At 65.5% G+C, this 111147-nt stretch carries 107 protein-coding genes, 4 tRNA genes and 4 pseudogenes; 56 read left to right on the forward strand and 59 right to left on the reverse strand.

What is annotated here, in order from left to right:
- Positions 1–562 precede the first annotated feature (562 nt).
- A pseudogene (gene istB, locus IE113_RS13120) lies at positions 563–1123 on the reverse strand (IS21-like element helper ATPase IstB); the annotation flags it as partial.
- Here istB and istA point away from each other — a divergent pair.
- The 4 genes and pseudogenes from istA to IE113_RS13140 form a co-directional block, all read left to right on the forward strand.
- A pseudogene (istA, locus tag IE113_RS13125) lies at positions 1112–1849 on the forward strand (IS21 family transposase); the annotation flags it as partial. The pseudogenes istB and istA sit on opposite strands and share 12 nt — an antisense overlap.
- Positions 1848–2072, forward strand: a pseudogene (locus tag IE113_RS13130) (ATP-binding protein); the annotation flags it as partial. The pseudogenes istA and IE113_RS13130, both read left to right, overlap by 2 nt.
- Positions 2073–2166: 94 nt before the next feature.
- Positions 2167–2733: pseudogene (locus IE113_RS13135) on the forward strand (OmpW/AlkL family protein); the annotation flags it as partial.
- Positions 2734–2749: 16 nt separating this feature from the next.
- Positions 2750–3424, forward strand: coding sequence for a DUF2490 domain-containing protein (locus tag IE113_RS13140; protein ID WP_189542259.1), 675 nt, complete (start codon positions 2750–2752; stop codon positions 3422–3424).
- 22 nt (positions 3425–3446) lie between these two features.
- Here the strand turns inward: IE113_RS13140 and lepA are convergent, their stop codons facing one another.
- From lepA to IE113_RS13155, 3 genes are all read right to left on the reverse strand, one after another.
- The gene (gene lepA, locus IE113_RS13145; RefSeq protein ID WP_189542261.1) at positions 3447–5264 is read right to left on the reverse strand and encodes a translation elongation factor 4; all 1818 of its coding nucleotides are present in this window, start codon (positions 5262–5264) and stop codon (positions 3447–3449) included.
- 94 nt (positions 5265–5358) lie between these two features.
- Positions 5359–7590, reverse strand: a complete 2232-nt coding sequence (locus IE113_RS13150) for an EAL domain-containing protein (protein ID WP_189542264.1) — start codon at positions 7588–7590, stop codon at positions 5359–5361.
- Positions 7591–7706: 116 nt separating this feature from the next.
- A complete protein-coding gene (locus tag IE113_RS13155; protein WP_189542266.1) occupies positions 7707–10433 on the reverse strand; it encodes an EAL domain-containing protein in 2727 nt (908 codons plus the stop codon).
- A gap of 192 nt (positions 10434–10625) precedes the next feature.
- Between IE113_RS13155 and IE113_RS13160 the strand changes: the two genes are divergently transcribed.
- From IE113_RS13160 to IE113_RS13180, 6 genes are all read left to right on the forward strand, one after another.
- Positions 10626–11765: a PHA/PHB synthase family protein gene (locus tag IE113_RS13160; protein ID WP_229822432.1), complete on the forward strand. Its 1140-nt coding sequence runs from the start codon at positions 10626–10628 to the stop codon at positions 11763–11765.
- Positions 11725–12297 (forward strand): polyhydroxyalkanoate synthase family protein, encoded by a 573-nt coding sequence (locus IE113_RS16325; protein ID WP_229822502.1) that lies wholly within the window; start codon positions 11725–11727, stop codon positions 12295–12297. The genes IE113_RS13160 and IE113_RS16325 overlap by 41 nt, the downstream gene beginning before the upstream one ends.
- Before the next feature lie 11 nt (positions 12298–12308).
- Positions 12309–13142 (forward strand): alpha/beta fold hydrolase, encoded by an 834-nt coding sequence (locus IE113_RS13165; protein ID WP_229822437.1) that lies wholly within the window; start codon positions 12309–12311, stop codon positions 13140–13142.
- Positions 13143–14447: an FAD-dependent oxidoreductase gene (locus tag IE113_RS13170; RefSeq protein WP_189542268.1), complete on the forward strand. Its 1305-nt coding sequence runs from the start codon at positions 13143–13145 to the stop codon at positions 14445–14447.
- Between the two features lie 119 nt (positions 14448–14566).
- Entirely contained in the window at positions 14567–16315 is a 1749-nt protein-coding gene (locus IE113_RS13175; protein WP_189542270.1) for an N-acyl-D-amino-acid deacylase family protein, read from the forward strand.
- Position 16316: 1 nt separating this feature from the next.
- On the forward strand, positions 16317–17330 hold the full coding sequence (locus IE113_RS13180; RefSeq protein ID WP_373297876.1) for a zinc-dependent alcohol dehydrogenase family protein: 1014 nt from the start codon (positions 16317–16319) through the stop codon (positions 17328–17330).
- A gap of 76 nt (positions 17331–17406) precedes the next feature.
- Here IE113_RS13180 and IE113_RS13185 read toward each other — a convergent pair whose 3' ends face one another.
- The 6 genes from IE113_RS13185 to IE113_RS13210 form a co-directional block, all read right to left on the reverse strand.
- Positions 17407–18483 carry a DUF2855 family protein gene (locus IE113_RS13185; protein WP_189542272.1) on the reverse strand — a complete coding sequence of 359 codons (1077 nt, stop codon included), beginning with the start codon at positions 18481–18483 and terminating at the stop codon, positions 17407–17409.
- Between the two features lie 70 nt (positions 18484–18553).
- The gene (dnaN, locus tag IE113_RS13190; RefSeq protein WP_189542274.1) at positions 18554–19672 is read right to left on the reverse strand and encodes a DNA polymerase III subunit beta; all 1119 of its coding nucleotides are present in this window, start codon (positions 19670–19672) and stop codon (positions 18554–18556) included.
- Positions 19673–19828: 156 nt separating this feature from the next.
- On the reverse strand, positions 19829–20392 hold the full coding sequence (locus IE113_RS13195; RefSeq protein ID WP_189542276.1) for a hypothetical protein: 564 nt from the start codon (positions 20390–20392) through the stop codon (positions 19829–19831).
- Between the two features lie 83 nt (positions 20393–20475).
- A complete protein-coding gene (gene fabG / locus IE113_RS13200) occupies positions 20476–21225 on the reverse strand; it encodes a 3-oxoacyl-[acyl-carrier-protein] reductase (protein WP_189542277.1) in 750 nt (249 codons plus the stop codon).
- Between the two features lie 15 nt (positions 21226–21240).
- Complete coding sequence (fabD, locus tag IE113_RS13205) at positions 21241–22176, reverse strand: ACP S-malonyltransferase (RefSeq protein ID WP_189542280.1); 936 nt, start codon at positions 22174–22176, stop codon at positions 21241–21243.
- Positions 22177–22211: 35 nt separating this feature from the next.
- Positions 22212–23036: an LD-carboxypeptidase gene (locus tag IE113_RS13210; protein WP_189542281.1), complete on the reverse strand. Its 825-nt coding sequence runs from the start codon at positions 23034–23036 to the stop codon at positions 22212–22214.
- Positions 23037–23162: 126 nt separating this feature from the next.
- Here IE113_RS13210 and IE113_RS13215 point away from each other — a divergent pair, with 126 nt between their 5' ends.
- Entirely contained in the window at positions 23163–24572 is a 1410-nt protein-coding gene (locus IE113_RS13215) for a glutamate ligase domain-containing protein (RefSeq protein WP_189542283.1), read from the forward strand.
- Positions 24573–24587: 15 nt separating this feature from the next.
- Here the strand turns inward: IE113_RS13215 and IE113_RS13220 are convergent, their stop codons facing one another.
- Both IE113_RS13220 and IE113_RS13225 read right to left on the reverse strand, forming a co-directional pair.
- Complete coding sequence (locus IE113_RS13220; protein ID WP_189542285.1) at positions 24588–25532, reverse strand: DUF808 domain-containing protein; 945 nt, start codon at positions 25530–25532, stop codon at positions 24588–24590.
- Positions 25533–25628: 96 nt separating this feature from the next.
- Positions 25629–26162 carry a GNAT family N-acetyltransferase gene (locus IE113_RS13225; protein WP_189542287.1) on the reverse strand — a complete coding sequence of 178 codons (534 nt, stop codon included), beginning with the start codon at positions 26160–26162 and terminating at the stop codon, positions 25629–25631.
- A gap of 241 nt (positions 26163–26403) precedes the next feature.
- Here IE113_RS13225 and rpsF point away from each other — a divergent pair, with 241 nt between their 5' ends.
- The 4 genes from rpsF to IE113_RS13245 all read left to right on the forward strand — a co-directional run bounded on the left by rpsF (position 26404) and on the right by IE113_RS13245 (position 29180).
- The gene (rpsF, locus tag IE113_RS13230; RefSeq protein ID WP_189542289.1) at positions 26404–26766 is read left to right on the forward strand and encodes a 30S ribosomal protein S6; all 363 of its coding nucleotides are present in this window, start codon (positions 26404–26406) and stop codon (positions 26764–26766) included.
- 2 nt (positions 26767–26768) lie between these two features.
- Positions 26769–26993, forward strand: a complete 225-nt coding sequence (gene rpsR / locus IE113_RS13235) for a 30S ribosomal protein S18 (RefSeq protein ID WP_088309634.1) — start codon at positions 26769–26771, stop codon at positions 26991–26993.
- A gap of 14 nt (positions 26994–27007) precedes the next feature.
- On the forward strand, positions 27008–27601 hold the full coding sequence (gene rplI / locus IE113_RS13240; RefSeq protein WP_189542291.1) for a 50S ribosomal protein L9: 594 nt from the start codon (positions 27008–27010) through the stop codon (positions 27599–27601).
- Between the two features lie 145 nt (positions 27602–27746).
- Positions 27747–29180: an AMP nucleosidase gene (locus IE113_RS13245; protein WP_189542293.1), complete on the forward strand. Its 1434-nt coding sequence runs from the start codon at positions 27747–27749 to the stop codon at positions 29178–29180.
- A gap of 6 nt (positions 29181–29186) precedes the next feature.
- Here IE113_RS13245 and IE113_RS13250 read toward each other — a convergent pair whose 3' ends face one another.
- The 5 genes from IE113_RS13250 to trmD form a co-directional block, all read right to left on the reverse strand.
- A complete protein-coding gene (locus tag IE113_RS13250) occupies positions 29187–29879 on the reverse strand; it encodes an alpha/beta fold hydrolase (protein ID WP_189542439.1) in 693 nt (230 codons plus the stop codon).
- Positions 29880–29932: 53 nt separating this feature from the next.
- On the reverse strand, positions 29933–30958 hold the full coding sequence (locus tag IE113_RS13255; protein WP_189542295.1) for an aspartate-semialdehyde dehydrogenase: 1026 nt from the start codon (positions 30956–30958) through the stop codon (positions 29933–29935).
- A 40-nt stretch (positions 30959–30998) separates the two neighbouring features.
- On the reverse strand, positions 30999–33248 hold the full coding sequence (locus IE113_RS13260; protein ID WP_229822441.1) for a S9 family peptidase: 2250 nt from the start codon (positions 33246–33248) through the stop codon (positions 30999–31001).
- Positions 33249–33344: 96 nt separating this feature from the next.
- The gene (gene rplS, locus IE113_RS13265; protein ID WP_189542299.1) at positions 33345–33713 is read right to left on the reverse strand and encodes a 50S ribosomal protein L19; all 369 of its coding nucleotides are present in this window, start codon (positions 33711–33713) and stop codon (positions 33345–33347) included.
- The gene (gene trmD / locus IE113_RS13270; RefSeq protein WP_189542301.1) at positions 33710–34456 is read right to left on the reverse strand and encodes a tRNA (guanosine(37)-N1)-methyltransferase TrmD; all 747 of its coding nucleotides are present in this window, start codon (positions 34454–34456) and stop codon (positions 33710–33712) included. Before trmD ends, rplS begins: the two co-directional genes overlap by 4 nt.
- An 80-nt stretch (positions 34457–34536) precedes the next feature.
- Here trmD and IE113_RS13275 point away from each other — a divergent pair, with 80 nt between their 5' ends.
- Positions 34537–35418: a hypothetical protein gene (locus IE113_RS13275; RefSeq protein ID WP_189542303.1), complete on the forward strand. Its 882-nt coding sequence runs from the start codon at positions 34537–34539 to the stop codon at positions 35416–35418.
- Here the strand turns inward: IE113_RS13275 and rimM are convergent.
- From rimM to IE113_RS13300, 5 genes are all read right to left on the reverse strand, one after another.
- Positions 35390–35884, reverse strand: coding sequence for a ribosome maturation factor RimM (gene rimM, locus IE113_RS13280; protein WP_189542305.1), 495 nt, complete (start codon positions 35882–35884; stop codon positions 35390–35392). The two genes, IE113_RS13275 and rimM, sit on opposite strands and share 29 nt — an antisense overlap.
- A 3-nt stretch (positions 35885–35887) precedes the next feature.
- Complete coding sequence (gene rpsP / locus IE113_RS13285; RefSeq protein WP_189542307.1) at positions 35888–36334, reverse strand: 30S ribosomal protein S16; 447 nt, start codon at positions 36332–36334, stop codon at positions 35888–35890.
- Between the two features lie 31 nt (positions 36335–36365).
- Positions 36366–37808, reverse strand: a complete 1443-nt coding sequence (gene ffh / locus IE113_RS13290) for a signal recognition particle protein (RefSeq protein ID WP_189542309.1) — start codon at positions 37806–37808, stop codon at positions 36366–36368.
- Between the two features lie 86 nt (positions 37809–37894).
- Positions 37895–37970 (reverse strand) — tRNA-Ala (locus IE113_RS13295).
- A 111-nt stretch (positions 37971–38081) separates the two neighbouring features.
- Positions 38082–38402, reverse strand: coding sequence for an FYDLN acid domain-containing protein (locus tag IE113_RS13300; protein ID WP_189542311.1), 321 nt, complete (start codon positions 38400–38402; stop codon positions 38082–38084).
- Between the two features lie 191 nt (positions 38403–38593).
- Between IE113_RS13300 and aroA the strand changes: the two genes are divergently transcribed.
- From aroA to IE113_RS13335, 7 genes are all read left to right on the forward strand, one after another.
- Positions 38594–39910, forward strand: coding sequence for a 3-phosphoshikimate 1-carboxyvinyltransferase (gene aroA / locus IE113_RS13305; RefSeq protein WP_189542313.1), 1317 nt, complete (start codon positions 38594–38596; stop codon positions 39908–39910).
- Positions 39907–40161 (forward strand): CBU_0592 family membrane protein, encoded by a 255-nt coding sequence (locus tag IE113_RS13310; protein ID WP_189542314.1) that lies wholly within the window; start codon positions 39907–39909, stop codon positions 40159–40161. Before aroA ends, IE113_RS13310 begins: the two co-directional genes overlap by 4 nt.
- A complete protein-coding gene (locus tag IE113_RS13315) occupies positions 40158–40784 on the forward strand; it encodes a (d)CMP kinase (RefSeq protein ID WP_189542316.1) in 627 nt (208 codons plus the stop codon). Before IE113_RS13310 ends, IE113_RS13315 begins: the two co-directional genes overlap by 4 nt.
- Positions 40778–41137, forward strand: a complete 360-nt coding sequence (locus IE113_RS13320) for a c-type cytochrome (protein WP_189542318.1) — start codon at positions 40778–40780, stop codon at positions 41135–41137. The genes IE113_RS13315 and IE113_RS13320 overlap by 7 nt, the downstream gene beginning before the upstream one ends.
- Before the next feature lie 223 nt (positions 41138–41360).
- Entirely contained in the window at positions 41361–43061 is a 1701-nt protein-coding gene (gene rpsA / locus IE113_RS13325; protein ID WP_189542320.1) for a 30S ribosomal protein S1, read from the forward strand.
- Positions 43062–43202: 141 nt separating this feature from the next.
- Complete coding sequence (gene gloB / locus IE113_RS13330; RefSeq protein WP_189542322.1) at positions 43203–43973, forward strand: hydroxyacylglutathione hydrolase; 771 nt, start codon at positions 43203–43205, stop codon at positions 43971–43973.
- Positions 43974–43999: 26 nt separating this feature from the next.
- On the forward strand, positions 44000–44974 hold the full coding sequence (locus tag IE113_RS13335) for an NADPH:quinone oxidoreductase family protein (RefSeq protein WP_189542323.1): 975 nt from the start codon (positions 44000–44002) through the stop codon (positions 44972–44974).
- 73 nt (positions 44975–45047) lie between these two features.
- Here the strand turns inward: IE113_RS13335 and IE113_RS13340 are convergent, their stop codons facing one another.
- The 8 genes from IE113_RS13340 to IE113_RS13375 all read right to left on the reverse strand — a co-directional run bounded on the left by IE113_RS13340 (position 45048) and on the right by IE113_RS13375 (position 51620).
- Positions 45048–45590, reverse strand: coding sequence for a F0F1 ATP synthase subunit B family protein (locus IE113_RS13340; protein ID WP_189542325.1), 543 nt, complete (start codon positions 45588–45590; stop codon positions 45048–45050).
- Entirely contained in the window at positions 45583–46074 is a 492-nt protein-coding gene (locus IE113_RS13345; protein ID WP_189542329.1) for a F0F1 ATP synthase subunit B family protein, read from the reverse strand. The genes IE113_RS13340 and IE113_RS13345 overlap by 8 nt, the downstream gene beginning before the upstream one ends.
- Before the next feature lie 67 nt (positions 46075–46141).
- Positions 46142–46369 carry a F0F1 ATP synthase subunit C gene (locus IE113_RS13350; protein ID WP_189542331.1) on the reverse strand — a complete coding sequence of 76 codons (228 nt, stop codon included), beginning with the start codon at positions 46367–46369 and terminating at the stop codon, positions 46142–46144.
- Positions 46370–46417: 48 nt separating this feature from the next.
- Positions 46418–47206 carry a F0F1 ATP synthase subunit A gene (locus IE113_RS13355; protein WP_268248115.1) on the reverse strand — a complete coding sequence of 263 codons (789 nt, stop codon included), beginning with the start codon at positions 47204–47206 and terminating at the stop codon, positions 46418–46420.
- A gap of 42 nt (positions 47207–47248) precedes the next feature.
- Positions 47249–47569: an AtpZ/AtpI family protein gene (locus IE113_RS13360; RefSeq protein WP_189542333.1), complete on the reverse strand. Its 321-nt coding sequence runs from the start codon at positions 47567–47569 to the stop codon at positions 47249–47251.
- A gap of 170 nt (positions 47570–47739) precedes the next feature.
- On the reverse strand, positions 47740–48150 hold the full coding sequence (locus IE113_RS13365; protein ID WP_189542334.1) for a YdbL family probable chaperone protein: 411 nt from the start codon (positions 48148–48150) through the stop codon (positions 47740–47742).
- 18 nt (positions 48151–48168) lie between these two features.
- Positions 48169–48441, reverse strand: a complete 273-nt coding sequence (locus IE113_RS13370; protein ID WP_229822444.1) for a YnbE family lipoprotein — start codon at positions 48439–48441, stop codon at positions 48169–48171.
- Positions 48438–51620, reverse strand: a complete 3183-nt coding sequence (locus IE113_RS13375; protein ID WP_189542335.1) for an intermembrane phospholipid transport YdbH family protein — start codon at positions 51618–51620, stop codon at positions 48438–48440. The genes IE113_RS13370 and IE113_RS13375 overlap by 4 nt, the downstream gene beginning before the upstream one ends.
- A gap of 70 nt (positions 51621–51690) precedes the next feature.
- Between IE113_RS13375 and radC the strand changes: the two genes are divergently transcribed.
- The 7 genes from radC (at position 51691) to IE113_RS13410 (ending at position 57075) form a co-directional block, all read left to right on the forward strand.
- On the forward strand, positions 51691–52383 hold the full coding sequence (gene radC, locus IE113_RS13380) for a RadC family protein (RefSeq protein ID WP_229822446.1): 693 nt from the start codon (positions 51691–51693) through the stop codon (positions 52381–52383).
- A 3-nt stretch (positions 52384–52386) separates the two neighbouring features.
- The gene (locus IE113_RS13385; protein ID WP_189542337.1) at positions 52387–53103 is read left to right on the forward strand and encodes an NRDE family protein; all 717 of its coding nucleotides are present in this window, start codon (positions 52387–52389) and stop codon (positions 53101–53103) included.
- Between the two features lie 92 nt (positions 53104–53195).
- Complete coding sequence (gene purB, locus IE113_RS13390; protein WP_189542338.1) at positions 53196–54509, forward strand: adenylosuccinate lyase; 1314 nt, start codon at positions 53196–53198, stop codon at positions 54507–54509.
- A gap of 79 nt (positions 54510–54588) precedes the next feature.
- Positions 54589–54912 (forward strand): LapA family protein, encoded by a 324-nt coding sequence (locus tag IE113_RS13395; RefSeq protein WP_189542339.1) that lies wholly within the window; start codon positions 54589–54591, stop codon positions 54910–54912.
- Complete coding sequence (gene pyrF, locus IE113_RS13400; RefSeq protein WP_189542340.1) at positions 54909–55586, forward strand: orotidine-5'-phosphate decarboxylase; 678 nt, start codon at positions 54909–54911, stop codon at positions 55584–55586. Before IE113_RS13395 ends, pyrF begins: the two co-directional genes overlap by 4 nt.
- A gap of 60 nt (positions 55587–55646) precedes the next feature.
- Complete coding sequence (locus IE113_RS13405; protein ID WP_189542341.1) at positions 55647–56408, forward strand: SIMPL domain-containing protein; 762 nt, start codon at positions 55647–55649, stop codon at positions 56406–56408.
- A 25-nt stretch (positions 56409–56433) separates the two neighbouring features.
- Positions 56434–57075: a phosphoribosylanthranilate isomerase gene (locus IE113_RS13410; protein ID WP_189542342.1), complete on the forward strand. Its 642-nt coding sequence runs from the start codon at positions 56434–56436 to the stop codon at positions 57073–57075.
- Between the two features lie 159 nt (positions 57076–57234).
- Here IE113_RS13410 and IE113_RS13415 read toward each other — a convergent pair whose 3' ends face one another.
- Positions 57235–57699 (reverse strand): outer membrane beta-barrel protein, encoded by a 465-nt coding sequence (locus tag IE113_RS13415; protein ID WP_189542343.1) that lies wholly within the window; start codon positions 57697–57699, stop codon positions 57235–57237.
- A 231-nt stretch (positions 57700–57930) separates the two neighbouring features.
- Here IE113_RS13415 and trpB point away from each other — a divergent pair, with 231 nt between their 5' ends.
- From trpB to IE113_RS13435, 4 genes are read left to right on the forward strand one after another with little or no spacing between them, the layout of a single operon-like run.
- Positions 57931–59151 (forward strand): tryptophan synthase subunit beta, encoded by a 1221-nt coding sequence (gene trpB, locus IE113_RS13420; RefSeq protein WP_189542344.1) that lies wholly within the window; start codon positions 57931–57933, stop codon positions 59149–59151.
- The gene (trpA, locus tag IE113_RS13425; RefSeq protein WP_189542345.1) at positions 59148–59933 is read left to right on the forward strand and encodes a tryptophan synthase subunit alpha; all 786 of its coding nucleotides are present in this window, start codon (positions 59148–59150) and stop codon (positions 59931–59933) included. Before trpB ends, trpA begins: the two co-directional genes overlap by 4 nt.
- A gap of 8 nt (positions 59934–59941) precedes the next feature.
- Positions 59942–60790 carry an acetyl-CoA carboxylase, carboxyltransferase subunit beta gene (gene accD / locus IE113_RS13430; RefSeq protein ID WP_189542346.1) on the forward strand — a complete coding sequence of 283 codons (849 nt, stop codon included), beginning with the start codon at positions 59942–59944 and terminating at the stop codon, positions 60788–60790.
- 12 nt (positions 60791–60802) lie between these two features.
- Positions 60803–62110 carry a bifunctional folylpolyglutamate synthase/dihydrofolate synthase gene (locus IE113_RS13435; protein ID WP_189542347.1) on the forward strand — a complete coding sequence of 436 codons (1308 nt, stop codon included), beginning with the start codon at positions 60803–60805 and terminating at the stop codon, positions 62108–62110.
- Here IE113_RS13435 and IE113_RS13440 read toward each other — a convergent pair.
- Positions 62088–63446 carry an AmpG family muropeptide MFS transporter gene (locus IE113_RS13440; RefSeq protein WP_189542348.1) on the reverse strand — a complete coding sequence of 453 codons (1359 nt, stop codon included), beginning with the start codon at positions 63444–63446 and terminating at the stop codon, positions 62088–62090. The genes IE113_RS13435 and IE113_RS13440 overlap by 23 nt on opposite strands.
- Positions 63447–63529: 83 nt before the next feature.
- Between IE113_RS13440 and IE113_RS13445 the strand changes: the two genes are divergently transcribed.
- From IE113_RS13445 to rsmD, 3 genes are read left to right on the forward strand one after another with little or no spacing between them, the layout of a single operon-like run.
- Positions 63530–64702: an aromatic ring-hydroxylating oxygenase subunit alpha gene (locus tag IE113_RS13445; protein WP_189542349.1), complete on the forward strand. Its 1173-nt coding sequence runs from the start codon at positions 63530–63532 to the stop codon at positions 64700–64702.
- A 31-nt stretch (positions 64703–64733) separates the two neighbouring features.
- Positions 64734–65981, forward strand: a complete 1248-nt coding sequence (locus tag IE113_RS13450; protein WP_189542351.1) for a pseudouridine synthase — start codon at positions 64734–64736, stop codon at positions 65979–65981.
- Complete coding sequence (gene rsmD, locus IE113_RS13455) at positions 65978–66535, forward strand: 16S rRNA (guanine(966)-N(2))-methyltransferase RsmD (protein ID WP_189542353.1); 558 nt, start codon at positions 65978–65980, stop codon at positions 66533–66535. Before IE113_RS13450 ends, rsmD begins: the two co-directional genes overlap by 4 nt.
- Here the strand turns inward: rsmD and IE113_RS13460 are convergent.
- The gene (locus IE113_RS13460; RefSeq protein WP_189542355.1) at positions 66498–67763 is read right to left on the reverse strand and encodes an MFS transporter; all 1266 of its coding nucleotides are present in this window, start codon (positions 67761–67763) and stop codon (positions 66498–66500) included. The two genes, rsmD and IE113_RS13460, sit on opposite strands and share 38 nt — an antisense overlap.
- Before the next feature lie 83 nt (positions 67764–67846).
- On the opposite strand from IE113_RS13460, the gene IE113_RS13465 reads away from it, so the two are divergent.
- Entirely contained in the window at positions 67847–70135 is a 2289-nt protein-coding gene (locus IE113_RS13465; protein WP_229822451.1) for an ATP-dependent helicase, read from the forward strand.
- A gap of 28 nt (positions 70136–70163) precedes the next feature.
- Here IE113_RS13465 and IE113_RS13470 read toward each other — a convergent pair whose 3' ends face one another.
- Together IE113_RS13470 and IE113_RS13475 are read right to left on the reverse strand one after the other, a co-directional pair.
- Positions 70164–71591, reverse strand: a complete 1428-nt coding sequence (locus IE113_RS13470; protein ID WP_189542358.1) for a DEAD/DEAH box helicase — start codon at positions 71589–71591, stop codon at positions 70164–70166.
- 146 nt (positions 71592–71737) lie between these two features.
- Positions 71738–72316: a hypothetical protein gene (locus tag IE113_RS13475; protein ID WP_189542360.1), complete on the reverse strand. Its 579-nt coding sequence runs from the start codon at positions 72314–72316 to the stop codon at positions 71738–71740.
- A gap of 107 nt (positions 72317–72423) precedes the next feature.
- On the opposite strand from IE113_RS13475, the gene IE113_RS13480 reads away from it, so the two are divergent.
- Both IE113_RS13480 and IE113_RS13485 read left to right on the forward strand, forming a co-directional pair.
- Positions 72424–73887 carry an FAD-binding oxidoreductase gene (locus IE113_RS13480; protein ID WP_189542362.1) on the forward strand — a complete coding sequence of 488 codons (1464 nt, stop codon included), beginning with the start codon at positions 72424–72426 and terminating at the stop codon, positions 73885–73887.
- A gap of 76 nt (positions 73888–73963) precedes the next feature.
- The gene (locus IE113_RS13485) at positions 73964–74746 is read left to right on the forward strand and encodes a SapC family protein (RefSeq protein WP_189542364.1); all 783 of its coding nucleotides are present in this window, start codon (positions 73964–73966) and stop codon (positions 74744–74746) included.
- Positions 74747–74957: 211 nt separating this feature from the next.
- Here IE113_RS13485 and IE113_RS13490 read toward each other — a convergent pair whose 3' ends face one another.
- Entirely contained in the window at positions 74958–75932 is a 975-nt protein-coding gene (locus IE113_RS13490; RefSeq protein WP_189542366.1) for an N-formylglutamate amidohydrolase, read from the reverse strand.
- 147 nt (positions 75933–76079) lie between these two features.
- Between IE113_RS13490 and cpdR the strand changes: the two genes are divergently transcribed.
- Together cpdR and IE113_RS13500 are read left to right on the forward strand one after the other, a co-directional pair.
- Positions 76080–76454, forward strand: coding sequence for a cell cycle two-component system response regulator CpdR (gene cpdR, locus IE113_RS13495; RefSeq protein WP_189542368.1), 375 nt, complete (start codon positions 76080–76082; stop codon positions 76452–76454).
- A gap of 78 nt (positions 76455–76532) precedes the next feature.
- Positions 76533–76607, forward strand: a tRNA-Val gene (locus IE113_RS13500).
- 129 nt (positions 76608–76736) lie between these two features.
- Here IE113_RS13500 and IE113_RS13505 read toward each other — a convergent pair.
- On the reverse strand, positions 76737–77504 hold the full coding sequence (locus IE113_RS13505; protein ID WP_189542370.1) for a crotonase/enoyl-CoA hydratase family protein: 768 nt from the start codon (positions 77502–77504) through the stop codon (positions 76737–76739).
- 157 nt (positions 77505–77661) lie between these two features.
- Between IE113_RS13505 and IE113_RS13510 the strand changes: the two genes are divergently transcribed.
- Both IE113_RS13510 and IE113_RS13515 read left to right on the forward strand, forming a co-directional pair.
- A complete protein-coding gene (locus IE113_RS13510) occupies positions 77662–78876 on the forward strand; it encodes an NADP-dependent isocitrate dehydrogenase (protein ID WP_189542372.1) in 1215 nt (404 codons plus the stop codon).
- 105 nt (positions 78877–78981) lie between these two features.
- Entirely contained in the window at positions 78982–80763 is a 1782-nt protein-coding gene (locus IE113_RS13515; protein WP_189542374.1) for a cation:proton antiporter domain-containing protein, read from the forward strand.
- A gap of 3 nt (positions 80764–80766) precedes the next feature.
- Here the strand turns inward: IE113_RS13515 and alaS are convergent, their stop codons facing one another.
- Together alaS and IE113_RS13525 are read right to left on the reverse strand one after the other, a co-directional pair.
- Entirely contained in the window at positions 80767–83415 is a 2649-nt protein-coding gene (gene alaS / locus IE113_RS13520; RefSeq protein WP_189542376.1) for an alanine--tRNA ligase, read from the reverse strand.
- A 97-nt stretch (positions 83416–83512) separates the two neighbouring features.
- A complete protein-coding gene (locus IE113_RS13525; protein WP_189542378.1) occupies positions 83513–84331 on the reverse strand; it encodes a class I SAM-dependent methyltransferase in 819 nt (272 codons plus the stop codon).
- Positions 84332–84455: 124 nt separating this feature from the next.
- Here IE113_RS13525 and IE113_RS13530 point away from each other — a divergent pair, with 124 nt between their 5' ends.
- Together IE113_RS13530 and IE113_RS13535 are read left to right on the forward strand one after the other, a co-directional pair.
- Entirely contained in the window at positions 84456–85103 is a 648-nt protein-coding gene (locus tag IE113_RS13530) for an OB-fold-containig protein (protein WP_229822459.1), read from the forward strand.
- 15 nt (positions 85104–85118) lie between these two features.
- Positions 85119–86795: a flotillin family protein gene (locus tag IE113_RS13535; RefSeq protein ID WP_189542380.1), complete on the forward strand. Its 1677-nt coding sequence runs from the start codon at positions 85119–85121 to the stop codon at positions 86793–86795.
- Here the strand turns inward: IE113_RS13535 and speB are convergent.
- From speB to IE113_RS13560, 5 genes are all read right to left on the reverse strand, one after another.
- Positions 86792–87598 (reverse strand): agmatinase, encoded by an 807-nt coding sequence (gene speB, locus IE113_RS13540; RefSeq protein WP_189542382.1) that lies wholly within the window; start codon positions 87596–87598, stop codon positions 86792–86794. The two genes, IE113_RS13535 and speB, sit on opposite strands and share 4 nt — an antisense overlap.
- Before the next feature lie 4 nt (positions 87599–87602).
- Complete coding sequence (locus IE113_RS13545) at positions 87603–88223, reverse strand: glutathione S-transferase family protein (RefSeq protein WP_189542384.1); 621 nt, start codon at positions 88221–88223, stop codon at positions 87603–87605.
- Between the two features lie 233 nt (positions 88224–88456).
- Positions 88457–89524, reverse strand: a complete 1068-nt coding sequence (gene recA, locus IE113_RS13550) for a recombinase RecA (RefSeq protein ID WP_189542386.1) — start codon at positions 89522–89524, stop codon at positions 88457–88459.
- A 105-nt stretch (positions 89525–89629) separates the two neighbouring features.
- On the reverse strand, positions 89630–90745 hold the full coding sequence (locus IE113_RS13555) for an acyltransferase family protein (RefSeq protein WP_189542387.1): 1116 nt from the start codon (positions 90743–90745) through the stop codon (positions 89630–89632).
- A gap of 86 nt (positions 90746–90831) precedes the next feature.
- Positions 90832–91605: an enoyl-CoA hydratase-related protein gene (locus IE113_RS13560; protein WP_189542388.1), complete on the reverse strand. Its 774-nt coding sequence runs from the start codon at positions 91603–91605 to the stop codon at positions 90832–90834.
- A 143-nt stretch (positions 91606–91748) separates the two neighbouring features.
- Between IE113_RS13560 and IE113_RS13565 the strand changes: the two genes are divergently transcribed.
- From IE113_RS13565 to accC, 5 genes are all read left to right on the forward strand, one after another.
- Complete coding sequence (locus tag IE113_RS13565; RefSeq protein ID WP_189542389.1) at positions 91749–92162, forward strand: holin family protein; 414 nt, start codon at positions 91749–91751, stop codon at positions 92160–92162.
- A gap of 89 nt (positions 92163–92251) precedes the next feature.
- Positions 92252–92524: a hypothetical protein gene (locus IE113_RS13570; protein WP_189542390.1), complete on the forward strand. Its 273-nt coding sequence runs from the start codon at positions 92252–92254 to the stop codon at positions 92522–92524.
- Between the two features lie 83 nt (positions 92525–92607).
- On the forward strand, positions 92608–93045 hold the full coding sequence (gene aroQ / locus IE113_RS13575; RefSeq protein ID WP_189542391.1) for a type II 3-dehydroquinate dehydratase: 438 nt from the start codon (positions 92608–92610) through the stop codon (positions 93043–93045).
- A 95-nt stretch (positions 93046–93140) separates the two neighbouring features.
- The gene (gene accB, locus IE113_RS13580; protein WP_229822477.1) at positions 93141–93635 is read left to right on the forward strand and encodes an acetyl-CoA carboxylase biotin carboxyl carrier protein; all 495 of its coding nucleotides are present in this window, start codon (positions 93141–93143) and stop codon (positions 93633–93635) included.
- Positions 93636–93648: 13 nt separating this feature from the next.
- Positions 93649–94998 carry an acetyl-CoA carboxylase biotin carboxylase subunit gene (gene accC, locus IE113_RS13585; protein ID WP_189542392.1) on the forward strand — a complete coding sequence of 450 codons (1350 nt, stop codon included), beginning with the start codon at positions 93649–93651 and terminating at the stop codon, positions 94996–94998.
- A 217-nt stretch (positions 94999–95215) separates the two neighbouring features.
- Here the strand turns inward: accC and IE113_RS13590 are convergent, their stop codons facing one another.
- Positions 95216–95680: an Lrp/AsnC family transcriptional regulator gene (locus IE113_RS13590; RefSeq protein WP_189542393.1), complete on the reverse strand. Its 465-nt coding sequence runs from the start codon at positions 95678–95680 to the stop codon at positions 95216–95218.
- 223 nt (positions 95681–95903) lie between these two features.
- Between IE113_RS13590 and IE113_RS13595 the strand changes: the two genes are divergently transcribed.
- The 4 genes from IE113_RS13595 (at position 95904) to IE113_RS13610 (ending at position 98883) form a co-directional block, all read left to right on the forward strand.
- Positions 95904–97613 carry a sensor histidine kinase gene (locus IE113_RS13595; RefSeq protein WP_189542395.1) on the forward strand — a complete coding sequence of 570 codons (1710 nt, stop codon included), beginning with the start codon at positions 95904–95906 and terminating at the stop codon, positions 97611–97613.
- A gap of 74 nt (positions 97614–97687) precedes the next feature.
- Positions 97688–98665 (forward strand): polysaccharide deacetylase family protein, encoded by a 978-nt coding sequence (locus IE113_RS13600; RefSeq protein ID WP_229822480.1) that lies wholly within the window; start codon positions 97688–97690, stop codon positions 98663–98665.
- Positions 98666–98689: 24 nt separating this feature from the next.
- A tRNA-Ile gene (locus IE113_RS13605) sits at positions 98690–98765 on the forward strand.
- Between the two features lie 41 nt (positions 98766–98806).
- A tRNA-Pro gene (locus tag IE113_RS13610) sits at positions 98807–98883 on the forward strand.
- A gap of 450 nt (positions 98884–99333) precedes the next feature.
- On the opposite strand, the gene IE113_RS13615 is transcribed toward IE113_RS13610, so the two are convergent.
- The 11 genes from IE113_RS13615 to IE113_RS13665 form a co-directional block, all read right to left on the reverse strand.
- Complete coding sequence (locus IE113_RS13615; protein ID WP_189542396.1) at positions 99334–100620, reverse strand: phage major capsid protein; 1287 nt, start codon at positions 100618–100620, stop codon at positions 99334–99336.
- Between the two features lie 120 nt (positions 100621–100740).
- Complete coding sequence (locus IE113_RS13620) at positions 100741–100956, reverse strand: hypothetical protein (RefSeq protein WP_189542398.1); 216 nt, start codon at positions 100954–100956, stop codon at positions 100741–100743.
- The gene (locus IE113_RS13625) at positions 100946–101314 is read right to left on the reverse strand and encodes a hypothetical protein (RefSeq protein ID WP_189542400.1); all 369 of its coding nucleotides are present in this window, start codon (positions 101312–101314) and stop codon (positions 100946–100948) included. Before IE113_RS13625 ends, IE113_RS13620 begins: the two co-directional genes overlap by 11 nt.
- Positions 101315–101317: 3 nt before the next feature.
- Positions 101318–101602 (reverse strand): P27 family phage terminase small subunit, encoded by a 285-nt coding sequence (locus IE113_RS13630; RefSeq protein ID WP_229822482.1) that lies wholly within the window; start codon positions 101600–101602, stop codon positions 101318–101320.
- Between the two features lie 278 nt (positions 101603–101880).
- Positions 101881–102036: a hypothetical protein gene (locus tag IE113_RS13635; RefSeq protein ID WP_189542404.1), complete on the reverse strand. Its 156-nt coding sequence runs from the start codon at positions 102034–102036 to the stop codon at positions 101881–101883.
- Complete coding sequence (locus IE113_RS13640; RefSeq protein ID WP_189542406.1) at positions 102036–102614, reverse strand: hypothetical protein; 579 nt, start codon at positions 102612–102614, stop codon at positions 102036–102038. Before IE113_RS13640 ends, IE113_RS13635 begins: the two co-directional genes overlap by 1 nt.
- A 27-nt stretch (positions 102615–102641) precedes the next feature.
- Positions 102642–104081, reverse strand: coding sequence for an AAA family ATPase (locus IE113_RS13645; RefSeq protein WP_189542408.1), 1440 nt, complete (start codon positions 104079–104081; stop codon positions 102642–102644).
- Entirely contained in the window at positions 104078–104368 is a 291-nt protein-coding gene (locus tag IE113_RS13650; protein ID WP_189542410.1) for a hypothetical protein, read from the reverse strand. Before IE113_RS13650 ends, IE113_RS13645 begins: the two co-directional genes overlap by 4 nt.
- Positions 104368–104547, reverse strand: coding sequence for a helix-turn-helix transcriptional regulator (locus IE113_RS13655; RefSeq protein ID WP_189542411.1), 180 nt, complete (start codon positions 104545–104547; stop codon positions 104368–104370). The genes IE113_RS13650 and IE113_RS13655 overlap by 1 nt, the downstream gene beginning before the upstream one ends.
- A gap of 75 nt (positions 104548–104622) precedes the next feature.
- Entirely contained in the window at positions 104623–105066 is a 444-nt protein-coding gene (locus tag IE113_RS13660) for a hypothetical protein (protein ID WP_189542412.1), read from the reverse strand.
- Complete coding sequence (locus IE113_RS13665) at positions 105066–106376, reverse strand: tyrosine-type recombinase/integrase (RefSeq protein WP_189542413.1); 1311 nt, start codon at positions 106374–106376, stop codon at positions 105066–105068. The genes IE113_RS13660 and IE113_RS13665 overlap by 1 nt, the downstream gene beginning before the upstream one ends.
- A gap of 580 nt (positions 106377–106956) precedes the next feature.
- Between IE113_RS13665 and IE113_RS13670 the strand changes: the two genes are divergently transcribed.
- Positions 106957–107385, forward strand: coding sequence for a helix-turn-helix domain-containing protein (locus IE113_RS13670; RefSeq protein WP_123153350.1), 429 nt, complete (start codon positions 106957–106959; stop codon positions 107383–107385).
- 223 nt (positions 107386–107608) lie between these two features.
- Here the strand turns inward: IE113_RS13670 and IE113_RS13675 are convergent, their stop codons facing one another.
- From IE113_RS13675 to IE113_RS13685, 3 genes are read right to left on the reverse strand one after another with little or no spacing between them, the layout of a single operon-like run.
- Positions 107609–108568 carry a plasmid partitioning protein RepB C-terminal domain-containing protein gene (locus IE113_RS13675; RefSeq protein ID WP_189542414.1) on the reverse strand — a complete coding sequence of 320 codons (960 nt, stop codon included), beginning with the start codon at positions 108566–108568 and terminating at the stop codon, positions 107609–107611.
- Positions 108561–109460: a plasmid partitioning protein RepB C-terminal domain-containing protein gene (locus IE113_RS13680; protein ID WP_199678314.1), complete on the reverse strand. Its 900-nt coding sequence runs from the start codon at positions 109458–109460 to the stop codon at positions 108561–108563. Before IE113_RS13680 ends, IE113_RS13675 begins: the two co-directional genes overlap by 8 nt.
- Positions 109460–111034: a recombinase family protein gene (locus IE113_RS13685; RefSeq protein WP_268248116.1), complete on the reverse strand. Its 1575-nt coding sequence runs from the start codon at positions 111032–111034 to the stop codon at positions 109460–109462. Before IE113_RS13685 ends, IE113_RS13680 begins: the two co-directional genes overlap by 1 nt.
- Positions 111035–111147 lie beyond the last annotated feature (113 nt).

Raw genomic sequence — 111147 nt, forward strand, 5'->3', positions numbered from 1 at the left:
CAAAAAGTGCGCAACAAAAGGCCGGACAAAAGACCGCACTCGATCACGCGTTCATAAGTTCAGAAAATCCTTGCAAACCGAGCGGCATCCACAAAAGAAGGTTCGACGCCGGTCGACTTCCCACCGCCATTTAACCTATTGGAATCATTCTATTCCATGGGCCAGGCGCAAAAAATCCGCAGCGTTTCAAGGGTTATAGGTATTAGCCTCTCCACTGCACATCTGCTGTGCTGGGGCAGATATGCTCTCTTAGGCCCGATATTCTCCAAAGCTCTCGACCGCACCAGTTCCGGTGCAGAGCCGTAAAACCTCGATATCACTCATCCTTTCGGCATCGCGATCTTCGCTTCGGAAGCCGGTAGAGGCACATAAATTTACCCGCGTCCAACCTTCCGGTGTCAATCGGCGTCCAATCGGGACCCCCTATCGGCGCGCAAAAGGGACCCCCTTTGCGCTGCGAGGGTCGGTTGATACTGGGCGCAGGTTTCGCGCTGCTGGCGGCGTAGGGAGGGCGTAGCCCGACCGGAGACGGCAGCAGCGCGAAGGCGTTTCTTCGAGGTGGTCAGCTGCGGTGCTTGAAGCGCCAGCTGTCGTTGCCGGTCTCGACGATATCGCAATGGTGAGTGATGCGGTCGAGCAGCGCGGTGGTCATTTTGGGATCACCGAAGACGGTGGGCCACTCGCCGAACGCCAGGTTGGTGGTGATGATGACCGAGGTCTTCTCGTAGAGCTTGCTGATGAGGTGGAACAGCAGCTGCCCGCCTGATTTGGCGAACGGCAGGTAGCCCAATTCGTCGAGGACCACGACGTCGAGCCGGCTGAGCTGGGCGGCCATGGCGCCGGCCTTGCCGATGCGGGCTTCCTCCTCGAGCCGGGTGACGAGGTCCACCGTGTTGAAGTAGCGGCCGCGGGCACCGGAACAGACGACGCTGGCGGTGATCGCGGTGGCCAGGTGGGTCTTGCCGGTTCCCGTCCCGCCGATGAGCACGATATTGCGCCGTCCTGGCAGGAACGAACCCGCGTGTAGCGAACGCACCAACCCCTCGTTGATCGGGGTGCCCTCGAACACGAAGGCATCGAGGTCCTTGACAACCGGCAGCTTGGCTGCGGTCAGCGGCGCACGGCCAGGCGGATGTACGCGGATCTCGTGGTTCTGGGCTACGACGGTTCCTACAACCGCGTGGCGGCGTTCGTGCGATCCTGGAAGGCTGACCGTCAACGCGACGCCCAGACCAGCGGGCGCGGGACTTTCGTGCCGCTGGTATTCCAGCCAGGCGAGGCGTTCCAGTTCGACTGGAGCGAGGACTGGGCCATAATCGCCGGCAAGCAGACCAAGCTGCAGGCCGCGCACACCAAGCTGGCGCACAGCAAGGCCTTCATCGTGCGTGCCTATCCGCTCCAGACCCATGAGATGTTGTTCGACGCCATGACCCAGGCCTTCCGTGTTCTGGGCGGCGTGCCGCAGCGCGGGATATTCGACAACATGAAGACGGCAGTCGACAAGATCGGCACCGGCAAGGCCCGGCAGGTCAACGCCCGCTTTGCCGCCATGGCGAGCCACTATCTGTTCGAGCCCGAGTTCTGCAACCCGGCCTCGGGATGGGAGAAGGGCCAGGTCGAGAAGAACGTTCAGGATGCACGGCGGCGACTGTGGCAGGTGATGCCTGCCTTCCCGGATATCGATGAGCTCAATGCCTGGCTCGAGGCGCATTGCATCGCGCAGTGGGGCCAGATCCAGCATGGCGTTCTGCCGGGAACCATTGCCGATGCGCATGCCGCCGAGGTTGCCAGCCTGATGCCGCTGGGGCGACCCTTCGACGGCTTCGTCGAACATGCCAAGCGGGTATCTCTTCCACCTGCTCAGCAAGCTTTACGAGCGCACCAGCGTCGTCATCACAACCAACCTCAGCTTCAGCGAATGGGCCGGCGTGTTCGGCGATGCCAAGATGACAACCGCGCTGCTCGATCGCCTCACTCACCACTGCCACATCCTCGAGACCGGCAATGACAGCTTCCGGTTCAGGGCCAGCTCGGCGGCACCCAAAACCAGAAAGGAAAAATCACCCGCTTGACCTCAAACCCGCACCGCGGGACATAACCACCACCCGGGTCACTTCTCGATGAAAATCCCGGGTCAAATCTCAGTGGCAATCAACAGCTTTCGCCACCGGCGTCCTGCCGTCCGGCGAAATCACCGAAGTGCGCACCAACCTGATCGGCGCCCCCGCCACCAGCAACAGCCAGGCCAGCGATTCGGTCGTGCCGACGCTGGCGGTCGAATATTTCTTCTCGCCCAATTTCTCGGTCGAGACGATCTGCTGCGTCACGCCGCATGACGTTTCCGGCAAGGGCCCGCTGGCCGGCGCTTCGCTGGTCAACGACGCGATCATCCTGCCGGCCACGATCACCCTGAAGTACCACTTCGACCTCGGCGGCGTGAAACCCTACATCGGCGCCGGACCAACGCGCTTCTTCATCTTCAGCGAAGGTGTCGGCGCGGATGCGGCGGCGCTTGGCGCCACCCGCGTCAACCTGTCCGACAGCTTTGGCGTTGCCCTGCAGGCCGGGATGGATATCCCGCTCAACGACAAGGGGCTGGGCGTCAGCCTGGATGCCAAGCGTTACTTCGTGGACACGACCGCCAGCTTCTACGCCGGTAACACCCTGGCCCTGCAGACCCGGCACTCGCTGGATCCGTGGGTGGTGAGCGGCGGCCTGAGTTACCGCTTCTGATCGGGGAGAGAGCCGGATGTTTCGCACCGCAACCGCGCTGGCCAGCGCCCTTGCCCTGCTCTTGCCGCCTAACCCCGCGTTGGCGGCAGAGGAGGATGCGAACATCTGGCTCGCCCAGACGGCGACGGTGGACCTCGGCGGGAACACGGTGCTGTGGCTTGAGGCGCAGGAGCGCTTCACCGACGACGCGTCGCGGCTTGGCCAGTTGCTGGTCCGCCCGGCCATCGGCTACCGGATCGACCCGACGACCACCGCCTATCTCGGCTATGCCTATGTCATGACCGATCCGACCGGCCCCGTCAGAACCCACGAACACCGGATTTTCCAGCAATTGTCGTTCCGCCTGCTGGGCGATGGCAAGGGTGTGACCCTGACCGGCCGGACCCGGTTGGAGCAGCGGAGGCTGGAAGGACGGGACGGCACCGGCTGGCGGATGCGCCAACAATTGCGGCTGTCCGCGCCCTTGTCCGGCAAAGTCCGCGCCATCGCCTGGACCGAGCCCTTCGTCGGCCTGAACGAGACGACGTTTCAGCGCGGCGGGCTGGGCCTGTGGCGCAATTTCGCCGGCGTGGCGATCCCTGCCGGCAAGACCTTCACGATCGAGCCGGGCTACCTCAACCAGTATGTCGTGCGCACCGGCCACGACCGGATCGATCACACCGCCAGCCTGACACTCAACGCCAGCTTCTGACCCCGGCGGGGCAAGCCCGGGGCTATTCCTCGCCCATCCGCAGCGCAGCGATGAACGCTTCCTGAGGGATCTGGACGTTGCCGTATTCACGCATCCGGGCCTTGCCCTTCTTCTGCTTTTCCAGCAGCTTCTTCTTGCGGCTGATGTCGCCGCCATAGCACTTGGCGGTCACGTCCTTGCGCATCGCGGCGATGGTCTCGCGGGCGATGACCTTGCCGCCGATCGCCGCCTGGATCGGAATCTTGAACAGGTGGCGCGGGATCAGGTCCTTCAGGCGTTCGCACATGTGCCGCCCGCGTTCCTCGGCCACGCCGCGGTGAACAATCATCGACAGCGCATCGACCGGCTCGTTGTTGACGAGGATGCTCATCTTGACGAGATCGCCTTCGCGCAGGCCGATCTGTTCGTAATCGAAGCTGGCATAGCCCCGGCTGATCGACTTCAGCCGGTCATAGAAATCGAACACCACTTCGTTGAGCGGCAACTCGTACGACACCTGCGCGCGCCCGCCGACATAGGTCAGGTCGGTCTGGATGCCGCGCCGGTCCTGGCACAGCTTGAGGATCGAACCGAGATATTCGTCAGGCGTATAGATCGTCGCCTTGATCCACGGTTCGTCGATCTGCTCGATCCGGCTGGGATCGGGATAATCCGCCGGGTTGTGCAGCATGATCTCGCGCGCGTCGTCGGTCTTCGACTTGCGCAGCTGGATGCGATAGACCACCGACGGCGCGGTGGTGATCAGGTCCAGGTCGTATTCGCGGCTCAGGCGTTCCTGGATGATTTCCAGGTGCAGCAGCCCCAGGAACCCGCAGCGGAAGCCAAACCCCAGCGCCGCGCTGCTTTCCATTTCAAAGCTGAAGCTGGCATCGTTGAGCCGCAGCTTGCCGATGGATTCACGCAGCTTTTCAAAGTCCGCCGCATCGACCGGGAACAGCCCGCAGAACACCACCGGCTGGACTTCCTTGAAGCCCGGCAGGGCGGTCGTCGCGCCCTGCTTGACGGTGGTGATGGTGTCACCCACCTTGGCCTGCGCCACTTCCTTGATCTGCGCGGTGATGAACCCGATCTGGCCGGGGCCCAGCTCATCCAGATGCTCGATCTTGGGCGTAAAGCACCCGACGCGGTCGATCAGGTGTTCGGTTCCGCCGGCCATGAACTTGACCTGCAAGCCCTTCTTGATGACGCCGTCGATCACGCGGACCAGAATGACCACGCCCAGATAGGGGTCATACCAGCTGTCGACCAGCATGGCCTTCAGCGGCGCGGTGCGATCACCCGTGGGCGGAGGAATGCGGGCGACGACGGCATCCAGCACGTCCTCGATCCCGATGCCGGACTTGGCCGACGTCAGCACCGCGTCGCTGGCGTCCAGACCGATGATCTCCTCGATCTCGGCCTTGACCTTCTCCGCATCGGCGGCGGGCAGGTCGATCTTGTTGATGACGGGGACGATCTCGTGGTCGTGCTCGATCGACTGGTACACGTTGGCGAGCGTCTGCGCTTCCACCCCCTGCGCGGCGTCCACCACCAGCAGCGCGCCCTCGCACGCGGCCAGGCTGCGCGACACTTCATAGGCGAAGTCGACGTGGCCGGGCGTATCCATCAGGTTCAGCTCGTAATCCACACCGTCCTTGCCCTTGTACTTCAGGCGGACGGTCTGGGCCTTGATGGTGATCCCGCGCTCTTTCTCGATATCCATGTTATCGAGCACCTGCGCGCTCATCTCGCGCTCCGACAGGCCGCCCGTGAACTGAATCAGGCGGTCGGCCAGCGTGGACTTGCCGTGGTCGATATGGGCGATGATGCTGAAATTGCGGATCTGGGCCAGGTCGGTCATGGGAATCTTTATATAAGGGTGCGGTGCAGTGGCACCGCAGCGCCGTTAGCAGCGCGCGCGCGCCCTGTCAGCAGCCTTGCGCAGTCGGCCGGAATCAGGCTGCCCGCATCCCCTTGCCCTTTGGCTCGACCTGCCCGAACTTTGGCAGCGACAGCGCCATGCCCGGCTGCTGCATCAATTGCATCGGATACTGGCCTGCCGGCAATGCGGCCAGCGGCATCCCCGCCTGGGCGAGAACATAGGGCGAGACGCGGTTGCGCGTGCACAGCCCCCCCGCCCCGTCGTCAACCAGCGGGACTTCGAATTCCAGCCCCTGCATGGCTCCGGCCGAGCGCCGCACGCGGGCCACGGACAGCTGACCTTCGCCGAAGTCCACGACGAACATCGTTCCCACCGGAACGTCCAGCAGCCCTTCGACCATGCAGCCGGTGCGCGACAAGTTGCGCATGGTCGCTTCATAGCGGTGATCTTCGTGGATCAGGCCAACCTTGCGCAGTACGGTGCGGCGTTCCGGGCGATAATGGCTGGGGCCGCTGGGTTCGATCACCCAGTCCCCGCTCAGCATCGCCTCGCAGACTTCCTCGAAGCTGACGGCGGCCGAATAGATATAGCCCTGGATCTGCTTGACCCCCAGCCGGCGCATCGCTTCCAGCTCGTCGTGGGCCTCGATCCCCTCGGCGGTGGTGTCCATGTCGAGCGCGTTGGCAAGGCTGACGATGGCCGCGATGATCGCCGAATTGCGGCTTTCCTTCTGCGTGACCCCGCGGATGAAGCCCTTGTCGATCTTGATCTTGTCGAACGGCGCATGCTGCAGGTAGCCGAGCGAGGAATACCCTGTTCCGAAATCGTCGAGCGCCAGGCGCAGGCCGAGCATCTTCAGCTGGGCGAACATCTCCTGCGTTGCGGATTCGTCACCCAGGAAGATCGATTCGGTCAGCTCCAGTTCCAGCCGCTCCGGCGCCAGCTCCGAATGCGCCAGCGCCTGCGCCACGCTGGAGGCGAAACCGGGATTGGTGAACTGCGCGGCGGATACGTTGACCGCAACCTTGACGCTGCCGGGCCATTGCGCGGCATCGATGCAGGCCTGCTTCAGCACCCAGTCGCCCAGCGCGCCGATCAGGTTGCATTCCTCGGCAATGGGAATGAACACCGACGGCGGCACATCCCCCATGTCCGGGTGTTCCCAGCGGGTGAATGCTTCCAGCGTGACGACCTTGTTGGTCGCGGTGCTGACGATCGGCTGATAGACCACGCGCATCTGGCCCTTGGCCAGCGCATCGCGCAGGTCTTCCTCGATCTGGCGGCGACGTTCGGCTTCGCTGTGCAGGTCCGACGAGTAGAACCGGAACTGGCCGCGCCCGCCTCCCTTCGAGGCATAGAGCGCAAGGTCGGCCGAACGAACGACGTCCTCACTAGCAATCCCGTCGTAAGGCGCAATGGCGATCCCGACCGATGCGCCGATCACGCAGCGGCTGCCCTCGATCTGATAGGGCTGCGACACCATCGTGATGATCGTCTTGGCAATTTCGCCCAGCCGCCCGCGGTCGTCGATGTCGGGCAGCATGATCTGGAATTCGTCACCGCCCAGGCGGCCGATCTCGCAGCCCTTGTCGGTGACGACGCGCTGCAGGCGCTGCGCGACCTGCTTCAGCAGCTCGTCGCCCGCCGGATGGCCCAGTGTATCGTTGACCTGCTTGAACCGGTCGAGGTCGATCATCATCACCGCGCAGGCCCGCTTGCTGGCCTTGTAGGCGGTCAGCGTGGCGTTCAGCCGCTTGCCCATGCGGTGGCGGTTGGCCAGCCCGGTCAGCGAATCGTATTGCGCCAGACGCGAGGCGTCTTTCTGGTTCTGGCGGGTTGCCGTGATGTCGATGCCATTGCCGTGATACCCCGCAAACGCGCCATCCGCGCCGAATTGCGGGCGGCCGGAAATCGACCACCACAGTTCGTGCTCTTCCAGCGCGGCGCGCACCGGCAGTTCGACGAACGTCTTGCGCGCGCTGAAGATCAGCGGCAGCGTCCGCTCGATCGTGTCGTCCTCATCCCGGTCGAGTACGAACAGTGACTGCACCGGGCGGTCAAGCAGTTCCTCTGGCGCCACGCCCATCTTCTGGGCGATGCAATCGGACAGGTAGGTGATGCGGCCTTCGCTGTCGCTGGACCAGAACCAGCCGATGCCGGACCGTTCGTAATCACGCATCAGGTCCAGCGCGTGCTGGCTTTCCTGATCGCCGAGGGGACGAGCAGACGGACGAGCACGTTCATCGCCCTTGCTGCCAAGCAAGGAACGGAACCGTCCGAAAGTGCTGCCCTTTTCCTCAGTCATGATCGGTGCTGCTTGCTACCCCCGGATGAGCATGAAATTCCCTTCCGATTGGATAACCGGACATGGTTGCATTTTCCCTAATACGCCGGAGCAATCGTGCCGCCGGAACAAGCGCCCTACGCGCGGCGGCGCAGCGTGCCCTGGCGGGGGCGTTCGGACGGCGGCGCCAGCGCGGCAATGCGGCCGCTTTCGTCGACTTCCAGCGGGGCGGAGAACTCGATCCCCATGCGGTCCTCGTTGCACCAGCGGGCCGTCGCGGTGACGACCTGGGTATCGGTCAACATGATCCGGAAGATCGTCCCCGGCGGGACGTTCCATAGCCCTTCCACAAGCGCGCCCGTGGTGGAGATGTTGCGGATCGTGCCATGATACTGCTGTCCGCCGTGGTCGAGCACGATCTTGCGCAGCATGGTATGGCGCGCGGCCCGGGCGGCGCGCGGCCCGCGCGCGATCGCGGTCAGCCCGGTCATCAGCCGCTGGGTCGCCACTGCCACGCTGAGCGGCTGTTCATAGATATAGCCCTGCACGTGGCTGCATCCCAGCATTCGCACCAGGTCCAGCTCGTCCAGCGTTTCGACGCCCTCGGCGGTCGTTTCCATCCCCAGCGCTTCGGCCAGACTGACGATCGAGGCGATGATCGCCCCGTTGCGGCTGCCCGCGATCGTCGCCCCGCGCACGAAGCTCTGGTCGATCTTGATCTTGTCGAATGGCGCGTTCTTCAGATAGCCGAGCGAGGAATAGCCGGTGCCGAAATCGTCCAGCGCCAGCCGCACCCCAACCCGCTTCAGCGCCTTGAACATCGCGTCGGTCGTCGCGTCATCGTTCAGGAACACGCTTTCGGTGATTTCCAGTTCCAGCCGCGCCGGATCGACCTGCGCCGCGGCCAGCGCGTTGGTAATGATCGCCGGCAAGGCCGGATTGGCGAATTGCAGCGGAGAAACGTTGACCGCCACGCGCACGCTGTCCGGCCAGGACGCCAGGTCATGACAGGCCGTGCGCAGCGCCCATTCCCCGATCTGCGCAATCAGGCCGGTATCCTCGGCAACCGGAATGAACTTGGCCGGAGACATCCAGCCGCGCGTCGGATGCTGCCAGCGCAGCAGCGCCTCGAACCCGGTGATCCGTTCGGTCGCGGTGTGGACCACCGGCTGATAGTGCAGTTCCAGCCCGCCATGCGTCAGCGCATCGCGCAGGTCCTGTTCCAGCAGGCGGCGTTCCTCGGCATCGCTGTGGAGGTCGGCGGCATAGAAATGATGCCGTCCGCGCCCGCCGTCCTTGGCGGCATAGAGCGCAAGGTCGGCGTTGCGGATCAGCGCTTCGGACGTCACGCCATCATCCGGAGACAGGGCGATCCCCACCGATGCGCCAATGACAACGCGATGCCCCTCGATCGAGTAAGGCTCCGATAGGTCGTGAATGATCCGCTTGGCCAGCGCGGCCAGATCCTCGCGGCGGTGATGACCGGCCAGGATCACCTGGAATTCATCGCCGCCCAGCCGCCCGACCCGCCCGGTTTCACCCACCGCGCGCTCCAGCCGGCTCGCCACCTGTTTGAGCAGGGCATCGCCCGCCGGATGGCCCATCGTATCGTTGACCTGCTTGAACCGGTCGAGATCGAGCAGGAACACCGCGCAGGCGCGGTGCTCGCGATTGGGCGCGGTGAGGATCTTCTCGAGCGTCTGGGCCATCTGCAGCCGGTTCGCCAGACCGGTCAGCGAGTCATAATGCGCGAGCCGCGAGGCGTGTTCCTGCGAGCGACGCTTTTCGGTCAGGTCATGACCGGACCCGCGAAAGCCCACGAAATTGCCGTAGCTGTCGTAGACCGGTCGCCCGTTCAGCGACCACCAGCGCTCCTCATCGTGGGTTGCGGCGCGCAGCCCCAGTTCGCTGAAGGCCGAACGCGCGGTGAGGTGAAACGCCAATGTGCGTTCGCTTTCCTGCCCCTGCGGATCGGCCGTGAACAAGGTCGAGAACGGGCGCCCCAGCAATGACCCCGGCTGCTTGCCCAGCACCTGGGCCACAATCGGCGAAACATATGTCAGCGCCCCGCGCCGATCCGTTTCCCAGAACCAGCCCTGGCCAGTCTCCTCGAAGTCCGAGAGAATCTGCTCGGCGCGCTGCTGCACCCGTTCGCGTTCACGCTCGATCCGGGCCACGGCGGCATCGGCGCGGGCCTGGCGATAGGCGGTGTAGATGCCGACCAGCGCGCCAACCGCGAGCGAAAAATACGTCCCCGAAGCGCCAAAGACTATCGCGGTGCCAGTCCAGAGCGAGACCTGCGCGGTGATGATGCTTGTCACCCGGCGGTTGAGTATCAGCGCCGCCAGCGTGCCGATAATCACCAGAATGCCCAGCGTGCCATCCCATTGCCCCGCAATCCGGGTGGTCCACGAACCCATCGCAAAGCCGAACAGCGCCATCGGCGCACCCACCACGGCCAGCATCAGCAGCCAGCGCTGGCGCGCCGTGTCGAGGCGCGACCGTTCAAGCCTGAGCGCAACCCGCGTGGCGGCGGTAATCGCGATAGCCAGCAGGGCCAGGACCGCCGAGAGCAACGGCGGGATGCTCAACGTCGCGATGCCGGTCAGCACCAGCGCCCCGGCCATGGCTGGGGCCAGCAGGACCCAGTTCGGCTCGATCAGATCGCGCAGCCCGTCGTTGCGGCCGGACCGCTTGCGCGGATCGGAACGCGCCGTCCGGGCTGGCCGCGGGGGTGATTTGGCTGGCTGCCCAGCCACGCTGTCCCGCGGCCTTTCAGCCAGTTCGCCCGGCGCGGCTGCACGGTCGCGCACAACGGGTGTGCGCGGCGCTGCGGCTGGCTGGCGGGCGGGTGTGGCGACCATAGGGAAGCGACCATGAGCTGCAGCGTTTGAAAAAACGTTAAATTTACCAAGTTTGTCCGCCGTAAGGCACCATTCGGAGGCGCGGGAGCGTGGCTTGTCAAGCACTGTCAGCCGGTGCATGATCGCGGCAATGACAAGGCAGAGGAGCCGCGTTAGCAAACGCGGTTACCCAGCCACTAGGGGGAATACCGGATGGCCAAGGGCAGTTCGCCGCTTGAACACGAAGCCGCGCAATCCACCACCGCGCTGGGGCCGCTGGTCGGCCTCGCCAGAGAGGACTTTGTCGGCGCGGTCGCGCTGCTGCTGCGCGAAACCGCCAGCGATCCGGCCCGGACCGTCCGCCACATGCAGTCCTTCGGCGATGACGTGGTCAAGATCCTGACCGGCAAGTCCGACCTTGCGCCAGACCCCAAGGACAAGCGTTTCATGGACCCGGCGTGGCGCTACAACCCCTTCTTCCGCGCCGGGGCGCAATACTATCTGGCAGTGCAGCGCGGGATGAAGCACTGGCTGGAGGAACTCCAGCTGGACGAACTGGAGCGCGACCGCGCCAATTTCATTGCCAACATCATCATCGACGGGCTGGCTCCCACCAACACGCTGGTCGGCAATCCCACCGCGCAGAAGCGGCTGATCGACAGTGGCGGCCTGTCGGTCATCAAGGGGCTGAAGAACGTCTACAACGACATCGTCAACAACAAGGGGATGGTCAGCCAGGTCGACAAGAAGCCGTTCAAGCTGGGCGAAAACATCGCCACGTCCAAGGGTAGCGTCGTCTATCGCGACGCGATCATGGAACTGATCCAGTATGCCCCGACGACGGAGCAGGTCCACGCCATCCCGCAGCTGACAATTCCGCCGCAAATCAAAAAGATGTACATCAACGACCTGTCGCCGGAAAAGTCGGTGGTGAAATGGCAGGTCGACAACGGCATCCAGTGCTTCGTCATCAGCTGGAAGAACCCCACCAAGGCCGAAGGGCACTGGGGCATGGACGATTACATCGCCGCCTGCCGCAAGGCGATCGACGTGGTGTGCGAGATTACCGGCGCGAAAAAGGTCAACGTGTCCTCGGCCTGTTCCGGCGGGCAGACCGGCGCGATCCTGGCCAGCAGGATGGCGGCGGATGGCGACACGCGGCTGGGCGCGCTGACCTTCATGGTCACCGTGCTGCACCCCAAGCAGAACGACATCGAGGCCGGATCGCTGATTTCCGAAAACGGGCTGGCGCTGGCCAAGCGCCGGGCATTCGCTGGCGCGCGGGTTCGCCTGGCTGCGCCCGAACGACCTGATCTGGAACTATGTCATCAACAACTACCTGATGGGCGATGATCCGCCCGCGTTCGACGTCTTGTTCTGGAACGCGGACGCGACCAACCTCTCGGCCACGCTGATGGGCGATTTCCTGCACCTGTTCGAAACGCTGGCCTTCACCAAGCAGGGTGAAGTGGAAATGGCGGGCCACCCGATCGACCTGTCCAAGGTCAAAAGCGACCTGTTCATCCTGGGCGGAACGACCGATCACATCACCCCCTGGCGCGCGTGCTATCGCTCAACCCAGCTGTTCGGGTCAAAGGATGTCACGTTCGTGCTCAGCCAGGCCGGGCACATGCAGGCGATCCTCAACCCGCCGGGCAACCCCAAGGCGCGCTATTATGTGTCTAAAAAGCCCGGCCATCCCCCCGCCGATGTTGACGAGTGGCTTCAGGGGGCAGAGGAAGTGTCGGGAAGCTGGTGGCCGTTCTGGATGGAGTGGGTGAGAAATCGAGCAGGCAAGCTGATTGCGGCCCCCGCTTCGCTGGGCAGCAAGCAACACCCGCCGATGGACCCCGCCCCCGGCCGCTATGTGCTGGACGAGGCATAAGGGTTGCTGACTTGACCGAACAACTGACCTGCGAATTCTCGATGGAAGTGGTGGGGGGACGCACCTTGCGCGTCGCCCGCTGGCGCTGGGACATGGAGAGCGAGCATCTGCCGATCCTGTTCTTCAACGGCATCGGCGCCAATATCGAGGCTGTTGCCCCGCTGGCCGAAGCGCTGACCGACCGGCCCTTCATGATGTACGACATGCCCGGCGTCGGCGGTTCGCCCGATCCGGTGATCCCCTACAACGCCTTCACCGTGGCCTGGCAGACGAAGGAACTGCTCAAGCGCTTCAACGCCGAGCAGGTGGACCTGATGGGCGTCTCGTGGGGCGGCGGCATGGCTCAGCACTTCGCCCTGCAACATGGCGATTTCGTGCGGCGGCTGGTGCTGATCGCGACCAGCGCGGGCATGCTGATGGTCCCCGGCAACCCCGCCGCGCTGACCAAGATGGCCAACCCGCGCCGCTATATCGACAACGATTACATGGCGAAGAACTTCAAGACGCTCTACGGCGGGATGGTCGGTGAAAAGAGCGAACACATCGCCCGCCTCACCCCCCCTTCCCCGCGCGGTTACATGTATCAGCTGCTGGCCATGCTGGGCTGGACCAGCGCGCCGGGCCTGCCGTTCCTGAAAAAGGATACGCTGATCATGATGGGCGACGCGGACCAGATCGTGCCGCTGGCCAACGGCCATATCCTGAAGACCCTGATCCCCAACAGCCGCCTCGAAGTGTTCGAGGGCGGCGGGCACCTGTTCATGCTCAGCCATCAGGATCAGACCATCGCCACCATCCGGGAGTTCCTGGGCGCTCCCGATCCAGGGGAAAGAAAGGCAGCCTGAATGCGCCACATCGCGATCATCGGTTCGGGCCCCGCGGGGTATTACACGGCCGAGGCCGCGCAGAAACAGTGGGGCGATGACGTTCGCGTCGACATCTTCGACATGCTGCCGGTGCCCTATGGGCTGATCCGCACGGGCGTGGCGCCCGATCACCAGTCGATCAAGGGCGTATCGCGCCGTTACGAGGCCACGGCTTTGTCCGACAACGTCCGCTTCGTCGGCAACGTCAAGGTCGGGCAGGATGTGACGATCCCCGAATTGCAGGACCTCTACGACGCCGTCGTGCTGGCCACCGGCGCACCGCACGACCGCAAGATGGACCTGCCCGGTGAAGACCTGCCCGGTGTCTATGGAAGCGCCGCATTCGTCGGCTGGTACAATGGCCACCCCCAGTTCGCCACGCTCGACCCGGATCTGTCGGGCGATACGGCGGTGGTGATCGGCATGGGCAACGTCGCGCTCGACGTGACCCGCATCCTGTCCAAGACCCGCGCCGAATTCGATGGCAGCGACATTGTCGCCCATGCGCTCGACGTGCTGGACACCTCGAAACTGCGCCGGATCGTGGTGCTGGGGCGGCGCGGGCCGCACCAGATCATGATGACGCCCAAGGAACTGGGTGAACTCTCGCACCTGTCGCGCGCCGCGCCGCGGGTCGATCCGCAGGACCTGCCGGAGGTGGGCGAGGACGCGCTGCTGGAACCCGGCATGCGCAAGTCCGTCAACCACTTGCGCAGCTTCGCCGCAATCCCCGCCAGTCACTATGCCGACACGCAGATCGAGATCGAATTCGACTTTTTCGCCAGCCCCAGGGCGATCCTTGGCACCGGAAAGGTCGAAGGGATCGAGGTGGAACGCACCACGGTCGAGGCCGGCCGCGCCATCGGCACCGGTGAGACCTATGTGATCCCCGCCAGCCTGGTGGTGTGCTGCATCGGCTATCAGACCTCGCGCATCCCCGATGTCCCGTTCGATGAACGCGCGGGCCGCTTTGCCAACGACGAAGGGCGCATCCTGCCCGGCCTGTACTGCGTCGGCTGGGCCCGGCGCGGGCCGTCCGGGACGATCGGCACCAACCGCCCCGACGGGTTCGGCATTGTCGAGAAGATCGCCGAGGACATCGGCGCGGGCGCGGGCAAGGCGGGGCGTCCCGGCTTCGATGCGCTGGCCGCCGCGCGCGGGCTGGAAGTCGTCACTTTCCGCGACTGGAAAAAGATCGAAGCCGCGGAAGAACAGCGCGCCCGCGACGGCGCCCCGCGCGAGAAATTCGTCCACGTGGATGACATGATCGCCGCGCGGCGATAGCCCCGGCCCAACTGTTCGCCTCACTGACAAACCCGTGCTTGCCACGGGCGGCGAGCCATGGCTTAATCGCCCAGTTAAATGGCCGCCCGGCAGAGTCGGCCATGACGGGAGAGTTCGATATGGCCACTTATGACCTGATCATCCGCAATGGCACGATCGTTGACGGCACCGGCGCCCCGCGCTTTGCCGGCGACGTTGCCGTCAAGGACGGGCTGATCGCCGCCGTCGGCACCGTGCGCGGCGATGCCACGCGCGAAATCGATGCGGACGGCAAGATCGTTGCCCCCGGCTGGGTCGATATCCACACCCATTACGATGGCCAGGCCACGTGGGATGCGGAAATGGCCCCGTCCAGCTGGCATGGGGTGACCACGGTGGTGATGGGCAATTGCGGCGTCGGCTTCGCTCCCGCCGCGCCGGACCGCCACGAATGGCTGATCGGGCTGATGGAAGGGGTTGAGGACATCCCCGGCACCGCGTTGGCCGAAGGGATGAAGTGGGACTGGGAAACTTTCCCCGAATACCTCGACGCGCTGGAGCGCCTGCCGCGCACGGTCGATGTCGGCACCCATGTGCCGCACGGCGCGGTGCGTGCCTATGTGCTGGGTGACCGCGAAAAGCCGGGCGCGATCCCGACCCAGGACGACATCGCGAAAATGGCCGAGATCGTGGAGGAAGGCGTGCGCGCCGGGGCGCTGGGCTTTTCCACCAGCCGCACCGTGATTCACAAGTCGATCGACGGCGAAGTCGTCCCCGGCACCACTGCCACCGCCGAGGAACTGATCGCCATCGGCCGCGCGATGGGCAAGGTCGGTCACGGCGTGTTCGAACTGGCCAGCGACCTCAAGCGCGAATGGAACGAGTTTGAGTGGATGGGCGCGATCAGCCGCGAAACCGGGCTGCCCGTCACCTTCGCCGCGCTGCAATCCATCGCCAAGGAACTGCCGCTGTCCGAACAGATCGCGGAGATGGACCGCCAGAACGCAACCGGCGCGAACATCGTCGCCGCCATCGCGCTGCGCGGCAACGGCATCATCATGGCCTGGCGCGGCACGGTCCACCCGTTCCGCTTCCGCCCCAGCATTGCCGAGCTCGACACGCTGCCCTGGGATCAGGCCGTCGCCCGGCTCAAGGACCCCGCGTTCAAGGCTCGCGTCCTGTCCGAAGCCAACGTCTACCCCGAAAGCGACATCGTCCACCTCTACCGCGTGATCGCCGAAGGGTGGGCCGCGCAGTTCGAAATGGACGCCGATTTCGATTACGAACCCGGCCCCGACGCCAGCATCGCCGCCCGCGCCGCAGCGGCGGGCAAGTCGGCCGACGAATACGCCTATGACCTGCTGACGGCGGATGATGGCACCGGCTTCATCTATCTGCCGATCCTAAACTATGCCGACGGAAACCTTGATTTCCTTGAAGAATTGCAGAACCGCGACGACTGCGTGAACTCGCTGTCCGATGGCGGGGCGCATTGCGGCACGATCTGCGACGCAGCCAGCCCGACCTTCATGCTTCAGCACTGGGTGCGTGATCGCAAGCGCGGCGGGCGGCTCTCGCTGGAACACGCGGTCAAGCGCCAGTGCCTCGATACCGCACGGCTCTATGGCCTCGACGATCGCGGCGTGATCGCGCCGGGCTATGTCGCCGACCTCAACGTGATCGATTTCGACAACCTGCAGCTGGGCAAGCCGTGGATGGCATTTGACCTGCCCGCTGGCGGCAAGCGCCTGCTGCAACGGGCCAAAGGCTATGTCGCCACCATCAAATCGGGCGTTATCACGTTCGAGGATGGGAACTGGACGGGCGCGACCCCCGGCGGATTGATCCGCGGGCCGCAGCGCGCCGCCATGCTGGAGGCAGCCGAATAAGATGAGCATTACCGTAGTCCGCGTCGGATCCCCGGCGAGCCTGGAAACCCTGTTGCCGGGCACTGCCGACGATCCCGGCCAGCCCGGTCCCGGCGAAATCCGGGTCAAGCTGGCCGCGTCCTCGCTCAACTTTCACGACTTCGCGGTCGTGGCGGGCATGATCCCGACCGAGCCGGGCCGCATCCCGATGTCCGACGGCGCCGGCACGGTCGAGGCCGTGGGCGATGGCGTGACCGAATTCAAGGTGGGCGATCTGGTCGTCTCCACCTTCTTCCCGGACTGGCTGGACGGGGCGGTGCCGTCCGCCTCGTTCGCCCGCGTGCCGGGTGACGGGATCGATGGCTATGCCCGGGAGGTCGTGGTCACCCCGCAGCACTGGTTCACCCGCGTCCCTGTGGGCTACTCCGCCGCCGAAGCCGCCACGCTGACGTGTGCGGGCCTGACGGCATGGCGCGCACTGTTTGTCGATGGCGCGGTAAAGCCGGGTGATACGGTGCTGGTCCAAGGCACCGGCGGGGTATCCATCTTCGCCCTGCAATTCGCCAAGGCGGCGGGCGCGAGGGTCATCGCGACCAGCTCGTCCGACGCCAAGCTGGAGCGGCTGAAGGCGCTCGGCGCGGATGACCTCATCAACTACAAGGAAAACCCCGCCTGGGGGATGAAGGCGCTGGAACTGACCGGCGGCGTGGGCGTCGATACCGTGGTTGAAATCGGCGGTTCGGGCACGCTTGACCAATCGATGATGGCGACCCGCGTCGGGGGCCACGTTGCACTGATCGGGGTGCTGGCCGGTTTTGCGGGGCCAGTCCAGACCGCCATGCTGATGGCCAAGAACCTGCGCGTCCAGGGCCTGACCGTGGGCAGCCGCGCCCAGCAACTCGCCATGATCGCCGGAATCGAGGCCAACGGCATCAAGCCGGTGATTTCCGATCACTTCCCGCTGGTCGAACTGGCTGCCGCATTTGGGCATCAGGCCGCGAACAAGCACTTCGGCAAGATCGTCGTCGATATCTGACCTGAGTGGGAGAGGGTTCCCCCCTCTCCCCGTCCTCCCGGACCCGATCCGGGGTGACCGGCCTGCTTACATGCGGCTAAGGCCGGATCACGACCCCGACCGCTGGATCGGCGCTGCCATCCGCTGCCGCGGCAAACGCGGTCACGGCCGCATCCAGTCCGCCGCGCGCCTCGATCCGCACGGCCCCGGCGACATGGCCGAGAAACTGCTGCCAGCTGGCCGCCACTTCCGCACCGAATGCCTTGGGACCAATGTCCTGAATCATCGCCACGGCATGATCCGGCGCGAAGAACAGCGTCGGCGTCGGACCCGGCAGCGGCGCGCCCGCCTGCCCGAACCCCGCACCAACATGGGTTGCGCCCACCGTACAGGAATACTTCAGCAAATCGCCCAGCGTTTCATGCACGGCGCGCAACACGGCCGCATTGCCCGCAAAGTCGACCGAAACGCTGGGCACCTGCGGCAGATCGCCAATCGCGTCATAGGCCAGGACCGTGTCATAGCAGCCGCTCGCCACCACAAACGCGACATTGCCAGCCGAGGTCAGGGCGATCCGCCGCACCTGTGGTGAGCGTTCGCGCGCCACGCTGGCCAGTGCCATCGCGGTCTTGGACGAGGCGCTGGTCACCACCATCGCCTGCGCCCCGAACCAGTCAGCCCGGCGGAACATCCCCTCGATCAGGAAGCCGGTCTTGAACAGCGGGCCAAAGATCATCCGCTCCCCTTCCCGCGCCGGATCATGCTCCGGATCGGCGGCGAGGCGCGCATACTGGTTGTAGATCGGGCTCATCGGCTGGCGATGCGCCGCGCCGTCCGTGAAGCCGCCGGGCGTCACGCCCACCGGCAGCACATCCAGATGCGTGCCCATCGGCAGGTAGCCATAGACCCGTTCCCCGACGGCAATGTCGGGATGGTTCGATGCCTCGACCACGGCATGGCCCCACATCGGCACCACGCCCCACTCGCCCTCGCCCGGAAAGAAGTTCCAGTACCCGAATGCGTCGCCCACCACGGCATAAGTCACGTTGTTGGCGGTGACCGAAAAGCTCTCGATCCGCAGCCGCACTGCGCCTTCGCCCAGCGGCGGCAAGGCCTGCTCAACGATGCGCGCGATGCCGATCTGATCCCGCTTGACCTGGACGGTGTGGCTCATTGCTCTCTCCCCAAACGCAAATGGGCGCCCCGTGCTGGAGCGCCCATTGAAAACCGGCGATTGCCGTAATTCAGACCCGCATCGGCATCAGGACGTAGAGCGCGGGGCTCTTGTCGTCCTGCCGGATCAGGGTCGGCGCGCCGGCGTCCGCGAGGTGCAGTTCCACCGTGTCGCCCTCGATCTGGCCGAGAATGTCCTTGAGGTAGTTGGCGTTGAAGCCGATCTCGAAGCCCGACGAGCGATAGTCCGCCGGCAGTTCTTCCGCTGCCGTGCCGTTGTCCGGCGAAGTGACCGACAGCGTCACGCGGTCGGTTTCCAGCGCCATCTTCACCGCGCGGGTCTTTTCCGTGGCGATCGTCGCGACGCGGTCCACGCCCTGATAGAAGCTCTTGGGATCGAGCCGCAGCAGCTTGTCGTTCCCGGTCGGGATCACGCGGGTGTAATCGGGGAACGTGCCATCGATCAGCTTGCTGGTCAGCACCACGCCGTTTTCACCGCCCAGGGTGAAGCGGATCTTGCTGGCCGACAGATCGACCAGCACGTTGGTGTCGAGCGCCTCTTCCAGCAGCTTGCGCAGTTCGGCGACGCATTTGCGCGGCACGATCACGTCGGGCATGCCTTCGGCCCCGTCCGGACGGGCAATGGTGTAGCGCGCCAGGCGGTGGCCGTCGGTGGCGGCGGCCTTCAGTTCCTCGTCCGAGACGTGGATGAAGATGCCGTTGAGGTAATAGCGGGTTTCCTCGGTGCTGATGGCAAACCGGGTGCGGTCGATCAGCTGGGCCAGCGTGGCGGCCGGCAGTTCAAAGCTGGTCGGCAGATCGCCTTCGACGATCATCGGGAAATCGTCGCGCGGCAGCGTGGGCAGCGAGAAGCGGCTGCGCCCCGCCTTCACCGTCATGCGGTTGTCGGCGGTTTCGAGGCTGACCTGGCTGCCGTCGGGCAGCTTGCGGGCGATGTCGAACAGCAGGTGCGCGGAAACGGTGATTGCGCCCGGCGCCTCGACCGATACCGCGCCCATCGTTTCAACCACCTGGAGGTCAAGGTCAGTCGCCATCACGCGCACGGTGCCGCCGGCGGCCGCTTCGATCAGCACGTTGGAGAGGATCGGAATGGTATTGCGGCGCTCAACCACGGACTGCACGTGCGACAGGCACTTGAGCAGCGTTGCGCGTTCGATGGTGGCCTTCATGGTCTGCTCGTGTCCCCCTGGGGCGTGAATGGCGGATTCGCGAGCGGAATCGCCGCTCACGCGGACAAAATTCGGACTATCTTCCTTACCGCAAGCCGCCCGGGCGGCAAGGCTGGAGCGCGCAGAACCCTGCGAATCTGGGGATAAATGCGGGGGTTACTGCCGCCGGACCGCAGCCACGGGAGCGCCCAGTTGCTTTTCCAGCTGGAACACCCGCGACGTCAGCGGCAGGTACCCGCCCACGACCGGCCAGATTGCTTCATCCATCTTGAGGATATCGACCCCGCTGTCGGTCAGCGCCTTGATCAGCTTTTCGACCTGCTCGTCCTTCAGGTCGGTGATAACCGGATTGGTCCGCCCCGGCCCGACATCCATCGTCGCGTCAATCAGCGCGGGCTTCAGCCCGGCCGCCGTGATCCGCTGCAGGAACCCCGAGCGCGTGGCCGACAGCTTGGCATATTCGTAATAGGCGTCTTGCTGCGCGGCGGGGACCTTGGTCTGCTTCATGCAGGCTGCGGCCACGCCGTCGAGTTTGTCCCATTGCTGATCCAGTTCGGGATCATTTTCGTTGTCCGCCAGCACGAGTTCGGAAATCCGGCTGGCGACTTCGGGCTTCACGGCCTTGGCCGGGCAATCGAGCTGCTTGCGGGTCAGCGCCTGGGCGGGCGTGGTCAGGCCCAGCGCAAGAGCGACGAAGGCAGCGGCGGGAATCAGACGCATGAAGGGCAATCTCCTGAAAGGTTACCCCGTCCTATCACCGCTGCCGTGCCCCGCGTTGCACAATTACGACAGCCCGATCTTCGTCAGAGCATCGCCATCCCGCCGTTCACATGCAGGGTCTGCCCGGTCATGTAGCCGGCCTCCTTCGAGGCGAGATAGGCGACCGCCGCGCCAATATCCTCGCCCTCGCCCATCCGGCCCATCGGGATGCGGGCATTCAGCGCATCCTTCTGCGCATCGGGCAGAACGTCGGTCATCGCGGTGCGGATGAAACCGGGCGCAACGCAATTGACCGTGATGTTGCGGCTCGCCAGTTCCTGCCCCAGCGACTTCGACATGCCCACCAGGCCGGCCTTGGCCGCGGCATAGTTCACCTGCCCCGGATTGCCGGTCGCCCCGACGACGCTGGTGATGGTGATGATGCGGCCGAAACGAGCCTTCATCATCGGCTTGGTCGCCGCGCGCATCAGGCGGAAAGCGGCTTCAAGATTGATCTTGATGACCTGCTCCCACTCCTCGTCCTTCATCCGCATCGTCAGGTTGTCGCGGGTGATCCCGGCGTTGTTCACCAGGATGTCGATCTTGCCGAGCGTATCGACAGTGGCCGGAACCAGATGCTCGACCTGTTCGGTGTTCGACAGGTCGCAGGTGATCTCGACGTGGTCGTGGCCGTACGTATCGTTCAGCTCCTCGCGAAACGCCCGCAGCTTGGCCGGGTTGGTCCCCGACAGCGCCAACCGCGCACCCTGCCGCGCCAGCGCGTGGCTGATCGCCGAGCCGATCCCGCCCGCAGCGCCGGTCACGAGGGCAGTCATTCCGGTAAGGTCAAACATGCGGTTTTCCATGACTCAGAGTTCCTTGATGAGCACTTCGATGTCGGCCATGCCGATCAAGCTGGTTACCGATACATCGCTGACGCTGCGGCCGATCATCGGGCCAAGCACCTTGCCGCCGAGTTCGACGAACTGGTCCACGCCCGCCGCCTGCATCGCGATCACGCTTTCGCGCCAGCGAACGCGGCCGCAGACTTGTTCGACCAGCAAACGCTGGACTTCGGCCGGGTCGGTCACCACGGATGCGGTGACGTTGGCGAACAGGGGCACGCGTAGCGCCGACGGGGGCGTCTTGGCCAGGGCTTCGGCCATGGCATCGGCAGCGGGCTGCATCAGCGGGCAATGGAACGGGGCCGAGACCGGCAGCGCCACGCCGCGCTTGATCCCGTGCTCCTTGACGAGGGCGATCGCGCGCTCGATCGCGCCCTTGTGGCCAGACAGCACGACCTGCGTCGGATCGTTGTCGTTGGCGACGGTGCAGACTTCACCCTCTGCCGCGGCATCGGCCAGCGCCTGCGCCTTGTCGATATCCGCCCCCAGCAGCGCGCACATCGCCCCGACGCCCACCGGCACGGCGGCCTGCATCGCCTGCCCGCGCAGCTTCAGCAGGCGGGCGGTATCGGCCAGCGAAAACGCACCTGCCGCACAGAGCGCGGTATATTCGCCCAGGCTGTGGCCGGCGACGAAATCGCACTTGTCAGCCAGGGCAATGCCGCCTTCCTGTTCGAGCACGCGCAGCACTGCGATGGCATTGGCCATGATCGCCGGCTGGGCATTTTCGGTAAGGGTCAGCGCATCGTCCGGCCCGTCGCGCATGATCGCGGAGAGGTTCTGCCCCAGCGCGTCATCCACTTCCTCGAACACCGCGCGGGCGGCGGCGCTGGCGGCGGCCAGTTCCACGCCCATGCCAACCTTCTGGCTGCCCTGCCCCGGAAAAACGAATGCGCGCATCTGCTTCACTCCAAAACCCAAGATTGGCCGCGCGGTTATTGCCCCGCGCCGCGCCCCGCAAGCCCGAACGGCACGATCCTGTTGGCAACATCATGCCCGATGTCCGCCGCGCCGAGGAACGGGATGGCATGGCGCGCGCACCAGTGGCGCGCGATGTCCTCTGCCGAAGCGCCAAATGGTCGGTCGTTTTCCGGCACATCGCTGACCCGCCCCAGCCGCAATCCGGCGATCCCGCCAAGGTGTGCGGTCAAGTGAAAGAACAGGCGATCGACCGCGTAGAGGTATTCGCTGACTTCCTCCACCATCACCACATGCCCCGCCAGCCCCGGCATCAACGGCGTGCCGCATAGCATCGCCAGCGTCATGAGGTTGAAGGCCACGGCAGGATGTTCATCCAGCGATGGCTCAAGCCCGCCGCGCTCCCCCGCCAGATAGCCCAGCGTGCGGCGCACCGCGTCTTCCCCGCCCGCGCGGCGAATGTCGCCGGGCATCGGTGCGTGAACCGGATGACCGATCCGGGCGCGGTACAGCCCGCCCAGCAGGGTGCCGGCATCGGAATAGCCCAGGAACAGCTTGTCCTGCGCCGCGCGATCGAACCGCGCCAGCGCCGCCTCTGTCACCCGCACCGCGCCATAGCCGCCACGCGCGAACCACACCGCGTCGAAGGCGGGATCGTTGGCGCATTCCACCAGTGCCTCGATCCGCAGCGCGTCCGGTCCGGCAAAGTGGCCGTGGGCGGCAAAGCATTGCGGGTGGAAATGCAGTTCCAGCCCCGGAAACTCTGCCGCCAGCGCCAGCACGCGGGCGGCGTCCTCCTCGGCAAAGGGAGTAGACGGGGCGCAGATGGCAATGCGGGTCATGGGCCATAGCCTACCCCGCCAGCCGCCCCCGTGAAAGCGCCGAACCTGCTTTTCCACCGCACAAAGGCGGCAAGCGGCGGTGAACATGGTTGAGTTGTGGGGATTTGGTGCCTAGCGACAAGCGGCATGACTGACCTCACCTCTCACCCCTGGTTCTTCTGCGGCATCGGCGGATCGGGCATGCTGCCGCTGGCGCTGATCCTGAAAGGCCAGGGCGCGCAGGTGGCCGGATCGGACCGCAGCCGCGACCAGGGCCGCACGCCCGAAAAATTCGCCTGGCTGGAAAGCCTCGGCTTCACGCTGTTCCCGCAGGACGGCAGCGGGATCACTTCGGCCGATCAGGTGCTGGTCGCCTCGGCCGCCGTGGAGGACACCGTCCCTGAAATGGTCCGCGCCCGCGAACTCGGCTGCGCGCGGATGAGCCGGGCCGAACTGCTCTCGCGCCTGTTCAACGCCGCGCCCGCGCGGATCGCCATCGGCGGAACCAGCGGCAAGAGCACGGTCACCGGCATGGCGGGCTGGATCATGGTTCAGGCCGGGCGCGATCCCACGATCATGAACGGCGCGGTGATGAAGAATTTTGTCGCCGACGATGCGCCGTTTGCCTCCGCGCGGGTCGGAGAAGGCGGCGTGTTCGTGTCCGAAGTCGATGAAAGCGACGGATCGATCGCGCTCTATAACCCCACCGTCGCGGTGCTGGGCAATGTCAGTCTCGACCACAAGAGCCTGGAGGAACTGCGCGAGTTGTTTGGCAATTTCCTGTCCCGCGCAGACGTGGCCGCGATCAATCTGGACGATGCGGAAACCGCCGCCCTGGCAGCGCGGGCGCAGGCGCTCGTGACATTCGCCATTGCCAGCCCCGCTGCGATGATCGGCGTCGCGCCGGGCTCCGTCACCGAAGGGCCAACCAGCCTGACCGCCACCGTGCTGGACCGCCGCGACGGCACCGCGCACGATCTGGTCCTGAAGGTTCCGGGGCGGCACAACCTGTTCAACGCGCTGGCCGCGATTGCCGCTTGCAATGCGGCCGGGGTGCCGGTGGCAACCGCCGTCGCCGCGCTCGGCTCGTTCAGTGGACTGGCGCGCCGGTTCGACATTGTCGGCACCAGCGCGCGGGGCGTGACCGTGATCGACGATTTCGGGCATAATCCGGACAAGGTCGCCGCCACGCTCGCCACGTTGAAAGCCCATCCGGGGCGGGTCATCGCGTTCTTCCAGCCGCATGGCTATGGCCCGCTGCGGCAGATGGGGCATGAGCTTGCCCAGACTTTCGCCCGGCTGCTGGGGCCGGACGACCTGACGATCCTGTGCGATCCGGTCTATTTCGGCGGCACGGTCGACCGCAGCGAAGGCAGCGAACGGATCGTGCGGCTGATCCGCGAAGGTGGCGGACAGGCCGAACACATCCCTGCGCGCGAGGATTGCGCCGCACGGATGGCCGAGCTGGCCCGGCCCGGCGACCGCATCGTGGTGATGGGCGCGCGCGACGACACGCTGACCGTGTTCGCGAAGGACCTGCTGGCCCGCCTGGACTGAGGCCGGCGGGGGCGCCTAGTGCGCCTTGCCCAGCAGCTTCTGGCCGGAATGCAGCCCCAGCGCGACCGCCGCGCCCAGCACCAGCCCGACCACGGCCGAAGCCACGGCATACGTCAGCCAGCCCAGCACGGCCCCGGCCCCGCCACTCACCTGCTCGACCGCGTGCTGGATCGCGTGGGCCACATCGGACGGCCCGTGCACGCCCATTTCGTGCAGGCCGTGCAGGATGATCCCGCCGCCGACCCACAGCATCGCGCCGGTCCCGACCACGGACAGGAAAGTCAGCACCTTGGGCATGGCCAGCAACAGCCCGCGCCCGATCTTCTGCGCCGCCGCGCCCGGCTTTTCCGCCAGATGCAGCCCGATGTCGTCCATCTTCACGATCAGCGCCACCGCGCCATAAACCACAGCCGTGATCACCACGCCGACCAGCGCCAGCACCAGCCCGCGCTCCACGACCGGGGTATTGGCGATTTCGGCCAGCGCGATGGCCATGATTTCCGCCGACAGGATCAGGTCGGTCCGCACCGCGCCCGAAACGCGCTCTTCCTCGAACGCGGCGGGATCGGTGATCGGGTCTTCCAGCGTGGCGCCGTGCTTGTCGCCGCCCAGCTTTTCCATGATCTTTTCCGCGCCTTCATAGCACAGGAACAACCCCCCCAGCATCAGCAGCGGGGTGATGACAAAGGGCAGGAATTCGCTCAGCAGCAGCGCGCCGGGCAGCAGGAACAACAGCTTGTTCTTCAGGCTGCCCTTGGCGATCTTCCAGATGATCGGCAATTCGCGGTCGGGCGTGAATTCGGTGACGTAAGTCGGCGTCACCGCCGCATCATCGATTACCACGCCCGCCGCCTTGGACCCGGCCTTGGCCGCTGCCACGCCGACATCGTCGATCGATGCCGCTGCGGCCTTGGCAATCAGCGAAATATCATCGAGCAGCGCGATCAGGCCGGTAGACATGCGACAGGACTTTCCCTTGAAACCAGCGGCCTGCTTATCGGAGCAAGGCCTCCGGGTTCAAGGGCCAGTCGCGGCCTGTCCCCGCCTGTTAGCGGATCAGCGCAGCACTTTTTCCAGCATGACCAGATGGGGATCGCCATCCACCCCGTGCGGGACAAAGCCCTTCTCGCGCTCCAGCTCGATCGCGGCGTGGTTCTCGCGGTCCTCGATCGAGATCACCCGGCGCAGCCCGCGTTCGCGCGCCGCATCGGCCAGCACATCCAGCAAGGCCCAGCCCACGCCCTTCCCGCGCCAGTTGCCGCAGACCGAAATCGCGATTTCGCCGGTATCGAGCGGATTGTCGCAAGCCAGCATCGCATGGCCCACCACCACGCCCGTCGCGGCGTCGAACGCGATGAAGCTTTCGGTGCGGAAATGGTCCACTTCCACCATCGGGGCCAGGATCTTGTGATCCAGATGCTTGTGCGCCGACAGGAACCGGAAGCGGCGATCCTCGTCGCTCACACGGTCGAAGAACTCCTCCAGCAGGGACTCGTCCTGCGGAGTCACCGGACGGACCGCCAGCGTGGCGCCCGAACGGGTCTTGAGTTCCTTGGTCTGCGGAGCGAGAACAACTTGATCGGCCGACATGGCGTACCTCCTTGGTTACGGAGCCTTGTTAGCAGGTGCAGCATAGCCGTCCTTGACCTTGCGCAAAATGCAACTGCATGGCGAAATTCCTGCTGCAGCGGGCGTTCCTGCTTGCATTCGCGCGAAATCCGGCTAAGGGCCGCTGCTTCGCCGGACTGTCCGGTGAAACGAAGAAAGCCGGAGGGGCCCCGCAATGGTGCGGATCAGCCAGCGATCGGTTAGATAGATAAAGGAAGCTGCCGTGCCGCTTTATGAGCACGTGTTCCTGGCGCGCCAGGATCTCAGCCAGGCGCAAGTCGACGCCCTGGCCGCCGCTGCGACGGAAATCGTCGAATCCAACAACGGCAAGGTCACCAAGACCGAAACCTGGGGCCTCAAGAACCTCGCCTACAAGATCCAGCGCAACCGCAAGGCGCACTTCGTGCTGCTGAACATCGAAGCGCCCGCTGGCGTCGTGGCCGAGCTGGAGCGCCAGACCGCGATCAACGAAGACGTGATCCGTTACATGACCGTCCGCGTTGACGAACATGAAGCCGGCCCATCGGTGCAGATGCGCAAGAACGATCGTGAGCGCACCCGTCGTCGTGAACGCGAGGAGTTTTAATCATGGCCCGCGCATTTTTCCGCCGCCGCAAGAGCTGCCCGTTCTCGGGCAAGAACGCTCCGAAGATCGACTACAAGGACACGCGCCTGCTCCAGAACTACATGTCTGAGCGTGGCAAGATCGTGCCCTCGCGCATCACCGCCGTTTCGGCGAAGAAGCAGCGCGAACTGGGTCAGGCGATCAAGCGTGCCCGTCACCTGGGCCTGCTGCCCTACCTCGTGAAGTAAGGAGGGACTGTCCCATGCAAATCATCCTCCTCGAACGCGTCGAAAAGCTCGGCACCATTGGCGATGTCGTCACCGTGAAGGACGGCTATGCCCGTAACTTCCTGCTGCCGAACAAGAAGGCGCTGCGCGCCAACGAAGCCAACCGCAAGGTGTTCGAAGCCAACCGCGCCAAGATCGAAGCCGACAACGCTTCGCGTCGTGGTGAAGCCGAAGTCCACGCGAAGGACGTCGAAGGCAAGTCGGTCGTGCTGATCCGCGCTTCGTCGAACTCGGGCCAGCTGTATGGTTCGGTTTCGGTGCGCGACATCGTCGACGCGCTGAACGCCGATGGCGCGAACCTGTCGAAGGCCATGATCGTGCTGGAACGCCCGATCAAGACCATTGGCGTGTTCGACGTGCGCGTCCAGCTGCACCCGGAAGTGGCCGTGACCGTCAAGGTCAACGTTGCCCGCTCGCCGGACGAAGCTGAACAGCAGGCCCAGGGCGTCGACGTGATCGCCGCGATGTTTGAAGAAGACGTCGCTGCGGCTGCCGAGATCGATTTCGAAGCCGGCAACGGCGAAGACCTCGAAGTCGAAGCTCCGGCTGCGGACGGCGACGAAGCCTAAGCTTCGCGCCTTCCCAGGCACAAGATACCGGAAAGGGGCGCTTCGGCGCCCCTTTCTTCGTTTGGGGCCTGCGAGAGTTCGCCGCCGCATCACCACATTCATGCGCCGAGTTGAAATATTCTGACAACGGCCTTATAAGCCCGCGATGGAAAAGACAGAAAACATCATCGCGGAATTGGTCCGCGTTTACGAAACCGCCGTTACCACCCTCCGTTCGGACATTGCCGCCTTTGCGGCAGACGGCACCCTTCCCCCCGCCAGCCGCCGCGCCAATCGTGACTGGTGCTATCCGGAAATCCGCCTGCACTATGCGGGTGAGGAAACCCGGCCCGATCTGGCCCGCGCCTTTGGCCGGCTCGCCCATTCCGGCACTTTTGCCACCACCATCACCCGCCCTGCCCTGTTTGCGGATTACCTGACAGAGCAGCTGGCGCTGCTGCAGGACGACTACGCGATCGAGATTGAGGTAGGGCGCTCCGCGCAGGAAATCCCATTCCCCTACGTGATCGACGCCAGCTCAGGGCTGGGCGCGCTGCGTCCGGCCGATCTGGCCCGGTATTTCCCGGCAACCGAACTGGCCGCGATTGGCGACGAACTGGCCGACGGTATCGCGGTCGACGGGATGGAAGACATCCACCCGCTGGCCCTGTTCGACGGCCTGCGCACCGATTTCAGCCTCGCGCGCCTCGCGCACTACACCGGCACGTCGACCGAGCATTTCCAGCGTTTCATCCTGTTCACCAACTATCACCGCTATGTCGATGAATTCGTCGACTGGGCGGCGCAGCAACTGGGCAAGGACGGCTATACGCTGCTGTCCGGCGCGGGCGGCCTGTTGATCGACGAGCCGACCGACAATGCGCGCGAACGGCTGTCCGACACCGCCTGGCGGCGTCACCAGATGCCGGCCTATCACCTTGTCCGGCCGGACCGGACCGGGATCACCCTGGTCAACATCGGCGTCGGCCCGTCCAACGCCAAGACGATCTGCGACCACCTCGCCGTGCTGCGCCCCGAAGCCTGGCTGATGATCGGCCACTGCGGGGGCCTGCGCGACACGCAGCGGATTGGCGACTATGTGCTCGCCCACGCCTACTTGCGCGACGATCACGTGCTTGATCCGGTCCTGCCGCCGGAAATCCCGATCCCGGCGATTGCCGAAGTGCAGATTGCCCTCGCCCGAGCGGCCGAAATGGTCAGCGGCGATATCGGCGCGAACCTGAAGAAGCGGATGCGCACCGGCACCGTCGCCACCACCGACGACCGCAACTGGGAACTGCGCTATACCCAGTCGGCCCATCGCCTGAGCCTGAGCCGCGCCATTGGCATCGACATGGAAAGCGCGACCATCGCCGCCCAGGGCTATCGCTTCCGCGTTCCCTACGGGACGCTGCTGTGCGTCTCGGACAAGCCCCTGCACGGGGAAATCAAGCTGCCGGGACAGGCCAACCGCTTCTATGAGGAAGCGATTGCCGCGCACCTGCAGATCGGCACCACGGCCTGCGACCTGCTCCGCGCCGAGGGCGCCCGGCTGCATTCGCGCAAGCTGCGCGCGTTCAAGGAGCCGCCGTTCCGGTAACGGCGGCTACCCGGCCAGCCAGTCGCGGATCGTGCGGCCCAGCTCCGGCTTGGTCACGCAGCCCATGTGCGTTCCGGGAATGACGGCATGGACCGCGTTCGGCAACGCGGCCGCCAGCTTGTCCGGCGATCCGTTGTCCCGGTCTTCGTCCCCGCAGACCACCAGCGTCGGCATCGTGATCGTCGCCAGCGCCGCCGGATCGGTATCGGTCATCGTGCCGAGCAGCAGCCGCGCGGCGACGCGATCGATCTTCATGCTCTTCATGAACTGCACGGTGTAATAGGCCGGATCGCCCTGGCGCACGCTGTCGAACCGGTCGATCGCGTCGATGAAGAAGGCCTGCCGCCCGGTCCACCCGGCCAGCCCTTCCAGCCCCATCCCGCCCAGCACCAGCCGCTTGGGGGTCAGCCCCCCGATCACCGCCCGCACACTGGTGCGCGAACCCAGCGAGAACCCGCCAAGGTCGTAATCGACCAGGCCCAGCGCCGCCACCAGCGCCGCCAGGTCCTTGGCCTGCACATCGCCCGGATAGGCCGCCGGATCGTGCGGCTTGCCGCTGGCACCGTGGACGCGCAGGTCCGGCATGATTACTTCGAAGCCGGCCTCGGCAATCGTGGCGGCGTGGCCCCACTTAATCCAGTTCATCTCCGCACTGGAAAACAGCCCGTGCAGCAGCACCAGCGGACGCCCTGCACCCATGCGGTGCACCGCCAGCGGCGTGCCATCGAAACCGGGGATCAGTTCCACGCCGCTCAGCCCTTCTTCAGATGCCGCCGCCCCAGCAGCTCGGCGATCTGCACCGCGTTCAGCGCCGCGCCCTTGCGCAGGTTGTCGGACACGCACCACAGCGACAGGCCGTTGTCGACGGTCGGGTCCTCACGCACGCGGCTGACGAAGGTCGCACCATCGCCGACGCACTCGACCGGGGTGACGTATCCACCGTCCTCGCGCTTGTCGACCAGCATCACGCCAGGGGCTTCGCGCAGGATGTCCTGCGCTTCCTGCGCCGAAATCTCGTCCTCGAACTCCAGGTTGATCGATTCCGAATGGCCGACGAACACCGGCACCCGCACGCAGGTTGCCGTCACCTTGATCTTCGGATCGAGGATCTTCTTGGTCTCGACCACCATCTTCCATTCTTCCTTGGTCGAACCGTCGTCCAGGAAGCTGTCGATGTGCGGGATCACGTTGAAGGCGATCTGCTTGGTGAACTTCTTCGGTTCGGCGGAATCGCCCACGAAGATGTTGCGGCTCTGCTCGAACAGCTCGTCCATGCCGTCCTTGCCCGCGCCAGATACCGACTGGTAGGTGCTGACGACCACGCGCTTGATCTTCGCCGCATCGTGCAGCGGCTTCAGCGCCACGACCATCTGCGCGGTCGAGCAGTTGGGATTGGCGATGATCAGCTTTGCCTTGTAGCCGTCGATCGCCTCCGGGTTCACTTCGGGGACGATCAGCGGCACATCGGGGTCCATGCGGTAATAGCTGGAATTGTCGATCACCACGCAGCCCGCCGCCGCCGCGCGGGGGCCGTATTCCTTGGCCACGGTGGAGCCGGCGGAAAACAGGGCGATGTCCCAGCCGGTGAAATCGAAATGCTCGATGTTCTTCACCTTGAGCATCCGTCCGGTTTCACCGAACTCGATTTCCGTGCCGGTCGAGCGCGGGCTGGCGACCGCCGCAACTTCCTCCACCGGAAACTCGCGCTCTGCCAGCACGTTCAGCATCTCGCGCCCGACATTGCCGGTCGCGCCGACCACTACCACCCGGTAACCCATAACTCGTGAACTCCAATCTTGTGCGGCTGCTCCTAGACCCTCACTTGGGCGGCGTCACCCCACTGCGCCGCAGGAACGCGAAGATCGATTCCCACAAGTGCGTGCCCACCTTCGGCCCGCCGACACGGTGGGTGTAGCCGGGATAGAGCATCATCTCGAACGGCACCGCCTCACCCTGCAGCTTCGCGATCAGGGCTGATGAATGCTCGAACACCACGTTGTCATCGGCCATGCCGTGGATCAGCAGCAGGGGATCGCTGATCTTCGCGCTGTCGGCCATCGCATTGGCAGTGGCATACGCCTGCGGCACCTCGCGTGGGTCGCCCATGTAGCGTTCGGTGTAGTGAGTGTCATACAGCTCCCACTTGGTCACCGGCGCGCCAGAAATGCCCGCCGCATAGACGCCCGGATTGGCCTGCAGCATCTTCAGCGTCATGTAGCCGCCATAGGACCAGCCATAGGTCGCGATCTTGGCCGGATCGACGAACGGCAGGGTTTTCAGAAACTGCGCTCCGGCCAGCTGGTCCGCCACCTCGACGCTGCCCATCGCCCGCCAGATCTGCTTGGAAAACGCCACCCCGCGATTGTCGCTGCCGCGGTTGTCGATCTGGAACCAGATATAGCCCTGATCGACGATCGCCTGCGCCAGCGGGCTGATCCAGCCGCGCGTCACCTGCTGGTTCGACGGGCCGCCATAGTGATCGAAGAACACCGGATAGCGCTTGCCCGGCACCATGTCGGGCTTCAGCATCCGCCAGTGCAGCGGCGTGCCGTCTGCCGCCGCAATCGTGCCGAATTCGGGCAGCTTGTGGCTGGCAAGGTGCGGGGCATAAGGATGCGCGGCGTCCAGCCGGTTCTCCTCCACCCACGCAATCCGCTTGCCGCTGGTGTCGGCCAGATAGACCTGCGGCGGCTGGCTGGGCGACTGGCGGGTGATGAGCAGCGATTGCCCGCCCTTGTCCATCGTGGCCGAATGGACATAGCCCGGCTCGCCCAGCGGCTTGAGCCGGGCGGGTGCGGCCAGATCGAGCGCATAGACCTGCTGCGCCAGCACATCGTCCCTGGTGCCGGTGAAATAGACCTTGCCGCGCGCCTCGTCGACGCCGACCAGCGCGGTCACGACCCAGTCGCCCTTGGTCAGCTGGCGCCACTTCCCGCCCTTGAAGTGATAGAGGTGGCCGAACCCGTCGCGCTCCGACCACCAGATCAGGCTGCCGTCCTTGAGGAAGCGATAGTCGTTCGACAGGTTGATCCAGCTGCGCTCTGCCGCGTTTTCGGTGAACAGCACCCGCGCCTTGCCGGTGACGGGATCGACCGCCAGCATATCCAGCCGGGTCTGCGCACGGTTCTGCCGCTGGACATAGAGCGTCTTGCCATCCGGGGCCCAGTTCACGCGGGCAAGGTAGATGTCCTTGTCCGGCCCCAGATCGACCTCGATCCGCCCGCTGCCGTCGGGCTTCATCACATGCAGCGAAACCACCGCGTTGGCCGTGCCCGCCAGCGGATAACGCTGGTCATAGGTCTTGGTGCCTTCCGCGCCGATGGCGGCGCGGGTGATCACGGCCACGCCGCTTTCATCGAACCGCTGGACCGCGATCCGGCTGTCATCGGGCGCCCACCAGTAGCCGGTGTGACGGTCCATTTCCTCTTGCGCGACGAACTCCGCCTCGCCCCAGTGGACCGCTTCAGCGGTCTCCTGCGGCGTTACCGGTGCGGCCTCGGCCCCGACCTTGCCGGTCCACAGTCGCCGGTCGCGCACGAACGAGACATGGCCGCCCAGCGGGCTGAGCGCGGGGTTGAGTTCGCCTTCGCTGGTGTCGGTCAGGCGGGTCACCGAGCCGTCCAGCCTGGCGAGGAACAGGTCCCCGTCCAGCGGCACCAGGATCGACTGGCTGTCCGCCGACCAGGTATAGCTGACGATACCCTTCAGATCGCCGATCCGCAGCCGTTCGCGCTGCATCTTCTCCGCCTCGGACAAGTCCTTGCCCGAACCCAGCTTGCGGCTGTCGACCAGCATCGACCATTGCCCGGTGGTGCGATCATAGCCCCACAGGTCATACTGCTCACGGTCATCCGCCCGCCCGCGCAGCAGGGTCAGGAAGCGGCCATCGGGGGAAAGCTTGACCTCGCGCGGGACCGGCCCGTTCAGGCTGGGGCTGGCATAGACGCGCGCGAACGACAGATCGCCGGATGCGGCGGCGGCAGGCACGGTCACAGGCTCACCTTGCGCCGCAGCGGCAGCAGGGACGGCAAGAACGGTTGCGGCAAGCAGGTATCGAAGCATTCGCATGACAAGGCATTGGTCCTGATAAGCAAAAAGGCGCCCTGGCCGGGCCAGGACGCCTTCTTAAGCTGGTTCCGCGATGCGGCGCCAGAGGGCTTGTAATCAGCCCTCGTTGCGGTTGTCGCGACGCTCGGCGATACGGGCGCGCTTACCGGTACGACCACGCAGGTAGTACAGCTTGGCGCGGCGCACGACGCCACGGCGAACCACGGTGATCGATTCGATGTTCGGCGAGTAGATCGGGAACACGCGTTCCACGCCTTCGCCAAAGCTCATCTTGCGAACGGTGAAGTTCGAGCTGAAGCCCTTGTTCGCACGGGCAATGCAGACGCCTTCGTAGGCCTGCACGCGGGTGCGTTCACCTTCAACCACGCGCACGCCGACGCGCACGGTGTCACCGGGACGAAAATCCGGAATATCCTTGGCGGCCTTGGCGATTTCCTCGGCCTCGATCTGCTGAATCAGGTTCATTGACCCTGGTCCTTCGTTTCCTGCCGCGCGCCAGAGGCAGACTGGACCCGAGCGCCCTTGTGACGCTCCCAAAGATCCGGTCTGCGTAACCGAGTGTGATCCTCTGCCTGTTGTTTCCGCCAGGCAGCGATCTTCGCATGATCCCCCGATCGCAGCACTTCAGGGATCGTGCGCCCTTCCCATTCCTGGGGTCGGGTATAGTGGGGATATTCGAGCAAGCCGTTTTCAAACGACTCCTCGGTCCCACTAGAAGCCGCGCCCATTACGCCGGGAAGCAGGCGAATGCAAGCGTCGAGCAGCATCAGCGCCGCCGGCTCTCCGCCGGACAACACGATATCGCCGACCGAGACTTCCTCGATCGTCCGACCCTCGAAAATCCGCTCGTCAAAGCCCTCGAACCGGCCGCACAGCACGATCACGCCGGGGCCGTCCGCCAGCTCGCGCACGCGGGCCTGGGTCAGCGGACGCCCGCGCGGGGTCATCGCGATCACCGGGCATCCGGGATGCGCCGCCACCGCATGATCGACAGCGGCGGCGAGCACGTCCACCCGCAGCACCATCCCCGCGCCGCCACCAGCCGGCGTGTCATCGACCGTGCGGTGCTTGTCGATCGCGAAATCGCGGATCTGCACGGTATCGAGCGCCCACTTCCCTTCACCCAGCGCCCGCCCTGCCAGCGAAATGCCAAGCGGGCCGGGGAACATTTCCGGGTAGAGGGTGAGCACGGTGGCGGAAAAAGTCATGGCCGCAGCCTTTTCCAGATTGGCGGCGCGGGGGCAATCGGACTCTTGCGCGCGGCGGCGCGACCGGGAACAATGCAGCGATGAAACACCTGCTTGCCCTGCCCTTGCTGCCCTTGCTGCCCTTGCTGTTCGCCGCGTCAGCCGCCCAGGCCGAGGAAATCGGCGAATGCCGGTTTGACCGCGATACGCTGACCTTTGCCGGTACTCCGGTGGAGCAAGCCACCTGCCTGCTGCGCAAGGTAGAACTGATGGGGACCAAGCGCGACCAACCGCTGCCAGCGGTGATCAAGACGCTGCTGGAAAGCCCCACCGCACCGACCGAGGCGATGAAGCAAGCCGCTCTGGCCCAGTTTCCAGAACCGTACCGCACGTATGCGGCAAAATATGCCGATGCGCCGGTCTCGCGGACCGAGGCCGGAGCGCCGCTGCTCTATTACGTCATCCACGATACCAGCACGCCATTCTACGCCAACGATCCGTTCCCGAAGGACATTCACAACGACTGGCGCGTGAACGACTTCATCCCCTACATGGACGGGACCTTCGCGAAGCAGCCGGTGGCGCACATCTTCCTCAACCGGGTCGGGCAGATCTGGGCGGGGCATGAATTCATCGAGCCGTGGCGGGCGACCAAGCTGGAAAGCCGGGTCGTCGGCCCGGCTGCACGCGGGCGATTCGTGCATATCGAGACGGTTCAGCCGCGCCGGTTCCTGCCGGGGGCAACCTCGCGCGGGCAGACCGAGGGGCCGCAGCCGGGCTTTTCGGCCGAGCAATACCGGATGCTTGCCGCGCTTTACGTCTACGTCAGCGCGCGGGCCGGCCGCTGGCTGATCCCGGGATTCCATGCAACGGTCGACGCCGGCATTCCAGATGCCCACGACGATCCGCAGAATTTCGAGCTGGAGCGCTTTGCCGCCGAACTGGAAGCGCTGGTCAGTCCTCAGCCGCGTAAGCAGCCGTAATCACGATCCGCCGCGCATCCCATTCGGGCACGGATTCCGCGCGCATCGGCACCATGAACCGCTTGCCATCCGGGCGGCGGATTTCCAGCACGTCGCCCGCGCCGAAATTGTCGATGGCGATGCATTCGCCCAGTTCCTCACCATCGGTCGAGACGGCGGGCAGGCCCAGCAGGTCGGCGTGATAGTATTCGCCCTCCGCCAGCGGCGGCAGGGCCGAACGCGGGACGGTGAGCGCGGTGCCGCGCAGCTTTTCTGCGGCGGTGCGGTCCGTCACTTCGGCAAAGCGGGCAATCGCCCCGCCCTTGCCATCATCGCGCAGCTTGGTCAGCGTCAGGCTGGAATCGTTGAAGGCGCGGTAGCGCCGCAGCGCATCCACGCCTTCACCGAACAGCTTGAGCCGAACCTCGCCCGTCACGCCGTGCGCGCCTGCGACGGCGGCCAGCGTAACGGGGCGGTCCACGGCCAAGGCTTAGCCTTCAGCCTGTTCTTCAGCCGGGGCAGCTTCTTCAGCAGCCGGGGCTTCTTCCGCAGCCGGAGCGGCAGCGGCTTCGGCGGCTTCACGCGCGGCTTCTTCAGCTTCGGCCAGCTTGGCAGCCTTGTCTTCAGCGCGTTCCTTGGCCTTCTTGCCCGGTTCGCCCTTCAGCGGGTTCACGGTCGCGGCGCGTTCCTTGATCCCGGCCTTGTCGAGCATGCGGGCAACGCGATCGGTCGGCTGCGCGCCGACGCCCAGCCAGTAGCGCACGCGGTCTTCGACCAGACGCACGCGGTTGGCATCGTCCTTGGCCAGCAGCGGGTTGTAGGTGCCGACCTGTTCCAGGTACTTGCCGTCACGCGGAGCACGGCTGTTGGAAACGACCACCTTGTAGTACGGGCGCTTCTTGGAACCGCCGCGCGAAAGACGCATGGAAACAGACATTTGACTTACCTTTCTAACAAACTTTGATAACTTATTTCTTGTTCAGGAAATTCGACAGGTCGGGCGGTCCGCCCAGCCCCGGCAGACCGCCGCCAGCGCCGCCGCCCAGTCCCGGCATCGCAGCCCCAAGGCCACCCTTGCCGAACAGCGCGCCCAGCCCCTTGAGGCCGCCCATCTTCTTGATCTGCTTCATCGCGCGCTCCATTTCCTGGTGCATCTTGAGAAGCTTGTTCACGTCCTGCACCTGGGTGCCCGAACCGTTGGCAATGCGGATCTTGCGCTTGGCGTTGAGCAATTCCGGCCTGGCGCGTTCCTTGGGGGTCATCGACCCGATGATCGCGTCCATCCGCAGCAGCACGCGGTCGTCCATCCCGCTCTGCGCCATTGCGGCCTTGGCCTTCTTCATGCCGGGCATCATGCCGGCCAGCGCGCCCAGACCGCCCATCGACTGCATCTGCCGCAGCTGGGTGCGCAGGTCGTTCAGGTCGAACTGACCCTTGGCCATGCGCTCGGCCATGCGCTCGGCTTCTTCCTGCTCGATCGCCTGCGCCGCCTTTTCGACGATGGAGACGATGTCGCCCATGCCCAGGATGCGGCCCGCGACACGGCTGGGCTGGAACACTTCCAGCGCATCGAGCTTTTCGCCGGTGCCCGCGAACTTGATCGGCTTGCCGGTGACCGCGCGCATCGACAGCGCCGCACCGCCGCGCGCATCGCCGTCCATCCGGGTCAGGATCACACCGGTCAGGTCAACCTGCCCGGCAAAGCTCTGCGCGACGTTCACCGCGTCCTGACCGGTCAGCGAATCGACGACCAGCAGGGTTTCCTTAGGGACCGAAATCGACGCGACGGCGCGCATCTCGTCCATCAGGGCCTGATCGACGTGGAGGCGGCCGGCCGTATCGAGCAGCAGCACGTCCACGGCCTGCAGCTTCGCCGATTGCAGCGCGCGCGTGGCGATATCGACCGGGGCCTGGCCCGCGATGATCGGCAGCGTGGCAACGTCCACCTGCTCGCCCAGCACGCGCAGCTGTTCCTGGGCCGCGGGGCGATTGACGTCGAGCGACGCCATCATCACCTTCTTGCCCTGCTTTTCCTTCAGCAGCTTGGCGAGCTTGGCCGTACTAGTGGTCTTGCCCGAGCCCTGGAGGCCGACCATCATGATCACGACCGGCGGCGTGGCGGCCAGATCCAGACCCGGCGTTTCCGCCCCGCCCAGCATCTCCACCAGCGCGTCGTTGACGATCTTGACGACCTGCTGGCCCGGCGTGACCGATTTCAGGACCGACTGGCCAACGGCCTGTTCGGTGACTTCATCGATGAAGCGGCGGACCACCGGCAGCGCAACGTCTGCTTCGAGCAGTGCGATTCGCACTTCGCGCATCGCATCGCGGACGTCCTGTTCTTTCAGCGCACCCCGGCCACGCAGCTTGTCGAAGACGCTGCCCAGGCGATCTGAAAGGGTATCGAACATCCGTTCGCAAACTCCGTAACGCGAAAAAAGCCGGTGGGCGAAACCTCGCCGACCAGCTTGCCGCTAAAACTCGTTAATCCGGTGAATGGTGGAGCCTAGCGGGATCGAACCGCTGACCTCCTGCATGCCATGCAGGCGCTCTCCCAGCTGAGCTAAGGCCCCATTCATTCATCGTGGCTTGCCCCGAAAGGCTTGCCGTTCCCCCGGCGTCTCGCTGGGAGGCCGCCCCTCTAGTTGCGGCCTTCCAGCTTGGCAAGAGGGTTTTTTAAAAGATTAGACGTCGTCGCCGTCGCCATCGCTGTCGAGGCCCACGCCCAGGTCGTCGTCGCCGCCCAGGTCCACGTCGTTGTCGGGCGAATCGCCATCTTCGTCGATGTCGAGGTCTTCGGCCGCCAGATCGACGTCCTCCACCGCGTCAGCCTTTTCCTTCTGGATTTCCTCATAGGGAATCGGCTGCTTCGACTTCAGCACCGGTTCGGAGTGCCAGGCATAGCCGCATTCGATGCAGGTGATCGGGTCATCCTTGCCCAGATCGTAAAAGCGGGTGCCGCACTTCGGGCAGCCGTGCTTGGCGCCCCATTCAGCCTTGACCATGTCAATTCCTCGATACTGCCTGCTGCCATCCGCGACAGGCTGAAACTTTCAATACGTATTGGAGACAGCTTGCGCTTGTCCCAGCGCGGCGCGCGCCTTGCCATAGCGCGCGCCCGCTGTCAAAAGCCGCGTGCATTTCCCGGCCCTATCACTGAAAGCCCGTACCCTTGTCCAGCGCCGACCCCACCCAGATGCGCCCTCGCCGCTTCCTGCCCACCGGCCCGCTGACCGGACGGATTCGCGTGCCGGGCGACAAGTCGATCAGCCACCGCTCGATCATGCTGGGCGCGCTGGCCGTGGGCGAAACCCGCGTCACCGGCCTGCTGGAAGGCGAAGACGTGCTGGCCACCGCCGCCGCGATGCGGGCAATGGGGGCCTCGGTAGAGCGCCTGGGCGACGGTGAATGGCGCGTCAGCGGCGTTGGCGTGGGCGCGCTGCTCCAGCCCGAAGCCGCGCTCGACATGGGCAATTCCGGCACTTCCACCCGCCTGCTGATGGGGCTGGTCGCCAGCCATCCGATCACCGCCAGCTTCGTGGGCGATGCCAGCCTGTCCAAGCGTCCGATGGGCCGCGTGATCGAACCGCTGAGCCGGATGGGGGCGGATTTCACCGCCAGCCCCGGCGGCACACTGCCGCTGATGCTGCGCGGCGCGGCCCCGGCCGTGCCGATCGAATATCGCCTGCCGGTCGCCTCCGCACAGGTGAAAAGCGCGATCCTGCTGGCCGGCCTCAACACCCCCGGCATCACCACCGTGATCGAGCCCGTTCCCACCCGCGACCATTCTGAACGGATGCTGCGCGGGTTCGGCGCGCAGCTGGACGTGGAAACCGACGCGGACGGCGTGCGCACGATCCGCATCGTCGGTGAAGCGGAACTGCGGCCGCAAGTGATCGAAGTGCCAGGCGACCCCTCCTCCGCCGCGTTCTTCATCGTGGCGGCGCTGATCGTGCCGGGCAGCGATGTGGTGATCGAGAATGTCGGCCTGAACCCCACCCGCGCCGGCCTGATCGAAGTGCTGCGCCTGATGGGCGGGCAGATCGACGAGTTGAACCCGCGCGAAGTCGGCGGCGAACCGGTCGCGGACCTCCACGTGCGCCATTCGGTGCTGACCGGCATCGCGGTCGATCCGGCGGTTGCCCCCAGCATGATCGACGAATTCCCCGCCCTGTTCGTCGCCGCCGCACTGGCGCAGGGCCGCACCGTGACCACCGGGCTGGACGAGCTGCGCGTCAAGGAATCGGACCGCCTGGCCGTCATGGCCGCTGCCCTGACCGCCGCGGGCGCCCGCGTGAGCGAGACGGAAGACGGCCTGATCATCGACGGCACCGGCGGCGATCCCCTGCCCGGCACGGGCCATGCCATCGCCACGCACCTCGACCACCGCATCGCCATGTCGATGGCCGTGGCCGGGCTGGTCAGCACGCGGGGCGTCGAAGTGGACGATACCCGCCCGATCGCCACCAGCTTCCCCGTGTTCGAGGCGCTGCTCGACGGATTGCGGGGATGAGCGAAACGCTCGCCAATGCAATCGGCCTGCTGGGCACGGCCTGCATCATCTTCGCCTATGCCTATGCCACCGGCAGCCGCGCGCCCAATCCGTTCGTGCAGCACGGCGTCAACCTGCTGGGCGCGGCGTTCCTGACGGTGTCGCTGCTGGTCAATTTCAATCTCGCCTCGCTGGTGCTGGAATTCTTCTGGGCTGCCATTGCCCTGTGGGGGCTGGCCAAGGCGTGGCGCAATCGCGGAGCTACGGCATGATCATTGCGGTCGACGGCCCCACCGCCTCGGGCAAGGGCACCATCGCCAAGGCGCTGGCCGCGCATTTCGGGCTGCCGCATCTCGATACCGGATTGCTCTATCGTGCGGTCGGACGGCAGGTGGCGTTGAATGGCGGCAACCCGGATGACCCGGCCGACGCGCTGGTCGCCTGCGCGTTTCCGGACAGCCTGCTGGACGATCCGGAACTGCGCAGCGAAGCGAGCGGCGGGCTGGCCAGCCGCGTCTCCCTCCATCCCGGCGTGCGCCAGGCGCTCTATGAACGCCAGCGCGCCTTTGCCACGCAGCCGGGCGGCGCCGTGCTCGACGGGCGCGACATCGGCACCGTGATCGCGCCCGAAGCGCCGGCCAAGCTGTTCGTCGTCGCCAGCGTGTCCGCCCGGGCCGAACGCCGCTTCAAGGAGATGCAGGCCCAGGGCCGCGCCGTCGCCCTGGCCGACATCGCCGCCGACCTCGAGGCCCGCGACGCGCGCGACCGCTCCCGCGCCGAAGCCCCGCTGGTCGCCGCCGCCGACGCCGTGCTGCTCGACACATCGGACCTGAACCGCGACGAGGCCATCGCCGCCGCCATCGCCATCGTCACGAAAGCCGCCGGTTCATGCTGAAGCTGCTCGCCGCATCCGCCCTGTTGCTCTCCACCGCCTGCGCCGTGAACGCCGCCGGACCCGCGCAGCCACAGCTGTCGCGGTCGGCCCAGCGCGGGCTGGCCTTTGCCGAGCAGCGCTGTGCCGCGTGCCACGGGGTGACGGCCAACGCGGCCTCCCCCAACCCGGAATCCCCCGCGTTCGAGGATATCGCCAATACCCCCGGCCTGACCCGCGAGACGCTGCGCACGTTCCTGCACGATTCGCACAACTTCCCCGAGGCGATGAACTTTGCCGTCCCGCCGCGCCGGATCCGCGATCTGGCCGATTACATGGTCACCCTGCAACGCCCGGATTACCGCCCCGCAATCTGACCCGAACAGCGCCGCAACCGGCCCATTTTCCTTGCTTTTCGGTCGTCGCGCGCCTAAGCGCCGCCGGTCCGCAGGCCGCAAGGCCGCGCGGATGCCTGCCACGGCATTCGGCCCGGCAGGCAGTTCGGCTACTTTTTGGCCCGCCACGGCAATGGTGCCACGGCGGAGAAAAGACCGGCGGAAACAACCGCCTGGCCGGAAAAAACGTTGAAGGAACCTAGCAATGGCTACCAACCCCACGCGCGACGATTTCGCCGCGCTGCTCGACGAAACGCTTGGCTCGGCCGCTGATGGCGGCTTTGAAGGCCGCGTCGTCAAGGGCACCATCACCGCGATCGAAAACGACAAGGCCGTCATCGACGTTGGCCTGAAGAGCGAAGGCCGCGTCGCGCTCAAGGAATTCGCGATGCCGGGCCAGCCCCACGGGCTGAAGGTCGGCGATGAAGTCGAAGTCTATGTCGACCGCGTCGAAAACGCTGACGGCGAAGCGATGCTCAGCCGCGACCGCGCCCGCCGCGAAGCCGCCTGGGACAAGCTTGAAAACGAATTTGGCGAAGGCAAGCGCGTTGAAGGCGTGATCTTCGGCCGCGTGAAGGGCGGCTTCACGGTCGACCTCGACGGCGCCGTAGCCTTCCTGCCCGGTTCGCAGGTCGACATCCGCCCGGTGCGCGACGTCGCCCCGCTGATGGACGTGCCGCAGCCGTTCCAGATCCTGAAGATGGACCGCCGCCGCGGCAACATCGTCGTCTCGCGCCGTGCGGTGCTGGAAGAAACCCGCGCCGAACAGCGTTCGGGCCTGATCCAGAACCTCGCCGAAGGCCAGATCATCGACGGCGTCGTCAAGAACATCACCGACTACGGTGCGTTCGTTGACCTGGGCGGCATCGACGGCCTGCTGCACGTCACCGACATGAGCTACAAGCGCGTGAACCACCCGAACGAAGTGATCGCCATCGGCGACACCGTGAAGGTCCAGATCATCCGCATCAACCAGGACACCCAGCGCATCAGCCTGGGCATGAAGCAGCTGGAATCGGATCCGTGGGAAGGCGTCGCCGCCAAGTACCCGGTCGGCGCGAAGCTGCGCGGCACCGTCACCAACATCACCGAATACGGCGCCTTCGTGGAGCTGGAACCGGGCATCGAAGGCCTGGTCCACGTGTCGGAAATGTCCTGGACCAAGAAGAACGTCCACCCCGGCAAGATCGTCTCGACCTCGCAGGAAGTCGACGTGCTGGTGCTGGAAGTCGATTCGGACAAGCGCCGCATCAGCCTGGGCCTGAAGCAGGCTCAGCAGAACCCGTGGGAAGCCTTCGCCGAGAAGCACCCGGTCGGTTCGGTCGTGGAAGGCGAAGTCAAGAACGCCACCGAATTCGGCCTGTTCATCGGCCTGGATGGCGACGTGGACGGCATGGTTCACATGTCGGACATCGCCTGGGGCATCTCGGGTGAAGACGCGCTGGCCCTGCACCGCAAGGGTGAGCAGGTTTCGGCCATCGTGCTCGACGTCGATGTCGACAAGGAGCGCATCAGCCTGGGCATGAAGCAGCTTGAAAAGGGCGCTCCGGCGGCCGGCGGCGCGGCTTCGGGCAGCTCGCTGCGCAAGAACGAAATCGTCACCGTGACGGTTCTGGAAGTGCGCGACGGCGGTCTGGAAGTCCAGGCTGGCGACGACGGCGCGACCGGCTTCATCAAGCGCTCGGACCTGGGCCGCGACCGCGACGAACAGCGTCCGGACCGCTTCCAGGTTGGCCAGAAGATCGACGCCATGGTCACCGGTTTCGACCGTTCGAAGAAGCCGAACTTCTCGATCAAGGCCCGCCAGCTGGCCGAAGAAAAGGAAGCCGTGGAACAGTACGGTTCGTCGGATGCCGGCGCTTCGCTGGGCGACATCCTGGGCGCCGCGCTCAAGGCCAAGCAGTAAGCCTCACGGCCCCCGCCGTCACGGCGGGGGCCACCGGCCAGCAGAAAAGCCCGTCCGGAGCGATCCGGCCGGGCTTTTTCTATTTCGGGCGCCTTTTGCTTTGCGGATGCTGCGCTACAGTGCGTGCGGGAGATAGACCGCATGCTTGAAATCCATCAGTTCCCCTGCCTGTCCGACAACTACGGCTACCTGCTGCACGATCCCGAATCCGGCGAAACCGCGTGCATCGACACACCCGACGCCGAAGCCTACCTGCGCGAGGCCGGGCATAAGGGCTGGCAGATCACCCAGATCTGGAACACCCACTGGCATCCCGATCACGCCGGCGGCAACGCCGCGATCAAGTCGGCCAGCGGCTGCACCGTTGCCGGCCCGGCGGAAGTGGAGCGAATCGCCCCGCCCGACCGGATCGTCGCGCATGGCGATACGCTGGCGCTGGGTGCCTATGCCGCGCAAGTGATCGATGTATCCGGGCACACCAACGGCCATGTCGCCTATTACCTGCCCGAAGCGGGATTGGCGTTCGTCGGCGATGCAGTGTTCGCGCTGGGCTGTGGGCGCATGTTCGAAGGCCAGCCTGACCAGTTCTGGGCCAGCCTGTGCCGGATCAAGGCCCTGCCCCCGGCAACGCTGCTCTACTGTGCGCACGAATACACGCAGAGCAATGCCCGCTTCGCGCTGCACGCCGATCCGGACAACGCGCAGCTGCGCGACTATGCCGCGCAGATCGAGCGCGCCCGCGCCGATGGCCTGCCCACTGTCCCGACGCCGCTGTCGCGCGAACTGGCGACCAACCCCTTCCTGCGCGCGGACGACCCGGCGCTGCAGGCGCGCTGGGCCCATCATGGCGGCAAATCCGGCGACAGCGTGGCGACCTTCGCCGCCCTGCGCGCCGCCAAGGACACGTTCTGATCCCGCGATCGGCAAAGGAAGTTCCCATGCACGCCCTGCGCGTCGAATCGCTGACGACCGATCTGTCCGGCGTCCACCTGGTGGACGTGCCCGTGCCGCCGCGCGGCCCCGGTGAAGTGCTGGTCCGGGTCCGTGCGGCCTCGCTCAATTTCCCGGACTTGCTGATGACCAGGGGCGAATACCAGCTGAGGCCGGACCTGCCCTTCGTTTCCGGGCTGGAGTTCGCGGGCGAAGTGGTGGAGGCCGATGCCGACAGCGGCCTCAGCCCCGGCGACAAGGTCTATGGCGGGAACAAAACCGGGGCCTTTGCCGAATATGCCGTGGTGCCCGCGCGGGCGGTATCACCGATGCCACATGGAATCGGCTTCCCGGCCGCCGCCGCGCTCGGTGCGGCCTATGGGACGGCCTATACCGCCCTGGTGGAAATCGGCGGCCTCAAGGCGGGGCAATGGGTGCTGGTGCATGGCGCCAGCGGCGGGGTCGGCCTCGCCGCGGTGGAACTGGCCAAGCGGCTCGGCGCGCACGTGATCGCCACCACCGGATCGCCCGACAAGGTGGAACGGCTGCGCGCCGCCAGCGATGCCGACGCCGTGATCCCTGCCACTGGGCGCTTCCGCGAAGCAGTGGCCGACCTGACCGGCGGCGCCCTGTGCGATCTGGTCTACGACCCGGTCGGCGGCGATGTGTTCGATGAAAGCACGCGCTGCGTCGCGTTTGGCGGCAAGTTGCTGGTCATCGGCTTTGCCGGCGGGCGGATTGCCGACATTTCCACCAATATTCCCCTGATCAAGGGCTTCTCGGTCGTCGGGGTCCGCGCCGGCGAATATGCCCGCCGCTTCCCGGAGCGCGGTCGCGCCATCCGCGAGGCGGTGGCGACCCTCGCCGCCGATGGCCGGTTGAACCCGCATATCGACCGGTCACTGCCGCTATCACGCTGGCGCGAGGCGTTTGACGCCATGGCCCGCCGGGAAATCGTCGGGAAGATCGTGCTGGAACCTTAGAGCACCGCGGTTTCCTGCAACGAAAAAGGGCGGCCCGAAGACCGCCCTTTTCCCTCTCCAACTCTGGAACTGGTCAGAGGCCGCCAATCGCCTCGTCCACCAGGGCCTTGTCAGCCTTGGCAGTGTGCTTGGCGGCAATCAGGCCGCGCGCAGCGGCGGTCGCCGCTTCGGCCGCCTTGTTGCGCAGTTCGGCCACGGCACCGCGTTCGGCGGCGGCAATCTTGTCTTCCGCCATCTTTTCGCGGCGCGCGATCAGGGCGGTGGTATCGGCTTCGGCCTTGGCGATGATCGCGTCGGCTTCGCTCTTGGCATGGGCCAGCATCTCGGCGGCGTCCTTTTCGGCGCCAGCGATCTTGTCAGCATATTCCTTGCGCAGGGCTTCGGCCTCGGCGCGCAGGGCCTTGGCTTCGTCCAGCTGCTTGCGGATTTCGGCGATGCCGGAATCCAGTCCCGACGTGATCAGGCCGGGAACCTTCTTCCACACCAGGATGGCGATCAGCGTGGTCATCGCCAGCGCCACCCACATGCCGGGATTCACGAACCCGAATGCGACCGGCTGGGCGTGCGCAGCGCCATGTCCGGCAGCGGCTTCGGACAGCAGCAGGAACTTAGCCATTGAGCACCTCCTTGACCGCGCCTTGCGCGGCGGCGGCGTCAACCGTCACACCGGCAAGCCGGGCAACGATATCGCCCGCGGCTTCGGCGGCAACGGTTTCGATTTCCTTGAGCGCATCGCCGCGCGCGGCGGCAATCCGACCCTCAGCCTCGCCAACGCGGGCGTCGATCACCGTATTGGCGGCAGCCAGGCGGGCTTCCGCCGCCTGGGCGGCGTCGGCCTTCGCTTTGGCAATCAAGGCCTGCGCTTCGGCACGCTGGGCGTTGGCCTGGACGCGCCAGGCTTCTTCCTGGGCATCGGCGGCGGACCGGGCCGCTTCGGCAGCGGCAAGGTCAGCGGCGATCTGCTGGTCGCGCGCTTCCATCGTCGCCATGACCTTGGGCACCATGCCCCGGCCGATGACGAAGAAGATCAAACCAAAGAACACCAGCATCCAGAAGACCTGGCTGGCAACGGTGTCGGAAAATTGCGCGATTTGAGGCATTTCAGCGTCCAGGTCTGGCCGGCGGGCGCATCCAGCGGACGCGCCCGGCCGGTCTGTCAGTCAATTGTCAGGCGACGAAGACCAGGATCATCGCAATGACGAACGACAGCAGGCCCAGAAGTTCGGCGGCCGCGAAGCCGATGAAAAGGCGGCCCTGCTGGCTGTCGGCAGCGCCGGGATTGCGCAGCGCGCCTTCGAGGAACTTGGCAAACACGTTACCCACGCCGAGCGAGGCCAGGCCAGCACCAATGGCGGCAAGACCGGCACCAATCATCTTTGCGCTTGCAGCGTCCATTTCCGTAACTCCTTTGATAAATCCGTTTGGGGATGACTATTCAAAAACTCAGTGCAGATTTTCCGCGTCGTTGAGATACAGCGAAGTCAGCAGCGCGAAAACATAGGCCTGAATGCCCGCGACCAGCAGCTCTAGCGCGCAGATCGAAACCATCAGGATAAAGCTGGGCAGGCCAACGATGCCGCCCCACAGCGGGCCGGCGTTGGCAGCGTCGATCACGAAGCTCGACAGCACTTCCAGCAGCACGTGACCCGCCATCATCGCCACGAACAGACGCAGCGCGAGGCTGAACGGGCGAACCAGGAACGAGACCAGTTCGATCACCGGGATCAGCCACATCAGCCACACCGGCGTGCCGTGCGGCACGAACAGCGAGAAGAAGTGGAGGCCGTGCCGGGCAAAGCCGACGATCAGCACGATCGAGAACGACAGGACCGCCAGCACGCCCGTGACCGAGAAGTGGCTGGTCGGCGTGAAGGGATGCAGGCCAAACAGCGCCAGCGGCATCAGGCCGAGCAGGTTGGCGAACAGGATGAACATGAACAGCGAGAAGATGTACGGCACGTACTTCTTGCCCGCCGGGCCGATGTTGGCGGCCAGCAGGTTGTCGATGAAGCCCGTCAGGCTTTCGACCGCCATCTGCCAGCGACCGGGGACCAGCTGGCGCTTGAGCCCGCCGGCCACGAACACGAACAGCACCGTGGAGACGATCGCCATCCACAGCGCCGAATTGGTGAAAGCGATGTTGTAGCCTGCGATCGACCAATGATCGGTGCCGAAAAGCGGCTCGATCGTGAACTGGTGCATCGGATCGACTTTGGCCTGTTCGGCTGCCACGCGTCCTACCTCTTTCACTTCGATACATGCGCAACAGCGCCCTTAGTGCGGGCGCTGCGACGTCATCCGGATAATGCTCCTGAAGGCAACGATGATCCCGAGGAACATCACCCCCAACAGGCCCCAGGGAGCGGTTCCGGCAAAATGGTCGATGACCCAGCCGATGAACGCGCCGCCGCCGATCCCCCCCAGCAATTCCGCCAGGACCCGGTTGCCCATGCGATAATTCGCATCCGCTTCCGCGCCAACGACGGGCTTGGTGCGCTGTTCTTCCCGCTCTCGTGCGGCCTTGAGCCGCGCGTCGAGCGCGTCGATCCGCGCATCCTCGCCAATGGGTTCTCGGGCTGGTTGCTCGTCATTCATGCCAGGTTCCCTTTCTCAAGGTTTCCACGGCACGGGCGACGGGCACCCGCCGAGGGCAACGGCCCCTTAGGCAGAGGCTATGTCCGAGTCAACTGCTACCAAAAGGCCTCCCCCCACACGCTGCGGGAGGAGGCCGAATTCGTGCCCGATTCCTGGTTGGAAATGCCGCCTTACGGGCACTTGTTGTCGCGCAGCGGCGGTTCGCCGGTGCGGGTGCGCCAGCTGCCGTCGGGGGCCTGGTACTTCTCGCCCGGCACGGTCGCCAGGATCAGCTGGCACCCGGAGGTGAAGCCGTAATCGTCGATCGTCGCCTTCTGGGCGGCAGCCTTCTGGGCATAGACGTCGCGGCGCTTGATGTTGATGTCCTCGGCCAGCTTGCGGATTTCAGCCGACGGCGGGACCGGATAGCCCAGGAACCCGTCGGTCTTTTCCCCCACCTGCCCGGCAGCGCGGGCGGCGGCATAGGCCGGGTCGCGCTGCTGCGCGGAGACCGGAGCCGACAGGACCAGGGCAGACAGCACCGCCGCGCCCGCCAGCAGGGCAACGGGCTTGTGCTGCACTCGGTCGGTAAGGCCAAACATCGTCAATTCTCCAACCCGTTAAAAGATATCAGGATTTTCCTTGATCGTATTCCCGGCGTCCGCCGCGAGACGATACACGACTTCCTGTTTGATGTTGATGTTCAGCTCGATCACGATCGGCTTGTCCGGTGCGTTCACGGAAATGCACCCGCCGAGCGCCAGCGCGCTGCCCATCACCACCCCCAGCCGGCTCACGCCCGGCCAGGCCGACCACCGTTTCCCGAAGCGCGTCCCCTGCATGGGGCCGGTTTTCGCAATCCGGGCGCGGTTGGTCAATGCATGGCGCTTCATGGCTTGTTCCTGCTGACTGGGGGCTGAATGGCCGGTTGTGCGGGGTTTGCCGGGGGTGGAGGCGGTGTTTCACCCCCGGCACCGGGCAGGCCCAGCACGCGCGGGTCGATGATGAACTCCTCGTCGTACAGCGCCTTGAACGAAGTCATGAGGCGCTGGAACGGCGCGCGGATGTTGACGTTGAACTGAATCGGCAGGCCCGCCAGGCTGCGCGTGACAATGCTGCCCTTCGCCCCATCGCCCTGCCGCACGCCCTCGATTTTCATCCTGGTGACGATTTCCCCGTCGAGCGCGCCGTCCAGCCCGATTTCCATCCGCCGGAAATCGAGCGAACGCAGCGTCTGGAACGCGAAATTGCCCATCGCGGACAAGTCCTTGTACGTCAGTTCGCCCACGTAGGAGATGTTCCCACCCGGTGCGCGCGAAGTCAGCAGGCCGCCGCGAATCCAGCCGCCGTTCTCGTCGAACACCAGCGGCAGCTCGCCATCGAATGTGCCGCGCGCGGCAATGTTGCCCAGTTCCAGCCGCTCCACGAACTTGGCCGCGTTGATGCCCGTCACCCGCAGCGTGTAACGCCGCGTTTCCGGCACGCCCAGCGCCATGCGGGTCGGCAGCAATTCGAGCGTGCCATCGATGAACGGCCACTTCGCCCCGTTCACCATCAGCACGTGATCCGGCAGCAGCTCGAACGACATTTCGCCGTCGTAGACCTCGATCCCCGGATTGATCGCGCCGATCTTCAGCCGCTGGTCGGGCGCGGTGACGAGGCCCAGCAGGTCAGTAAACTCGACCGTGCCGGAAACCCCGTCAGTCGGACCAAATGCCGCTGCGAAATCAAGTTTTTCCGTGCCGAACTTGCCAGTGCTTGTCACCTTTTCCGTCGTCCAGTCGATCCGCCCTGCCCCGCTGACGGTGCCGCGCGCGTTGGCGATCACACCCAGCGCCAGGTGAGTCAGCGTATCGGGCTGGACCGCCTTGTCGAACAGGATCCCCGGCACGGACAGATCGGCATGGCCGCGCGCCGTGGCGAGATCATGGGCGATGGACACGCGCACGATTTCGCGGTCGCTGGCCGGTTCGCGCAGCATCGCCTCGGCGCCGATGCGGTTGTCGCGCAGGGTCAGAGCCGCATCGCGGGCGATCAGCGGGCGGAACCGGTCATCCAGTTCGCGGTCCTCCAGCCGGAAGCTGGCACCCGCGATGGTCAGCGCGCCGTTGGCATAGCGCCAGTCCCCCGCTGCGCCCAGAATGTCGAGCGGGACCGCGCCGAGCCGCACGTCCGTCCCCACGAATCGTCCCGTGATGTCCTGCCCGATCCGGGCGGTCAGGTTGCTGATCTGGAACCGGTTGGCGCTCTCTGGCGGCCCCAGCGCGACATCGAGCCGGTTGGCCACCAGCGCGCCGGGAACGGCAAAGCCGACCGGGCCGCTGGCGATGCGGATCGGGGTATTGCCCAGCCGCCCCGCCACGTTCAGCGCGCCCGCGCCCGCTGCAAAGCGCACGCCGCGCGCATCGCTGCGCAGGATCGCGCCGCCGGAAGGCGGGCACAAGGTCAACGTGCGGCTGTCGATCGTGAGGTTGGCGAGCGAGAGGCTGTCAAACGTCAGCGGCAGGCAGCGCCGCCCCGCCGCCAGCCCGCTCCGCGCCGACCAGTTGCCGTCGAGCGGCACGCTCAGTCCGCGCGCGAACCCGCCCGGCAGCTTGCCGCTGGCAATCGCCCGCCCCGAAAAGCCGAGCGTCCCGGTGGGGCGCATCACCAGCACCAGTTCCGGCAGGGCCAGGCGCGAATCGGCGGCGCGGTATTCCGGCATCCGGAACCGGCCCAGCATCGTGCCGCCGGCCTGACGCTCGATCCGCCCGTCCAGCCGGGGCAGGCCCGTCCCGCCGGTCACGACATTGCCCGACAGGCGCAGGCCGGATTGCCCCCCGGCAGCGAGCTGGAACCGCGACAGGGCCAGCACATCCGCCCCGCTGCGCCCGCGCAGCACGCCGCGCGGGATCACCACGCTGGTCAGCTCGCCCGTCTGGCGGAAGGTATAGCCGGCGCTGAGGCGGCTGCCCTGCCCCTCGCGCGCCAGCCCTTGCCGGACCGCTGACAGCAGCGGTCCGCCCAGCGTCGTATCGAGCGAGCGCGCCAACCCGGCCAGTTGCCCGTCCAGCCCCGCGCCGGGGCGCACGTCCTGCCCGCTCAACGTGCCTTCGCTGTCGAACGTGGCCAGCCGGTCGCGGCTGCGCAACGTGCCTTCCAGCGCCAGCGTCGACGCCGCCAGCGTCCCGCCCAGCCGCGCGGCGGAGAGCCGGTAGCTGGCGGTCAGATCACCCTGCTTCAGCGAGAACCGCGAATCGCCGCGCAGCGCGGCCGCATTCTGCCCGCCCAGCCGCAGCGCGCCGGTTTCCAGCCCGGCCTGCCCGCCGACCGTGTCCAGCGCGGCATTGGCCGCCGCATCGATTTGCAGCCCGGCGCCGCGCAGTTGCAGCGCCTGCGCCGGGCAATCGAGCGCGGCCAGCCGCAGCGGCCCCTTGAAGCCGGGCGCGCCATCACGCGTGGTCACCGTGCCGAACAGCGATGCCTGTTCTGCGCGGCAGGCCCCGGCCGTCAGCTGCGGCGCAATCGCCGCGAGCGTGCCGGTGAAGCCGGAATGCAGATTGCCCCGCCCTTCGGCCTTGATCCCGACCGCGCCGAAATCGCTGTCCAGCCGGGCGCGGCCATCGACCAGCACCAGTTCCAGGCTCGGCAACCCGGATGGCCCCTCGCCGGTGCCTTCCAGCAGCGAATCGAGCTTGCCGAGCGAGAAGGACCCCGCGCGGTAGCTGCCATAGAGCCGGGGCCGCACCAGCGTGACGCGGCTGACGGCGGGAATGCCCAGCGTCGGCGTAATCTCGATCTCCACGCGCTCCACCGTCAGGTCGGGCCGGGCGGGATCGCCGATCACCACGTTCGTCAGCACCTGCCGCAGCGGGCCGACCGATTCGATGGTATAGGTGCCGGGCAGCTTGCGCGCGTCGAGTTGCCCCGCGATCACCGTGTCGGCAATCGTCTCGCGCTCGATCCAGGCGATGGTCAGCCCCAGCGCGGTCGCGCCCAGCAACCCGCCCATGATCCACCAGCGCTTGCGCCGGGGGGGCAGCGTCGGCACTTCCACCGGGTCTTCAGCAGGGTCAGCCTCTGGCGTGTCCATCGCCTTAGCCTTGCGCGCTCGGCCGTTGAAAGGCAATGCAGCATCGGTCAGCGGCAGGAACCATCGCCAAGTGCCAGAAACGGAACAGGATCAGCATCATGGCGCGGGACATCGCGCCCGGTTGCGTGAACGGCTGCTGACTGGCGGGGCCGAGGCGCTGGCCGATTACGAAGTGCTGGAATACCTGCTGATGACCGCGATCCCCCGCCGCGACGTAAAACCGCTGGCGAAGGCGCTGATCGCGCGGTTCGGCAGTCTGGCGGGCGTGTTCAATGCCGATGCCAAGGCGCTGGTACTGCATCCCGGCATGGGGGAAACCAGCGCCGCCGCGGTCAAGATCGTCGCGCTCGCCGCCCGCCGCCTCGCCCGCACCGGGGTGCAGGACCAGCCGGTGCTGGCCAGCTGGCAGGCGCTGATCGATTACCTGACGATCGACATGGCGCACTTGCACCACGAACGCGTGCGTGTGCTCTATCTCGATACCCGCAACCGGCTGATCCTCGATCACCATGTCGGCGATGGCGATATCGATCAGGCCGCGATCCACCCTCGGCAAGTGGTCAAGCAGGCGCTCGACGTTGGTGCGGCGGCGCTGATCCTGGTCCACAACCACCCCTCCGGCTCGCCCGAACCCAGCCGCGCCGACATCCAGATCACCAACAAGATCGTCGATGCGGCGGGCCTGATGGGCATTGTCGTCCACGATCATGTCATCATCGGGCGGCAGGGCCATGTCTCGCTGAAAGCCAAGGGACTCATCTAGAGCATGTGCGTCGCCGCCATCGCCTGGGCCGCGCATCCGCGCTGGCGGCTGGTCGCCATCGGCAACCGCGACGAATTTCACGACCGCCCCACCGCGCCGCTGCACCAGTGGGCAAACGGCATGATCGCCGGGCGCGACGAGCAGGCGGGCGGCACCTGGCTGGGCGTGGCCAGCAACGGCCGCTTTGGCCTGGTCACCAACTACCGGGTCGATGGCTATCCCCAGCCGCACCTCGCCTCGCGCGGGGACCTGGTGACGAACTGGCTGACCGGCCAGTCGCCGGGCGATGTGGCGGGGATGAACCCGTTCAACCTGTTCGTGGCGGGGCCGGAAGGGGCGCATTACGTGACCAACCACCCCGCCCCCCGCCGCGAAGCGCTGCCCCCCGGCATCCACGGCCTGTCGAACGGCGCATTCGCGCAGCCATGGAGCAAGACCCGCAAGCTTGAAGCCGCATTGGCGCGCTGGCTGGATGCGGACGCCTCGTCCGAAGCCCTGTTCACCCCGCTGGCGGACCGCACGCTGGCCACGGACGCGGAACCGGATGGACCATCGCCGCAATTCTCCGGCGTGTTCATCGTCAACCCGGTGTACGGCACACGCTGCTCGACGGTCATCACCGTCGATCGGGCCGGACGCGGATCGATCGTGGAGCGGCGGTTCGGGCCGGACGGGACAGAAACCGGCACGACGGCCCTGTCGTTCGACTGGCCAGCCTGAATCGGCCACCGAATCGCGCTTTCGGCGCGCGGGGGCTTGCCCTTGCGGCCCCGCCCGCCTAGCGGCGCGGGCGAAGCCTGAAGGAGTCGAACATGGTCCCCCGTTATGCCCGCCCCGCGATGGTTGCCATCTGGGAACCGGAAGCCCGCTACAAGATCTGGTTCGAGATCGAAGCGCACGCCACGCAGAAGCTGGGCGAGCTGGGCGTGGTTCCGGCCAGCGGCGCGCAGGCGCTGTGGGACTGGTGGGCGACGAATCCGGCCATCGACGTTGCCGCCATCGACGCGATCGAAGCCGTGACCAAGCATGACGTGATCGCGTTCCTCGATTGGGTGGCCCAGCAGGTCGGCCCCGAAGCGCGCTTCATGCACCAGGGCATGACCAGCTCCGACGTGCTGGATACCACGCTGGCCGTGCAGCTGGCCCGCGCGGCGGACATCCTGCTGGAAGACCTCGACGCGCTGCTCGCCGCGATCAAGCGCCGCGCCTATGAACACAAGTACACCCCCACCATCGGCCGCAGTCACGGCATCCATGCCGAACCGACCACGTTCGGCCTGAAGCTGGCGCAGGCCTATGCCGAGTTCGACCGCTGCAAGGCCCGCCTGCTGGCCGCGCGCGCGGAAGTAGCGACATGCGCGATTTCGGGCGCGGTCGGCACCTTCGCCAACATCGACCCGTCGGTTGAAGAATACGTCGCGGACAAGCTGGGCCTTGCGGTGGAGCCGGTCTCCACGCAGGTCATCCCGCGCGACCGGCACGCGATGTTCTTTGCCGTGCTGGGCGTGATCGCCAGCTCGATCGAACGGCTCGCCATCGAAGTGCGCCACTTGCAGCGCACCGAAGTGCTGGAAGCGGAAGAATACTTCTCGCCGGGGCAGAAGGGCTCGTCGGCCATGCCGCACAAGCGCAACCCGGTGCTGACCGAGAACCTGACCGGGCTGGCCCGCGTGGTCCGCTCCGCCGTCACCCCGGCGCTGGAAAACGTGGCGCTGTGGCATGAGCGCGACATTTCGCACTCCTCGGTCGAACGCTACATCGGCCCGGACGCGACCATCACGCTGGACTTCGCCCTCGCCCGCCTGACCGGCGTGATCGACAAGCTGCTGGTCTATCCGGAGCGGATGCAGAAGAACCTCGACAAGATGGGTGGCCTGGTCCACTCGCAGCGCGTCCTGCTGGCGCTGACCCAGGCCGGGCTGGAGCGCGACGCGTCCTATCGCCTCGTCCAGCGCAACGCGATGAAGGTGTGGGAATCGGATGGCCAGCTGAACCTGCTGGAGCTGCTGAAGGCCGACCCGGAAGTCACTGCCGCGCTATCCCCGGCGGAGCTGGAGGAAAAGTTCAACCTCGATTACCACTTCAAGGCAGTCGACACGATCTTTGCGCGGGTGTTCGGGGAATAAGCACTGCCCTTCCCTTCATGCCCGTTCCGGCATAGCATGACGGGCATAACTGGCTGAACTGCAAGGAGAGGGCCTGCCCATGCAAGTAATCCGCACGATTGTCTGGGTGCTGCTGCTGGTGGCGCTGCTGCTGTTCTCGATCAACAACTGGCAGCCGGTGGAAGTGAAGATCTGGGAAGGGCTGGTGCTGGAAACGCGCCTGCCCGCGCTGGTGATCGTGTCGTTCCTGGCCGGGCTGTTGCCGATGTGGCTGCTGCACAAGGGGGCGCGCTGGCGGCTCAACCGCCGGATTGCCAGCCTGGAAAACTCGGTCCGGTCGGTGGCGATTTCCACGCCGTCGAATGCTTCCCCCAGCAACCCGCTTGACGCTGGCGCCGCCGCGCCGCATTCGCCCGCCGCATGAACACGAACCCGATCTACCTCGCGCTGGACCTGCCGCGCCTCGAATCCGCTGAAGCGCTGGCACGCAAGGTGGCCGGCCACATCGGCGGGCTGAAGCTGGGGATGGAATTCTTCTATGCCCACGGCCACCACGGCGTGCACGAAATCGCCAAGATCGGACTGCCGATCTTCCTCGACCTGAAGCTGCACGACATTCCCAACACGGTTGCTGCCGCAATGCAGTCGATCCACGTGCTGGAACCGGCCATCGTCACCGTCCATGCCAGCGGCGGGCGGGCGATGATGGAAGATGCCAAGGCGGCAGCGGGCGAACATTGCAAGGTCGTGGCCGTCACCCTGCTGACCAGCCTCGATGAAGCCGACATGGCCGCGACCGGCGTCGGCGGTTCCGCCCACGATCAGGTGCTGCGCCTTGCCGACCTCGCCCATTCCGCCGGGCTCGACGGGATCGTCTGTTCGGGCCAGGAAGTGGGCGCGGTGCATCGGCAGTGGAAGGACGGGTTCTTCGTCGTCCCCGGCCTGCGCCCGGCCGAAGGCAAGACCGGCGACCAGAAGCGCACCGTCACCCCGCGCGCCGCGCGCGATGCCGGGGCCAGCGTGCTGGTGATCGGCCGCCCGATTTCCCGTGCCGAAGACCCGGTTGCCGCCGCCCGCGCGATTGAAGCGACGCTTTAGTTCAGCCCTGCGACAGCCTTCGCAGGGCATGGCAGGGCCATGATGCGAAGGAGTATCGCGATGAAATCCTTGAAGTTTGCCGCTGCACTGGCCGCCTCGCTGGCGGCTGCCAGCACGATTCCCGCCGCCGCGCAGGCGCAGGACACCGCGTCCGGGCCAGTCGTCGGCGCGGGCAACACGCTGCTGTCGCTCAGCGCCGAGGGGCGCTCTACCCGCAAGCCCGATCTGGCCGAATTCAGCGCGGGCGTAACCACGCAGGGCAAGACCGCCAGCGAGGCGCTGACCGGCAATTCGGCCGACATGAACAAGGTGATCGCAGCGCTGAAAAAGGCGGGCATCGCCGACAAGGACATCCAGACCAGCACCATCAACCTGAACCCGATCTATGGCCAGCCAGTGATCGGTCCCAACGGGCAGGTCGTGCAGGACGCGCGGATCATCGGCTATCAGGCGACCAACAACGTCAACGTCAAGCAGCGTGACCTGAAGCAGTTCGGCCGCGTGCTGGACACGCTGGTTGCCGCCGGGGCCAATCAGGTCAATGGCCCGAACTTTCAGGTCGACAATCCCGAAGCCGCGCTGGACGAAGCCCGCACCGCCGCGATGAAGGCCGCGCGGGCGCGCGCCGACCTCTATGCCAGGGCCGCGGGCCTGCGCGTGGTGCGCATCCTGACCATCAGCGAAAGCGGCGGTTACGTGCCGCAGCCGCGCGTGATGTATGCCAAGGCCGAAATGGCAATGGACGCCGCCCCCACCCCCATCGCGGCGGGTCAGGTGGAACTGTCGTCCAGCGTTTCCGTGCAGTTCGAACTGGCGCCCTGACCGCGCCCGCGCTAACCGGCGGGGCATGACCGGCCCCGCCATCAAGATCTGCGGCATTGCCAGCCCTGCGGCGCTCGACGCGGTGATTGCCGCGCGCGCGGATCACGCGGGGCTGGTGTTTTTCCCGCCCAGCCCGCGCAATGTCACCCTGGCCGACGCCGCCGCACTGGGCGCGCGTGCAGCCGGACGGATCGGGCGGGTCGGTCTGTTCGTCGATGCAGACGATGCGCTGCTGGCCGATGCGGTTTCCGCCGCCAGTCTCGACGCGATCCAGTTGCACGGCAAGGAAACCCCGCAGCGCGCCGCCGAATTGCGGGCACGGTTTGGCATTCCGGTATGGAAAGCGCTGTCCATCGCAAGCGCGGATGATGTCGCCAGAGCGGCTGCCTATGTCGGCGCGGTCGATCTGGTGCTGTTCGATGCCAAGACGCCCAAGGGCACCCTGCCCGGCGGCATGGGCCTGTCGTTCGACTGGTCGCTGCTGAGCGCCTGGAAAGCGCCGTGCGCGTGGGGGCTGGCGGGCGGCCTTTCGGCCGACAACGTGGCCGAGGCCGTGCGGCTCACCGGAGCGCCGCTGGTCGATGCCTCATCCGGCGTCGAATCCGCACCCGGCGTGAAGGACGCCGGCAAGATCGCGGCATTCTGCGCGGCGGTGCGCCGCGCCTGACCCCCTGAATACCAGCCACCACTTCATACCAACCGCCACTGCGTCACCCCGGATCAAGTCCGGGGTGACGGTGGGAAATATGGTGGGGTTCGGTGCCCCCCACGCAAAAGGGGCGGCCCGTTGCCGGACCGCCCCTCGCTCGGTGACCTTTGGATCAGTTCAGAACTTCACGCCCAGGCCCGCGACGACGGCATTGCCGTCCGGACGGTTCTGGTCGAGGAAGAAGTGGCGGTATTCGACCTTGCCATAAAGGTTGCCGCCGAACTTGTGCTCGTAACCCGCGCCCAGGTGGACGCTGTCGTTATCGCAGTTCGAGCAGGTTTCGGTGGTATAGCCACTGGCGATGAACAGCTTGCCCGCCTCGCCGGTCTTCACGCCGGCGCGGCCGGTCAGGCCGAAGGCGACCTTGGTGCCGGTGTCGGCGATCTTGTCGGCCGACACTTCGGCGCCCGCGAACAAGGTCTCGCCCAGGTCGAAGTCATAGCCCGCAGCGACGCCATAGCTGTCCTGCGTGTAGCCATCCGACCAGAACACGCCGCCGCGCGCCTCGACCCGGGCTTCGTTGGCCATGGCCGGCGAGGCAACCGCGAGCGAGGCCAGCAGCGGGAGAAGAACCTTACGCATGAGAATTACTCCTTCAAATTCAGCCCTGCGACAGGGCACGTCCGCCAAGTAGGAATCGCCGCCTTGCTGCCGGATGAACCTTTTGTTCGGAAATTGTCAGATACGAGTATAATGTTGCCAAAATGCAACATTAAATTCTAACATCTGGTAGAGAAACGCAGACCTTCAACACCAGCCAAAAGCCCGAAAGGCTGGACTTCGCCCGCCTGCTCTGCCAAGCGCGGCTGCGATATGACCGTGCAAGATCCCATCCCGAACACTTTTCGCAACCAGCCCGATGATCGCGGGCATTTCGGCCAGTTTGGCGGGCGCTATGTCGCCGAAACGCTGATGCCGCTGGTGCTGGACCTTGAGCGGGAATACACCGCCGCCAAGGCCGACCCCGCTTTTCAGGCCGAATTCGACGACCTGCTGGAGCACTATGTCGGCCGGCCCAGCCCGCTCTATTTCGCGCCGCGGCTGACGGACGAACTGGGCGGCGCGCAAGTCTGGTTCAAGCGCGACGAGCTGAACCACACCGGCGCGCACAAGATCAACAACTGCATCGGCCAGATCCTGCTGGCGATCCGCATGGGCAAGACCCGGATCATCGCGGAAACCGGCGCGGGCCAGCATGGCGTGGCGACGGCCACCGTCTGCGCGCGCTTCGGCCTGCCCTGCGTGGTCTACATGGGCGCAACCGACGTTGCCCGCCAGGCGCCCAACGTGTTCCGCATGAAGCTGCTGGGCGCGGAAGTCGTGCCCGTCACCGCTGGCGCGGCCACGCTGAAGGACGCGATGAACGAGGCGCTGCGCGACTGGGTCGCCAATGTCCACGACACGTTCTACATCATCGGCACCGCCGCCGGCCCGCACCCCTATCCGGAACTGGTCCGCGATTTCCAGAGCGTGATCGGCAAGGAAGCCCGCGCCCAGATGCTGGCGCGCACCGGCCGCCTGCCCGACCTGCTGGTCGCCGCGATCGGCGGGGGCAGCAATGCCATCGGCCTGTTCCACCCGTTCCTCGATGATCCCGGCGTGAAGATGCTCGGCGTCGAAGCGGCGGGCCACGGGCTGGACAAGGAACACGCCGCCAGCCTCGCGGGCGGGCGCCCTGGCATCCTCCACGGCAACAAGACCTACCTGCTGCAGGACGAGGATGGCCAGATCACCGAAGGCCACTCGATCTCGGCCGGGCTGGACTATCCCGGCATCGGCCCGGAACACGCCTGGCTGAAGGAAGTGGGCCGCGTCGATTACACCAGCGTCACCGATACCGAGGCGCTGGACGGCTTCCAGCTGCTCTGCCGGACCGAGGGGATCATCCCCGCGCTGGAGCCCAGCCACGCGATTGCCGCGGTCAAGAAGGTCGCGCCGACGATGCCGAAGGACAGCATCGTGCTCGTCAACCTGTGCGGACGCGGAGACAAGGACATCTTCTCCGTCGCGGAGCACCTGGGGGTGACGCTGTGAGCCGGTTCGAACGCGCCTTCGCCAAGGGTCCGGCCCTTGTCACCTTCATCACCGGCGGCGATCCCACGCCCGATGCCACGCCCGCGCTGCTCGACGCGCTGGTCGAGGGCGGCGCGGACGTGATCGAGCTGGGCATGCCCTTTACCGATCCGATGGCCGATGGCCCCGCGATCCAGTCTGCCAACCTGCGCGCGCTGGCGGCGGGGACCAAGACCGCGCACTTGTTCCAGATTGCCGCCGATTTCCGCGCCCGGCACCCGGACGTGCCGCTGGTGCTGATGGGCTATGCCAACCCGATGACGATTCGCGGGTCCGAATGGTTCGCGGCGGAATGCCGGAAGGCCGGGGTGGACGGCGTGATCTGCGTCGACATTCCGCCAGAGGAAGACGCTGAACTCGGCCCCGCGCTGCGCGCCGCCGGGGTTTCGCTGATTCGCCTTGCCACGCCGACCACCGATGCCGCGCGGCTGCCCGCCGTGCTCGAAGGCTCGTCGGGGTTCCTCTATTACGTCTCGGTTGCCGGGATCACCGGGCTGCAGCAGGCCGCGCAGGCCAGCATCGACGAAGCCGTCGCCCGGCTGAAGGCCGCCACCGACATTCCCGTCGCGGTCGGCTTCGGTGTGCGCACGCCCGAACAGGCCGCGAAGATTGCCAAGGTCGCGGACGGGGTCGTGGTCGGTTCGGCGCTGATCGATCTGGTCGCCCAGCACGGCGCGAATGCCGCCGGACCTGTGCGTGACCTGACGCGGGCCCTTGCCGACGCCGTCCATTCCGCGCGATAGGAGCCGACATGAGCTGGATCGACCGCGTTCGCAATTCGCTCCCCTTCACCACGAAGCGGGACACGCCTGACAACCTGTGGGTCAAGTGCCCTTCGTGCAAGGAAATGCTCTTCACGAAGGAGTACGAGGACAACCTGAGCGTCTGCCCGCGCTGTGAGCATCACGGCCGCATCGGCGCCGATGCGCGCTTTGCGCAGTTGCTGGACGCGGGCTTTGAAATCCTGCCTTCGCCCAAGGTGAAGGAAGACCCGCTGAAGTTCCGCGACAGCAAGAAGTACCCCGACCGGCTGAAGGCCGCACGCCTCGCCAACCCGCACCCCGATGCGCTGACCAACGCGCTGGGCAAGATCGGCGGGCACAAGGCGGTGCTGGGCGTGCAGGACTTTGCCTTCATGGGCGGGTCGATGGGCATGGCCGTGGGCGCGGCGTTCGTCGCGGGCGTTGACCGCGCGCTGAAGGAAAAGTGCGCCTATGTGATCTGCACCGCCGCGGGCGGCGCGCGGATGCAGGAAGGCATCCTCTCGCTCATGCAGATGCCCAAGACCACGGTCGCGGTCAGCCGCCTGAACCGCGCCGGACTGCCCTATATCGTCGTGCTGACCGATCCGACCACCGGCGGCGTCACTGCCAGCTATGCCATGCTGGGCGATGTGCAGATTGCCGAGCCCGGCTGCCTGATCGGCTTCGCCGGCCAGCGCGTGATCCAGGACACGATCCGCGAAAAGCTGCCGGAAGGGTTCCAGCGCGCCGAATATCTGCTGGAACACGGCATGATCGACATGGTCGTCCATCGCCGCGACCTGAAGGCCAGGCTGGCCACCGTGCTGGATTATCTGGGCGCGGCCAAGGCGGCCTGAGCGAGCAGCGCGATGCGCGACTTCGCCATCTCGGAAAATCCGCGCGTCCAGGCGCAGTTGGACCGGCTGGGCGCGCTAAGCCTGCCGCAAGGGCGGATCGGGCTGGAGGTGATCCACGCCCTGCTGGATCGGCTTGGCAATCCGCAGGCCGCATTGCCCCCTGTGTTTCATGTCGCGGGCACCAACGGCAAGGGCAGCACCTGCGCCTATCTGCGCGCCATGCTGGAGGCACAGGGGCTGACGGTCCATGCCGCGACCAAGCCGCATCTGGTGCGCTATAACGAGCGGCTGCGGATTGCCGGCAAGCTGGTCGATGACGAGCTGCTGGCCGACCTGCTGCAAGAAGTGCTCGATCTGGGCGCAGACCTTGCCCCCAGCTTCTTCGAAGTGACCACGGCGGCCACCTTTCTGGCGTTCCACCGCGTGCCCGCCGATGTCTGCGTGATCGAGGTCGGTCTGGGCGGGCGGTTCGATGCGACCAACGTGCTGGACGGGCAAGCCGCCTGCGGAATCGCCACGCTGGGGATCGACCACGAAGCCTTCCTGCTCGCCCCGGAAGAGGGTGTCCCCACCGTTCCGCTCTGCCGGATCGCGTTCGAGAAGGCCGGGATCGCCCGCCCCGGCGTGCCGCTGGTGACGCAGGCCTATCCGGCAGACGTCACCCGCACCGTGATCGAACACGCGATGCGGGTCGGCGCGAAGACGGCATTGCGCGATCTCGACTGGTTCGCCGAGGTGGGCGATACGATCCGCTACCGCGACCGGCAGGGTGAACTGACCCTGCCCCTGCCCACCCTCGCCGGCACGCATCAGGCCGACAACGCTGCGCTGGCCGTCGCCATGCTGCGCCACCAGTCACAAGTGACGGTATCGCCAGAGGCCATGGCCGCGGGCATCCGCGCCGCGCGCTGGCCCGCGCGGCTGCAACTGCTGGGCGAAGGGCCGCTGACCGCGCTGGCGCCGGGCCGCAAGGTCTGGCTGGACGGCGGGCATAACGTCGACGCTGGCCTTGCCATCGCCCGCCACTTTGCCGGGACCGCGCCGTTCCACCTCATTACGGGGATGCTCTCCAGCAAGGACCCGGCCGCCATCGTCGCGCCCTTGCGCGGCAAGCTGCTCAGCCTGTCGGTTGTCCCCGCGCCGGGGCATGAAGCCCACGCGCCGAAAGACTTCGCCGCGCATTCGGACCTGCCGGTGCGGCCCTTTGCCGATGTGTCAGCCGCCCTCGCCGCGCTGCCGCCCGAGGGCGATGTGCTGATTGCCGGGTCGCTTTACCTTGCGGGCGAAGTCCTGCGGCTCAATGCCGAGTTTCCCGATTAGGCTCCTCGTCCCCGGCTGTTCCCATCGCCGCGTCGATCAACCCGCTGCGGCTCATCCACCAGAACAACACGATCCCCGGCACCGCCAGCAGCGTGGTGAGCAGGTAGAAATTGACGTAGCCCATCCCCTCGATCAGCGCGCCCGCCGTGGTGCCGGTCACGAACCGGCCAACCACGCTGGTCCCCGCCGAGATCAGCGCATATTGCGCGGCGGTAAAGCGCAAGTCGCACAGCGCCGAGAAGTAGGCCACCAGCACTACCCCGCCATAGCCGCTCGCCAGGTTCTCGAACCCGATCGCCGCGGCCATGCCCAGGTTGGAATGGCCCGCCCCGGCCAGCAGCGCGAAGCTGAAGTTGGAAATGCCCATCAGCACCAGCGCGATCAGGACCGAGCGTTTCAGGCCCAGCTTTTCATAGATGATCCCGCCAATGAACACCCCGATCAGCAGCGCCCAGAAGCCCACGCCAACATCGTAGATCGCGATTTCGTCGTTGGAGAAGCCCAGGTCGTCGAACAGCAGGCGGAAGGTCAGGTTGGCCAGCGTGTCACCGATCTTGTGGACGAGGATGAACAGCAGCACGAGCAGCGCACCCTGGCGCTGGAAGAATTCCGCGAACGGCCCGGTGATCGAGCGGAACGCTTCGCCCAGCCCCTTGCGCGCCACCGGATCCCGGTGCCGCGCCGGTTCGCCCAGCACCAGCGCCACGCCCATCGCCGGCAAGGCAAAGGCGGCGCAGGCGAGATAGCCGATGTCCCAGCCGTAGCGCGCCGACACCACCAGCGCGAGCGCACCCGCGCCCGCCGAGCCGATGCGCCAGCCATATTGCGACATGCCCGACCCCGTGCCGAGCTGGTGGGGCTTCAGCGTTTCGATCCGGTAGGCGTCGATCACGATATCGAACGTCGCGCCCGCCATGCCGACCAGAATCGCGCAGGTCGCGGTCCAGGCAATGTCCGCCTTGGGATCGACCAGCGCCAGATTGGCGACCGCCGCCATGACCAGCACCCCGGCCACCAGCATCCACGACACCCGCTGACCCAGCCGCCACAACAGCGGCAGGCGCACGCCGTCCACTACCCAGGCCCACAGGAATTTCAGGTTATAGACCAGGAACGCCAGAGTGAAGGCCGTGACGGTCTTCTTGTCGATCCCGTCCTGCGCCAGTCGAGTCGTCAGCGTCGCGCCGATCATCGCGAAAGGAAAGCCGGACGAGACGCCCAGCAACAACGCGGCGACCGCTTCCTTTTCCAGATAGGGCCGCAGCGCCGCAACGCGCCGACCAAAAATCACGATACCTGCCGCTACGGCAAGCAGGATCAGAAGTGTCGTCGACATGAAGCGCCCCATCAATTCGCTGATTTTGCGCGAACCTAGCGCCGAAACGCGGTATGCCTAGCCCCCTAAAGAGGAAAGTCCCCATGGAGAGGATAACCACAGTTCCCGGCGGGTCGCCCACCCCCGGCCAGCTGGCACTGGCCCGCGCCATTGCCGATGGATGCACCCGCAGCGAGGCGCGCATGACCCGCGTCCCCGCCAGCGTCTATACCGACCCCGCGCACTGGCAGCGCGAACAGGCATTGCTGTTTGGCCGCCTGCCGCAAGTGCTGGCACCTTCGGCCCTGCTGCCGGGGCCGAATACGGTCGTCCCGCACGATGCCACCGGGCGCCCCCTGCTGCTGACGCGCGATGGTGACGGGCAGGTTCACGTGTTGCTTAACGTCTGCCGCCACCGCGGCACCCGGCTGGTCGAAGGGCAGGACGCCGTTTGCGCCAAACGGATGACCTGCCCCTATCACGCGTGGACCTATGCCACCGATGGGCGGCTGCTCGCGCTGCCGCGCCCGGATACTTTTCCGGGGCTGGACAAGGCCGACTATGGCCTGGCCGAACTGCCCAGCGTCGAAGCGGGCGGGCTGATCTGGTTTGCCCCGGTCCCCGGCGCGGACTTCAGCGACGCCATTACCCTCGGCGAGGATTTCGACCGGTTCGCGATGGCCGACCTCCACCTGTTCGCGCGCCGCACGCACGATGTCGCGTCGAACTGGAAGCTGATCATGGATGCGTTCCTCGAAAGCTACCACGTCGCCCGGCTCCATGCGGCCACGATCGGCCCGTTCTTCAAGGATGGGGTGACCAGCGGCGACCAGATCGGTCCGCACCAGCGCAGCCTGGTCGGCCGCGCGGCGGAACTGGACGGGCTGGACCTGACCGACATGGCCGTGCTGCGCCGTACCGGCACGTTCGCCTATCAGCTGTTCCCCGGCACGGTGCTGGTGATCAGCCCGGACTACATCAACGTGATGACGCTGATGCCGCAGGGGCATGACCGCACGCTGGTGGAGGATTTCATGCTGATCCCCGAAGCCCCGCAGACCGACAAGGCGCGCGACCACTGGCAACGCAGCTGGCAACTGCTCGACGGCGGGGTGTTCGGCAGCGAGGACTTCCGCGCCGCCGCGCTGGGCCAGCAGGGCCTGGCAACCGGCGCGGTGCCGGAACTGACGCTCGGCACGCTGGAAGGCGGCATTCGCCGGTTCCATGAAATCTGTCTCGAACAGCTGGCGCTGGGCGAGCAGGCGGCGAAGGGGTGACGAAAGCCTGCGCCTCGCGTATGGGGCGCAGATGAACTCCCCCACTCCCGAAAAGTCCGGCGACCGGATCGCCAAGCTGCTCGCCCGTGCCGGTATCGCCTCGCGCCGCGAGATCGAGCGGATGATCGAGGAAGGCCGGATCCGGCTGAACGACGAACTCGTCACCACCCCCGCCACGATCCTGACCAGCCTGAAAGGCGTGACGGTGGACGGCAAGCCGGTGAAAGCGCCCGAACCCACCCGCCTGTTCCTGTTCCACAAGCCCGATGGCCTCATCACGGCAGAGCGCGATCCCACGGGGCGTCCCACGATCTATACCGCGCTGCGCAACGCGCTGCCGCCGGGCACGCCGCGGCTGATGCCGGTCGGGCGGCTGGACCTTAACACCGAGGGCCTGCTGCTGCTGACCAACGACGGTGAATTCAAGCGCCAGCTGGAACTGCCCAGCAGCGGCATCCCGCGCAAGTATCGCGCCCGCACTTATGGCGACGTGACCCAGAACCAGCTGGAAGAACTGATCGAGGGCGTGACCATCGACGGGATGCATTACGGCAAGATCGACGCCAACATGGAACGCCGCACCGGGCGCAACCAGTGGATCGAAGTGACCCTGACCGAAGGCAAGAACCGCGAAGTGCGGCGCGTACTGGAACACCTGGGGCTGGAAGTCAGCCGCCTGCTGCGCGTGTCCTATGGTCCGTTCGAGCTGCTTGACCTGCCGCGCGGGCAGGCGATCGAGATCCGCCAGGTCGATCTGGAAAAGTTCCGCAAGTCGCTCAAGACCGCCCCGCGCGAAAGCAACCCCAACCCGCACACCACCCCGGCCAGGCCGAAGTCGACCTGGGTCAAGGGCGGAACGGTGCGTGATGCCGCGCCCCAAGGCCGCCGCAGCGCCCGTCCGGTGCGTGACGATGCCCGCCCGGTCCGGTCCGAAGGTCGCCCCGCGCGCTCGGACGAGCGCCCCGCCCGTGGCAGCGCCCGTCCCCCGCGCACTGACGGCCGCGCGGCGCTGGGCGATGAGATGCCCCCGTGGGCCCGGCCTGCTGGTGGCGACAAGCGGCCAGATGGTAGAAGCAATGCCCGCACCGATGCCCGCAGCAATGAGCGCGCCGCCCGCCCGGAAAACCGCACCCCGCGCCGCGAAACCCGCGCCGACTGGGTCGACGCCCGTCCGCCGCGCGGCGATGGCAAACCCGTCCGTTCCGGTGCGCGCAAGCCGGATGGTCGCCCCGGTGGCAAGCCGACCGGCCGCCCCACGCGTCCGGGCCCGCGCAAATGAGGATCATTGCCGGGCAATGGCGCGGGCGCAAGTTGAACGCACCGCAGGGCGAAACCACCCGCCCCACATCGGATCGCACCCGCGAAACGCTGTTCTCGATGCTGCAAAGCCGGCTCGGCAGCTTTGACGGGCTGGCCGTGGCGGACCTGTTCGCCGGTTCGGGCGCGCTGGGGCTGGAAGCCCTGTCGCGCGGCGCGGCCAGCTGCATCTTCGTGGAGCAGGACGCCCCCGCGATCCGCGCACTGCGCGCCAACATCGCCAACCTTCACGCGCAGGCCAGCAGCGATGTGCGGGCGAGTTCCGTGCTGACGCTCGGCCCGGCCAAGGCGCCGCTCGACCTGATCCTGCTCGATCCGCCTTATGGCACCGGCGCGGGCGCAGTGGCGCTCGACAAGTTGCAGCGGCTCGGCTGGATCGGCGATGCGACCTGGATCAGCCTCGAAACCGCCCATACCGAAGACGCCAAGGTGCGCGGGCTGGAGGTTGAGGCCGAACGCAAGGTCGGCAAGGCGAAGATCACCTTGCTGCGGAAAGCACCGGCCGCGCCAGAATAACCCCGGCAAGGGTCAGCACCCCGGCGGCCGAGAGCAGCCACCCGGCCTGCGCGCTCTGCCCGCCCGCCGCCAGCAGTTGCGCGATGATCGGGGTCAGCGCGCCGCCGATGATCCCGCCGCCGTTGAACGCGATCGAAATCCCGCTGTAACGCACCCGCACCGGGAACAGCGTCGGTAGCCATGCGCCCAGCGGGCCATAGGCGAAGCCCATGATGAACAGCGCCGCCGCCAGCGTGGCGAACACCGTCCAGAGCGACCCGGCGGCCAGGCCGGGGCCGAACACGAACCCCAGCAGCACCGTTGCCGCCGCCCCCAGCCCCAGCGAGAGCCGGGCGGATCGCTTGTCGGCCAGCACCGCCGCCGCGATGATCCCGAACGCCAGGAAGAAGTTCGCCGCCAGCTGGACCGACAGGAACGTTTCGCGGCTATGGCCCAGCGGCCCGGTGCCCTGCGCCAGCGCATAGGCCGTGGCGAGGTAGAAGATCGCAAAGCAGGCGACCACGCCCGCCGTCCCGGCCAGCAGCGCGCCGAGGTGATGGCGCATTTCCCACAGCGGCACGGCGGGCGGCGGCGCGTGCTCCAGCGCTTCGCGGAACGCGGGCGTCTCGCCGATTTTCAGCCGCACCCACAGCCCGATCCCGACCAGCGCCGCACTCGCCAGAAACGGAATGCGCCAGCCCCACGCGGCAAAGTCCGCCTCGCTGAGGCCCAGCCCCAGCAGCAGAAACAGGCCATTGGCAGCCAGAAAGCCGACCGGCGCGCCCAGCTGCGGCGCGGAGCCGAACCGGGCTTCCCAGCCCTTGGGCGCGTTTTCCACCGCCAGCAGCGCCGCCCCGCCCCATTCGCCGCCAAGGCCAAACCCTTGCCCGAACCGCAGCACACACAGTAGCGCCGGGGCGATCCACCCCGCCATGGCGTACGTCGGCAGGAAGGCGATGAGCAGTGTCGATGCGCCCATCAGCAGCAGCGACGCCACCAGCGTCGACTTGCGCCCGATCCGGTCCCCGAAATGCCCGAACGCGATCGCCCCCACGGGCCGCGCGATGAAGGCGATGCCAAAGCTCATGAAGGCAAACAGCGTCTGCGCCGCCGCCGATTCCGCCGGGAAGAACAGCGGCCCGAACACCAGCGCGGCGGCGGTCGCGTAGATGTAGAAGTCATAGAATTCGACCGCTGTGCCGACGAGGCTGGCGGTCAGAACGCGCGAATGCTGGCGGATCGGATGCATGGCCACGATGCCTTGCGGCTGGCGCGCGGCCTGTCAATCCCGCGCACTTGCGCCGCGCGGCGATGTTCCCTAGTTGTTCGCGCGTGTCACAGTTCCCCGAATCCAATCCCGACCCGCTGCTAGACGGCCTGAACGATCCGCAGCGCGAAGCCGTGCTCACCACCGAAGGGCCGGTGCTGATGCTGGCGGGCGCGGGCACGGGCAAGACCGCAGCGCTCACCGCGCGGCTGGCGCAGATCGTGCGGACCCGGCGGGCCTGGCCCAGCGAGATCCTATGCGTCACCTTCACCAACAAGGCCGCGCGCGAAATGCGCGAACGCGTCGGCCACCTGGTCGGCCCGGCGGTGGAAGGGATGCCCTGGCTCGGCACGTTCCACTCCATCGCCGCCAAGCTGCTGCGCCGCCATGCCGAACTGGTCGGGCTGCAATCGAACTTCACGATCATCGATACCGACGATCAGCTGCGCCTGCTGAAACAGCTGATTCAGGCCGAGGGGCTGGACGAAAAGCGCTGGCCCGCGCGCCAGCTGGCCGGCTGCATCGATCGCTGGAAGAACAAGGGGCTGAACCCCGGCGATCTCGATGCACTGGAGAACGAGGCCTATGCCAACGGCAAGGGGCAGCGGTTCTACCAGCTTTATCAGGACCGGCTGAAGGCGCTCAACGCCTGCGATTTCGGCGATCTGCTGCTGCACATGCTCAACATTCTGCGCACCCACCGCGACGTGCTGGAGCAGTATCAGCGCCGCTTCAAATACGTGATGGTGGACGAATACCAGGACACCAATCAGGTCCAGTACCTGTGGCTGCGATTGCTGGCGCAGGGCCACAAGAACATCTGCGTGGTGGGCGACGACGACCAGTCGATCTATTCATGGCGCGGCGCAGAAGTGGCTAATATCCTGCGGTTCGAAAAGGATTTTCCCGGCGCGAAAGTGATCCGGCTGGAACAGAACTACCGCTCCACCCCGCACATCCTGGCGGCCGCGTCCGGGCTGATCGATGCCAACAGCGAACGGCTGGGCAAGACGCTGTGGACGGCGCTCAACGGTGGCGACAAGGTCCGCGTGATCGGCGTGTGGGACGGCCCGGAGGAAGCCCGCCGGGTCGGTGACGAGATCGAGCGGCTGGAGCGCGAGGGTGCCCCGCTCAGCCAGATCGCGATCCTCGTGCGCGCGCAGTTCCAGACGCGCGAGATCGAAGACCGGTTCATCGCCATCGGCATGGCCTACAAGATCATCGGCGGCTTCCGCTTCTATGAGCGCGCCGAAATCCGCGATGCGCTGGCCTATCTGCGGCTGGTTGCGCAGCCGAGCGACGACCTGGCGTTCGAACGGATCTACAACACCCCCAAGCGCGGACTGGGCGACAAGACGCTGGAGAAGATCCACCGCCACGCCCGCGCGCGCGGCGTGCCGCTGAGCCTTGCGGCGGTGGAAATCACCGATACCGATGAGCTGCCGGCCCGCGCGCGCAACACGCTGCTGGCGCTGATGCGCGATGTGGCGCGCTGGCGCGATCTGGCCAAGGTCACCGCGCCCGCCGAACTGGTCCGCACCCTGCTGGACGAAAGCGGCTACACCGCCGCACTGCAGGCCGAAAAAACCGCCGAAAGCGCCGGCCGGCTGGAAAACCTGACCGAACTCGCCCGCGCGATGGAAGAATACGAAACGCTGGGCGACTTCCTCGAACACGTCAGCCTGGTGATGGACAACGACAAGGCCGACGATGCCGACAAGGTCACCATCATGACCATCCACGCCGCCAAGGGGCTGGAATTCGACAACGTGTTCCTGGTCGGCTGGGAAGAAGGCGTGTTCCCCTCGCAGCGCGCACTCGACGAAGGCGGCCTTGCCAGCCTGGAGGAGGAGCGCCGCCTCGCCTATGTCGCGATCACCCGCGCGCGGCGGCGCTGCACGATCCTGCACGCGGCCAACCGGCGGATCTATGGCCAGTGGACCAGCTCGATCCCCAGCCGGTTCATCGCCGAAATGCCCGAAGACCATGTGGAGCAGGAAACCACCCTGTCCGGCGGAGCATCGCTGTGGCGGGCGCAATGGTCGGAAAACAGCGATCCCTTCGCCCATGTCGCGCGCGATGCCGCCGCGCGCGGATCGCACCGCGGCCCCGGCTGGCAGCGCGCCTCGACGCGCGAGTTCGACCCGGTCCCACGCCGCCTGCCCGAACCCGGCCGCAGCGCCGCCAGCTTCGCCGCCAAACCCCGCCGCGACGTAAGCCTCGGCGCGCGGGTATTCCACGACAAGTTCGGCTACGGCACGGTCGCCGCGCAGGAAGGCAACAAGCTGGAGATCGACTTCGAAACTGCGGGGCGCAAGCGCGTGATCGACAGCTTCGTCAAGCTGGCGGAGTAAGCTTCCTCCCTGACGCGGGGAGGAAGTTTTACAGAGCCGAGACGTTCAGGAAGCCGGGAACCGGGCCGTTCCATTCGCCCGGAGCGCTGGGCGGTTCGTTGTCATAACGGCGGTCGCGGCGCGGCGCGCGGTCTTCGCGCGGCGGCTGGGCTGCGCGTTCCCGGTGCGGCCCCCGTTCCTCGCGCGGCGCGCGCTCTTCACGGGCGGGCCGTTCTTCGCGCACCGGCCGTTCCTCCGCGGCTTCGCGCGCCTTGCGGGGCGCTCGTTCGCGGCGGGGGCGTTCTTCGCGGGGTTCGGCATCGGCCCGCTCGGCGCGGGGCGCGCGTTCCGCCTTGGCTTCGGCGGCCATTTCATAGACCGGAATCTTCATGCCGGTCAGCTTTTCGACATTGTCGATCGCTTCGGCATCGGCATCCGACACGAAGGTGAAGGCCCGGCCCGTCGCACCTGCGCGGCCCGTGCGGCCGATGCGGTGGACATAGTCATCCGGGTGCCAGGGCGTGTCGAAGTTGAACACGTGGCTCACCCCCTTCACGTCCAGCCCGCGCGCGGCGACGTCGGACGCGACGAGGATGTTGATCGACCCGTCCTTGAACCGGTCCAGCTCGGCAATGCGCGAGGACTGGTCCATGTCGCCGTGGATTTCCCCGGCGGCAAAGCCGTGCTGCTTCAGGCTTTTCGCCAGTTCGCGCACCGTGGTCTTGCGATTGCAGAACACGATCGCGGTGGAGACGTTGTCGGTCCGCAGCAGGTGGCGCAGCAACTCGCGCTTCTTGCGGACTTCAACCTTCACCTTGTGCTGGGCGATGTTGGTGTTGGCCGTGGCCGGACGGGCCACTTCGATCGACTTGGGGTTGGTCAGGAACTTGTCCGCCAGCTTCTTGATCGGCGGCGGCATCGTGGCCGAAAACAGCAGCGTCTGGCGCTGGGCCGGCAGCTTGGAACAGATCGTCTCGATATCCGGGATGAAGCCCATGTCGAGCATCCGGTCCGCTTCGTCGATCACCAGCAGGTCGCAGCCGGTCAGCAGGATCTTGCCGCGCTCGAACAGGTCCATCAGGCGGCCCGGCGTGGCGATCAGCACGTCGACGCCTTCATTCAGCGCCTTGACCTGATCGCCCATCTGCACGCCGCCGATCAGCAGCGCCATCTTCAGGTCGTGGTTCTTGCCATAGGCTTCGAAGTTTTCGGCGACCTGCGCGGCGAGTTCGCGGGTGGGCTCCAGGATCAGGCTGCGCGGCATCATCGCGCGGCGGCGGCCGTGGGCTAGGATGTCGATCATCGGCAGCACGAAGCTGGCGGTCTTGCCCGTCCCCGTCTGGGCGATGGCGACCAGATCGCGCATCATGAGGACCTGGGGAATGGCCTGCGCCTGGATCGGCGTCGGCGTGTCATATCCCTTGGCGGAAACCGCCTGCACCAATTCATCAGAAAGGCCGAGATCGGCAAATGTCATAAGCGTACTACAATATCCGGAAAAATCAGGGGCGCAGGCCGTTTGGCCGTGCGCTCCGCAGCAAGGACATGAAGCCGCTTGCGCGAATGTCCGGCCCTAGGCGCAAAGGGCCGTGAAAGTCAAGAAATCCGGCGCGCCGCCAGATTTCAGTCGTCAACCTCGACGATCTGGCGAAACCCGCTGACCTTGCAGTTGGAGCCGCTGCGCGAGAGCAGTTCATCGCGCCCGGTGCACAGCATTCCGTCGGCGTTCTTGGCGACGAGGAAGCCGGAGTAGTAGTCCCGCCCCTGGCAGGCCTTGTCTAGCGTGGCGCTGACCACCCGGCCATCGCGCAGCATCAGCATCAGCTTGTTGCGCGGACCGGCCTGCACACCGGCGATCCCGTTGAGCGCAAGGCACTTGCCCATCTTGCGCTCGATAAAGCGCGGCTCGCCGCGCCGGCCGCCGTCCAGATCGGCCAGCGCCGAGGGCATCATCGGCAGCGGCGCGGCGCGCGGACTGATGCGGATGGTGACGCGCTGCTCGATCCGCACCTGCTGCGCGCTGCGCGGGCGGAAACTTTCGGCGATTTCGGACAAGGTTTCGGGCATGGCCGTTTCGGGGCGCGAAACCGGGCCAGAGATGCCGGCCAGTTCAGCCGCCGGTTCAACCGGGACGTCCGGCTCCGCCGCCACGCCTGGCAGCAGGAGCGCTAGCGGCGCCAGAAGGTACACGGCTGGTTGCATCGACCCCGGTTCTATAAGCCCGATCCTTGAACCACCGCTTAACCCGCGGCCGGGCCGAACCGCAAGGGGCTGGCGAAAAACAGGGCCTTTGTGCCATAGCCCGCGCCATGGAAACCGCTGCCGACCTGTCACTTGCCCCATTCCTGGCGGAAGCCACCGCCCTGCTTGGTCCGCGCGGCCTGACCCGCGATGCCGACCTGGTCACGCCCTGGCTGACCGACTGGCGCGGGCGCTTTACCGGCACGGCCCTCGCGCTCGCCTCGCCCGCCAGCACGGCGGAAGTTGCGGCGCTGGTCAGGCTGTGCGCCGCGCATGGCGTGCCGATCGTGCCGCAGGGCGGAAACAGCGGGATGTCCGGCGGGGCCACGCCCGACGCCAGCGGGCGCGCGATCCTGCTCTCGACGCGGCGGATGAACGCGATTCCCAAGCTGGATAGCGCCGCGCGGCAAGTGACCTGCGAAGCCGGCGTGGTGCTGCAAACCCTGCACGAGGCGGCCGAGGCACAAGGGCTGCGCTTTCCCCTGACGCTGGGTGGCAAGGGCTCCGCCACGGTCGGCGGGCTGATTTCCACCAACGCGGGCGGCACCCAGGTGCTGCGCCACGGATCGATGCGCGCGCTGGTGCTGGGGCTGGAAGCGGTGCTGCCGGATGGCACGGTGTGGTCCTCGCTCACCCCGCTCAAGAAGGACAACCGGGGGTTCGACCTCAAGCAGCTGTTCATCGGCAGCGAAGGCACGCTGGGAATCGTCACCGCCGCCACGCTGAAGCTGGTCCCGGAAGTGGCTGACCGGGTGGTGATCTGGGCGGGCGTGCCGACCATCCACGCCGCCCGCGCGCTGCTCTTGCATTGTGAGAACGCAGCCGGCGACGCGCTGGAAGGGTTCGAGGTACTGCCCCAGTCCTGCCTGGAAGCCGTGCTGGATCACGTCCCCGGCACGCGCGCGCCATTGGCTGAACCCCACGCCTGGCACGCGCTGATCGAGGTCGTGGCCGACGCAGCCGGCGCCGACAGCCTGCGCGACCGCGCCGAGGCAATGATCGCCGCCGCGTTCGAGGCCGGCCTGATCAGCGATGCGGTCCTCTCCGCCAGCGAGGCGCAGGCCGAGGCATTCTGGCTGATCCGCGAATCGATTGCCCCGGCCGAACGCGCCAAGGGCCCGGCGATGCAGCACGACATCTCGGTCCCGGTGGAACGGATGCCGGACTTTCTGGACGCGGCCGTTCCGGCGGTCGAAACGGCGTTCCCCGGCACCCACGCGGTCGGGTTCGGGCATCTTGGCGATGGCAACATCCACTTCCACTGCATCGCCCCGGCCGGCGCGGTGCGCGGAGAATGGGAAGCCGGCACCGGCAAGGCGATCAGCCGCATGGTCCACGACATGGTCACCCGGTGGCACGGTTCGATCAGCGCCGAGCACGGCATCGGCCAGCTCAAGCACGACGAGCTGGAGCGGCTGGGCGACCCCGCCGCGCTGGCGCTGCAACGCGCGGTCAAGGGCGCGCTCGATCCGCTGGGGATCATGAATCCCGGCAAGCTGGTCAGCCTTGCGCCAATTTCCGCCAAGCCCTAAAGGCAGCGGCTTGTGCCGGGCCGCGGAGCATAACCGTCGTCCCAGAATTTAGTGCCAGAACCTGGAGAGACGACCAATGGCCAGCGCGCCGCAAGCAGCCAACCTTCCGCTGTTCTACAAGGACCTGATGCCGCTCAACAGCCGCGATCACGCGACCTGGAAGAGCCGCACGACCGACAATGCAACCTGGATGGTCGGCCAGCACGCCGTGCCGCTGACGGTGGAGGAATTCGTCCACGCCAGCCGTTTCTTCCCGATCGTGTTTTCGGCCAGCGAACAGCCGGTGCCGCTGGCGCTGATGGGCCTGAACGAAGGCGTGAACACCTTCGTCGACGATACCGGCAAGATGCTCCAGCCGATCTACATCCCGGCCTATGCCCGCCGCTATCCGTTCATGCTGGCCAAGCTGACCCCGGAAACCGAAGACCTGTCGCTGTGCTTCGACCCCACCACCGATCTGGTCGGTGAATTCGACGAAGGCCAGGCCCTGTTCGAGAACGGCGAGCCGACCGACGCGTGCAAGGCGACGCTCGACTTCTGCAGGAACTTCGAGGAAGCCGGTTTCCGCACCCAGTCCTTCGTGGACGAAGTGACCAAGCTGGGCCTGCTGATGGACGGCGAAGTGTCGATCCAGCAGGCTGGCTTCGAACAGCCGTTCATCTATCGCGGGTTCAAGATGATCGACCAGGAAAAGCTGCGCGACCTGCGCGGTGACCAGCTGCGCACCATGAACCAGAGCGGGATGCTCGCCCTGATCTTCGCGCACCTGTTCTCGCTCGATCACATGAGCGAAGTGTTCGCGCGCCAGATCCAGCAGGGCAAGGGCCCGATTTCGCCGGACCAGCTGCCCGCCGCCTGAGCGGAAAGTCGTCAGCGAAGTTAACAAGTTATTCGTATGCATAACGGCGGGGGTTGCCATGCCTCCGCCGTAAGCATATCTTCTCAAGGTCTCGCCGGGCTGCCCTCATGGTCCGGTTGGGCATGGTGCACTTTGTGCACCTCCTCCCTGAACCTTGGCCACCTCGTGCAATCGCACGAGGTGGTTTTTTATGGCCCGGATGGTTCCGGCGCTATTGCGCCGCGTCGGCCCAGCGGCTTCGGCTGTCGAGTTGGCCGATTTCGGCCACTTCACCGGCCAGCCGGCGCACCAGCCCGGTCAGCAGGTGGACCATCGCGGCAAAGCCCTTCCCCGGCTCCACCAGCCGCGAATCGAGGTAGCTCGACCGGTCGATTTCCAGCTGGAAGGCGTGGATGCCCTCGCGCGGGCGGGCGTGACGTTCCAGCACGTATCCCCCCGCATAGGGCCGGTTGTGCGCCACCCCGCGCCGCATCTCGCTGAAATAGCCAAAACAGCTGCCCATCAAGGCCCCGTGGCAACTTGCGCCGAACCGGTCGCCCAGCACGAATTCCGGCGCGGGCACCCCGCCCTGGAACCCCAGCGGCGGCATCGAATGCAGATCCAGCAACAAGGCCGCGCCCCACCGGTCGCGCAAGTCCGCCAGCGCCCGTTCCAGTGCGCCGTGATAGGGATCGTGGATTCCCCCGATCCGCGCGGCCAGATCGGCCTCGTCGTGGCGGCGCTTCCACAACTCGCCAAAGCCGGGCAACCGGCGCGGGATCAGGCCCAGGCCACTGCGCGCGCGCAGCCCCGGCGTATAGCTGCCGACGCTGTCCGGCTTGCCGCGCGCGAACATGTCCCAGTCGATATCGGCGATCGCGCGGTTGAGATCGATCATCGCGCGCGGCGCGTGGGCGATCAGCAGCGCCGCGCCGGTCTGCGCCGCAACCCGCTCCGCCAGCCGGTCGACATAGCGGTCCTCCAGCTTGAGTGCGGCAAAGCCGGGATTGCGCATCCTCTCCAGCAGGCTGCCGGGATAGGCCCGGCCCGCATGGGGCACGGCAATCAGGATCGGCACGGCGGACGGGCGCGGCGCGGTCAGCGTAAAGGCCGGGGTGCCATGCCCGCCGGGAATGGAGCCGCCCTCGATTCGCAGCGAACCGGCAGTTTCGGGCGAATCGCCCGGCGGCACATTCGGATCATCCATGCCCCAAGGCTGGCCCGGGAACGCCGCTGTGTCAAAGCAGGGCAGTCTCTTATTCGTGCAGGAATATTAACTGCGTTCGTTGTACAAACCTTCCCCGGTCATAAGCTAACACTGCTCGTCGCCAACGAATCGACCAAAGGTCCAAGAATGATCCGCATCCTCCTTGCCGAAGACGAAGAAGCCATGCGCACCTATCTGGCGCGCGCGCTGGAAAACGCGGGCTATTCGGTCGTCGCGGTGGATCGCGGCACGGCGGCGGTGCCGCTGCTGGAGGCCGAGGATTTCGACCTGCTGCTCTCGGACATCGTCATGCCGGAAATGGACGGGATCGAACTGGCCCAGGTCTGCGCGGAAATCAGCCCCAAGACCAAGGTGATGTTCATCACCGGGTTCGCGGCGGTAACCTTGAAAGCCAGCCGCGAAGCGCCGCAGGCCAAGGTGCTGTCCAAGCCGTTCCACCTGAAGGACCTGGTGCTGGAAGTTGAGCGCGTGTTCGGCCACCAGCAGCAAGCCTTAATCTAGCTCTTGCCAAGCCGGGGGAGCCTCGCTAATGGCGCTCCCCTGCCCGGCGGTAACGCGGCGGGCGACACGAATGGTGCCGGGCGTATAGCTCAGTGGTAGAGCACTATGTTGACATCGTAGGGGTCGCAAGTTCAATCCTTGCTACGCCCACCATTCGAAGGAAGGGCCCCGGATTTCCGGGGCCTTTTCTGTTTCAGGCCACCCGTTCGGCCGCACCTGTCCCACACGAAAAAGGCCCCGGAAGCACCGGGGCCTTTTCCTGTTCGGCCATGGTGATCGGGCTTATTTGCCCTGCCAGTTCGGCTTGCGCTTTTCGGCAAAGGCGGCAGCGCCTTCGCGGGCATCCTCGCTGACAAACACGGGGTTCACGATCGCGCCCTGCTTGGTCCACATCTCGGCCTCGGTCCATTCGTGCGACTGGCGAATCACCGCCTTCGAGGCGATCAGCGCCAGCGGGCCGTTGGCGGCGACGGCGCGGGCCAGTTCCTTCGCGCCTTCGATGGCCGGGCCTTCGACGATCCGGTTGATGAAGCCCAGCTCATAGGCGCGATTCGCGTCGATGAAGTCACCGGTCAGCGCCAGTTCCATCGCGATGCGCGGCGGGATCTGGCGGGGCAGCTTGATCAGGCCGCCCGCCGCAGCGGCGAGGCCGCGCTTCGCTTCGGGGATACCGAACTTGGCGCCCGCATTGGCGACGATCAGGTCGCAGCTCAGCGCCAGTTCCATGCCGCCGGCCAGCGCGTAGCCGTCGATCGCGGCGATCACCGGCTTCGACGGGGTCCATTCCGTCAGCCCGCCGAAGCCGCGCCCTTCGATGCTGGGGCGTTCGCCGCGCAGGAACCCCTTGAGATCCATGCCCGAACAGAACGTGCCGCCCGCGCCGGTCAGGATCGCGCAGCGCAAATCGTTGTCGGCTTCCAGCCGGTCCATCGCCGCGCTGATGCCTTCGGCCTGGGCCTTGTTCATCGCGTTCTTCGCTTCGGGGCGGTTCATCGTGACGATCAGGACGCCGTCTTCGACCTGCGTCAGGACTTCGGGGGTTTCGCTCATGGATCGGGTCCTCTCTCTCGGAAGGTTTAATCGGTCGGTTAAAGACCTAGGACGCAACCGGCATATGTGTCCAGCGCGAACTTGCGCAACTTATCGCCTCTGCTAAGGGGGCTTCGCGAAATCTCCCCCAGGAACTCAGGCGAAAGACGAAAACGCGATGGCCAAGATCAAGGTGAAGAACCCCGTCGTCGAAATGGACGGCGATGAAATGACCCGCATCATCTGGCAGTGGATCCGCGAGCGGTTGATCCTGCCCTACCTCGACATCGATCTGAAGTATTACGACCTCTCCGTTGAAAAGCGTGACGAGACGAACGACCAGATCACCGTCGACGCGGCGAACGCGACCAAGGAATACGGCGTGGCGGTGAAGTGCGCCACGATCACCCCCGACGAAGCCCGCGTCGAGGAATTCAGCCTCAAGAAGATGTGGAAGTCGCCCAACGGCACCATCCGCAACATCCTGGGCGGCGTGGTGTTCCGCGAACCCATCGTGATCCAGAACGTCCCCCGGCTGATCCCCGGCTGGACCGACCCGATCGTCGTCGGCCGCCATGCCTTTGGCGACCAGTACCGCGCGACCGACACGCTGATCCCCGGCCCCGGCACACTGCGCCTGGTGTTCGATGGCGACAACGGCGAATCGATCGACCTCGAAGTGTTCAAGTTCCCCAGCGCGGGCGTCGCGATGGCGATGTACAACCTGGACGATTCGATCCGCGACTTTGCCCGCGCCAGCTTCAACTATGGCCTGAACCTCGGCTGGCCGGTGTACCTGTCGACCAAGAACACGATCCTCAAGGCCTATGACGGCCGCTTCAAGGACCTGTTCGCCGAAGTCTACGAAACCGAAGGCTTCAAGGAAAAGTTCGCCGCCGCCGGCATCGTCTACGAACACCGCCTGATCGACGACATGGTCGCCTCGGCGCTCAAGTGGTCGGGCAAGTTCGTGTGGGCGTGCAAGAACTATGACGGCGACGTGCAGTCCGACCAGGTTGCGCAGGGCTTTGGCAGCCTTGGCCTGATGACCTCGGTGCTGATGACGCCGGACGGCAAGACCGTGGAAGCCGAAGCCGCCCACGGCACCGTCACCCGCCACTATCGCCAGCACCAGCAGGGCAAGGCGACCAGCACCAACCCGATCGCGTCGATCTTCGCGTGGACCGGCGGCCTGCGCTATCGCGGCAAGTTCGACGACACCCCGGAAGTGGTGAAGTTCGCCGAGACGCTGGAACGCGTCTGCATCGAAACCGTCGAAAGCGGCAAGATGACCAAGGACCTTGCGATCCTGATCGGGCCGGACCAGCCGTGGCTGACCACCGAAGGCTTCTTCGAAGCCATCGTGGAGAACCTCGAAGCCGCCATGGCCTGACAGGTTACAGACTGACGCACGAAAGGGCGGTCCCGCGCGGCGGGGCCGCCCTTTTCGTATGCAGCACGCGTGACAAGCGCGCGTCCCCACCCTAGGCATGGGGGAATGGCAGGCGCGCTCGAATTCTCCCCCTCCTCTCCCCTCGGCGATGCGCTGGTGATCCTGGGGGCGGCGGGCATCGTGATCCCGCTGTTCGCACGGCTGCGCATTTCGCCGATCATCGGGTTCATCATGGTCGGGCTGCTGGTCGGCCCCTATGGCCTCGGGCGGCTGGTGTTCGATCACCCGTGGCTGCAATACGTCACGATTTCCGATCCTGAACGGCTGAAGCCCTTTGCCGAGTTCGGGATCATCCTGCTGCTGTTCGAAATCGGGCTGGAGCTGTCGTTCAACCGCCTTTGGGCGCTGCGCCGGCAGGTGTTTGGCGGCGGGGCGCTGGAGCTGTTGCTGGCGGGGTCGCTGATCGCCTTTGCCCTGACGCTGATGGGCCAGCCGCTGACCGGCGCGCTGGCGCTGGGGCTGGCGCTGGCGATGTCCTCCACCGCGCTGGTCCTGCCGATCACCGGCACCAGTTCCCCCGTCGGCAAGGCGGCGCTCTCGACCCTGTTGTTCGAGGACATCGCGCTGGTCCCGATCATCTTCCTGCTGGGCGCGCTGGCGCCGCATGCCGCCGATGCGGCCAGCGACGGGGTGATCCAGACGCTGCTCTATGGCGGGCTGACCATCGTCGCGCTGATGGGCTTTGGCCGGTTCCTGCTGCCCCGCCTGTTCGCCCAGGCCGCACGCACGAAAAGCCCGGAACTGTTCCTTGCCGCCAGCCTGCTGGTGGTGATCGTCGCCTCGCTGGCGACCGGCGCGGTCGGCCTCTCGCCGATCATGGGCGCGCTGCTGGCGGGCCTGCTGATCGCGGAGACCGAATACCACGGCGAGGTCGAGGCCTTTACCCGTCCGTTCAAGGGGCTGGCGCTCGGCATTTTCCTGCTGACCGTGGGGATGAGCATCGACCTGCGCGTGGTCGCGGAAAACCTCACCGCGATCCTGCTCGCCACGCTGGGCGTCATGGTGGTGAAGGCGCTGGTCACCGCGATGGCCCTGCGCGCGCTCGGCCTACGCGCGGGCACCGCGACCGAGGCGGGAATCCTGCTCGCCAGTCCGTCCGAAACCACCCTGATCGTGCTGACCGCCGCCACCAGCGCCGCGCTGATCCAGCCGGAAACCGCGCAGTTCTGGCAGATCGTCACCGCGCTGGGGCTGACGGTGACGCCGCTCCTCGCCTGGCTGGGCCGCCGGGTCGGGCGCGAGGTCGATCATGGCGCGCAGATGCGCAAGGTCGATGACGATAACGGCACGGCGCGGGCCATCATCATCGGCTGCGGGCGTGTCGGGCGGCTGGTGGCCGATATGCTGGAAACCCACGGCAAGCCCTATCTGGCGATCGATTCCGATACCGATCAGGTCCGCATGGCCCAGCAGAACGGCCTCAATGCCCACTTTGCCGATGCCGCCCGCACCGGCACGCTGACCCGGCTGGGGGCGGAGCACGCCACTGCGGTGATCCTGACGATGGATGAACCGGTCGGCGCGCAGCAGATCGTGCGCAAGCTGCGCGGGCTATACCCGGACCTGCCGATCATCGCCCGCGCCCGCGATGTCAGCCACGCGGCGGAACTCTATCGCGCCGGGGCCAGCCACGCCGTGCCGGAAACGCTCGAATCCTCGCTGCAACTGTCGGAAGCGGTGCTGGTCGATCTGGGCGTGCCGATGGGCCCGGTGATCGCCAGCATCCACGAAAAGCGTGACGAATTCCGCGCCCGCCTGATGAAGGAGGGCGAACTGGACGAAATGCCGCAGCTCAAGAGCTCGACCCTGCGCGACCGGGCCAGTTAAGCGTTATCCCGCCAGCACGGCCTTTGCTGCCGCGATCGCATCCGCCGCCTTGGTGCCGTCCGGACCGCCGCCCTGCGCCATGTCGGCGCGGCCGCCGCCGCCCTTGCCGCCCAGCGCCTCGACGCCCGCGCGAACCAGATCGACCGCGCTGACCTTTGCAGTCAGGTCGTCCGTCACCGCTGCCGCGATGCTGGCCTTGCCATCGTTGACCGCCACGATCACCGCCACGCCCGAACCCAGCCGCTGCTTGGCCTGATCGAGCAGCCCGCGCAGTTCCTTGGCGTCCAGCCCGTCGATCACCTGGCCGGAGAATTTCACCCCGCCCACGTCCTCGTCCGCCGTTTCGGCCTTGGCCCCGCCGCTGCCGCCCAGCGCCAGCGCCTTCTTCGCCTCGGCCAGTTCGCGTTCCAGCTTCTTGCGCTCGTCCAGCAGCGCCGCGACGCGGGTTTCCACGTCGTCCGGCGTCGTGCGCAGCAGACTGGCCGCGCCCTTCAGCGCGTCCTCGCGCGCGACGAGCCACTGGCGCGCGCCCTCACCGGTCAGCGCCTCGATCCGGCGCACGCCCGAAGACACCGCGCTTTCCGACACGATCCGCATCAGGCCAATGTCGCCCAGCGCGCGCACGTGGGTGCCGCCGCACAGTTCGACCGAGTAGGCCTTGTCAGACACGCGGCCCATGCTCAGCACGCGCACTTCATCGCCATACTTTTCACCGAACAGCGCCATCGCGCCCGCTTCGATTGCATCGTCCGGGCTCATCAGCCGGGTCACGACCGGATCGTTGGCGCGGATTTCCGCGTTCACTTCGGCCTCGATCGCGGCAATGTCCTCAGCGGTCAGCGCCGTCGGGTGCGAAAAGTCGAACCGCAGGCGGTCCGCCGCGACCAGCGAGCCCTTCTGCGTCACGTGCGCACCCAGCCGGCCCCGCAGCGCGGCGTGCAGCAGGTGCGTGGCCGAGTGGTTGGCGCGGATCGCGTCGCGGCGGGCGACGTCGATATCCAGCTTCACCACGTCGCCGACCTTGATGGCTCCCGCCTGCACCGTGCCATTGTGGGCGTGCAGCCGGCCGAGCGGCTTCGCCGTGTCGCTGACCGCGATGGTCAGGCCGTCCGCGCCGGAAATGGTCCCGGCATCGCCGGTCTGGCCGCCGCTTTCGCCATAGAACGGGGTCTGGTTGGTGATGACCGTCACCGCATCGCCCGCAGCGGCCGACTGCACTTCGGCCCCGTCCTTCACCAGCGCGACGACTTGCGCCTCGCCCGTGGTGGCGGTGTAGCCGGTGAACTCGGTCGCGCCGACGCGTTCGGCGATGTCGAACCACACTTCGCTGTCCGCGGCCTGTCCGCTGCCCTTCCACGCGGCGCGGGCGGCGGCCTTTTGCTGGGCCATGGCGGCGTCGAAACCGGCCTTGTCCACGCCGATGCCGCGCGCGCGCAGTGCGTCCTCGGTCAGGTCATAGGGGAAACCGTAGGTGTCATAGAGCCGGAACGCGGTTTCGCCCGGCAGGTTGTCGCCCTCGCCCAGTTCGCCGGTCGCTTCGTCCAGCAGCTTGAGGCCATTGGCCAGCGTGCGGCGGAACTGCACTTCCTCGCGCTCCAGCGTTTCCTGGATCAGCGGCTGGGCGCGGCCCAGCTCGGGATAGGCAGCGCCCATTTCCGCGACCAGCGCGGGAACCAGCCGGTGCATCAGCGGCTGCTTCGCGCCCAGCAGGTGCGCGTGGCGCATCGCCCGGCGCATGATCCGGCGCAGCACATAGCCGCGCCCTTCGTTCGACGGCAGCACGCCGTCCGCCAGCAGGAAGCTGGTGGAACGCAAGTGGTCCGCGATCACGCGGTGGCTGGCGCGGCTCTCGCCCTCGGCGCGCACGCCGGTCAGGCTTTCGGAGGCGGCGATCAGCGCCTTGAACGTGTCGGTATCATAGTTGTCATGCTCACCCTGGAGCACGGCAGCGATGCGTTCCAGACCCATGCCGGTATCGATGCTGGGCTTGGGCAGGTTGCCGGTGATTTCCCCGGCGGTCTGCTCGAACTGCATGAACACCAGGTTCCAGATCTCGATGAAGCGGTCGCCGTCTTCCTCCGCCGATCCCGGCGGGCCGCCCCAGATGTGGTCGCCGTGATCGAAGAAGATTTCGCTGCACGGACCGCACGGGCCATCATCGCCCATCGCCCAGAAGTTGTCCTTGGTGGCGATGCGGATGATCCGGTCTTCCGGGAGGCCGGCGATCTTCTTCCACAGCTGTGCCGCTTCATCGTCGGTGTGATAGACGGTGGCGAGCAGCTTGTCCTTGGGCAGGCCCCATTCGCGGGTCAGCAGGGTCCAGGCGTGGGTGATCGCCTGTTCCTTGAAGTAATCGCCAAAGCTGAAGTTCCCCAGCATTTCGAAGAACGTGTGGTGCCGCGCGGTGTAGCCGACGTTGTCGAGGTCGTTGTGCTTGCCCCCGGCGCGCACGCACTTCTGCGAGGAGGTCGCGCGCGGCGTGGCGCGGGTTTCCAGGCCGGTGAACACGTTCTTGAACGGCACCATCCCGGCGTTGGTGAACATCAGCGTCGGGTCGTTATAGGGAACCAGCGGCGCGGACTGCACCACTTCGTGCCCGTTCGAGCCAAAGTATTCGAGGAAGGAGCGGCGGATTTCGTTCGTCGAAGTCATAGCGCACCGCCACTAAGGCAGCCGCGCCGCACCGGCAAGCGCGAAGGCGCGATTTCGGTAATCGGAGGTTCAGGTTAAACGCCTGCCCCGCCCCGGTTCAATCGTGGCAGGCGGTCACGATCCATGCCGCGGCGCCGAACGCGATCAGGTTGCCGCTGCGATGCCCTTCCAGCCATTCGGCCAGCCGCGCCTCGGCCGCATCGCGCGCCGCACCGTCAAGCGCGCGCAGGGCCGGCGCGGCGGGGCCGATCCGGCGGAAGAACGCCAGCGCATCGGCCACCGGATCATCCCCCACGCCCGCGACATAGGCAAAGTCCACCGGCTCGAACGCGATGCCCTGCCACCCGGCGGCGGAAAGAATATCCTCCACGTGCTGCGGATCGGCAAAGGCGAACGGCCCAGGCGCGGTCGATCCCCCGGCTGGCGGCAGTTCCAGCACTCTGGCCATGCCCGCCGCCCACGGATTTTCCGACGCGTTGCGGAAACAGCTGAACACCAGTTCGGCGTCGGCACTGGCGCTATCGTGCAGATTGCCAAAGGCGGCGACCGGATCGTCGAAGAACATCACCCCGTGGCGCGATACCAGCAGATCGGGCGCAAACCCCGGCTCCCGCCAGGTCGCGGCATCGGCCAGCACAAATTCGGCATTGCCCAGCTGCGCCCCGCGGCGGCGCGCGGCATCGATCAGGTCGCTCGACACGTCGACACCCACCACCCGCGCGCCCGGCCGGTTGCGGGCAATCGCCAGCGCCAGTTCACCCGCCCCGCAGCCGATATCCAGCACGGCATCGCCCACCCGTTCGGTCACGCGCTGCAGCAGCCGCTCGGTCAGCCCCGCAAACGAGCGGTCGGTCAACTGGTAGTTGTCCGCCCAGGTGCGCCCCACTTGCGCCTGCCAATCGGTGATGTTCGTCATGGCCGGCAGGCTATGCCCCGCTGCGCCGCTTGGCAAGCAATGCTCTGGCCCACCGCAAGACCATCCGGCCAAATACCTAATTCGCTTGCGTTTTGCACCGGGGCTGACAGGATTTGCGTTTGAATTGAAGGGGACCAAGGTGGGCGATCTGCTCGCACCGGAAAATACGCCGTTTGCCGTCGCGCTGGCGCTGCTGGGCCTGCTGGCGCTGGTCCAGCTGGTCGGGCTGGGCCACTTGCTGGGGCATGGCGACGTGGATGCAGGCGGCGACGCGCCCGATGGTCACGCCGACGTGGGCGGCGGGCTGGCCAGCCTGCTGGGCATCGGCCGGGTGCCGCTGATCGTGTGGCTATCGTGCCTGCTGGCCTGTTTCGCCTTGCTGGGGCTGTCGCTGCAAGGCCTGGTTGCGGGGATCTTCGGTGCCCCGTTCGGGGCTGCCCCGGCAACCGGCGCGGCGCTGCTGGCCGCCCTGCCCGCCAACAGCGCGGTCACCCGCCTACTGGGGCTGGTCTGGCCGCATGATGAAACCACCGCCGTGCCGGTCGATGCGCTGGTCGGACGGCGCGGCACGATCGCGGTCGGCACGGCCGCGCGCGGCAATCCGGCCCGCGCCGTGGTGCATGACCTGCACGGACAACAGCACAACGTCATGGTCGAACCGCACCACGACGGCGAGACGCTGGCCGAAGGCACCCAGGTGCTGCTGGTGCGGCGCGAGGGCGAAATCTTTTACGCGCTGGACGGGCAAGGCCCGATCCGGCTCGACCCATAGGGAGTTGGAGGAACCATGAACCAGCTGACCACCATCGGCATCTACGCGGGCACGGGGCTGGCAGTCCTGCTGATCATCGCCGTCACGCTGACCCGGCTCTATCGCCGCGCGACCAAGGAGGTCGGCTTTGTCCGCACCGGGTTTGGCGGCGAACGCGTGGTGATCAATGGCGGCGCGCTGGTGCTGCCGGTGCTGCATGAAACGATGCCGGTGAACATGAACACCGTGCGGCTGGCGGTGGAGCGCAAGAACACCGACGCGCTGATCACGCTGGACCGGCTGCGGATCGACGTGAAGGCCGAATTCTATGTCCGCGTGCGCCCCGATGCCGGCGCCATCGCGATGGCGGCGCAGACGCTGGGGATGCGCACGATGAACCCCGAAGCGCTGAAGGACCTGGTCGAGGGCAAGTTCGTCGACGCGCTGCGCTCGGTCGCGGCGGGGATGACGATGAACCAGCTGCACGAACAGCGCGCCGACTTCGTGCAGAAAGTGCAGCAGGTTTCCTCCAACGACCTGGCGATGAACGGGCTGGAGCTGGAATCAGTCTCGCTGACCGGGCTGGACCAGACCTCGATCGAGCATTTCAACGCCAACAACGCGTTCGATGCCGAGGGTCTGACCAAGCTGACCGAGCAGATCGAACTGCGCAAGAAGGCCCGCAACGACATCGAGCAGGACACCCGCGTCCAGATCGAGCAAAAGAACCTGCAAGCCTCGCAGCAATCGTTCCAGATCGCCCGCGACGCCGAGTTCGCGCGGCTGGAACAGGAACGCGAGATCGAGATGCGCCGCGCCGCGCAGGCCGCCGAGGTGGCGCGCGAACAGGCCAAGCGCAATCAGGAGGCAGAAGAAGCGCGGATCGCCGCCAAGCAGGTGATCGACAGCCAGCAGATCGAAGCCGACCGCGCCGTGCAGGAAGCGCGGATCGCGCAGGAACAGGCGCTCGAAATCGCCCGGCAGGAACAGCAGATCGCGGTCCAGAACAAGAGCCGCGAGGAAAGCCAGGCCAAGGCCGAAGCCGACGAGGCACGCGCCAAGTCCGCCGCTGCCGAGGAACAGGTGGCGACCGCGCGTGAAACCGAAATTGCCGAGCGGCAAAAGCGGATCGAACTGATCGAGGCGGCCAAGGTGGCCGAGCGCGACGCGATCCGCGTGAAGGTGGAGGCGCAAGCCGAAAAGGAAGCCGCGACCAACCGCGCCGAAGCGGTGCGAATGGAGGCGGAGGGTCAGGCCGAAGCCGAAAAGCTGCGCGCCGAGGCCAGCCGCGTGCGCTTCGAAGTGGAAGCGGCCGGGCAGCGCGCGATCAACGAGGCGGCCAACCTGCTCTCGTCCGATCAGGTCTCGCTCCAGACCAAGCTGGCGCTGCTCAAAGTGCTGCCCGATCTGGTGCGCGAATCCGCCAAGCCGCTGGAAGCAATCGATTCGATCAAGATCGTGCAGGTCGATGGCCTGACGCGCGGCACCGGGGCCGATGGCGCGCCGGTGGCGGCGGGCAACGGCAATCTCGCCAGCGACGCGCTCTCCGCCGCGCTCTCCTATCGCGCGCAGGCGCCGATCATCGACGGACTGATGAAGGAACTGGGGCTGGACGGCGGCTCGCTGGAAGGGCTGGTCGGCGCGAAAGCCGAGCCTGCCAGGCCGGTCGTGCCTGCCCCGGTGAAGCCCAAGGCGGCTGACAAGGAGGGTTAAACGCGGTTGCGCGCGATCAGTGCCGCCACCTCGCGGACCAGCTTGGCCGCGAGGATGGCGGTACGCTCGTTCTGGTCAAAGCGCGGGTTCAACTCGACGATGTCCGCGCCAACCACCGGTGCGGTCTGGCGGCGCAGCACGGCCAGCACTTCGCGCGTGGTCAGCCCGCCGGGTTCCGGGTGCGAAACGCCCGGCGCCTCGGACGGATCGATCCCGTCGAGGTCAATGCTGATGTAGAGCGGGCCGTCCAGCACCGGCACGGCAGCAGGGGTGAACTCCGCCAAGGGCACGATCTCCACCCCATAGCGTTCGGCCTGTTCGCGGCAGTGACGGTTGAGCGTGCGGATGCCAACCTGCACCAGCCGCCGCGCGAGGCCGCTCTCCATGATCCGCGCAAAGGGCGATGCGTGGCTGCGCGGGTTGCCTTCGAAATCGGCATAGAGATCGGGGTGGGCATCAAAATGCAGGATGGTAAGCGGCCCGTGCCGCGCATGGACCGCCTGCACAACCGGGTGGGTCATCGCGTGATCGCCCCCCAGTGCCAGCGGCACGGCCCCCGCCGCCAGCACATCCCCGATGGCAGCGCGGATCAGCGCATCGTCTTCGGCGGTTTCCCGCAAGGGCACGTCGCCATGATCGGCAAGGTCGAAATCGTGGCCGATCTCCATGCCGTTTTCGCAGGCCAGGTTGCCCCGGTCCGACCACAGCGCGGCGCGGATCGCCGCCGGGGCCAGCGCCGGGCCGCGTTCGAACGAGGAATTGCTGTCGCTGGGCAGGCCAACCAGCCGGATCGCGGGGCGCATCGGCTCAATACCCGTAATAGGCCCCGCCCTTTTCCCGCGCGCGCTGCCAGGCCGGGCGCGCATGGGTGGCGGCGACGAACGCGGCCAGCTTGGGGAATTGCTCCCCTGCCCCTTGCATCACCGCGATTTCCGCCGGGAAGCTGAGCATCACGTCCGCGCCGGTCCAGTCATCGCCGACGAAGTGCCCACTGGGGCGCAGTTCGCCTTCCAGATAGGCGAAGTGGCTGGCGAGCTGTTCGGTAATGCGCGGCGCGAGCGGCGCGGCGGCATCGCCGAGGCGCGAGGTGTAGAGTTGCAGCAGGATCGGGGTCATGGCCGAGCCTTCGGCAAAGTGCATGAACTGCAAATGGCGCAAGGCATCAGCCACCGATGGCTGGAACCGGCCCTGCCCGTGGGTGTCGATCAGGTACTGCACGATCGCACCGGATTCCTGGATCACATGCCCATCCGCCTCCAGCAGCGGCGACTTGCCAAGCGGGTGAATCGCCTTGAGTTCCGGCGGGGCCAGGTTGGTCACCGCATCGCGCTGATACGAACGCAGTTCATACGGCAGTTCCAGTTCCTCCAGCAGCCAGAGGATCCGCTGCGAACGGCTGTTGTTGAGGTGGTGGACGATCAGCGACATCTGGATTCTCCCGGCTTGATTGGCAGGCAGGCTAACGGGGTTGGCACGGCGAGGCCAGTGGCCTTTGGGGCCAACCACGCAGCCAACAAAAAACCGGCGCAGCACCGTGGGGTGGTGCTGCGCCGGTCCTGGTTCGGAGAAGCGTTCCCCCTGGGCTTGGGGGACGGGGGGAACCGCTTCCCTTCAACCCCGCTGCGGCAGCGGGCGGCTGCCGTTGCGGAATTCTTCGTGGATCAGATGTCGTCGTCCGCGTCCGGACCCGCCATCATTTCCACGGCAAGACCTTCGGTCTGGCCGCGGATCGCAGCCTCCAGCCGGTCGCAAATCTCGGGGTTTTCGCGCAGGAAGTTCTTCGCATTCTCACGGCCCTGGCCGATGCGGATGCTGTCATAGCTGAACCACGCGCCCGACTTCTCAACGATCCCGGCCTTCACCCCCAGGTCGAGGATTTCCCCGATCTTGGAAATGCCTTCGCCATACATGATGTCGAATTCGACCTGCTTGAACGGCGGCGCGACCTTGTTCTTGACGACCTTCACGCGGGTGGCGTTGCCGACGATCTCGTCGCGGTCCTTGATCTGGCCGGTGCGGCGGATGTCGAGGCGGACCGAGGCATAGAACTTCAGCGCGTTGCCGCCGGTGGTGGTTTCCGGGTTGCCGTACATCACGCCGATCTTCATGCGCAGCTGGTTGATGAAGATCACCATGCAGCGCGAACGGCTGATCGAACCGGTCAGCTTGCGCAGGCTCTGGCTCATCAGGCGGGCCTGGAGGCCGACGTGGCTGTCACCCATTTCGCCTTCGATTTCAGCACGGGGAACCAGCGCGGCGACCGAGTCCACCACCAGCACGTCGATCGCGTTGGAACGGACCAGCGTGTCGGTGATTTCCAGCGCCTGCTCACCCGTATCGGGCTGCGAGACGATCAGTTCATCGATGTTGACGCCCAGCTTCTTGGCATAGACCGGATCGAGCGCGTGTTCCGCGTCGATGAAGGCGGCGGTGCCGCCGGTCTTCTGCGCTTCGGCAATGACGTGCAGCGCCAGCGTGGTCTTGCCCGAGCTTTCCGGACCGTAGACTTCGATCACGCGGCCTCGCGGCAGGCCGCCAACGCCCAGCGCGATGTCCAGCCCCAGCGACCCGGTGGAAATCGCTTCCACCTGCATCGCTTCCTTCGAGCCGAGCTTCATCGCGCTGCCCTTGCCGAATGCGCGGTCAATCTGCGCCAGCGCGGCTTCGAGCGCCTTTTGACGGTCCATGCTATCCTTGCCTTCCTGAATGAGCTTGAGCTGTGCAGCCATTGAACGTCCCCTTGCCTAACCCGCTGACCAGGAAGGTCAACTGACGCGTTTGTATCGCGTTTGTTCCATGAGAACAAGAGGGGAACTTCATTTTTCCGACACCGCTCAAGACGCGGGGATTTCCTTGGGTTTGTCGAGCCGGCGGATCAGCGCCCGGGCCAGGTTGTTGGCGGGCGTTTCGATATAGCGCAGCGTGATTCGCCCGGCCCAGTAGAGCAGCACCACATCGATCACGAACAACGGCAGCGCGATCAGCCATTCGTCCATCACATCACCTTCGAACCAGTGGATCACCCAGGCCGATGGCTGCCACACCAGCATGAAGTGCAGCACATAGAGGCTGAAGCTGACCTTGCCGATGCCGACCAGCCAGCCGCCGCCGCTGGCGCCCGCTGCGCTCTGTCCGCGCAGCCAGTTGGCGAGGAACACCGAGGCAATCCCGGCGAAAGTCGGCAGCACGCCGTAGAGCGGGTGAACATCGGCCACGATCACCCAGCTGCACAGGCCGAAGCCCGCAGCGGCCAGCAGCCCGTCGCGGAGCCGGTGGGGGGCAAGCATATCGCCCCGCCACGCCGCGAGGTAATAGACGATGCCGATCATGAAGACCGAGAACTGGGCGATGAACACCGTGTAGGGGAACTGGTTGTTGGCGATCCACCGGCCCGTTTCCAGCCGGTAGCCAAAGTGCCAGCCCAGCGCGACGAGCAGCGCAAGGCCCAGCCAGGCCGCCAGCGCCGCGCCGCCGAAGCGCCGCCAGCTGCGCTCCACCGCCCAGTAGAGCGCCGGGAAGATCAGGTAGAACAGCATTTCCGCCCCGATCGTCCAGCCGCCCGGCACGATCGAGTTGTTGGCCGACGGGATCACCCCGTGCACGAAGAACACGTTCGCCAGGATGTTCCCGGCGGTATAGCTGCTGCCCTTGCCCGCGCTGATGTAGAGCGCCGCATAGGCGACGATGCCGAGGTAATAGAGCGGCGCGATGCGGAAATAGCGGCGGATGTAGAAATTGCGCACCCCGTGCGCCTCACCCGCGCGCTGATCGGCCGAAAGGCACAGCGTGAAGGCCGAGGCGACGAAGAACAGCTGCACGCCGACTTGCCCGGTCGCGCCGATGATCTTCAGCGTCGGGCTGGCGAACATCTGCGCGTAATGCACGGCAATCACCGCGAGGATGGCCAGACCGCGCATGCGGTCCACGAAATCGAGCTTCTGGACGGGCATGGCCGCGCTATGCCCAAGTCGCGGGCAGAAGCAACCGGGGATCGGCGGCTATCATCAGATTCCGCGCCGCCCGATCCCCGCTACGCTCAGCGCCCGGTCCAGCGGGGGGCGCGCTTTTCAGCAAAGGCCCGCGGCCCTTCGCTGGCGTCCTCGCTGGTGCGCCACGCCTGGAATTCGGCCCAGCCCGGCTGCGCCCGCATCGCGGCTTCGACATCGCTTTCGGCCAGCCCGCGCAGGACCATGGCCTTGGACGTGCGCACCGACATCGGCGAGGCGCGCAGGATGTCGGCACACCAGCGCGCGGTGCAGTCCGCCAGTTCCGCGTCGGGGACGACTTCGGTCACGAAGCCCATCCGCAAGCCCTCGGCCGCGCCGACCCGCCGCGCCGCGAGGATCATTCCCATCGCCTGCTTGAGCGGCACCTGCCGAGCCAGCCGGTGCAGCCCGCCGCCCAGCGCGATCGCGCCAACCAGCGGTTCGGGCAGTCCGAAGCTGGCGCTTTCCGCCGCGATCACGATGTCGCAGGCCAGCGCCAGTTCGAACCCGCCGCCCAGCGCCAGGCCGTTGACGGCGGCGATGAACGGCTTGGGGCAATCGAACCGTTCGATCAGCCCGGCATAGCCGTGGGCCGGATAGTCGCGGTGCCCATCCTGCGCGACGGCCTTGAGGTCGGACCCGGCGCAAAAGCCCCGGCCCTCGCCCGTGATGACGCAGACGTGCTCGTCCGGCGCGGCGGCATAGGCGTTGAAAGCCGCCTCCAGTTCATCGTGCATGTCCGCGTTGATCGCGTTGAGCACGTCCGGCCGCGCCAGCGTCACCGTGCGCACCCCGTTTGCCACTGTCACCTTGATGTGCTGCATCCTCAAGCCCCTGCTGTGTGCCGTTATGTCCCGCTCTACCGTTCCACACTTGGCCGTCCGGCGCCACTGCCCTCACGCCATTTTCCTACAAGTGCCAAATTGGTTATTACGAATGTGTTTTATCAACCAGATGGAGTAAAGGCATGGCAATCCTCGAAGCCCTGATCGGCCCGATCGCCTCGATCATCGACAAGGTGATCCCCGACAAGGCCGCCCGCGACAAGGCGAAGCTGGAACTGCTGCAATTGCAGGGGTCGCAGGAACTGGCCGAAATCCAGTCGCGCCTGTCGGCCATCATCGCCGAGGCCAATTCCGCCGACCCGTGGACCAGCCGCGCCCGGCCAAGCTTTCTCTACGTGATCTACGCCCTGCTGCTGTGGGCACTGCCGATGGGGCTGATCGCCGCGTTCCGGCCGGATTCGGCCCAGGCGATCGCGGCGGGGATGAACGCCTATCTCTCTGGCCTGCCGGAGCCGCTCTATGCGTTGTTCGGCACCGGCTATCTGGGTTACACCGCCGCGCGGCAGTGGGGCAAGATTTCCGGCAGCGACAAGTAGGGCCGGCCCGGCAGGCGGCGCGGCGCACGATGCGTCCGGTCAGCTTCGGGTAAGGTTTTGAAGGTACACCACGGCCCGTGGAGTTGAACATGAACCAGAACAAGAACAGTCGTCGCACCGCCCTCGCCCTCGCCGCCCCCGTGGCCGCGGCCCTGCTGCTCGCCGGTTGCTCCAACCGCGACGAAAAGCTGGCCGAGGCCATTGCCACCGCCAATGCCGCCGCCGACCGCGCCGAACAGGCCGCCAAGCGCGCCGAAGCCGCGGCCAAGCATTCGGCAGCCGAGACGCCGACCGAAACGGTCATCAACGAAGTCGAACCGGACGATACCGCCCCGGACGAGGACCCCGCCCCCGCCGAATGACGCCTCCCGGCTTGCCCCCACGGCCCAGCGGGCTATGGAGTGGGGCAGCGACACAGCAACAGCCAGACTGACGGGGGCAATCCGTGGCGGACAAGACCATTTTCGTGCTCAACGGCCCGAACCTCAACCTGCTCGGCACGCGCGAACCGGAAGTTTATGGCCGCGAAACGCTGGCCGACATCATGGCGCGCCTGTCTGCCGCCGCGGCCGAGCGCGGATTTGCGGTCGATGCCCGCCAGTCCAACCATGAAGGCGAACTGGTCGACTGGCTGCACGCGGCCCAGGCTGCGGGCGCGCACTGCGTACTGCTGAACGCGGGCGCCTATACCCACACCAGCGTGGCCCTGCATGACGCGATCCGCAGCATCAAGGTGCCGGTGATCGAGGTGCACCTTTCCAATCCGCACCTGCGCGAGGAATTCCGCCACAAGAGCTTTGTCGGCATGGCTGCCAGGGGCACGGTCTGTGGATTCGGGGCAGACAGCTATCTCGTCGCGCTGGACGCCGCCACGCGCCTGTGACGCTGCGGCAGACGGGGTAAAACCGCCAACTCGCCCCTTGCCTCTGCCCGCCTCCCCGCGCATAGGCGGGGTTGAGTAACAACCATGAGGATCGCATGAGCGACGCAAAGGGCGCTGGCCGAAACGGCGGCATGAACATCGACAGCAAGCTGGTTCGCGAACTGGCCGAACTGCTGGCCGAAACCGGCCTGAGCGAGATCGAGGTCGAGGACGGGGATCGCAAGATCAAGGTGGCGCGCCAGCTGGCTGCCGCACCGGCCGTCCATGCGGTTGCCGCGCCGGCCCCGGCCCCCGTGGCTGCCGCGCCCGCACCGGCTGCGGCAGCGCCGGCCCCGGCTGCAGCCCCGGCGGTCGATGCCAATGCGGTGAAGTCGCCGATGGTCGGCACGGTCTATCTCTCGCCCGAACCCGGCGCCGCGCCGTTCGTGAGCGTTGGCCAGACGGTGAAGGCGGGCGACACGCTGGTCATCATCGAGGCGATGAAGGTGATGAACCCGATCACCGCGACAAGCGCGGGCACCGTCACCGCGATCCTGGTCGACAACGCGCAGCCGGTCGAATTCGACCAGCCGCTGGTCGTCGTCGCGTAAAGGCGAACACCCCATGGCGATCACCCGGCTCCTCATCGCCAATCGCGGCGAGATTGCTTTGCGCATCCACCGCGCGGCGCGCGAAATGGGCATCGAAACGGTCGCGGTCCACTCGACCGCCGATGCCGATGCGATGCATGTGCGGCTGGCCGACCATGCGGTCTGCATCGGCCCGCCGGCGGCGAAGGACAGCTACCTGAACGTGGCGGCGATCATTTCGGCGGCGGAAATCGCGCACGCCGACGCGATCCACCCCGGCTATGGCTTCCTGTCCGAAAACGCGCAGTTCGCCGAAATCGTCGAGGCGCACGGGATCACCTGGGTCGGGCCGAAACCCGAACACATCCGCACGATGGGCGACAAGGTGGAGGCCAAGCGCACCGCCGGCGCACTGGGTCTGCCGCTGGTGCCCGGCAGCGACGGCGCGATCAGCGATCCGGTTGAAGCGGCGAAGATCGCGGCGGAAATCGGCTATCCGGTGATCATCAAGGCGGCCTCTGGCGGCGGCGGGCGCGGCATGAAGGTGTGCAACGGCCCAGACGAGCTGGAAACTCTGATGCAGCAGGCCGGGAGCGAGGCGAAGGCCGCGTTCGGCGACGCCACGGTTTACCTGGAAAAGTATCTCGGCAACCCGCGCCACATCGAATTCCAGGTGTTTGGCGACGGCAACGGCAACGCCATCCATCTGGGTGAGCGCGACTGCTCGCTGCAGCGCCGCCACCAGAAGGTGCTGGAAGAAGCCCCCTCACCGGTCATCAGCCCCGAAGAGCGCGACCGCATGGGCGGAATCGTTGCCAAGGCCATGGCCGACATGGGCTATCGCGGCGCCGGGACGATCGAGTTCCTGTGGGAAAACGGCGAGTTCTACTTCATCGAAATGAACACCCGCCTGCAGGTGGAGCATCCGGTGACTGAAGCGATCACCGGGGTGGACCTGGTGCGCGAACAGATCCGCATCGCCGATGGCAAGCCGCTGTCGGTCGCGCAGGAAGACATTGAGTTCCACGGCCACGCGATCGAATGCCGCATCAACGCGGAAGACCCGTGGACGTTCGCGCCCTCACCGGGGCTGGTGAACAACTATCACGCGGCGGGCGGCATGCACGTGCGGGTCGATTCCGGCCTCTACGCGGGCTACAAGATTCCGCCGTATTATGACTCGATGATCGCCAAGCTGATCGTATCGGGTCGCAGCCGCGAAGGCTGCATCATGCGCCTGAAGCGCGCACTGGAAGAAATGGTGATCGGCGGCGTGAAAACCTCGATCCCGCTGCACCAGGCCCTGATGAACGAGCCGGACTTCATCCACGGCGACTATACGATCAAGTGGCTGGAGGAATGGCTGGCCAAGCGCCAGTCCTGATCGCATGCACCGTCGCCGTACTGCCCTGACTGCCGCAATTGCTGCGGCGGTGGGGCTTTCGGCAGGTTCGTGGTTACGCGGCGAGGTCGATCGCGATGCTTGCCTTGATGCAGGCGGAAAATGGCTTAACCGGGGAAGCTACTGCGCAGGAGCCGTTTGGGGCGAACGCGAGTAACCGTTCCCCCCCCAAGCTCGGCGATTTCTGCTCCGGCCAGTTCTACTCCAGCGGCACACCCGGCAACTGCTTCGCTGTACGGATGGTCAGCGAAGTCTTCACGCTTGCCACGTTTGGCGCCGGGGTCAGCTTGCTGGTCAGGAATTCCTGAAAGCTCTGCAGGTCCTTGCTGACGATCTTCAGAATGAAGTCGATCTCGCCGTTCAGCATATGGCATTCGCGGACTTCGGGCAGGCCCTTCATGTGGTCCTCGAACTGCCGCAGCGATTCCTCGGCCTGGCTTTTCAGGCTGACCATCGCGAACACCGTGATCGCAAAGCCCAGTTTCGAGGCGTCCAGATCGGCATGATAGCCGCGGATCACGCCCGATTCCTCCAGCGCGCGGACCCGCCGCAGGCACGGGGGCGCGGTCAGGCCGACGCGGTTTGCCAGCTCAACGTTGGTGACCCGCCCTTCGTCCTGAAGTTCGGCCAGCAGTCGCCGGTCGATTGAATCGAGATTTGCCATCAGCCCCACTCTTTCGTGCCCGAACAGGATGCACAATGCCCCTCAAGGGCAATATTCACAGCTATCCATACCAAGGCCAGATAATTTTATTGTTTCATATCGCAATTGTCCCACTTTGCAACGCATCACCTGCGCGCGCTTCCGCAATCCGGCTGCTCTGGTATGCCATCGTTTGTCCCGCTGGGCGCTTCCGCGCCAGAACCTCTGAACGACCGGAGCCGCGATGCATTTCGACGACCGCCTGGCCACCGTACTGCGCAGCCGCGCCGACGGACCGGTGACGTCGCGCATCCAGTTCAGGCAACTGCTCGATCTGCTGGGAACCTTGCCACCCGATGCCACCGGATCGCAGGTCGATGCCGCGTATGACCGGCTGGCCGATCTCGTCCGCGCGATCCCCACTGAAAGCCGGAGCGCGATCATTCGGGAGACCGGCCTGCGCCTGCGCTCGACCCGACTGGTGGCAGCGCTGGCCAGCGCCGACCCGGCTCAGGCCGCCAGCGCGCTGGCCAATGCGCAGCTTGCGGAAGAACAATGGCTGGATCTGATCCCGGCACTGCCGCTGGGAGCGCGGGGACATATCCGCCAGCGCCGCGATCTGGGGGCAAGGGTCGAGGCATTGCTGGCGCGGCTGGGCATTGGCGATCGCGCCCTGCCGCCGACGCAAGGCACAGCGGACATGCCACTGGCTCCTGCCGCCCCATCCGTGGCCGAGGCAGATGTCCTGCCTCCCGAGCCTGCGAAGCCGCCGCTCGACGGGATTGGCGCGCTGGTGCGCAAGATCGAAGCCTATCGCCGCTCAAAGCAGGTGATCGAAGGCAGCGTTCCCGCGGATTCGCCGCGACTACCGCTGGGCGAGGATCTGGCCGCCGCCTTCCCGGCCGAGGCGCGCGCGTTCGATTTTGCCACTGATGCAAGTGGCCGCGTGGTGTGGACCGATCCCGGCGTGGCCCCGATGGCAGTCGGGCTGTTGCTGGGCTCGCGCGCATCAGAAAGCCCGGCAACCTGCGGGGCCGACATGCTGCAGGCCATGCGCCGCCTCCAGCCGCTCTCTGGCGCGCGGCTGCACATCACCGGTGCCCCCGCGATTGCCGGTGATTGGCAGGTGGATGCGGTTCCAGCCTTCGATCCGCTCAGTGGGCGGTTCGGCGGCTACCGTGGGCGCATGCGACGCCCAGCCGCCGCAGCTGCCGGCACGCTCGCCCCGTCGCGCGATACCGAGGCCGAACGCCTTCGCCAGGCGCTGCACGAATTGCGCACACCGGTAAATGCCATTCAGGGCTTTGCGGAGGTGATCCAGCAGCAGCTGTTTGGCCCGACCCCGCATGAATACCGGGCCCTGGCAGCCGGAATCGCAGGCGATGCCGCGCGCATGCTGGCCGCGTTCGAGGAACTGGAGCGGCTGGCCCGGCTGGACAGCAAGGTTCTGGAACTGGAAGGCGGTGAAACCCCGCTAGACCAGATCGTGGCAGGAACCGTTGCCCAGCTCGATGCCCACACGCGCTCGCGCGGCAGCGGGTTCGACTTGCGGATCGAGGACGATGGCCTGCTCCTGCCGCTTGCCCGGATTGAGGTGGAACGGATCGTATGGCGCCTGCTGGCCACGCTGGGCGGCACGGCGGCGCCCGGCGAGCGGCTCAAGCTGCGCCTGCGCCGCAAGGGCGATGCCATTCGCCTCACCGTGGCCTTGCCGGCCGCGCTGGCGGCAAAGGATGATGCCGGCCTGTTCACGGCCGCCACCGGCAGCGTGCCCCAGGTCGTCGCGGCGGGGGTTTTCGGCGTCGGCTTTGCGCTGCGGCTCGTTCGTGCCGAAGCCAGTGCCGCGGGCGGCAAGCTGGAGCGGCACAAGGATCGGCTGCGGCTGGAACTGCCGGGGTTGACCCCGGCACTGCAGGATCATAGCGATAGCGAGGCAGGCACAATGGCAGGCTGACCTGTCGAAAAATACAGGGGCAGAACAACTTGGTGCAATTGCGGATCCCGGACACGCCGGTCAGGACAGACCCTGTGCGGTTCGCACCGGAAGCGGGGCAGCGCTTCATCCTGACAGTCGACACCGAAGAGGAGTTCGATTGGACCAGACCCATCAGCAAATCCGGACACACCCTGCATTCCATTGCCCGCCTGGCAAAATTCCAGGAGTTTTCCGAGGCGCAGGGCGTCTGCCCGATCTACCTCATCGACTATCCGATCGCGACGTCCCCCCTCGCCGCAGAGATCCTGAAACCGGCAATCGCAGCCGGGCGCGCCGAAGTGGGGGTGCAATTGCACCCCTGGGTCAGCCCTCCGCACGACGAGGAAGTGAACCAGTTCAACAGTTTTGCGGGCAATCTGCCGCACGCACTGGAGCGCGAGAAGTTTCATCGGCTCCACGCCGCAATCGAACAGAACTTTGGCGCGACGCCGCTGATCTATCGGGCCGGACGCTATGGCACCGGGCCGCATACCGCCGAGATCCTGTCCGAACACGGCATGGCGATCGACACCTCGGTTCGTGCCCGATTCGACTACAGCGCCGCCGGCGGTCCCAACTACCGGGATCACCCCGTCACCCCCTATTGGCTCGATCGCAGCAACGGATTGATGGAGCTGCCCCTGACCTCGGTCTACTGGGGCATTCTGCGACAAATCGGCCCCTGGCTTTACCCGAAGCTGTGGCGCACTCCGCGCCTGCGTGGTGCACTCGCCCGGATCGGAATGCTGGAGCGCATTCCGCTGACTCCCGAGGGCGTGACGCTGGAAGAAGCGATTCGCGGGATCGATATTGCCATTGATGAAGGCCTGCCGATCCTCGTGTTCAGCTTCCACAGCCCGTCACTGGCCCCCGGCTTCACCCCTTATGTGAAGACCGAGGACGACCTTGATGCCCTGTACGACTGGTGGCGCGGCGTATTCGCCTATTTGCGCCAGCGCGGCGTTCAGCCCAGCAACGTGAAAGACATCATGCGGTCGGTCGAGCTTGCCACAACCGCACGGCCAAGCTAACGCGCCGCTTCTGGTGGCGGGTATGGGCCTGTAGCTCAGCGGTTAGAGCTGGCCGCTCATAACGGCTAGGTCGCGGGTTCGAATCCTGCCGGGCCCACCACCATTACCCGGTCTGGCCAATGCCAGACCGGAAACCAGGGTCGGGGAGTAGCGCAGCCTGGTAGCGCATCTGCTTTGGGAGCAGAGGGTCGCAGGTTCGAATCCTGTCTCCCCGACCATAAAATCAATCACTTAGACAGGAAGTAAAGGCCACGCCCCCGACCTTGGGTTACACCTTGGGTTACACCTTGGGCTACGGGGGCAAATGTCAGCCAGCGCAGCCTAACCGCACTGGGGGCGCAGCCAGTCAGACGCGGCACTCGATCACCCGCCACCCCGAATCGGGTTACGCGGCCCACCTATGGCCGTTCGGGCATAGTCCGGGTCAACATCGGCCAAGGCGCAAACTAGCTGCCCGTCCCTGCTGGCCAGCCATCGCATTGCGTCGCTATCGCGCAGTGCGTGCATCAGCACTGTCAGAAACAGTGCGCGGATAGGATCGCTGCCATCCCGTTCTATCTCGGTCGCCAGCGCCTGCAAGCGCGTCACCTGCCCCATAGTTCACCCATGAAAAAGGGCGGAGCCGCAAAGCCCCGCCCTTACCGTTAGAATGCCGGAATGGCCGCCCATCAAGCGGGCTTGATTCCAGTCAGCTTGCAGAACGATTTCGGCCTTGCGGTCTGAATGTCAGCGCGCAGCCACGCGATTGCGAGCAACTGGCCATTGCCCGCGAGCGGCTGGTCGAAAATGCGGATTTCGAGCGAAGTCCGCAGGCCAATCAGCAGGTCGCGGAAATCGCCAATCACAATGCTAGAGGCATTGGTTGCAGTGCCCTCGGTTTCATCGATCGGCGCGCTGGTGGTCGAAAGCAGAGGAACGCGCGACACAAGATCAGGCGCGCGAAGCGGGTTCCCGTCTGCATCCTTCAGCTTGGCCAGTGCGATTTCAGTGCGCGGCGCGCAAATCATCGCAGTCGGGTCCGCCGCGTTCGCATTCTTCAGCGCAAGCATTGCGTCAAGAATCGGATCGTAACCGGCAAGAGCCGCGCCGTTAGTGCCCATCGACACAGCATTGATTCCAGACGTATGCCAGACGCCCGTGGGCGAATTGCCCGTCCCGTCACCGTAGATCGCGGCCCGGTCTAGCGCAGTCGCCATGGCACCGGCAAAAGCCGCCTCAAGCGCCGCCCCGATATTGGTCGAGTCTTCCAGCAGTTCACGGGACATAGGCACCCGGCCCGCCAGCGTCTTGGCTTCAAACAGCACCCGGCTAAACGTCGGGTCATTCTCTGCAATCGCGGCATTCTCGGCCCGCCAATCGCAGCCCGGATCAGTATCAATTCGAGCCATCGAAAGCGTCGAGCTGTCCATTTCAACGGTCTGCGCACCGGCGGCGATTGCAACACTGCGAGCGCGCAGACGGTCGATAAAGTCAGCCGCAAGGGGAGCCGGGACAGTAAAACCGCCTGCACTGTCAGTGCCAGCCGCAAGAGCGCGGGTTTCTGCCTCATTGCGCGGGCCAGTCACCTTAGCACGGACAAGATCACCAAAGCCCACCGCCTCATTGCGATTGCCGCCCATGCGTTCGGAACGCGTCAGCACCCGGACCGGCTGGCCGCGCTGGTCAACCCAAGCGCTACGCTTGCCTTGCAGCAGGGTCGAGCCGTCATCGCTGCCGGGGGCGATAGCATCACACCCAGGACGATTAGCAGCGCGGCTTTCGGCATCGCCAGCAGCCATTTGCGCCGCTTCAATGTCGAGCGCGTTCAGGTCCAGTTCGCGCATTGCCGCATCGTGGCGGCGCTCAAGATCGGCCAGTTTGGCCGCGTCGCGCTCGGTCTGCATTTGCGCCAGCAGACTACGAGCATCATCGATAAGTGAAACGCGGTCGCGCTTCAGTGCAATAGTATTATTCATTTTGGAAAAGCCTTTCGTTTTCCAAGGTGAGACAAAGCCGGGATCAGCCCCGGGGCCTCGCGTCGGAAAACGCGGAAATTGAAGCTTAGTCCAATCCCATAAAATTGCAAGCAAATAAAATTAACATTTCCCCATAACTTGCCCCTCCATCAAATCTGCTAGATCGCGCAAACGCTCAATTGCATCTATAGGCCCAAGGGCAACAGCCAACACTTGCGCAAGCGCCGCACCGCTTATTTTGGCCGCATCTTGCTTGCCTATGTCTCTCACCTCAAAAGATCGCCCAAGCGCCAGCGTGACTAGCTGCACGTTTTCGCGGAATTGTTCATCGGTCATTGGAATTACTCCCACCATTGCCCGCCCAGCTTTCAGGCGGCCCAAACTGCGCAAAGGCCCATACGTCTTGCCGATCGGCGGCTTGCGCCATGATACCCGCGCCCACGCGATTCCAATCGGCGCGCATGGCTTCGAGAATGATCGCTTGGCCAGCCTCGGAGACTTCCCAGAAAAACCCGTCTTCCCCGTCAGGGCTGGCCACACCGCCCCACTTATGCCCGCGAATCCGCCATTCATCGGCGGGCCATAGATAATAGCCGCAACCCGCCAGCAGGCAGCGCCCCGGCCCTTCCACCAGTTCAACCAGCTTCAGGTCGTCAATGTCCCGCCCCTTGGAGACGCGTCTCTTGACCGGCATCGTCTAGCCCCTTCGATTGCTGACAAGAGCAGGCGGGCGCGGCGCGCTGGCACCGGCAACAGCACCGGCGTCTAGGTCAAGTTCCCGCACCAACCGTGCGAAGGCTATGCGCGCGTTGCGTTCGATCGCCTCGGCGGGATGCGCCTTGATAACCCCGCGCGCGTCGGTGAAGGTCAAAGCACCATGCGCGGCCAATTCGGCGCGGGCCTGCGCCATGCGGTCGAGCGCCTCGCAGGCGGATTGAAGCAAGTGAAGGTGGTGCGGTTCCAGCGAATAGTCGCGCAGCACTTCCCGCCACCATTGCGCGGCATTGTCTGACAAGTGTGCAGGTGGTTCATTTGACGGCATCGGTGTTTCCCTCGTTAGTTTCGGCAGCCTCACAGGTTGAACGGGGGCAGGGCGTTAAGACGTTAGCCCCTTCAGCCGCTCGCACGTTTCCAAGATCCAGTGATGCACCCTCCCCCTTCCCCCCAGCCGCGCGTTTGCGCCGCCGTGCCCGGTAGAAGTGTGGTGCAATGTATTTGCCGTTTGTGGTCATGGCTTCATGCCTCCAAGATAGGGCAGGTTCATTCGTCGTTTTCAGCCAGCGCGCGGGCGAGGTCAGACATCAGCGCCAGCGCGTGCCGCCGTGTCAGGGTGACTTGCACAAGCGGTCGCCCATGCCGCCAAACGTGCAGGATCAACCCCGGTCGCACAAAAGCCAGCGGATCGGCGCGCGGCATCATTGCTCGCACCATGCGCAGCCAACGCCCGCACAAGAGGGGCAAGTCTGTCCGTCATCATCAACCCCAGACGGGGCGGGACACGGGACACCCCTATAGGGGTGTGTCCTGTCCGTCCCGCTCATCCCCGCTTCTGCATCGGGACATTCTGGCGAATTGTCCGGGACTGTCCCGCTTGTCCCGCCTTGCCGCTGGAACATGATGGAGAGGGCCACAGCGGAATCGCGCCACAGGTAAACATCATTCTCGGCGCTAATCAGGCCTGCCGATTGCAGGTCTTGGCGCACCCGCCCGAAGGCCTTGCGCTTGGCGTCGATCGTGTCGCCCGTGTGCTTGGCGTAAAAGTCGGCGCGCCAATGATCCAAGTGCAGCCCGGTGAAGCCATCGGCGGTCCAAATCCCATTGACGGCAGCCGCGTCGATATAGGCGTCTCTGGCCAGCTTCTGCACCTTGGTAAGCTGCCGTTCTTTGGTGGTGCAGGCCTCGGCCAGTTCGAGCGCCGCACTTGACGCGCCGCCTCCAAGGTCAACCGATTTCAGCGCAAACGTCATGTTGCGAGGGGGTTCGGCATCCTTCATTTTGGTGCAGACAAGCTTTATCATCGCCTAGTCCCTTTCCAGTCGATATTCGAAGTCTAGAGCGCCCTTCAGGGCCATAGCGCCGCGTGCCCTGCCCTTTTCGGTATGGCCGGAATGATGAACGATAAGCACCGTGCAGCCGGGAAATCGGGCTTTCAAATCATCGACAGCGGCAACAAAAGCGCTCATGTCACTTGTGCTATTCTCGTCTCCCGGCCCGTAGTTTCTGGCCAGCGTGTCGATAATGATAAGGGCCGGTGCACCGTGAAGCGCCGCCAGCCCTTCAACAGCTTCAGCCACAGCGTTAGCGCTTGCAGCGTCTAGAAACTGCGCAGGACGGGTCGAAACGAACAAAGGCGCATTGGCTATCGAAACGTCTCGATCGTGCGCCCACGCGGCGAACCTGCGAGCAAGTCCGTTGTGCCCTTCCCCGGCAATGTAAAACACAGCCCCTTGCTTGACGGCCAGCCCGTGAAAAGGGGTTCCCGTAGCTAGTGACAGGGCAATATCCACCGCAAGGAAGCTCTTGCCGCAGCCCGGATCGCCAAACAGCAAGCCCAGCGCACTTGCCTCAATCAAGCCGTCGATCAGAAACTCAGGGGGGCGAAACTCTAGATTGCCAACCGCCACGAAACGGAAAGCACTCGCGGGCTTATCTGCCCCCGCCCCCGCTTCAGGCTGATGCAGCCAGTCAGGCAAGGCCGCATTAGCGCAAAGCTTTTCCAGATCATCCGCGCTACCTTGCCAGTCGATCACGTCGCCAGCTTCAGGCAGTCCCGGCAATTCCACGATTGCAGGCGCAGCGCAGCCGCTTAGGTCGCTGAAAGCCTTGCGGGCAAAGTCTCGCCCAGGTGCATCATTGTCGGGCAGGATAAACACTTTTGCCCCGGCAAAGTGCCCTGCGTAGTCCGCCCGCCACCCGTTCGAGCCAAAGGCGATTGCCGTTGCGGGCAAGCCCCATGCGGCAAGCTTATCGGCCTTAGCTTCGCCTTCCACCAGATAAACGGGACGGCAGGCCTCGATAGCTTGCCGCAGTTCGGGCAGGCGATACGGAACGCGATCACAGTCGCCCATGCCAGCCACCCAGCGTCCGCCCTCGCACCGTTCGGCCCGAAACTCTTTCGGGCGTTTGCCCGGTCCCGGCCAATTCGCAGGCTCGCGGCGCACCGTGCGATAAATCACCTCGCCGGTTGCATCGACATATTCAAAGGTCGCCACAGGCAGCCACGGCCCTAGTTCGGCCTTAGCTTTCCGTGCTGGCAGGAAGCCATCGGCGCGCAGGCGGTCCTTTTCCGCAAGCGGATCGGCACCGTTAAAGCAATGCACTATGCAGCCGTCCGGCGCATCAGGCGCGGGCTTAATCGCTACGCCCCTGTCCTTATTGCTATGGCCAATGGCCGGGATCAAAGCCTGTCCGCCACTGACCGCACCGCCGTAGCGCCGTGCGATTTCGCCAACATCGATCATCGCTCACCCCCGCCGTTACGGTCGATCAGGGGCCAGCTTTCCAGACGCGCCAATTCCTCGGCAAAGGTTCGCGCAGCCAAATAATCGGGAAAGGCGCGCGGCTCGTGCGTAATGGTCGCAGGTTCAACCGAAACAGCATAACCGCAACACAATCCGGCGGAGACGAAAACGGCAAAGCGCCGCCGCGTCGGTTGCCTAAATGCGGGATTTTGGCTAAGGGTTTCAGTGTCCGTCGCATTGGATACCGAAGCCCCCGTGCCGCCCGCGCGGGGGTTTTCCTTTGCCATCAGTTTGCGCTTTCCTTTTCGCGGTTGGCCAGCCACTCGGCCAGTCTCTCGGCGGAAAGGCCTACGCGGCGCGGGGACAGCCGCACGTAAGCGGGAAACTCACCCCGGCGCTGAAGCCGCCAGATTGTCGAATTGGAAAGCCCGGTTTCGGCCTCAACCTGTTTGCGTTGCAAGATCATTGTGCCACCTCGTGAAAGCGTGAGACACACCTCGCAGATAGCCCCCCTTCAGGTCACTTGCCGTTAATTCGCGTTTTATGGAGAGGCGGTTTTGCTCGCAGGCCGATACTGCCTTTCTATTCGGTTATAGCTTCGCTCAATTTGCTCGATTGAGCCTTGCGCCGGAGTTCCCGCAAGGATTTTCTGGGCAGCATCAAAGGCTTCCTCGCGCTTCTTTGCACCGCCAAGCTTTAACTTGCGTTTATGCAGTTCCCTTGCGGCGATTCTATGCCGTTCTTTATGACCAGCATCACGGGCACGCCGCGCTTTATAACCCCCTGTCTTGCCCCTGCCCGGAGCGCCTCCCTTTTCAAAGGTGAAAGTCAATGCGTTGAAAACTTCCCCAACCATCCAATCAGGCAATGGCCTGCCGTGCATGGTCGCCCATCGAAAAGCCTGCATCAGCGCAATAAAATCGCCCGACACAAATCGCTTTTCGCATTCGCTCAATTCGGCTTCGATCACCTGCTCCCAGTCCATCACTTTGCCCCCGCCTTGCTCATTTGCACCACGTTTGCCGCTTCAGGCTTGCCGTTCACAATCCGGTCGAGTTCGGTCGCCCATAGGTCGAGCGCTGCCCGCTTGGGTTCGAGATAGTCAAACTGGTCATAGATCGCGTCAACGCCCTGCAAGGCATGGTTCAGCACCCGCCGCCGCACAAACGGGTCAACCCCAAGGCGAGCAAGCCCCGTGCTGACCGTGCGGCGCAAATCGTGAATCCGCCAATCTGACAATTCCCCGCCAAGGGCCGCGCACATGGCATCATCAAGCCAGCCCTTAGGCTTGGAAAACATACTAATCGGCGCTGCCCCGTTCGTGGTGAGAACATAGGGCGATGGAACGGACTTCCCGTCCATATCAATCGATAGGCGCGGCAGGCCCGTTAGAAGCGCCACAACAGCCGGTGAGAGGGGCACTAAGTGCGCCCGTGCAGACTTCGTGTCCGCCGACGCCAGCGCCCATGTCCGCGCCTTCAGGTCAATGTCGGCCCAACGCATCCCAGCAACCTCGCCCCGCCGCTGGCCGGTGAGCAGCAACAGCCGAAAATACGCGCCCCAAGGGAACATTGACGGGTGAGCCGCAAGCCTGCCCGCTTTGTTGCGTTCGTCGCCTCGGCTGGCCGGATCGGTCGCAACCCATAGCGCCCTGATTTCGTCCTCGGTCAAAGTCCGCTCGCGTTGCACTTCAGCACCGGGCAGGATTAGCGCCGCTGCCGGATCGGCCTCGATCACATCCCGCGACACAGCAAACTTGAAAAGGCGCTTTAGCAACCCGCCCACACGGCGCGCGGTGGTCATGCCGTGCTTGTCCGCGATTAGGTCTAGGAAGTCCGCCAGATCGCGCCGCTTGATCGCCTGAATCTGCCAATCCCCAAAGTGCGGGATCACATACTTGTCGAACATCCAGCGATAGCTTGACGGATTCTTGATACGCTTTTCCGCCCATCGCGTCATAAACGTATCAACCACGCCCGCCACCCGCTCGCCACCCTCTTGCGCTCGCCGGATAGTTGCAGGCGCAATGATCGCACCGCCCGCAATCGTGCCCTGCATGGCGACTGCCTTTGTCCGTGCCGCTGCCAGCGAATAAGCGCCCGCACCGTCGCCAAACGGCCCGATTGTCATGGTCCGCACCTTGCCGCCAGCGCGTTGCCGCAAGATCCATGTCTTGCTTGTCGGCGTAACCCGGATGCGCAGCCCCGGCACAAGCGCGTCGGGAACCTCTAAACGCTGGCCAGAAGCGGCCTTTAGCCCCCGCACCTTTGCGTCGGTCAAAATCGGATTCGCCATAAGTGTAACCCACGTTCGGGCTATCGGCCCATAAACCCCAGCATCATGCAGAAGGTCCAATGGGTGTAACCCTGGGTTACGAATTTTGGAAGTGCCTTGCGATCAACTGAAACGCAAAGAAACGCTATTTCTTTGATTTTAATAGGTTTTAAATAGCCCTGAAATCCCCAGAAAAACTAAGTCCTTTGCTTTGGGAGCAGAGGGTCGCAGGTTCGAATCCTGTCTCCCCGACCATTCAATACGCGCGAATTCAAAACTGCCCCAAGGGGGCCGAAAAACGGCAGAATTCTGGGGTTTTTCAGAACGGAGAAATTTGGAGATTTTCCAATTTCACCTCCAAAACAGCCAATATTTTTTCCACAACCTCTGGACCGGAGATGGGCTAGGTCACAGAATTCTGCTGTTTCTAGAGCCCGGAACGGGCAATCACAGTTGCAAAAACGCGACGGCTTACCCCCAGACTTCAGACTGCTATTGCCTCCCGTCAGCTAGCGGGGAAAAGTGCTGGATTTACAGTGGCAGGCACAGGCAATGCTACTACGCCATTGACGTAGTTTGGGACGCAAAATAGCAATCGGGAATGAGGCAAAAGCGCAAACCATGGAAAGCCGTGAAGGTCTCTGTAAGCGTCGCATCACCTGACGATCCGATAGCCCGCCCGCCTCGTGCCCACGTTCCAGTTGTCAACTTATCAGCGATTAGAGCCAAGGCCGGAATGTCACAAAGCGCTTTCGCGGCAAGCATCGGGGTGCCTCTGGGCACCTTGATAAACTGGGAACAAGGCCGCCGACAGCCGACAGGAGCCGCCAAGGTTTTGCTCGCATTGCTTGCAAAGAAGCCCTCTCTTGTGAGGGATCTCTATCCAGCACCAAGCCCAAAGACGCATTATTGGACACCCGGCAGCCCAGACCCTGACGAAATGACCGCCAAGGAGAGGCTGGCTGAGGTCGGCGAAATATTGGCCAAGGGCGTTGCTCGAATGCTGAAAAAGTCAGCGGAGCATTCTTGATCATATCAGCCCGATCCCTTGGGCGTGCCGGCTCGCCACATAACCGGCACGCCCGTTCATACATCATGCGCAGACTTTCCGCGCATACGGTCGGTCCATATGACGGCCGGCCTAGTGGGCTCCGAGCGGGTTCGCCGCCATCCCCACACCCATGCTCGATCCGCCCCACAGTGCGGCTTCTCCCATGGTCCCCGCGCTTATCGGGTCCGGGTCCCCATCACACTCAATCTTGAATTGGCAGCGTGGCTAATGCCGGCGCGATCGACTCCATTTCCGCGATCCGCTGGAACTCGCTGAGATATTCCTGGTGATGCTGAGAAAGCCACCGAACGATGAGGGCATTACTTAGGAGCTTGACTATGTATCCGCGCGCTACGGTAAGGTGCAGATTGTCGATGCCGTAGCTGTCCTCGACCGATTTCACCTGCGTCTGCAGGGCTGCGAGCTCCCGCTCCATTCGGGCGATCTGCTGGGCCGTCGGGCCATTCGCATCGGCCTTCTTATCTTTCTTCGGTTGCTTCGCGAGCTGATCGTCCGGCGTTGCGGCCAGAAGAGCTTTTGCGAACATCAGGCTGAAATTGCTCTGACCGGCCATAAGATCTGCCGCTTCGATTTGCCGCGTGGGTGACATGCGGCGCAAAACGTCGAAAGCGTTCATAGGACAGATGGTGTCTTTCAGTATCTCCGCGGCCTCGGGGCAGATTCCATCCAGTAACCGAAATTTGCGGTGTATCGACGCGACATCCAGCCCTAAAGCTTCGGCTATCACGGTCGGCGCCACCCCTCGCTCTACTGCTCGCGCGATCATGCGATGTTCCTGAAGAGGCGGCAGGCGATTTACACGCTTGTTGTAGGTGTAAGTCTCATCGTCGGTCGCCACGAGACAATCGACCGTTTCGGTGCCGAGCTCTTTGAGTGCCTCGATGCGCAAGTGCCCATCGAGCAGAAAGTACCGCCCAGAATGCTGCGTGTCAGCGATGATGACTGGCGCTTCAACCAACCCGATCGCTTTGATCGAATTTACGATTTGGGCATATTTCTTGCTCTCGCGAATACCTTCGCGGAGCGACTTCAACGGCACAATGACAGAAATCGGGACCGAAACGGTCTGGCGTTCAAAAGCCAGATGAACGTCTGGATCGTCAGAAGCTTCGATAACGTGTTGAGGGAGCCAGTCAGCCATCGAGGCCTCCCGCGATCTTGATAGCAAGCGCCCGGGGCATGGTTTCCAGACCCTCAGCCCTTAGTAAGGTGGTAAACCCCTCGTCGCTGAGGAGATCTTTGATAGCCTCGACAACGAAAAGAAGGCGGGTCTGGGTGAAGTCAGATTTCTTCACGAGCAGGCGCTGTTTCTCGGCTTCGCGTTGATAGACCTGCAGCAGGTCGTTTGCCGTTATGCGGCGGTTGCCACCGCGCGAACCGGATCGGCCTGAATGAATTCCTTTATTCCTGCTCCGCAGGCGCCGATCAAGCAAGCGACGGACAGATGCGAGCTTTTTGCCTTTCAGTTTCCCCGACTCATAGGCTTCGAGCAGAAGGTTCTGAGCCTCTTCTGTTTCAGCCTTTGCCACCTCCATGGCCATTGTTATCGGTATAAGACCCGTTTCGACTGCCGATAAAAGTCGATCCTCGCCGCGCTCGAGCAGCGATACGACCATGCTGACCCAAGAGTTATGGACACCTATCTTCCTGGCAATATCTGTCTCGCTGTAGCCACGTTTCCGGAGTTCGCCGATTTCGCGCATCACATCGATCGGTCGTTGCACCCGTCGTGCAATATTCTCGACCAGGCTCATGACGAGACATTCGTCCTCTGCCGCCTCGATCACGACGGCGGGGATTTCCTCCTGTCCGAGCATCTGAAACGCCTCAAGGCGCCCTTGCCCGCAAACCAAGTCGTATCTTGGCCCGCCCGGCCCCTGCCGCAAGCTGACTGTGATCGGCCGTTTCAAGCCGATTGCCTCGATATTGTTCACGATCTCACGGTGCTGCCGCTTGTTGCGGGAACGGGGGTTGAGCACGTTGATCCGTGAAATCGGAACCATCTCGATCTGTTGCGAGCCCATTTCGGTCATCAGGCAGCCTCCGCAATGCTGACTGGGGCGGCAATTTCATAGAGGTAGTCCAGGGTGTCGAAACGATAGGCGTCGAGGCTCAGGCCATTGTCTTCGGCCATCCTTAGCCGCTCGGAGGTTACGTCGATCCGCGGGAACAGGTAGAAATCGAGCGGCGCCCTGTTGTCTATGTCCATACGCACCACGATAGTGATGTCTGACATGGCTGATGTGTCGAAGCGCATCTTCCAGCGCAGCAGGCCCGTTGGCGTGACTAGGCATCGGACTATAACGATCGACAGGCTGAACTCGCCATTGACGATGACGCTGTCGGAAGTGAGATCCTGCCAGGCATCGCTGCCCTGCCCTCGCAGCCCGTCCAGTACCTGCCTGAGAACATCGGGATGCATCTGGCGCAGGGTTCGATTGATCGCGACGTACCGGTAGTCCCGGTCTGGAGTGAACCCCACCAGGCTATAGGCTCTCAGCAGGCTGCCGAAACGGGAGCTATAGGCACTGCTTGAGGGCAAACCATCGCACTCGTCGATGACGATCCCCGAGAGCAGGCCTTTGCTGGCATAGAGCCCGCGCAAGGCTTCCAGCATTTCATCATCTGACAGTCGGAACGAACGCGCCGCAATGATCGAATGGGCAGCTTCAAACAGATCCCGCTCTACGATGCCCTCGAACGCACCCTGAGACCGAATCCACATCTCGGGCGCATTCTGTACGCGCTTCTTCTTCAGTTTGAACGAGCGGCGGTTCCAAACGTTGTCGCCGACATATTTCTCATTGATCAGAAGCTGGTGAACGGTACCGCGGGTCCATGGGCGGTCGAGGTCGGTCAGGATTCCCCTGGCGTTGAGGTCTTCCGCGATCTCGCGCTCACTGCGGCCTCCATGCACGAAGGCGTGATAGATCTGACGAACAGTATCTGTTTCCTCTTCTGGGCCCGGCGTCAAAATAACCCGGTCGGTTTGGATGCTCTTGTGCTCGCCGCGCCCCAAAACGCCTTTGATTGCTCCACTCTCGTCGATCAGGGTTCGGCGAAGTCCAAAGCCCGCAGGGCCACCCTGGCGGTAGCCTTTCTCGATCAGCCTGCCCTGCCCAGCGAACACCTTGGTTGAGAGCTCTCGGCTATATTCCCCTGCCATGGCGCGCTTGACGCCTTTGACGATAGTCGAAACCGGACTGCCATCGTTCTCGAATTGCTCCGCGCAGTACTGGACTGCGATCCCAGCGCGCTTGCAGATGTACTCGTAGTAAGCACTTTCATCAGCGTCCTGGAAACGTCCCCAGCGGCTAATGTCGTAAACGAGGATCATGGTGTAGTCGGCTGAGCCAGACTGAACATCATCGATGAGTTGCTTGAGGGCGTCGCGCCCTTCGATCTTCAGGCCGCTCTTACCCGCATCCGCATAGGTGCGAACAATGTCGATGCCCCGCGCAGTGGCGTAGTGGCGGATCGCATCTGCCTGGTTCTCTGTCGAGTATTTCTGGTGGTCTGTGGACATACGAACATATTCAGCCGCCCTTACATTGCGCCCTGTTTGTTCAGGGCGCTTCCCCCCGTCCTCGTAGTGCCAGTCGCTCAACTCACGCCCTTTCAAATTCAGCCGCCGCAGCAGTCCAGGGCGTCCAACAGCTGCAGTCCGATCAGCGCCTCTGCCTACCGTTCCGCACACACGCGAATGTAACGGGGGAAAGG

It is taken from the genome of Novosphingobium arvoryzae (genome assembly GCF_014652615.1).
Classification (GTDB): domain Bacteria; phylum Pseudomonadota; class Alphaproteobacteria; order Sphingomonadales; family Sphingomonadaceae; genus Novosphingobium; species Novosphingobium arvoryzae.

What these genes read in the sequence shown, in the direction of transcription:
- IE113_RS13140 (WP_189542259.1), top strand. Translation starts at nt 2,750, where the DNA reads ATGTTTCGCACCGCAACCGCGCTGGCCAGCGCCCTTGCCCTGCTCTTG.
- lepA (WP_189542261.1), bottom strand. Translation starts at nt 5,264, where the DNA reads ATGACCGACCTGGCCCAGATCCGCAATTTCAGCATCATCGCCCATATC.
- IE113_RS13150 (WP_189542264.1), bottom strand. Translation starts at nt 7,590, where the DNA reads ATGACTGAGGAAAAGGGCAGCACTTTCGGACGGTTCCGTTCCTTGCTT.
- IE113_RS13155 (WP_189542266.1), bottom strand. Translation starts at nt 10,433, where the DNA reads ATGGTCGCCACACCCGCCCGCCAGCCAGCCGCAGCGCCGCGCACACCC.
- IE113_RS13160 (WP_229822432.1), top strand. Translation starts at nt 10,626, where the DNA reads ATGGCCAAGGGCAGTTCGCCGCTTGAACACGAAGCCGCGCAATCCACC.
- IE113_RS13170 (WP_189542268.1), top strand. Translation starts at nt 13,143, where the DNA reads ATGCGCCACATCGCGATCATCGGTTCGGGCCCCGCGGGGTATTACACG.
- IE113_RS13175 (WP_189542270.1), top strand. Translation starts at nt 14,567, where the DNA reads ATGGCCACTTATGACCTGATCATCCGCAATGGCACGATCGTTGACGGC.
- IE113_RS13180 (WP_373297876.1), top strand. Translation starts at nt 16,317, where the DNA reads ATGAGCATTACCGTAGTCCGCGTCGGATCCCCGGCGAGCCTGGAAACC.
- IE113_RS13185 (WP_189542272.1), bottom strand. Translation starts at nt 18,483, where the DNA reads ATGAGCCACACCGTCCAGGTCAAGCGGGATCAGATCGGCATCGCGCGC.
- dnaN (WP_189542274.1), bottom strand. Translation starts at nt 19,672, where the DNA reads ATGAAGGCCACCATCGAACGCGCAACGCTGCTCAAGTGCCTGTCGCAC.
- IE113_RS13195 (WP_189542276.1), bottom strand. Translation starts at nt 20,392, where the DNA reads ATGCGTCTGATTCCCGCCGCTGCCTTCGTCGCTCTTGCGCTGGGCCTG.
- fabG (WP_189542277.1), bottom strand. Translation starts at nt 21,225, where the DNA reads ATGTTTGACCTTACCGGAATGACTGCCCTCGTGACCGGCGCTGCGGGC.
- fabD (WP_189542280.1), bottom strand. Translation starts at nt 22,176, where the DNA reads ATGCGCGCATTCGTTTTTCCGGGGCAGGGCAGCCAGAAGGTTGGCATG.
- IE113_RS13210 (WP_189542281.1), bottom strand. Translation starts at nt 23,036, where the DNA reads ATGACCCGCATTGCCATCTGCGCCCCGTCTACTCCCTTTGCCGAGGAG.
- IE113_RS13215 (WP_189542283.1), top strand. Translation starts at nt 23,163, where the DNA reads ATGACTGACCTCACCTCTCACCCCTGGTTCTTCTGCGGCATCGGCGGA.
- IE113_RS13220 (WP_189542285.1), bottom strand. Translation starts at nt 25,532, where the DNA reads ATGTCTACCGGCCTGATCGCGCTGCTCGATGATATTTCGCTGATTGCC.
- IE113_RS13225 (WP_189542287.1), bottom strand. Translation starts at nt 26,162, where the DNA reads ATGTCGGCCGATCAAGTTGTTCTCGCTCCGCAGACCAAGGAACTCAAG.
- rpsR (WP_088309634.1), top strand. Translation starts at nt 26,769, where the DNA reads ATGGCCCGCGCATTTTTCCGCCGCCGCAAGAGCTGCCCGTTCTCGGGC.
- rplI (WP_189542291.1), top strand. Translation starts at nt 27,008, where the DNA reads ATGCAAATCATCCTCCTCGAACGCGTCGAAAAGCTCGGCACCATTGGC.
- IE113_RS13245 (WP_189542293.1), top strand. Translation starts at nt 27,747, where the DNA reads ATGGAAAAGACAGAAAACATCATCGCGGAATTGGTCCGCGTTTACGAA.
- IE113_RS13250 (WP_189542439.1), bottom strand. Translation starts at nt 29,879, where the DNA reads ATGGGTGCAGGGCGTCCGCTGGTGCTGCTGCACGGGCTGTTTTCCAGT.
- IE113_RS13255 (WP_189542295.1), bottom strand. Translation starts at nt 30,958, where the DNA reads ATGGGTTACCGGGTGGTAGTGGTCGGCGCGACCGGCAATGTCGGGCGC.
- IE113_RS13260 (WP_229822441.1), bottom strand. Translation starts at nt 33,248, where the DNA reads ATGCGAATGCTTCGATACCTGCTTGCCGCAACCGTTCTTGCCGTCCCT.
- rplS (WP_189542299.1), bottom strand. Translation starts at nt 33,713, where the DNA reads ATGAACCTGATTCAGCAGATCGAGGCCGAGGAAATCGCCAAGGCCGCC.
- trmD (WP_189542301.1), bottom strand. Translation starts at nt 34,456, where the DNA reads ATGACTTTTTCCGCCACCGTGCTCACCCTCTACCCGGAAATGTTCCCC.
- IE113_RS13275 (WP_189542303.1), top strand. Translation starts at nt 34,537, where the DNA reads ATGAAACACCTGCTTGCCCTGCCCTTGCTGCCCTTGCTGCCCTTGCTG.
- rpsP (WP_189542307.1), bottom strand. Translation starts at nt 36,334, where the DNA reads ATGTCTGTTTCCATGCGTCTTTCGCGCGGCGGTTCCAAGAAGCGCCCG.
- ffh (WP_189542309.1), bottom strand. Translation starts at nt 37,808, where the DNA reads ATGTTCGATACCCTTTCAGATCGCCTGGGCAGCGTCTTCGACAAGCTG.
- IE113_RS13300 (WP_189542311.1), bottom strand. Translation starts at nt 38,402, where the DNA reads ATGGTCAAGGCTGAATGGGGCGCCAAGCACGGCTGCCCGAAGTGCGGC.
- aroA (WP_189542313.1), top strand. Translation starts at nt 38,594, where the DNA reads ATGCGCCCTCGCCGCTTCCTGCCCACCGGCCCGCTGACCGGACGGATT.
- IE113_RS13310 (WP_189542314.1), top strand. Translation starts at nt 39,907, where the DNA reads ATGAGCGAAACGCTCGCCAATGCAATCGGCCTGCTGGGCACGGCCTGC.
- IE113_RS13315 (WP_189542316.1), top strand. Translation starts at nt 40,158, where the DNA reads ATGATCATTGCGGTCGACGGCCCCACCGCCTCGGGCAAGGGCACCATC.
- IE113_RS13320 (WP_189542318.1), top strand. Translation starts at nt 40,778, where the DNA reads ATGCTGAAGCTGCTCGCCGCATCCGCCCTGTTGCTCTCCACCGCCTGC.
- rpsA (WP_189542320.1), top strand. Translation starts at nt 41,361, where the DNA reads ATGGCTACCAACCCCACGCGCGACGATTTCGCCGCGCTGCTCGACGAA.
- gloB (WP_189542322.1), top strand. Translation starts at nt 43,203, where the DNA reads ATGCTTGAAATCCATCAGTTCCCCTGCCTGTCCGACAACTACGGCTAC.
- IE113_RS13335 (WP_189542323.1), top strand. Translation starts at nt 44,000, where the DNA reads ATGCACGCCCTGCGCGTCGAATCGCTGACGACCGATCTGTCCGGCGTC.
- IE113_RS13340 (WP_189542325.1), bottom strand. Translation starts at nt 45,590, where the DNA reads ATGGCTAAGTTCCTGCTGCTGTCCGAAGCCGCTGCCGGACATGGCGCT.
- IE113_RS13345 (WP_189542329.1), bottom strand. Translation starts at nt 46,074, where the DNA reads ATGCCTCAAATCGCGCAATTTTCCGACACCGTTGCCAGCCAGGTCTTC.
- IE113_RS13350 (WP_189542331.1), bottom strand. Translation starts at nt 46,369, where the DNA reads ATGGACGCTGCAAGCGCAAAGATGATTGGTGCCGGTCTTGCCGCCATT.
- IE113_RS13360 (WP_189542333.1), bottom strand. Translation starts at nt 47,569, where the DNA reads ATGAATGACGAGCAACCAGCCCGAGAACCCATTGGCGAGGATGCGCGG.
- IE113_RS13365 (WP_189542334.1), bottom strand. Translation starts at nt 48,150, where the DNA reads ATGTTTGGCCTTACCGACCGAGTGCAGCACAAGCCCGTTGCCCTGCTG.
- IE113_RS13370 (WP_229822444.1), bottom strand. Translation starts at nt 48,441, where the DNA reads ATGAAGCGCCATGCATTGACCAACCGCGCCCGGATTGCGAAAACCGGC.
- IE113_RS13375 (WP_189542335.1), bottom strand. Translation starts at nt 51,620, where the DNA reads ATGGACACGCCAGAGGCTGACCCTGCTGAAGACCCGGTGGAAGTGCCG.
- IE113_RS13385 (WP_189542337.1), top strand. Translation starts at nt 52,387, where the DNA reads ATGTGCGTCGCCGCCATCGCCTGGGCCGCGCATCCGCGCTGGCGGCTG.
- purB (WP_189542338.1), top strand. Translation starts at nt 53,196, where the DNA reads ATGGTCCCCCGTTATGCCCGCCCCGCGATGGTTGCCATCTGGGAACCG.
- IE113_RS13395 (WP_189542339.1), top strand. Translation starts at nt 54,589, where the DNA reads ATGCAAGTAATCCGCACGATTGTCTGGGTGCTGCTGCTGGTGGCGCTG.
- pyrF (WP_189542340.1), top strand. Translation starts at nt 54,909, where the DNA reads ATGAACACGAACCCGATCTACCTCGCGCTGGACCTGCCGCGCCTCGAA.
- IE113_RS13405 (WP_189542341.1), top strand. Translation starts at nt 55,647, where the DNA reads ATGAAATCCTTGAAGTTTGCCGCTGCACTGGCCGCCTCGCTGGCGGCT.
- IE113_RS13410 (WP_189542342.1), top strand. Translation starts at nt 56,434, where the DNA reads ATGACCGGCCCCGCCATCAAGATCTGCGGCATTGCCAGCCCTGCGGCG.
- IE113_RS13415 (WP_189542343.1), bottom strand. Translation starts at nt 57,699, where the DNA reads ATGCGTAAGGTTCTTCTCCCGCTGCTGGCCTCGCTCGCGGTTGCCTCG.
- trpB (WP_189542344.1), top strand. Translation starts at nt 57,931, where the DNA reads ATGACCGTGCAAGATCCCATCCCGAACACTTTTCGCAACCAGCCCGAT.
- accD (WP_189542346.1), top strand. Translation starts at nt 59,942, where the DNA reads ATGAGCTGGATCGACCGCGTTCGCAATTCGCTCCCCTTCACCACGAAG.
- IE113_RS13435 (WP_189542347.1), top strand. Translation starts at nt 60,803, where the DNA reads ATGCGCGACTTCGCCATCTCGGAAAATCCGCGCGTCCAGGCGCAGTTG.
- IE113_RS13440 (WP_189542348.1), bottom strand. Translation starts at nt 63,446, where the DNA reads ATGTCGACGACACTTCTGATCCTGCTTGCCGTAGCGGCAGGTATCGTG.
- IE113_RS13445 (WP_189542349.1), top strand. Translation starts at nt 63,530, where the DNA reads ATGGAGAGGATAACCACAGTTCCCGGCGGGTCGCCCACCCCCGGCCAG.
- IE113_RS13450 (WP_189542351.1), top strand. Translation starts at nt 64,734, where the DNA reads ATGAACTCCCCCACTCCCGAAAAGTCCGGCGACCGGATCGCCAAGCTG.
- rsmD (WP_189542353.1), top strand. Translation starts at nt 65,978, where the DNA reads ATGAGGATCATTGCCGGGCAATGGCGCGGGCGCAAGTTGAACGCACCG.
- IE113_RS13460 (WP_189542355.1), bottom strand. Translation starts at nt 67,763, where the DNA reads ATGCATCCGATCCGCCAGCATTCGCGCGTTCTGACCGCCAGCCTCGTC.
- IE113_RS13470 (WP_189542358.1), bottom strand. Translation starts at nt 71,591, where the DNA reads ATGACATTTGCCGATCTCGGCCTTTCTGATGAATTGGTGCAGGCGGTT.
- IE113_RS13475 (WP_189542360.1), bottom strand. Translation starts at nt 72,316, where the DNA reads ATGCAACCAGCCGTGTACCTTCTGGCGCCGCTAGCGCTCCTGCTGCCA.
- IE113_RS13480 (WP_189542362.1), top strand. Translation starts at nt 72,424, where the DNA reads ATGGAAACCGCTGCCGACCTGTCACTTGCCCCATTCCTGGCGGAAGCC.
- IE113_RS13485 (WP_189542364.1), top strand. Translation starts at nt 73,964, where the DNA reads ATGGCCAGCGCGCCGCAAGCAGCCAACCTTCCGCTGTTCTACAAGGAC.
- IE113_RS13490 (WP_189542366.1), bottom strand. Translation starts at nt 75,932, where the DNA reads ATGGATGATCCGAATGTGCCGCCGGGCGATTCGCCCGAAACTGCCGGT.
- cpdR (WP_189542368.1), top strand. Translation starts at nt 76,080, where the DNA reads ATGATCCGCATCCTCCTTGCCGAAGACGAAGAAGCCATGCGCACCTAT.
- IE113_RS13505 (WP_189542370.1), bottom strand. Translation starts at nt 77,504, where the DNA reads ATGAGCGAAACCCCCGAAGTCCTGACGCAGGTCGAAGACGGCGTCCTG.
- IE113_RS13510 (WP_189542372.1), top strand. Translation starts at nt 77,662, where the DNA reads ATGGCCAAGATCAAGGTGAAGAACCCCGTCGTCGAAATGGACGGCGAT.
- IE113_RS13515 (WP_189542374.1), top strand. Translation starts at nt 78,982, where the DNA reads ATGGCAGGCGCGCTCGAATTCTCCCCCTCCTCTCCCCTCGGCGATGCG.
- alaS (WP_189542376.1), bottom strand. Translation starts at nt 83,415, where the DNA reads ATGACTTCGACGAACGAAATCCGCCGCTCCTTCCTCGAATACTTTGGC.
- IE113_RS13525 (WP_189542378.1), bottom strand. Translation starts at nt 84,331, where the DNA reads ATGACGAACATCACCGATTGGCAGGCGCAAGTGGGGCGCACCTGGGCG.
- IE113_RS13535 (WP_189542380.1), top strand. Translation starts at nt 85,119, where the DNA reads ATGAACCAGCTGACCACCATCGGCATCTACGCGGGCACGGGGCTGGCA.
- speB (WP_189542382.1), bottom strand. Translation starts at nt 87,598, where the DNA reads ATGCGCCCCGCGATCCGGCTGGTTGGCCTGCCCAGCGACAGCAATTCC.
- IE113_RS13545 (WP_189542384.1), bottom strand. Translation starts at nt 88,223, where the DNA reads ATGTCGCTGATCGTCCACCACCTCAACAACAGCCGTTCGCAGCGGATC.
- recA (WP_189542386.1), bottom strand. Translation starts at nt 89,524, where the DNA reads ATGGCTGCACAGCTCAAGCTCATTCAGGAAGGCAAGGATAGCATGGAC.
- IE113_RS13555 (WP_189542387.1), bottom strand. Translation starts at nt 90,745, where the DNA reads ATGCCCGTCCAGAAGCTCGATTTCGTGGACCGCATGCGCGGTCTGGCC.
- IE113_RS13560 (WP_189542388.1), bottom strand. Translation starts at nt 91,605, where the DNA reads ATGCAGCACATCAAGGTGACAGTGGCAAACGGGGTGCGCACGGTGACG.
- IE113_RS13565 (WP_189542389.1), top strand. Translation starts at nt 91,749, where the DNA reads ATGGCAATCCTCGAAGCCCTGATCGGCCCGATCGCCTCGATCATCGAC.
- IE113_RS13570 (WP_189542390.1), top strand. Translation starts at nt 92,252, where the DNA reads ATGAACCAGAACAAGAACAGTCGTCGCACCGCCCTCGCCCTCGCCGCC.
- accB (WP_229822477.1), top strand. Translation starts at nt 93,141, where the DNA reads ATGAGCGACGCAAAGGGCGCTGGCCGAAACGGCGGCATGAACATCGAC.
- accC (WP_189542392.1), top strand. Translation starts at nt 93,649, where the DNA reads ATGGCGATCACCCGGCTCCTCATCGCCAATCGCGGCGAGATTGCTTTG.
- IE113_RS13590 (WP_189542393.1), bottom strand. Translation starts at nt 95,680, where the DNA reads ATGGCAAATCTCGATTCAATCGACCGGCGACTGCTGGCCGAACTTCAG.
- IE113_RS13595 (WP_189542395.1), top strand. Translation starts at nt 95,904, where the DNA reads ATGCATTTCGACGACCGCCTGGCCACCGTACTGCGCAGCCGCGCCGAC.
- IE113_RS13615 (WP_189542396.1), bottom strand. Translation starts at nt 100,620, where the DNA reads ATGAATAATACTATTGCACTGAAGCGCGACCGCGTTTCACTTATCGAT.
- IE113_RS13620 (WP_189542398.1), bottom strand. Translation starts at nt 100,956, where the DNA reads ATGACCGATGAACAATTCCGCGAAAACGTGCAGCTAGTCACGCTGGCG.
- IE113_RS13625 (WP_189542400.1), bottom strand. Translation starts at nt 101,314, where the DNA reads ATGCCGGTCAAGAGACGCGTCTCCAAGGGGCGGGACATTGACGACCTG.
- IE113_RS13635 (WP_189542404.1), bottom strand. Translation starts at nt 102,036, where the DNA reads ATGCCGCGCGCCGATCCGCTGGCTTTTGTGCGACCGGGGTTGATCCTG.
- IE113_RS13640 (WP_189542406.1), bottom strand. Translation starts at nt 102,614, where the DNA reads ATGAAGGATGCCGAACCCCCTCGCAACATGACGTTTGCGCTGAAATCG.
- IE113_RS13645 (WP_189542408.1), bottom strand. Translation starts at nt 104,081, where the DNA reads ATGATCGATGTTGGCGAAATCGCACGGCGCTACGGCGGTGCGGTCAGT.
- IE113_RS13650 (WP_189542410.1), bottom strand. Translation starts at nt 104,368, where the DNA reads ATGGCAAAGGAAAACCCCCGCGCGGGCGGCACGGGGGCTTCGGTATCC.
- IE113_RS13655 (WP_189542411.1), bottom strand. Translation starts at nt 104,547, where the DNA reads ATGATCTTGCAACGCAAACAGGTTGAGGCCGAAACCGGGCTTTCCAAT.
- IE113_RS13660 (WP_189542412.1), bottom strand. Translation starts at nt 105,066, where the DNA reads ATGGACTGGGAGCAGGTGATCGAAGCCGAATTGAGCGAATGCGAAAAG.
- IE113_RS13665 (WP_189542413.1), bottom strand. Translation starts at nt 106,376, where the DNA reads ATGGCGAATCCGATTTTGACCGACGCAAAGGTGCGGGGGCTAAAGGCC.
- IE113_RS13670 (WP_123153350.1), top strand. Translation starts at nt 106,957, where the DNA reads ATGAGGCAAAAGCGCAAACCATGGAAAGCCGTGAAGGTCTCTGTAAGC.
- IE113_RS13675 (WP_189542414.1), bottom strand. Translation starts at nt 108,568, where the DNA reads ATGGCTGACTGGCTCCCTCAACACGTTATCGAAGCTTCTGACGATCCA.
- IE113_RS13680 (WP_199678314.1), bottom strand. Translation starts at nt 109,460, where the DNA reads ATGACCGAAATGGGCTCGCAACAGATCGAGATGGTTCCGATTTCACGG.